The 115,343-nt window shown below is 50.2% G+C and carries 103 protein-coding genes, 1 riboswitch and 1 other annotated feature; of the genes, 76 read left to right on the top strand and 27 right to left on the bottom strand.

Annotated elements, in window-relative coordinates:
• Positions 1 to 149: 149 nt before the first annotated feature.
• A complete protein-coding gene (locus AC0MA3_RS13330; protein ID WP_474656560.1) occupies positions 150 to 2,342 on the bottom strand; it encodes an alpha-galactosidase in 2,193 nt (730 codons plus the stop codon).
• Positions 2,343 to 2,824: 482 nt separating this feature from the next.
• Between AC0MA3_RS13330 and AC0MA3_RS13325 the strand changes: the two genes are divergently transcribed.
• The 10 genes from AC0MA3_RS13325 to AC0MA3_RS13280 all read left to right on the top strand — a co-directional run bounded on the left by AC0MA3_RS13325 (position 2,825) and on the right by AC0MA3_RS13280 (position 12,476).
• A complete protein-coding gene (locus AC0MA3_RS13325; protein WP_074113483.1) occupies positions 2,825 to 3,127 on the top strand; it encodes a hypothetical protein in 303 nt (100 codons plus the stop codon).
• Between the two features lie 46 nt (positions 3,128 to 3,173).
• Positions 3,174 to 3,851 carry a PspA/IM30 family protein gene (locus tag AC0MA3_RS13320; RefSeq protein WP_379158885.1) on the top strand — a complete coding sequence of 226 codons (678 nt, stop codon included), beginning with the start codon at positions 3,174 to 3,176 and terminating at the stop codon, positions 3,849 to 3,851.
• Between the two features lie 4 nt (positions 3,852 to 3,855).
• Entirely contained in the window at positions 3,856 to 4,332 is a 477-nt protein-coding gene (locus AC0MA3_RS13315; RefSeq protein WP_474656559.1) for a PspC domain-containing protein, read from the top strand.
• A gap of 3 nt (positions 4,333 to 4,335) precedes the next feature.
• Complete coding sequence (locus AC0MA3_RS13310; protein WP_474656558.1) at positions 4,336 to 5,043, top strand: PspA/IM30 family protein; 708 nt, start codon at positions 4,336 to 4,338, stop codon at positions 5,041 to 5,043.
• Positions 5,044 to 5,205: 162 nt separating this feature from the next.
• A complete protein-coding gene (gene liaF, locus AC0MA3_RS13305) occupies positions 5,206 to 5,853 on the top strand; it encodes a cell wall-active antibiotics response protein LiaF (RefSeq protein WP_379158893.1) in 648 nt (215 codons plus the stop codon).
• Between the two features lie 38 nt (positions 5,854 to 5,891).
• Positions 5,892 to 6,926 carry a sensor histidine kinase gene (locus AC0MA3_RS13300; protein WP_379158896.1) on the top strand — a complete coding sequence of 345 codons (1,035 nt, stop codon included), beginning with the start codon at positions 5,892 to 5,894 and terminating at the stop codon, positions 6,924 to 6,926.
• Positions 6,927 to 6,946: 20 nt separating this feature from the next.
• Positions 6,947 to 7,603 carry a response regulator gene (locus AC0MA3_RS13295; RefSeq protein ID WP_379159859.1) on the top strand — a complete coding sequence of 219 codons (657 nt, stop codon included), beginning with the start codon at positions 6,947 to 6,949 and terminating at the stop codon, positions 7,601 to 7,603.
• 72 nt (positions 7,604 to 7,675) lie between these two features.
• Positions 7,676 to 8,611 carry a YwmB family TATA-box binding protein gene (locus AC0MA3_RS13290; RefSeq protein WP_474656557.1) on the top strand — a complete coding sequence of 312 codons (936 nt, stop codon included), beginning with the start codon at positions 7,676 to 7,678 and terminating at the stop codon, positions 8,609 to 8,611.
• Between the two features lie 381 nt (positions 8,612 to 8,992).
• Positions 8,993 to 10,543 carry a glucose-6-phosphate dehydrogenase gene (zwf, locus tag AC0MA3_RS13285; protein WP_474656556.1) on the top strand — a complete coding sequence of 517 codons (1,551 nt, stop codon included), beginning with the start codon at positions 8,993 to 8,995 and terminating at the stop codon, positions 10,541 to 10,543.
• A gap of 352 nt (positions 10,544 to 10,895) precedes the next feature.
• The gene (locus tag AC0MA3_RS13280) at positions 10,896 to 12,476 is read left to right on the top strand and encodes a peptide chain release factor 3 (RefSeq protein ID WP_474656555.1); all 1,581 of its coding nucleotides are present in this window, start codon (positions 10,896 to 10,898) and stop codon (positions 12,474 to 12,476) included.
• Between the two features lie 174 nt (positions 12,477 to 12,650).
• On the opposite strand, the gene AC0MA3_RS13275 is transcribed toward AC0MA3_RS13280, so the two are convergent.
• On the bottom strand, positions 12,651 to 12,887 hold the full coding sequence (locus tag AC0MA3_RS13275; RefSeq protein WP_379158908.1) for a small acid-soluble spore protein SspI: 237 nt from the start codon (positions 12,885 to 12,887) through the stop codon (positions 12,651 to 12,653).
• Between the two features lie 120 nt (positions 12,888 to 13,007).
• Between AC0MA3_RS13275 and AC0MA3_RS13270 the strand changes: the two genes are divergently transcribed.
• The gene (locus tag AC0MA3_RS13270) at positions 13,008 to 13,697 is read left to right on the top strand and encodes a potassium channel family protein (RefSeq protein WP_379158911.1); all 690 of its coding nucleotides are present in this window, start codon (positions 13,008 to 13,010) and stop codon (positions 13,695 to 13,697) included.
• Between the two features lie 30 nt (positions 13,698 to 13,727).
• Positions 13,728 to 14,525 carry a TrmH family RNA methyltransferase gene (locus tag AC0MA3_RS13265; protein WP_474656554.1) on the top strand — a complete coding sequence of 266 codons (798 nt, stop codon included), beginning with the start codon at positions 13,728 to 13,730 and terminating at the stop codon, positions 14,523 to 14,525.
• A 111-nt stretch (positions 14,526 to 14,636) separates the two neighbouring features.
• Here the strand turns inward: AC0MA3_RS13265 and AC0MA3_RS13260 are convergent, their stop codons facing one another.
• The gene (locus AC0MA3_RS13260; protein ID WP_474656553.1) at positions 14,637 to 16,424 is read right to left on the bottom strand and encodes an alpha-glycosidase; all 1,788 of its coding nucleotides are present in this window, start codon (positions 16,422 to 16,424) and stop codon (positions 14,637 to 14,639) included.
• A gap of 499 nt (positions 16,425 to 16,923) precedes the next feature.
• Here AC0MA3_RS13260 and AC0MA3_RS13255 point away from each other — a divergent pair, with 499 nt between their 5' ends.
• The 13 genes from AC0MA3_RS13255 (at position 16,924) to AC0MA3_RS13195 (ending at position 35,437) form a co-directional block, all read left to right on the top strand.
• Positions 16,924 to 17,976 carry an ABC transporter substrate-binding protein gene (locus tag AC0MA3_RS13255; protein WP_474656552.1) on the top strand — a complete coding sequence of 351 codons (1,053 nt, stop codon included), beginning with the start codon at positions 16,924 to 16,926 and terminating at the stop codon, positions 17,974 to 17,976.
• Positions 17,977 to 17,984: 8 nt separating this feature from the next.
• Entirely contained in the window at positions 17,985 to 20,045 is a 2,061-nt protein-coding gene (locus AC0MA3_RS13250; RefSeq protein ID WP_474656551.1) for an iron ABC transporter permease, read from the top strand.
• Between the two features lie 188 nt (positions 20,046 to 20,233).
• Entirely contained in the window at positions 20,234 to 22,063 is a 1,830-nt protein-coding gene (locus tag AC0MA3_RS13245; RefSeq protein ID WP_474656550.1) for an APC family permease, read from the top strand.
• Between the two features lie 332 nt (positions 22,064 to 22,395).
• Positions 22,396 to 23,724, top strand: a complete 1,329-nt coding sequence (locus tag AC0MA3_RS13240; RefSeq protein ID WP_474656549.1) for an ABC transporter substrate-binding protein — start codon at positions 22,396 to 22,398, stop codon at positions 23,722 to 23,724.
• A 158-nt stretch (positions 23,725 to 23,882) separates the two neighbouring features.
• A complete protein-coding gene (locus AC0MA3_RS13235) occupies positions 23,883 to 25,664 on the top strand; it encodes a cache domain-containing sensor histidine kinase (protein WP_474656548.1) in 1,782 nt (593 codons plus the stop codon).
• A 5-nt stretch (positions 25,665 to 25,669) separates the two neighbouring features.
• On the top strand, positions 25,670 to 27,295 hold the full coding sequence (locus AC0MA3_RS13230) for a response regulator transcription factor (protein ID WP_474656547.1): 1,626 nt from the start codon (positions 25,670 to 25,672) through the stop codon (positions 27,293 to 27,295).
• Positions 27,296 to 27,688: 393 nt separating this feature from the next.
• Entirely contained in the window at positions 27,689 to 27,895 is a 207-nt protein-coding gene (locus AC0MA3_RS13225) for a hypothetical protein (protein ID WP_474656546.1), read from the top strand.
• Positions 27,896 to 28,019: 124 nt separating this feature from the next.
• Complete coding sequence (locus AC0MA3_RS13220; RefSeq protein ID WP_474656545.1) at positions 28,020 to 29,522, top strand: glycoside hydrolase family 32 protein; 1,503 nt, start codon at positions 28,020 to 28,022, stop codon at positions 29,520 to 29,522.
• Positions 29,523 to 29,534: 12 nt separating this feature from the next.
• Entirely contained in the window at positions 29,535 to 31,415 is a 1,881-nt protein-coding gene (locus AC0MA3_RS13215; RefSeq protein WP_474656544.1) for a GH32 C-terminal domain-containing protein, read from the top strand.
• Between the two features lie 17 nt (positions 31,416 to 31,432).
• Positions 31,433 to 32,368 (top strand): carbohydrate ABC transporter permease, encoded by a 936-nt coding sequence (locus tag AC0MA3_RS13210; protein WP_379158951.1) that lies wholly within the window; start codon positions 31,433 to 31,435, stop codon positions 32,366 to 32,368.
• Between the two features lie 82 nt (positions 32,369 to 32,450).
• Positions 32,451 to 33,290, top strand: coding sequence for a carbohydrate ABC transporter permease (locus AC0MA3_RS13205; RefSeq protein WP_474656543.1), 840 nt, complete (start codon positions 32,451 to 32,453; stop codon positions 33,288 to 33,290).
• An 8-nt stretch (positions 33,291 to 33,298) separates the two neighbouring features.
• A complete protein-coding gene (locus tag AC0MA3_RS13200; RefSeq protein ID WP_474656542.1) occupies positions 33,299 to 34,294 on the top strand; it encodes a carbohydrate kinase family protein in 996 nt (331 codons plus the stop codon).
• 543 nt (positions 34,295 to 34,837) lie between these two features.
• Positions 34,838 to 35,437 carry a hypothetical protein gene (locus tag AC0MA3_RS13195; protein ID WP_474656541.1) on the top strand — a complete coding sequence of 200 codons (600 nt, stop codon included), beginning with the start codon at positions 34,838 to 34,840 and terminating at the stop codon, positions 35,435 to 35,437.
• A 113-nt stretch (positions 35,438 to 35,550) separates the two neighbouring features.
• Here the strand turns inward: AC0MA3_RS13195 and AC0MA3_RS13190 are convergent, their stop codons facing one another.
• The gene (locus tag AC0MA3_RS13190) at positions 35,551 to 37,890 is read right to left on the bottom strand and encodes an AraC family transcriptional regulator (protein ID WP_474656540.1); all 2,340 of its coding nucleotides are present in this window, start codon (positions 37,888 to 37,890) and stop codon (positions 35,551 to 35,553) included.
• Positions 37,891 to 38,074: 184 nt separating this feature from the next.
• On the opposite strand from AC0MA3_RS13190, the gene AC0MA3_RS13185 reads away from it, so the two are divergent.
• The 7 genes from AC0MA3_RS13185 to AC0MA3_RS13155 all read left to right on the top strand — a co-directional run bounded on the left by AC0MA3_RS13185 (position 38,075) and on the right by AC0MA3_RS13155 (position 47,675).
• The gene (locus AC0MA3_RS13185; protein WP_474656539.1) at positions 38,075 to 39,598 is read left to right on the top strand and encodes an extracellular solute-binding protein; all 1,524 of its coding nucleotides are present in this window, start codon (positions 38,075 to 38,077) and stop codon (positions 39,596 to 39,598) included.
• 630 nt (positions 39,599 to 40,228) lie between these two features.
• Positions 40,229 to 41,782, top strand: coding sequence for an extracellular solute-binding protein (locus AC0MA3_RS13180; RefSeq protein ID WP_474656538.1), 1,554 nt, complete (start codon positions 40,229 to 40,231; stop codon positions 41,780 to 41,782).
• Between the two features lie 135 nt (positions 41,783 to 41,917).
• The gene (locus AC0MA3_RS13175) at positions 41,918 to 42,886 is read left to right on the top strand and encodes an ABC transporter permease (protein WP_379158983.1); all 969 of its coding nucleotides are present in this window, start codon (positions 41,918 to 41,920) and stop codon (positions 42,884 to 42,886) included.
• A gap of 21 nt (positions 42,887 to 42,907) precedes the next feature.
• A complete protein-coding gene (locus tag AC0MA3_RS13170) occupies positions 42,908 to 43,783 on the top strand; it encodes a carbohydrate ABC transporter permease (RefSeq protein WP_379158986.1) in 876 nt (291 codons plus the stop codon).
• 38 nt (positions 43,784 to 43,821) lie between these two features.
• The gene (locus AC0MA3_RS13165; protein ID WP_474656537.1) at positions 43,822 to 44,934 is read left to right on the top strand and encodes a glycoside hydrolase family 88/105 protein; all 1,113 of its coding nucleotides are present in this window, start codon (positions 43,822 to 43,824) and stop codon (positions 44,932 to 44,934) included.
• Between the two features lie 106 nt (positions 44,935 to 45,040).
• A complete protein-coding gene (locus AC0MA3_RS13160; protein WP_474656536.1) occupies positions 45,041 to 46,384 on the top strand; it encodes a glycoside hydrolase family 28 protein in 1,344 nt (447 codons plus the stop codon).
• 280 nt (positions 46,385 to 46,664) lie between these two features.
• Positions 46,665 to 47,675, top strand: a complete 1,011-nt coding sequence (locus tag AC0MA3_RS13155; protein WP_474656535.1) for a beta-ketoacyl-ACP synthase 3 — start codon at positions 46,665 to 46,667, stop codon at positions 47,673 to 47,675.
• 210 nt (positions 47,676 to 47,885) lie between these two features.
• Here the strand turns inward: AC0MA3_RS13155 and AC0MA3_RS13150 are convergent, their stop codons facing one another.
• Positions 47,886 to 48,902 (bottom strand): LacI family DNA-binding transcriptional regulator, encoded by a 1,017-nt coding sequence (locus AC0MA3_RS13150; RefSeq protein ID WP_474656598.1) that lies wholly within the window; start codon positions 48,900 to 48,902, stop codon positions 47,886 to 47,888.
• 240 nt (positions 48,903 to 49,142) lie between these two features.
• Between AC0MA3_RS13150 and AC0MA3_RS13145 the strand changes: the two genes are divergently transcribed.
• The gene (locus tag AC0MA3_RS13145) at positions 49,143 to 54,152 is read left to right on the top strand and encodes a carbohydrate binding domain-containing protein (RefSeq protein ID WP_474656534.1); all 5,010 of its coding nucleotides are present in this window, start codon (positions 49,143 to 49,145) and stop codon (positions 54,150 to 54,152) included.
• Positions 54,153 to 54,252: 100 nt separating this feature from the next.
• Here the strand turns inward: AC0MA3_RS13145 and AC0MA3_RS13140 are convergent, their stop codons facing one another.
• A complete protein-coding gene (locus AC0MA3_RS13140; RefSeq protein WP_379159001.1) occupies positions 54,253 to 54,810 on the bottom strand; it encodes a GbsR/MarR family transcriptional regulator in 558 nt (185 codons plus the stop codon).
• A 257-nt stretch (positions 54,811 to 55,067) separates the two neighbouring features.
• On the opposite strand from AC0MA3_RS13140, the gene AC0MA3_RS13135 reads away from it, so the two are divergent.
• The 6 genes from AC0MA3_RS13135 (at position 55,068) to AC0MA3_RS13110 (ending at position 60,993) form a co-directional block, all read left to right on the top strand.
• The gene (locus AC0MA3_RS13135) at positions 55,068 to 56,267 is read left to right on the top strand and encodes a quaternary amine ABC transporter ATP-binding protein (protein ID WP_474656533.1); all 1,200 of its coding nucleotides are present in this window, start codon (positions 55,068 to 55,070) and stop codon (positions 56,265 to 56,267) included.
• A complete protein-coding gene (locus AC0MA3_RS13130) occupies positions 56,264 to 57,097 on the top strand; it encodes an ABC transporter permease (protein ID WP_474656532.1) in 834 nt (277 codons plus the stop codon). Before AC0MA3_RS13135 ends, AC0MA3_RS13130 begins: the two co-directional genes overlap by 4 nt.
• A gap of 12 nt (positions 57,098 to 57,109) precedes the next feature.
• Entirely contained in the window at positions 57,110 to 57,982 is an 873-nt protein-coding gene (locus AC0MA3_RS13125; RefSeq protein WP_379159010.1) for a glycine betaine ABC transporter substrate-binding protein, read from the top strand.
• Between the two features lie 226 nt (positions 57,983 to 58,208).
• Positions 58,209 to 58,820 (top strand): TVP38/TMEM64 family protein, encoded by a 612-nt coding sequence (locus tag AC0MA3_RS13120; RefSeq protein ID WP_379159013.1) that lies wholly within the window; start codon positions 58,209 to 58,211, stop codon positions 58,818 to 58,820.
• Between the two features lie 137 nt (positions 58,821 to 58,957).
• Entirely contained in the window at positions 58,958 to 60,130 is a 1,173-nt protein-coding gene (gene yunB / locus AC0MA3_RS13115; RefSeq protein WP_474656531.1) for a sporulation protein YunB, read from the top strand.
• 182 nt (positions 60,131 to 60,312) lie between these two features.
• Positions 60,313 to 60,993 (top strand): alpha/beta hydrolase, encoded by a 681-nt coding sequence (locus tag AC0MA3_RS13110; RefSeq protein ID WP_474656530.1) that lies wholly within the window; start codon positions 60,313 to 60,315, stop codon positions 60,991 to 60,993.
• A 100-nt stretch (positions 60,994 to 61,093) separates the two neighbouring features.
• On the opposite strand, the gene AC0MA3_RS13105 is transcribed toward AC0MA3_RS13110, so the two are convergent.
• Positions 61,094 to 62,128 (bottom strand): LacI family DNA-binding transcriptional regulator, encoded by a 1,035-nt coding sequence (locus tag AC0MA3_RS13105; RefSeq protein WP_474656529.1) that lies wholly within the window; start codon positions 62,126 to 62,128, stop codon positions 61,094 to 61,096.
• Between the two features lie 130 nt (positions 62,129 to 62,258).
• On the opposite strand from AC0MA3_RS13105, the gene AC0MA3_RS13100 reads away from it, so the two are divergent.
• Positions 62,259 to 63,956 (top strand): alpha amylase N-terminal ig-like domain-containing protein, encoded by a 1,698-nt coding sequence (locus AC0MA3_RS13100; protein ID WP_474656528.1) that lies wholly within the window; start codon positions 62,259 to 62,261, stop codon positions 63,954 to 63,956.
• A gap of 74 nt (positions 63,957 to 64,030) precedes the next feature.
• Here AC0MA3_RS13100 and AC0MA3_RS13095 read toward each other — a convergent pair whose 3' ends face one another.
• A complete protein-coding gene (locus AC0MA3_RS13095; RefSeq protein ID WP_474656527.1) occupies positions 64,031 to 65,101 on the bottom strand; it encodes a M23 family metallopeptidase in 1,071 nt (356 codons plus the stop codon).
• Between the two features lie 221 nt (positions 65,102 to 65,322).
• Between AC0MA3_RS13095 and lipA the strand changes: the two genes are divergently transcribed.
• Positions 65,323 to 66,225: a lipoyl synthase gene (lipA, locus tag AC0MA3_RS13090; protein WP_379159031.1), complete on the top strand. Its 903-nt coding sequence runs from the start codon at positions 65,323 to 65,325 to the stop codon at positions 66,223 to 66,225.
• Between the two features lie 352 nt (positions 66,226 to 66,577).
• Positions 66,578 to 67,186: a YutD family protein gene (locus tag AC0MA3_RS13085; RefSeq protein WP_474656526.1), complete on the top strand. Its 609-nt coding sequence runs from the start codon at positions 66,578 to 66,580 to the stop codon at positions 67,184 to 67,186.
• Positions 67,187 to 67,387: 201 nt separating this feature from the next.
• On the opposite strand, the gene AC0MA3_RS13080 is transcribed toward AC0MA3_RS13085, so the two are convergent.
• The 4 genes from AC0MA3_RS13080 to ylbJ all read right to left on the bottom strand — a co-directional run bounded on the left by AC0MA3_RS13080 (position 67,388) and on the right by ylbJ (position 72,438).
• Complete coding sequence (locus AC0MA3_RS13080) at positions 67,388 to 68,851, bottom strand: S41 family peptidase (protein ID WP_474656525.1); 1,464 nt, start codon at positions 68,849 to 68,851, stop codon at positions 67,388 to 67,390.
• Positions 68,852 to 68,891: 40 nt separating this feature from the next.
• Positions 68,892 to 70,070 (bottom strand): stalk domain-containing protein, encoded by a 1,179-nt coding sequence (locus AC0MA3_RS13075; protein ID WP_474656524.1) that lies wholly within the window; start codon positions 70,068 to 70,070, stop codon positions 68,892 to 68,894.
• Between the two features lie 222 nt (positions 70,071 to 70,292).
• Complete coding sequence (locus AC0MA3_RS13070; RefSeq protein ID WP_379159047.1) at positions 70,293 to 71,096, bottom strand: NAD kinase; 804 nt, start codon at positions 71,094 to 71,096, stop codon at positions 70,293 to 70,295.
• 85 nt (positions 71,097 to 71,181) lie between these two features.
• On the bottom strand, positions 71,182 to 72,438 hold the full coding sequence (gene ylbJ / locus AC0MA3_RS13065) for a sporulation integral membrane protein YlbJ (RefSeq protein WP_474656523.1): 1,257 nt from the start codon (positions 72,436 to 72,438) through the stop codon (positions 71,182 to 71,184).
• A 404-nt stretch (positions 72,439 to 72,842) separates the two neighbouring features.
• On the opposite strand from ylbJ, the gene AC0MA3_RS13060 reads away from it, so the two are divergent.
• Positions 72,843 to 73,226, top strand: coding sequence for a globin domain-containing protein (locus AC0MA3_RS13060; protein WP_474656522.1), 384 nt, complete (start codon positions 72,843 to 72,845; stop codon positions 73,224 to 73,226).
• Between the two features lie 30 nt (positions 73,227 to 73,256).
• Complete coding sequence (locus AC0MA3_RS13055; RefSeq protein ID WP_474656521.1) at positions 73,257 to 73,961, top strand: DUF2225 domain-containing protein; 705 nt, start codon at positions 73,257 to 73,259, stop codon at positions 73,959 to 73,961.
• Positions 73,962 to 74,102: 141 nt separating this feature from the next.
• Here the strand turns inward: AC0MA3_RS13055 and AC0MA3_RS13050 are convergent, their stop codons facing one another.
• Together AC0MA3_RS13050 and AC0MA3_RS13045 are read right to left on the bottom strand one after the other, a co-directional pair.
• Positions 74,103 to 74,333, bottom strand: a complete 231-nt coding sequence (locus tag AC0MA3_RS13050; protein ID WP_379159059.1) for a hypothetical protein — start codon at positions 74,331 to 74,333, stop codon at positions 74,103 to 74,105.
• Entirely contained in the window at positions 74,330 to 74,521 is a 192-nt protein-coding gene (locus AC0MA3_RS13045; protein WP_379159062.1) for a YycC family protein, read from the bottom strand. The genes AC0MA3_RS13050 and AC0MA3_RS13045 overlap by 4 nt, the downstream gene beginning before the upstream one ends.
• Positions 74,522 to 74,649: 128 nt before the next feature.
• On the opposite strand from AC0MA3_RS13045, the gene AC0MA3_RS13040 reads away from it, so the two are divergent.
• On the top strand, positions 74,650 to 76,449 hold the full coding sequence (locus AC0MA3_RS13040; RefSeq protein ID WP_379159065.1) for a M3 family oligoendopeptidase: 1,800 nt from the start codon (positions 74,650 to 74,652) through the stop codon (positions 76,447 to 76,449).
• Between the two features lie 386 nt (positions 76,450 to 76,835).
• Complete coding sequence (locus tag AC0MA3_RS13035) at positions 76,836 to 77,246, top strand: O-methyltransferase (RefSeq protein ID WP_379159068.1); 411 nt, start codon at positions 76,836 to 76,838, stop codon at positions 77,244 to 77,246.
• A gap of 121 nt (positions 77,247 to 77,367) precedes the next feature.
• Here the strand turns inward: AC0MA3_RS13035 and AC0MA3_RS13030 are convergent, their stop codons facing one another.
• Together AC0MA3_RS13030 and AC0MA3_RS13025 are read right to left on the bottom strand one after the other, a co-directional pair.
• Positions 77,368 to 77,601: an alpha/beta-type small acid-soluble spore protein gene (locus AC0MA3_RS13030; RefSeq protein ID WP_379159071.1), complete on the bottom strand. Its 234-nt coding sequence runs from the start codon at positions 77,599 to 77,601 to the stop codon at positions 77,368 to 77,370.
• Positions 77,602 to 77,702: 101 nt separating this feature from the next.
• A complete protein-coding gene (locus AC0MA3_RS13025; protein ID WP_474656520.1) occupies positions 77,703 to 78,677 on the bottom strand; it encodes an aldose epimerase family protein in 975 nt (324 codons plus the stop codon).
• Between the two features lie 132 nt (positions 78,678 to 78,809).
• Positions 78,810 to 79,052: a binding site (T-box leader), on the top strand.
• Positions 79,053 to 79,108: 56 nt separating this feature from the next.
• On the opposite strand from AC0MA3_RS13025, the gene trpS reads away from it, so the two are divergent.
• The gene (gene trpS, locus AC0MA3_RS13020; RefSeq protein ID WP_379159077.1) at positions 79,109 to 80,098 is read left to right on the top strand and encodes a tryptophan--tRNA ligase; all 990 of its coding nucleotides are present in this window, start codon (positions 79,109 to 79,111) and stop codon (positions 80,096 to 80,098) included.
• Between the two features lie 336 nt (positions 80,099 to 80,434).
• Here trpS and AC0MA3_RS13015 read toward each other — a convergent pair whose 3' ends face one another.
• Complete coding sequence (locus AC0MA3_RS13015; protein WP_474656519.1) at positions 80,435 to 81,439, bottom strand: metal-dependent hydrolase; 1,005 nt, start codon at positions 81,437 to 81,439, stop codon at positions 80,435 to 80,437.
• A 259-nt stretch (positions 81,440 to 81,698) separates the two neighbouring features.
• On the opposite strand from AC0MA3_RS13015, the gene cyoE reads away from it, so the two are divergent.
• On the top strand, positions 81,699 to 82,631 hold the full coding sequence (gene cyoE / locus AC0MA3_RS13010; RefSeq protein WP_474656518.1) for a heme o synthase: 933 nt from the start codon (positions 81,699 to 81,701) through the stop codon (positions 82,629 to 82,631).
• Between the two features lie 16 nt (positions 82,632 to 82,647).
• Positions 82,648 to 83,268 (top strand): SCO family protein, encoded by a 621-nt coding sequence (locus AC0MA3_RS13005; RefSeq protein ID WP_474656517.1) that lies wholly within the window; start codon positions 82,648 to 82,650, stop codon positions 83,266 to 83,268.
• A 146-nt stretch (positions 83,269 to 83,414) separates the two neighbouring features.
• Here AC0MA3_RS13005 and AC0MA3_RS13000 read toward each other — a convergent pair whose 3' ends face one another.
• The 3 genes from AC0MA3_RS13000 to AC0MA3_RS12990 all read right to left on the bottom strand — a co-directional run bounded on the left by AC0MA3_RS13000 (position 83,415) and on the right by AC0MA3_RS12990 (position 85,394).
• Entirely contained in the window at positions 83,415 to 83,771 is a 357-nt protein-coding gene (locus AC0MA3_RS13000) for a DNA primase (RefSeq protein ID WP_379159088.1), read from the bottom strand.
• A gap of 205 nt (positions 83,772 to 83,976) precedes the next feature.
• Entirely contained in the window at positions 83,977 to 84,102 is a 126-nt protein-coding gene (locus AC0MA3_RS12995) for a hypothetical protein (protein WP_256700632.1), read from the bottom strand.
• Positions 84,103 to 84,224: 122 nt separating this feature from the next.
• Positions 84,225 to 85,394, bottom strand: coding sequence for an MFS transporter (locus tag AC0MA3_RS12990; RefSeq protein WP_474656597.1), 1,170 nt, complete (start codon positions 85,392 to 85,394; stop codon positions 84,225 to 84,227).
• A gap of 303 nt (positions 85,395 to 85,697) precedes the next feature.
• Between AC0MA3_RS12990 and AC0MA3_RS12985 the strand changes: the two genes are divergently transcribed.
• From AC0MA3_RS12985 to AC0MA3_RS12925, 13 genes are all read left to right on the top strand, one after another.
• Positions 85,698 to 86,135, top strand: a complete 438-nt coding sequence (locus AC0MA3_RS12985) for a hypothetical protein (protein ID WP_474656596.1) — start codon at positions 85,698 to 85,700, stop codon at positions 86,133 to 86,135.
• Between the two features lie 59 nt (positions 86,136 to 86,194).
• Positions 86,195 to 87,340 carry a transglutaminase-like domain-containing protein gene (locus tag AC0MA3_RS12980; RefSeq protein WP_474656516.1) on the top strand — a complete coding sequence of 382 codons (1,146 nt, stop codon included), beginning with the start codon at positions 86,195 to 86,197 and terminating at the stop codon, positions 87,338 to 87,340.
• Positions 87,341 to 87,830: 490 nt separating this feature from the next.
• Positions 87,831 to 89,954 (top strand): peptidoglycan D,D-transpeptidase FtsI family protein, encoded by a 2,124-nt coding sequence (locus AC0MA3_RS12975; protein WP_474656515.1) that lies wholly within the window; start codon positions 87,831 to 87,833, stop codon positions 89,952 to 89,954.
• A gap of 90 nt (positions 89,955 to 90,044) precedes the next feature.
• Positions 90,045 to 90,821 (top strand): Cof-type HAD-IIB family hydrolase, encoded by a 777-nt coding sequence (locus tag AC0MA3_RS12970; protein WP_474656514.1) that lies wholly within the window; start codon positions 90,045 to 90,047, stop codon positions 90,819 to 90,821.
• 22 nt (positions 90,822 to 90,843) lie between these two features.
• On the top strand, positions 90,844 to 91,329 hold the full coding sequence (locus tag AC0MA3_RS12965) for a DUF456 domain-containing protein (RefSeq protein WP_474656513.1): 486 nt from the start codon (positions 90,844 to 90,846) through the stop codon (positions 91,327 to 91,329).
• 27 nt (positions 91,330 to 91,356) lie between these two features.
• Entirely contained in the window at positions 91,357 to 92,985 is a 1,629-nt protein-coding gene (locus AC0MA3_RS12960) for a putative polysaccharide biosynthesis protein (protein WP_379159103.1), read from the top strand.
• 116 nt (positions 92,986 to 93,101) lie between these two features.
• Positions 93,102 to 93,446 (top strand): thioredoxin family protein, encoded by a 345-nt coding sequence (locus AC0MA3_RS12955; RefSeq protein ID WP_474656512.1) that lies wholly within the window; start codon positions 93,102 to 93,104, stop codon positions 93,444 to 93,446.
• A gap of 119 nt (positions 93,447 to 93,565) precedes the next feature.
• Entirely contained in the window at positions 93,566 to 94,492 is a 927-nt protein-coding gene (locus AC0MA3_RS12950) for a COX15/CtaA family protein (protein WP_474656511.1), read from the top strand.
• Positions 94,493 to 94,547: 55 nt separating this feature from the next.
• Positions 94,548 to 96,317, top strand: coding sequence for a UbiD family decarboxylase (locus AC0MA3_RS12945; protein WP_474656510.1), 1,770 nt, complete (start codon positions 94,548 to 94,550; stop codon positions 96,315 to 96,317).
• A gap of 12 nt (positions 96,318 to 96,329) precedes the next feature.
• A complete protein-coding gene (locus tag AC0MA3_RS12940) occupies positions 96,330 to 97,073 on the top strand; it encodes a Cthe_2314 family HEPN domain-containing protein (protein ID WP_379159112.1) in 744 nt (247 codons plus the stop codon).
• A 93-nt stretch (positions 97,074 to 97,166) separates the two neighbouring features.
• Positions 97,167 to 97,310, top strand: a riboswitch (SAM riboswitch).
• Positions 97,311 to 97,408: 98 nt separating this feature from the next.
• Positions 97,409 to 98,425, top strand: coding sequence for a methionine ABC transporter ATP-binding protein (locus tag AC0MA3_RS12935; protein ID WP_474656509.1), 1,017 nt, complete (start codon positions 97,409 to 97,411; stop codon positions 98,423 to 98,425).
• Entirely contained in the window at positions 98,425 to 99,093 is a 669-nt protein-coding gene (locus tag AC0MA3_RS12930) for a methionine ABC transporter permease (protein WP_379159120.1), read from the top strand. The genes AC0MA3_RS12935 and AC0MA3_RS12930 overlap by 1 nt, the downstream gene beginning before the upstream one ends.
• Positions 99,094 to 99,151: 58 nt before the next feature.
• Positions 99,152 to 100,015 carry a MetQ/NlpA family ABC transporter substrate-binding protein gene (locus AC0MA3_RS12925; protein WP_474656508.1) on the top strand — a complete coding sequence of 288 codons (864 nt, stop codon included), beginning with the start codon at positions 99,152 to 99,154 and terminating at the stop codon, positions 100,013 to 100,015.
• A gap of 183 nt (positions 100,016 to 100,198) precedes the next feature.
• Here AC0MA3_RS12925 and AC0MA3_RS12920 read toward each other — a convergent pair whose 3' ends face one another.
• Positions 100,199 to 100,447 (bottom strand): NifU family protein, encoded by a 249-nt coding sequence (locus tag AC0MA3_RS12920; protein ID WP_379159126.1) that lies wholly within the window; start codon positions 100,445 to 100,447, stop codon positions 100,199 to 100,201.
• Positions 100,448 to 100,529: 82 nt separating this feature from the next.
• Between AC0MA3_RS12920 and AC0MA3_RS12915 the strand changes: the two genes are divergently transcribed.
• Positions 100,530 to 100,784 carry a YuzB family protein gene (locus AC0MA3_RS12915; protein ID WP_020426352.1) on the top strand — a complete coding sequence of 85 codons (255 nt, stop codon included), beginning with the start codon at positions 100,530 to 100,532 and terminating at the stop codon, positions 100,782 to 100,784.
• Between the two features lie 14 nt (positions 100,785 to 100,798).
• Here AC0MA3_RS12915 and AC0MA3_RS12910 read toward each other — a convergent pair whose 3' ends face one another.
• Positions 100,799 to 101,860: an NAD(P)/FAD-dependent oxidoreductase gene (locus tag AC0MA3_RS12910; protein WP_379159132.1), complete on the bottom strand. Its 1,062-nt coding sequence runs from the start codon at positions 101,858 to 101,860 to the stop codon at positions 100,799 to 100,801.
• A 71-nt stretch (positions 101,861 to 101,931) separates the two neighbouring features.
• Complete coding sequence (gene mqnE, locus AC0MA3_RS12905) at positions 101,932 to 103,038, bottom strand: aminofutalosine synthase MqnE (protein ID WP_474656507.1); 1,107 nt, start codon at positions 103,036 to 103,038, stop codon at positions 101,932 to 101,934.
• Positions 103,039 to 103,377: 339 nt separating this feature from the next.
• Here mqnE and AC0MA3_RS12900 point away from each other — a divergent pair, with 339 nt between their 5' ends.
• The 9 genes from AC0MA3_RS12900 to AC0MA3_RS12860 all read left to right on the top strand — a co-directional run bounded on the left by AC0MA3_RS12900 (position 103,378) and on the right by AC0MA3_RS12860 (position 109,122).
• A complete protein-coding gene (locus tag AC0MA3_RS12900; protein WP_474656506.1) occupies positions 103,378 to 103,737 on the top strand; it encodes a HesB/IscA family protein in 360 nt (119 codons plus the stop codon).
• A gap of 455 nt (positions 103,738 to 104,192) precedes the next feature.
• Entirely contained in the window at positions 104,193 to 104,621 is a 429-nt protein-coding gene (locus AC0MA3_RS12895; protein WP_474656505.1) for an N-acetyltransferase family protein, read from the top strand.
• Positions 104,622 to 104,897: 276 nt separating this feature from the next.
• Positions 104,898 to 105,395 (top strand): DUF6933 domain-containing protein, encoded by a 498-nt coding sequence (locus AC0MA3_RS12890; RefSeq protein ID WP_474656504.1) that lies wholly within the window; start codon positions 104,898 to 104,900, stop codon positions 105,393 to 105,395.
• A 21-nt stretch (positions 105,396 to 105,416) separates the two neighbouring features.
• Positions 105,417 to 106,055 carry a hypothetical protein gene (locus AC0MA3_RS12885; protein ID WP_474656503.1) on the top strand — a complete coding sequence of 213 codons (639 nt, stop codon included), beginning with the start codon at positions 105,417 to 105,419 and terminating at the stop codon, positions 106,053 to 106,055.
• 42 nt (positions 106,056 to 106,097) lie between these two features.
• Positions 106,098 to 106,505, top strand: coding sequence for a DUF7674 family protein (locus AC0MA3_RS12880; protein ID WP_474656502.1), 408 nt, complete (start codon positions 106,098 to 106,100; stop codon positions 106,503 to 106,505).
• Between the two features lie 14 nt (positions 106,506 to 106,519).
• Positions 106,520 to 107,059, top strand: a complete 540-nt coding sequence (locus AC0MA3_RS12875) for a DMP19 family protein (RefSeq protein ID WP_474656501.1) — start codon at positions 106,520 to 106,522, stop codon at positions 107,057 to 107,059.
• 43 nt (positions 107,060 to 107,102) lie between these two features.
• Positions 107,103 to 107,831, top strand: coding sequence for a class I SAM-dependent methyltransferase (locus AC0MA3_RS12870; protein ID WP_474656500.1), 729 nt, complete (start codon positions 107,103 to 107,105; stop codon positions 107,829 to 107,831).
• A gap of 34 nt (positions 107,832 to 107,865) precedes the next feature.
• Positions 107,866 to 108,549 (top strand): hypothetical protein, encoded by a 684-nt coding sequence (locus AC0MA3_RS12865; protein WP_474656499.1) that lies wholly within the window; start codon positions 107,866 to 107,868, stop codon positions 108,547 to 108,549.
• A 33-nt stretch (positions 108,550 to 108,582) separates the two neighbouring features.
• A complete protein-coding gene (locus AC0MA3_RS12860) occupies positions 108,583 to 109,122 on the top strand; it encodes a GNAT family N-acetyltransferase (protein ID WP_474656498.1) in 540 nt (179 codons plus the stop codon).
• 156 nt (positions 109,123 to 109,278) lie between these two features.
• Here the strand turns inward: AC0MA3_RS12860 and AC0MA3_RS12855 are convergent, their stop codons facing one another.
• On the bottom strand, positions 109,279 to 109,488 hold the full coding sequence (locus AC0MA3_RS12855; protein WP_474656497.1) for a hypothetical protein: 210 nt from the start codon (positions 109,486 to 109,488) through the stop codon (positions 109,279 to 109,281).
• A gap of 76 nt (positions 109,489 to 109,564) precedes the next feature.
• Complete coding sequence (locus AC0MA3_RS12850; protein ID WP_474656496.1) at positions 109,565 to 109,906, bottom strand: DUF805 domain-containing protein; 342 nt, start codon at positions 109,904 to 109,906, stop codon at positions 109,565 to 109,567.
• A gap of 338 nt (positions 109,907 to 110,244) precedes the next feature.
• Here AC0MA3_RS12850 and AC0MA3_RS12845 point away from each other — a divergent pair, with 338 nt between their 5' ends.
• Positions 110,245 to 110,907: a YheC/YheD family protein gene (locus AC0MA3_RS12845; protein ID WP_379159165.1), complete on the top strand. Its 663-nt coding sequence runs from the start codon at positions 110,245 to 110,247 to the stop codon at positions 110,905 to 110,907.
• Between the two features lie 327 nt (positions 110,908 to 111,234).
• A complete protein-coding gene (sda, locus tag AC0MA3_RS12840; protein ID WP_042217282.1) occupies positions 111,235 to 111,378 on the top strand; it encodes a sporulation histidine kinase inhibitor Sda in 144 nt (47 codons plus the stop codon).
• A 137-nt stretch (positions 111,379 to 111,515) separates the two neighbouring features.
• Here the strand turns inward: sda and AC0MA3_RS12835 are convergent, their stop codons facing one another.
• On the bottom strand, positions 111,516 to 112,490 hold the full coding sequence (locus AC0MA3_RS12835; RefSeq protein WP_474656595.1) for an NAD(P)/FAD-dependent oxidoreductase: 975 nt from the start codon (positions 112,488 to 112,490) through the stop codon (positions 111,516 to 111,518).
• A gap of 322 nt (positions 112,491 to 112,812) precedes the next feature.
• Here AC0MA3_RS12835 and AC0MA3_RS12830 point away from each other — a divergent pair, with 322 nt between their 5' ends.
• Both AC0MA3_RS12830 and AC0MA3_RS12825 read left to right on the top strand, forming a co-directional pair.
• Positions 112,813 to 114,006: an NAD(P)/FAD-dependent oxidoreductase gene (locus AC0MA3_RS12830; protein ID WP_379159169.1), complete on the top strand. Its 1,194-nt coding sequence runs from the start codon at positions 112,813 to 112,815 to the stop codon at positions 114,004 to 114,006.
• A gap of 1 nt (position 114,007) precedes the next feature.
• Positions 114,008 to 114,286 carry a hypothetical protein gene (locus AC0MA3_RS12825; RefSeq protein WP_474656495.1) on the top strand — a complete coding sequence of 93 codons (279 nt, stop codon included), beginning with the start codon at positions 114,008 to 114,010 and terminating at the stop codon, positions 114,284 to 114,286.
• 180 nt (positions 114,287 to 114,466) lie between these two features.
• Here AC0MA3_RS12825 and hemQ read toward each other — a convergent pair whose 3' ends face one another.
• Positions 114,467 to 115,225 carry a hydrogen peroxide-dependent heme synthase gene (hemQ, locus tag AC0MA3_RS12820; RefSeq protein WP_379159175.1) on the bottom strand — a complete coding sequence of 253 codons (759 nt, stop codon included), beginning with the start codon at positions 115,223 to 115,225 and terminating at the stop codon, positions 114,467 to 114,469.
• Between the last annotated feature and the right edge of the window lie 118 nt (positions 115,226 to 115,343).

The raw sequence follows: 115,343 nt of genomic DNA, 5'->3' as shown, positions 1-115,343 counted from the left end.
GAAAATGTTACGTTAAAGACTTTACGTTATACCTTGTATTAAATACCTTGTGCTTAAGTTGTTGTCGCATAAAAACAAACATCCCTCACCTCCAGGACTTCCTGGGGCGAGGGATGTTTGTTTATTAAGGGGATATCTATCTATACTTTCTATTGTTCTACAGCAACAAAGTGGAACAGCTTGCTCTGAAAGTCCCCGTGCAGCTCCGGCAGGAGCAGACCGGCGTACATTAGCCGGTCCCCGCCATACACCGTTCCGGTTTCCTTGAGGACGTAGTCCTTCTCCGGGTCCAGCCCCTGAAGACGGAGACGCGGGCGGTTCGTGTTCGGACTGGCCAGTACGCGGAAGTATCCCGCCAGTGCCTCAGTCCGGCCTTCATTTACGAACATCCAGGCCGTTTCATTGCCTTCAAACGGCGATAGTAGCCGGTACATATCGCCCTGCTGAACGAGAGAACGGATTTCTTTGTAGAAGGCTACCTGAGCAGCCGCTTCTGCCTGCTCCTCGGGTGTGAAGCGGGTCAGGTCCAGCTCATACCCGAAGTTGCCGGACATGGCCACGTCGCCACGCATCGAGAGCGAGGTGTTGCGGTGCACCTGATGGTTCGGCACAGCCGAGATATGGGAGCCCATGCTGCTTGCAGGGTAGACGATGCTGGTACCGTACTGAATCTTGAGACGTTCAACAGCATCTGTATCATCGCTGGTCCAGGTCTGTGGCATGTAATGAAGAATGCCCGGATCAAATCTGCCGCCGCCGCCGGAACAGCTTTCGAACAGCACATGCGGGAATTTGGAGGTGATCTCTTCCATTACCCGGTACAGACCCAGCATATAGCGGTGAGCCGTTTCTCCCTGACGCTCAGGCGGCAGGCTAGCGGAGCCGATCTCGGTCATATGCCGGTTCATATCCCATTTGACATAGGTGATCGGGGCCGATGCCAGCACACTGCTGACCGACTCGATAATATAATCACATACCTCCTGGCGCGACAGATCCAGAATCAGCTGATTGCGGGCCTGACTGCGTCTGCGGCCTTGCACATGCAGGCACCAGTCCGGGTGAGCACGGTACAGTTCGCTCTCCGGTGATACCATCTCCGGCTCGAACCAGAGGCCGAACTGCATCCCGAGACTCCGGACCCGCTCCACCAGATCGGGCAGACCCTGCGGCAGCTTGCGGGTATCCACGAACCAGTCGCCCAGCGAAGTTGTATCGTCATCGCGGCGGCCGAACCAGCCGTCATCCAGCACGAACAGCTCGATCCCCAGCGCCTTGCCGGCACGGGCGATATCTTCGATTTTGTCGGCATCGAAGTCGAAGTAGGTGGCTTCCCAGTTGTTGATCAGCACCGGACGGGGCTCGTCGCGGTATAACCCCCGCGCCAGGCGGGTCCGGTACAGCTTGTGGTAGGTCCGGGACATCCCGCCGATGCCCTGGTCGGAATAGACGAGCACCGCTTCGGGCGTCTGGAAGCTCTCGCCGGGAGCGAGCAGCCAGCGGAAGCCGAATGGGTTGATGCCCAGCGTTACGCGTGTAGTTCCGTATTGATCCACATCGGCATTAGCACTGAAGCTGCCGCTGTAGACCAGGCTGAAACCATAAGCCTCTCCGCTGTCTTCCACAGTCTGAGGAGACAGGAGGGCCAGGAACGGATTTTGCTGATGGCTACTGGCGCCACGTTTGCTGTCAATGCCCTGTCGTCCATTGTGCAGAGGAGAACGAACGAGGTGGCGTTCGCGGGCCCAGGACCCGGACAGCTGGATTAGCTCGTAATTGTCATTCGGAAAATCGAGCGCTGCCGATAAAGCACGGTTCAGCTTCAGAGGTCCGCTGCCGATATTTGTTAGCTGTGCAGAGCGGATAATGGCATCGAAGCCCTTCATTATAGTATAAGACAGCACAGCTCGCAGGCCTGTTGTGGTATCCTCCAGTACAAGCTGCAGCGTTTCTGCTTCATCGCCGCTTTCAGCATATACAGCTGGCAGTCCCACCAGTGCCGGTTTACCATTGAGAATGCTGTGGGATACATAAGTAAGCTCCGTTACAGAAGTGCCGCTCAGTAGCTCCGCCTCATAGGCAGGCTCCCGGAAGTCCCCCGAGCCATAGCCGGGGTATTCCTGGGGGAGCATGTCCAGAGAGAAAGCATTATCCTTGGGATCAACCGTGCTGCTGAAGCCCATGAGCTCGGGGCTATAGAGATCAGATATAGCAGCGCCGCGGATTTTCCGGCCCCAGTGCAGATGCACCGGATAGGAGCTGCGGGCAAGACCGAAGACATAGCTGGTATTTGCAGTTTGCAGATGAAAGATTTGATGCTCGGCATCGTAAATAATGGACAAGGTAACAACCTCCTGGGATGTCTGCAGATTTAGAGTGGCGGATGCAGGAACGCTTGGAATACAGATCATACTACGAAACTAATTGAATCATAATGTAGCATGCCCACTGTCCGTCATAAGCCGCCATTGCTGCACACGGACAGTGGAGAGTCAGCCTCAGTATAAGCCGGTTCTGTATCTAAATCTATGGAGAAAAGCAGAGTCCGTATGGACGAATGTCGCTTGTTTATGGAAGAACGCTGCCTCTCGCTAAGAACGCTGAATCCGTTTTGTTTAAAGGAAGCTTCATGCTAGTCCGTTTGCTGCAGTCTTTCCACAACCGCACCAGGAGTACTTACCTTCCGTCCAGACATCCTGCAGTCGCATAGCCTCCCCGACTAAGGTCCAGTACATAAAACCGTCCACGGTCTGTTTTGAAAGTCTGCGGTTTGCCCTAGAATAAGGCTATAAGGTTCAAGGTTAACGAAAGGCGGTGAGAAAAAATGCAAAGAAGACAAGGTAACGGACTTGCGATTGTCCTGATCGTGCTTGGAGCGATTATGCTGATGGGGATTGCCCTTCCACTGATCCACGGAATGTTCAGACTTCTGTTCCCGGTATTGCTGGTTGTTCTCGGATACTATGGAATTAAAAGCGGACGCAAGGTTATCGGCTGGGTGGTACTGTTCATCGGTGTCATGTCCCTGATCGCCAAGCTTTCCTGGATCATCGGACCACTACTCGGTATCGCGCTGGTGGTATGGGGTATCTCGGTACTGAAAGGTAGAAGAAACGGAACATATTAAGCATTCCAGGGTTACTTAATAAGAAGCAGGGAGGGAGCCAAGAATCATGAGTGTTTTTCGCCGCATGAGGGATATTACCGTAGCTAACTTGAATGAACGACTGGAACAGAGCCAGGATCCGGTGAAGCTGATCGATCAATTTCTACATTCAACACGTGAGGAAATCGCCGAAGCCGAGAGGCTGTACCAGCAATACGCAGCCCATACGAAGCAGCTGCAGCAGCAGGTGAATCAGGCGACGGCTATGAGGAACAAACGTGAAGAGCAGGCTTTGCTTGCACTCAAGGCTGGCGAGGATAACCTGGCTAAGCTGGCACTGCAAGAGAAGATCATTCACGAGGAAAAGCTGGAGCAGTACAGCGGTCTGCTGGAGCAGAGCCAACAATCACTCTTTGAGCTTGAAGGTCAGCTGAACGAGCTGAAAATGGAGTACCAGACGGTATACAGCAAACGCCAGTATTATGCAGCACGGATGGAGTCGCTGCGGTTACAGCAGCGCATGAACCAGAGAGCTACAGCTTTTGGCAATGGCAGTGACGTTCCCAAGATGTTCGGCCGGCTGGAAGACCGGATGAGCGATTGGGAGCTGGAAGCGAAGAGTCTGCGCGATCTGCGCCGCATGGGTCAGGAATACGCCATTCAGGCTGGAGAAACCGTGGCGACTGTACTCGAAAGAGAGATGGCCCGCCTGAAGGAGAAACTGAACAATGATGGAAAGGAGTAGTTCTATGACGCGATTGTATCGTTCAACCCGTGACAAGGTGATGACAGGGCTGGCAGGTGGATTGTCCGAGACGCTCGGCATCGACTCCACCCTGTTCCGGATTTTGCTGGTGGTCAGTATTCCTTTTACCGGCGGAGCAACTATTCTTGCTTATTTTGTCGCAGCGCTTATTATACCCAAAGAGCCGACCCAGTATAATCCTTTCGGTCCTGGACCCGGCGCACCGGGTGGCCCTTATGGCGGTCCTTACTCAGGAAGACCTGAACATGGACGCGGACCTCAGGGTCCTCACGGACAGGGTGGATACGGCCCTTACGGCAGCCAGCCGGGTTACAACCCCGGTTATGATAAAGCGGGTGCCTATTCTGCACAAGACTCTGGTATTGATGCCATGATGAAAGATATTGAGAAGAAAGCTCTGCAAAAAGAAGTCGAAGAGCTCAAACAAAAACTTGCTAAATACGAGAAGGGAGAAGTGTAAATTATGGGAGTATTTCAACGGATTAAAGATATGACAAAAGCGTCGGTAAATGACTTGCTGGATAAGGTAGAGGACCCAATCGTAATGCTGAACCAATATCTGCGCGATATGGAGGCTGAAATTCACGAAGCTGAGGTAACTGTAGCGAAGCAAATGGCTAATGAGCGCCGCATGAAGCAGCGTGTTGAGGAAGCCGCAAAGGTATCCGGACAACGTGCAGCCCAGGCTGAACTGGCACTGAAGAATGGCCAGGAGGAAGTTACCCGTAAGCTGCTGGAAGAAAAAATCTACTTCGACCAGAAGCAAGCCGAGTACAGCGAGCTTCACGCTCAGGCTGAAGTGCAGGCTAAGGAACTGGTACAGCAGCTGCATGACATGAAGGATGAATTCTACAAGCTGCGCAACAAACGCAATGAACTGGTCTCCCGTGCCCAAATGGCCAAGGCCAAGAAGCAGATGTCGCAAATCAGCAGTGTTCATGCCATCGAGAGCGGAAGTGCATCCCTCGGCTTCCACCGGATGGAAGAAAAAATCATGCAGCTTGAAGCGGAAGCAGATGTGATGCGTGCACCTTACAGCCCTTCGGCAACAGCATACAGCAAACCGGTTGATGCCGAAAAACAGCTGAAGGTGGAAGAACAGCTCGCCGCACTCAAGAGCAAGCTGAACACCCCTCCATCATCCCCTTCTTTGGATAAAAAAGAAGAATAAAGCCTGTTCCATAATTACAGGCGAATATGATATGCTGATCAAGGTAAAGCCATACGGTATGGATCTTCCATACCGGTATGGCTTTTGTAGCGGGATGCAGGAAACTTAAGGCTTATGCTTACAAAGTCAGTATTGCTCCGCAAAACTTATAGGAGGTGCGAAATGGATAAACGGAACCGTATGATTGCCATAGGACTGATCGGCGTCGGCTGCTTGATGATATTTGGCAGATGGCTCGGATTTTTTTCCATTGTCGCGCTTCTGTTCCTGCTGCTCGGAATCTACCGGACAACGTCGGGCAACGTCAAGCAGGGCTATAAGCTGCTCGGGGTTGGTGCAGTACTGCTGCTATTGGATCACCTGCTGCTGGTACTGGGGATTTGCCTGATCTCCCTGGGGATGTTTTTTGTCAAATCCAGACGGATGCAGCGCAGGGGCGGGTTTATGCAGAAGCAAAGCTTCTCCTCCAGATTTGACTGGGATCTGTCACCATGGGTGATGCGCAGCCTAAGTGCCTGGCATGTGCTGGGTGAGGTTGATATTGATCTGTCGCTGGCGATGGCGGAGGACCGGGAGACGGTGATGCTGTTCCAGGGGATTTTTGGGGATACGGATATTCATCTGTCCGAGAATTATGGGGTGGAGATCGAGGCATTCGTGCTGTTTGGTTCGATTGAATTCGGCAGCCACCGCGATACGGGCATGTTGAACCGGTTGAACTGGAAGTCGGCTAACTACGACAGCTGTGAGCAGAAAGTGAAGTTTAATATTTCTTATATTATGGGTGACCTGGATGTGCGGGCAGATTGAGTAGTCTGACACAGAACCATGAAGGAGGGCTTCCCGGCATGGGCAAAAAAAGCAGCAATATGGTTACGCGCAGCATGGGTGAGGGGGCTCTTTTCTCATTGGTCATGCTGCTCGTGATCCTCTACATCATGTATACATATGGATATCTACAGCCGTTCGAGGATTGGGAAATCGGTGTGAGGACAGCGGTATCGCTGATTCTGCTGCCGGTGGTATTCGGTATCGTCTTCGGCTTCTACCAGGGATTCCGGACCAAGCGCAAGCTGGAGCTCCTGCGGGCTACACTCGTAGCTTGGGAGAAAGGCAATCTCACTCCGGCGATGCCGGAGCTGGGTAATGATGAGCTGGGCCGGCTCAGTGAGCAGCTTAGCCGGATCAGCGGCAAATGGGAGAATCAGGTGAATACGCTACAGCGGCTCTCAACGAACAACGCCAAGCTGGCCGAGCAGGCCCGCGTCACAGCGATTATGGAAGAACGGCAGCGGCTGGCGCGGGAACTGCATGATGCCGTATCGCAGCAGCTGTTCGCGATCTCCATGACAGCAACGGCAGTAGGGCGGACGCTGGAGAAGGACTTTGACAAAGCGCAGCGGCAAATTGCGCTGATAGAAGAAATGTCTGCTGTCGCCCAGTCTGAGATGAGGGCACTCCTGCTGCATTTGCGCCCGGTCTATCTGGAGGGCAAAGGGCTGCGGCAGGGGCTGCAGGAGCTGATCAAGGAGCTGGAGATCAAGGTTCCGATCAATATTGTGTTCGAGATGGATCCGGATGTGCAGCTGATGAAGGGCATTGAGAATCACTTGTTCCGCATCGTGCAAGAAGCTATATCCAATACCTTGCGCCATGCCAAGGCGGAGAAGATGGAGATTCGGCTTCACCGCCGGGGCGATACCGTCCGGCTGACCCTGCGCGACGACGGGATCGGGTTCGAGATGGATGAGAGCAAGCAGACATCCTACGGGTTGTCGAACATGCAGGAGCGGATTATTGAGACCGGAGGCTCGATCCAGTTCATTACCGCACCGGGCAAAGGCATGCGGATAGAGATTACCGTACCATTAGTCAATGAATAGGAGGCAAGGCTACCATGGAGATGGAGGAAGCGGAAGCGATCAAAGTACTGCTTGTGGACGATCACGAAATGGTCCGGATTGGACTTGCTGCGGTGCTTGGCACCGAGGATGGGATCGAAGTGGTAGGTGAGGCAGGAAGTGGGGAAGAAGGCATACGGCTGGCCCAGGAATACAATCCGGATGTGGTCCTGATGGATCTGGTTATGGATGGCATGGATGGGATTGAAACAACGAGACAGCTTCTGAAGCTGTACCCGGATTGTAAAGTAATTGTGCTTACTAGCTATCTGGATGATGAGAAAATGTATCCGGTAATTGAAGCCGGTGCATTCAGCTATCTGCTCAAAACCTCCCGGGCCAGCGAAGTGGCCGATGCCATCCGCGCTGCTGCAAGGGGCCAATCGGTACTGGAGTCGCAGGTTGCCTCCAAGATGATGAACCGGTTCCGGTCCAATGCCAAAGGCGGAGAAGCCCCGGCCTATAAGGAACTTACGGAACGCGAGATGGAAGTGCTGAAGCTGCTGGCTCAGGGCAAATCCAACCAGGATATCGCGGATCAGCTTATTATTGGGATTAAGACTGTGAAATTTCATGTGACGAATATTCTTGCCAAACTGGGTGTGGAGGACCGTACCCAAGCGGCCATTTATGCTTATAAGAACGGACTTGCGGAATAACCGCAGGTATAGAATCTCTTTTCCTGGATATCCTGTTTAGTAGATTACTAGACCGGATAGAGAGGGAGATTGATGATGAGGAACAGAGGAACAGGCAGAGGTGCAGGCAAAGGGATACTGCTGATGATCGGGTTATGTGTGGCGGCAGGTCTTATGGCTGGATTCCGCAGTGCTGACGCTACCGTAGATGCAATCTCGGCTGAGGTCGTAACTTCGGCTGAAGACACTGTGTCATCCTATCAGTCTACTTCCTCAGCAGCTATACATGCACCTTCACAAAAGGACGTTTCCTTCGTCCCAACCAGGGTTTCATCTCAAACTGCGGCAGACTCGGGTACTGGCAGTCTTGCGGATTCCATCGAGCGTATGGCTAGCCTTGGCACTGCAGTTACGTTGCCGGATTCACCGCTCCGGTTTGTCTTGAAGTGGCAAGGCGAATATAGCAGCGACACATCCGGCGTACTTGCTGATGAAGCTGCGCAGAACCTGGCAGTGAAGCTTGGGCTTGGAGTGGTCAGCCGGTCTGACGAAGACGGGCATATGACCTCCCGCGCGGCTGCGGAGTTGGCCGGAGTGAATGTCTCACTCTTCTGGAGTGAGCTGGGAGGCGGACGCAGCTATGTGATCGTGACCTTCGAGACGGCGGATCTGCTGGATACGCCGGAGCTCCCGGCCGCTGCGGAAGCGGCTGGGCAGAAGCTGCTCCAGGTGGGCATAACGGCCGAGTGGAATGCCTCGCTGCAAGGTACCGCGAGGGATCAGAGCGGGCCGGAAGCCGCATTATTTTCAATAGAACAATCCATCGAAGAACAGCTCCCCGGAATGAATCCGGAAGAAAGCTACGAAGACGTCACTACATACAGCCGTACTTACAGTGTTCCCGGCCTGAAGCGAACGGTCACTAGCGGCAGTCATTCGATTGCGCTGCAGTTGGCCGTCCATAAGAACGGCAACAATCATACTAACCGGGTAACGCTTGGAATGCCTTTAATTACTATTGAATACTGAGCAGGGGATTTCTATACTCCATGCTACACAATATATCCTGAATAGCCGTTGCCCGGACCTTATATCCTGTGGCGGCTTTTTGTTATACGGGAAGGCTGACGTCCAGAACTTCCGCATGTGGGCTCCGTGTTTGCGGAGCTTTTGGCATAACGGTATAATAGGTTTGTGAATGCTGGACTGTGCTATCCTATAAGCAGTAGTGCATAAACAGATAAGAAAGAGTAATGGAAATTTGCGAAATCCCGAGAAAAACTGTCAGGAATGTGATAGCATACTTCCGGCGGATATGATAAAATGACATCACGCCGTCGATGTATTCTATGAACTATCCGGCGCTGAGAATGATTGTCAACTATATTACATACAGAGAGATGAGGAGCCATGGCTGAAAATCAAACCCTTGATGCACTGCATACACCCGGTGCTGTATTCTTTATCTTTGGGGCAACCGGAGATCTAGCCCGCCGCAAGCTTTTCCCGGCGATTTACAGTTTGTACCGTGAAGGCAAGCTGACCCATGATTTCGCGGTCATTGGCGTGGCTCGGCGTCCCCGTACCCAAGAGGAATTCCGTGAAGATGTGAAGGAATCCATTCATGAATTCTGCCGCTACCAGGCTGGAGATGCAGCCGAATGGAATGAATTCGTACAGCATTTTGAATACAAGTCTTTGGACATCAATAATATTGACGGCTTCCGTGAGCTGAATGCGCAGACCGAAGCATTGGAAGAGAAGTTCCACATTCCAGGCAACCGTATGTTCTATCTCGCCCTCGCTCCCGAGCTGTTCGGCAGTGTCTCGTTCAACCTTAAGGCTGGCGGCATGCTGCAGACACGGGGCTGGAACCGTCTCGTGATCGAGAAGCCGTTCGGCTACAATCTGGAATCCGCAGAACAGCTGAACGAGCAGATCCGCCAGGTGTTCAAGGAAGAAGAGATCTACCGTATCGATCATTACCTGGGCAAGGAAATGGTGCAGAACATTGAAGTGATCCGTTTTGCCAATGCCTTCTTCGAGCCGCTCTGGAACAACAAGCACATTGCCAATATTCAGATTACGCTTGGTGAAACCGTTGGGGTAGAAGAACGCGGCGGATACTATGATCATGCCGGTGCGCTGCGTGATATGGGCCAGAATCATATTCTGCAGTTGCTGACGATGATTGCAATGGAACCGCCAAGCCGTCTCTTGGCTGAAGATATCCGTGATGAGAAGGTTAAAGTACTGCGCTCGCTGCGGCCTTACGCTTCCTCAGAGGAAGTTCATGAGAATGTGGTGCGTGGACAGTATACGCAAGGACTCTACAAAGGCAAGACCCTTCCGGCTTATCGCCAGGAAGATAAGGTAGATCCGGAGTCGAACACGGAGACTTATTTTGCGGCCCGCATTTTTGTAGACAATTTCCGCTGGGCAGGGGTACCGTTCTATATCCGTACGGGCAAACGCCTGCCTGTGAAAACAACGGAAGTAGTGGTGGAGTTCAAGGGTATGCCGACCAACGTGTATTTGGGTCAAAAGCATAAACTCGAGCCGAACCTGCTCGTCATCCGCGTCAATCCGATGGAAGGCATCTACGTGAAGATCAATGCCAAGAAGCCGGGCTCGGAATCGGAGATTCAGCCGCTCGCTATGGACTTCTGCCAGAGCTGCATGGTTGGGATCAACTCACCTGAGGCTTACGAGCGTCTGCTGCATGATGCCGCTCGCGGCGATTCAACCTACTTCACCCGCTGGGATGAAGTCTCGTCGGCTTGGTCCTTCGTGGACCGCATTGCAAAGGCTTGGAAGGAAGGCACAGGTGATCTGGCGTCCTATCCGGCAGGCTCCTGGGGTCCGGTCGAAGCCGATCAGCTGCTGGCCCGTGAAGGCTTCCACTGGTGGCCGGTTAACGGACAGGATGAAGACAACGTGGTGTGGCAGGCTAACAGCTAGTTCATCGCGTAATTGATATGTGGTGTGAAGAGAATCGCCCTTGCAGTCGCCTTTGATGGCTGTAGGGCGATTCTTTTGCGTTGTCTCCACTTCATGCAGGTTAACTATTCCCCAGATAATTTACCAACATCTTTGCCATCCGCCGCTTTTATGTAGATAATCTTCACCGGATTTTGTTATACTGAAAAGGATGCTTTCACCAGAAGCGGAAATGTAACGGTAACGGTACTGTGGCAACGGCAAATTCACCAACAAAGGGGTTTGTACAAATGAGCAGAGCACCGATTTGATGGGTACCCGGTAATTGAAGCAGAAGCATGAATTTATATATGAAGGGATAAGTGCAAACCATATGGCACCGGATCAGAAGCTGCAAAAGGAAGTGGACAAACGCAGAACATTTGCGATCATTTCCCACCCGGATGCGGGGAAAACAACATTAACGGAGAAGCTGCTGCTGTTCGGCGGCGCGATCCGATTGGCGGGTTCGGTTAAGGCCCGTAAAGCAAGCAAACATGCGACCAGTGACTGGATGGAAATTGAGAAGCAGCGCGGGATCTCTGTAACCTCGTCCGTGATGCAATTCGACTATCTGGACCACCGGGTGAATATTCTGGATACCCCGGGTCACCAGGATTTCAGTGAGGACACCTACCGTACCTTGACGGCTGCGGATAGTGCAGTCATGTTGATTGACGTAGCTAAGGGTGTGGAAGCACAGACAATCAAGCTGTTCCAGGTCTGCGCCAAACGGGGCATTCCGATCTTTACGTTCATCAACAAGCTGGACCGTGAAGGCCAAAGTCCGTTCGAGCTGATGGAAGAGCTGGAGAATGTGCTGGGCATCCGCTCCGTACCGATGAACTGGCCGATTGGCGGAGGGCGTGAGCTCTGCGGCGTATATGACCGGATGAAGAATCAGGTGGAGCTGTTTCAGGGCGACGATCATTCTGTAATCAAAGTGCAAAAGGTGGATAGCTACCAGGATCCGATCATCCGCGAGATGGCCGGTGATTACCTGCATGACCAGCTGTGCCAGGATTTGGAGCTGCTTGATGTGGCGGGGGATCCTTTTGATTATGAAAAAGTACTACGCGGTGAGCTAACACCGGTATTCTTCGGCAGTGCGATTAATAATTTCGGCGTGCAGACCTTCCTGGACAACTTCCTGGAGCTGGCACCGAAACCGGAGCCGCGCCGCAGTACTGTGGGTTCCATAGAGCCGACGAACGAGAAATTCACCGGCTATGTCTTCAAAATCCAGGCGAACATGAACCCGGCCCACCGTGACCGGATCGCCTTCCTGCGGATCGTATCCGGCAAGTTCGAGCGCGGGATGAGTGTCAAGCATGTTCGTGCGGGCAAGGACATTAAGCTGTCCCAGCCGCAGCAGTTCCTGGCGCAGGACCGCGATATTGTCGAGGAGGCTTTTCCGGGGGATATTATCGGGCTGTTCGATCCCGGAATCTTCCGCATTGGAGATACGCTTAGCCAGGCCGGAGATATTGAATTTGACGAGCTGCCGACGTTCTCGCCGGAGATTTTCTCTAAAGTAAGCATCAAGAACGCACTGAAATCGAAACAGTTCCAGAAGGGAATCGACCAGCTGACCGAGGAGGGCATGATCCAGGTGTTCCGCACGGTCAACTTTGACGATATTCTGCTGGGAGTTGTCGGGCAGCTGCAATTCGAGGTGTTCGAATACCGCATGAAAGGCGAGTATGGCGTAGACGTTCAGCTGCAGCGGATGAGCTATCAGTTCGCGCGCTGGATTGTAGATGAGAATAAGCCGGATGCAAGCAAGTTCCGCATCAACTCCACGCTGGTCACCGACAAAAAAGGCAACTATGTTGTGCTCTTCGAGAACGAATACGCGATGCGTACAGCCATGGAGAAGAACCCGACCGCGAAGTTCCTGGAGACGGCTCCTTGATTGATCGACCTGTGCAGCAAGTTAAGACCGAGTAGCGCTGATCTGGAATAACGACGAGGCAACTATGGGGCTACACATAGCACCAAAGAGATGCTCTTTGTCAAAAAACCTCCGCCTCCACATGTGCAGCTGCAATGTGGAACGCGGAGGTTTTTTGTTGAACTAGCATTCCTGCTAGGAGGTGATGGATCCTGGGGTGATCTTCTCCAAATGATTGTGCAGCATCGAGACTAGAGCATCCTGTTTGGCATGGTCCAGGTCTTTCCACATCATTTCGAATACAGCACCCAGTCCGGGTAACGCCGTTTCCGGCCCGTCCACAGAGCCTTCAATCATCTGCCGAAGGTCGGCTTCAGACTGTCCGTGCACTTTATGGATAATCGCCTGTCGCAAATCAATGGTAACCGGCATAGAGAGCCTCCTTAAGTTTTGTGGGTATTCCAAAGTTCAGCTTGTACGGCCTCGTTATAAGATGCCCTGAATGTGCGGTGAAAATTCAAGTTTGGGGCTCCTTATGCTATACTGTGTGAGATGCAAATTGCTACGGGAGGTACAGAAATGGCTGCAAAAAAACAATATGCCGTAATCGGCATGGGACGTTTCGGCTCAAGTGTCGCCAAGGCGCTCAGCGGCATGGGATTCGATGTGCTGGCGATCGATGCCGACGAGCAGCGCACACAAGAAATCTCCAGCATTGTAACTCATGCGGTATCTGCGGATTCCACAGATGAAGAGGCACTGCGCGCACTGGGCATCCGCAATTTCGATGTGGTGGTAGTGGCGATTGGAGAAAATATTCAGGCTAGTATTCTGACGACGTTAATCCTGAAGGACCTTGGCGTTCCGGCGATTCTGGTCAAGGCCAAAAGTGAGCTGCACGGCAAAGTGCTCAGCAAGATTGGCGCAGATAAAGTGATCTATCCTGAACGCGATATGGGCATGAGGGTAGCGCATCATTTGGCTTCCCCCAATATTCTTGACTACATCGAGCTGTCACCCGATTACAGTATTCTCGACATGAAGGTCTCCGGACCGATGCTCGGCAAGAACCTGCAAGAGCTGAACATCCGGGCCAAATACGGCTGCAACGTTATGGCCATCCGAAGGGGCGAGGAGATGAACATTTCCCCCAGAGCTGAGGATCGGCTGGTCGAAGGTGACGTACTTGTTATCGTTGGCCGGAAGGACAATCTGACGAAAATGGAAATGGCATATCAATAGTCGCAACAAGGAATAGAAAGGTAGGACCCCATGGAAATTATGTCCCCCCAAAATACACGGGTGAAGGAATGGGCTGGTCTTCAGGAGAAGAAGCACCGTGACAGAGCCGGTAAATTTATTGTAGAAGGCATCCATTTGGTGCAGGAGGCGCTGCTTGCTGAAGCTGATGTGGAATGCCTGGCCTTTGACCTGGATAAAGGCATGCCTGCCGAGCTGAAGCCCTTGCTCCAGTCGGTGCAGGGTATGGAGGTGATTGGCGTATCGGCAGCGGTTATCGCCAAGTGCAGCAGCACCGGGACACCGCAGCCGGTGTTTGCCATTGTGCGGAAAGAACAGCAGGGACTAGATATCATCCTCGCGAAGCAGGACAGCTGGGTTATGGTGCTGGACGGGGTTCAGGACCCCGGCAACGTGGGGACGATCATCCGCAGTACCGATGCCGCAGGTGCCGACGGCGTGATCCTCGGCAAAGGGTGTGCCGATCTGTACAATCCGAAGACCATCCGTTCCACCATGGGCTCAATGTTCCATCTCCCGGTTGTGGAGGGGGACCTAAGCGCCATTCTGCCGCAGGCCCGTGACCGCGGGTCGCTGCTGGTCAGCACCTCGCTGACGGGAACGGATTCCTGCTACACCCATGATTTTCACGGAAGTCAGTGGCTGCTGATCGGCAGCGAAGGTCAGGGCATCTCCCCACAGACGGCAGCCCTCGTTGACAAAAGCATCATCATACCGATGGCCGGCCGGGCCGAATCGCTCAATGCGGCGATGGCCGCGACGATCCTGCTGTTTGAGGGGATGCGGCAGCGGGGTTTAACAAATAAATAATTCCTGTGAGTCCTGATGATCAAACTACTTGATCATCAGGACTTTTTGTGTAAAAAAAGAAGCTGAGATAACTCTCAAGACGAGTCAAGGCAGCTTCCTTACGAATATCATTTATGCTCTAACCAGAATTGTATATTGATACGGATTCAGATGAATCTTTATCTGACCTTCTTCCACTACGGCTGCTTCTCCGGTGAATGCATTTTTCCAATTGCCCTCAAGCACCTGGGACAGCGTTACCAGCTCATCTGAAGGATTCATCCAAATGGTAAAGTGGCTATGCTCATCATAACGTTCATAGATCAGGGAGCGTTCGTGCTCAGTGCTCTTTAGAAAGCGAAACTGCCCGGTCTGAAGAACAGGATATTTTTTGCGCAGTTCAATCAGTTGCTTATAGCTTTGATGAAGATCCAGATCCTGTTTATCTTCCTCCCAGATCATACATTTCCGGCAATCCGGATCATCTCCGCCTTCCAATCCGATTTCATCGCCATAAAAAATGCAAGGAGTTCCCGTAAAGGTAAGCAGGAAGGCGATAGCCAGCTTCAGCTTTCGTGTATCGCCACCAAGCTGGGTGAGTACACGCGGGGTATCATGGCTTGCCATCAGGTTGAACAGGACCTCATTAGCTTGCTGCGGATACCGCATCAGGAGACCGCCGATATGTGCTGCGAAGGTACTGGCATCCATCTCCGCAGTCTGCAAAAATTCAATTAACCGTTCCGATAACGGATAGTTCATTACGGAATCAAATTGATCACCTTCCAGCCAGCGCATAGATTCATTCCAGATCTCACCAATTATATAAGCTTCCGGGTTGATGGCTTTGATCCGGCTGCGGAACTCCTTCCAGAAGGCATGATCAATTTCATTAGCCACATCGAGTCGCCAGCCGTCAATACCTGCTTCCTTGAGCCAATATTCAGCAATATCCAGCAGATACTCGCGGGTTTCCGGATTGGCCGTATTCAGTTTAGGCATTTGTGCAAAGAAACCAAAGGCATCGTAATTAGGTTTTCCTTCTTTGACCTGGACCGGAAACTCGTTGATATGAAACCAATTCACATATCTGGAGCTTTCTCCATGCTCAATCACATCTTTGAATTGCGGAGAATTGGCGCTGATATGGTTAAAGACCGCATCCAGTACAATGCGTATTCCCCTCGCATGGGCTTCCTTCACCAGTTCCTGCAGGAGCTTCAAATCGCCAAAATGCGGGTCAACTTTTTTATAGTCCGTTGTATCATATTTATGGTAGGTTGGAGCTTCAAAGATTGGGGTCAGATAAATTGCGTTAATCCCCAGATCCTCCAAATAATCCAGACGCTCTATAATACCTTGAAGATCACCGCCAAAAAAGCTCTCTACAGTGGGTGTATCTCCCCAAGGTGATAGGTCTTCCGGGTCATTGCCGGAATCACCGTTCGCAAAACGGTCAGGCATGATCTGATAAAATACCGCCGACTTTGCCCATTCCGGTGCTTCAAATAAGTCGATCTTATGAATATAGGGCCGGTCATAAAAGCCGTTTGGAGCTTCAGGTTCTTCTGTGAAAATTCCTTTTTCGGTCATCCATACGGTATCTTCTCCAGAATGAAAGCGAAAGGCGTAAGAGAAACGGCGGTGCTCCGGCCGTACAGCCGTCTGCCAATAATCGAAGAAACGGTCGGTCGCCACCTTTTGCATTTCGTGTTCGTGATGATAGGTTTCCCAGTCATATTTATCCCCTGTCAGAGCAAAGACATGATCCACGTCCTGCTTCTTAGTTCTTACGCGTAAGTGAAAGGTATCTTTATCATAAAGATACGCCCAATTGCTGTGAGGAACATGATGAAGACATTCCATATGGATGATTGTAGTATATTCATCAGAGTTATTAGCTTGTTTATTGGGGCTCATCTAGGTCCCTCCCCTATAGGTTTGGTTGTATCTTAGGTACGTTATTGTTGATGAACTTTGAAATTCTAAGGCAACGTTAATTCTGTAGCCACTTATATATACGCCTCCATTTTGTGTAAAAATTTATATAAATTTTTACACAAGTCCCCCTGGAAATAAACATTTTCACAAAAAAGTTTCACCGGTATGGTTGTTTGGAGTGGATCTGCTGATTGCGCCGCGAAGAGGCGGCCAGACTCTCCGGGCTAATGTCTATGGAAGCAACCTCTATGCCTGATTCCTGCTCTTTTCTGTACAGATTAACTGTACTGCTCTAGCAGCTAGAGGGTCCATATGCGGATAGGGACAAAGTGTTTTTTTATTTCATATTAAATTTTAACTTTGACTTTCAAAGAAATCCCATATAATATAGCTAATATGATTAAAAATGATAATCATTATCAACCAAGCGATAACGATTATCAAGGAAGTAGATTATACATACAGGGGGATTTGCAAAGTGAACAAAAGGTTATTGAGCTTAATTCTGCTTATGGTTGTCGTACTGATTGCAGCAGGCTGTGGATCTAACAACGCAAATAACTCAGCAACAAATGGAGGAACGGCAAACAATGTTGCCGCAACAAATGCTGCTGCTACCGATGCACCCGCGGCAGATGCTTCAAGTGAAGCTGTTACTGGCCCTATTGTTGTGAAGGATGCCAAAGGCGAGATTACGCTGGACAAACCTGCACAAAAGGTTGTAGTACTGGAATGGACATTCACGGAAGATGTTATTGCGCTCGGTGTCCAGCCAGCGGGCAATGCAGATAATGAAAACTATAAATTGTATGTAACCTCAGAAGCACCGCTCGATGCGGGTGTGACGGATGTAGGTACCCGATCCGAGCCGAATCTGGAGACGATTGCATCCTTGAAGCCGGACCTGATTATCGCCAATACGGATAGCCACGATGCCATCTATGAACAATTGAAGGGAATTGCGCCAACTCTCATTTTTAGTCTGTATCCGCCTGAAGGGCAGGGCGATCAATATACGCAGATGGAAGATATCTTCAAAAACATCGCAGCAGCTCTCGGTAAAACAGCAGAAGGTGAGAAGGTGCTTGCTGATTTGGATGCACATTATTCGGAAGCCAAGACCAAGCTGGCTGCAGCAGGCAAGGAAGGCCTGAACTATGTGCTGACCCAGGCATACAGCTATCAGAATGCAGCGACGATGCGTCTTTTTACAGACAACTCCCTAGCAGTACAAACATTGGACCGGATTGGCCTGAAGAACGATTGGAAATCTGATAAATTCGAGGCTTACGGATTCAGCACATCTACCGTTGAAGCTTTGCCTGCGGTCAAAGACACGAATCTGCTCTATATCGTCCAGAAGGATGATGATATCTTCTCGAATGAACTGAAGGACAATTCAGTCTGGAATGGCCTGGATTTTGTAAAAGAAAAACGCACCTTCGGATTGGCCAGCACAACTTGGGTATTCGGCGGTCCTGTCTCCTCCAAAGTGCTCGTGGATGAAGTAGTAAATACATTAACGAAATGAGCACCCTGATGAATAACACAACGGGCAAAAGAACCTCGACCGGGATGACCTGGCGGCTGATTGGGATATTTGGGGGCGGCATTGCCGCCCTCTTCGTTGTATTTATACTCAGCCTCTGCTTTGGGGAGGCCAAGCTTCCGGCAGCAACCGTATGGAATGGCCTGTTGCACCGCCAGGATCGGATGGAGCACAATCTGCTCTGGGATATCCGGATGCCGCGTACAGTCATTGGCATTCTGGCCGGGGCCGCGCTTGCAGCGGCTGGTGCTGTGCTTCAGACCATAACGAAAAACCCGCTCGCCTCCTCAGATACCCTAGGGATCAATGCCGGAGCTTATTTTATGGTTGTTCTGGGGCTGGTTACTTTTCCAGCTTTGCAGCAACAATATCCGTTACTGCTTGCGGCAGCAGGAGGATTACTGGCGGCACTCGCTGCCTACGTCTTGAGTGGCGGCCGTAAGGCCACACCTGTACGCCTAGCCTTGTCAGGCATGATTGTATCCATGGTGCTCGGAGCGTTCACATCGGCCCTTCATATTTTCTTCCAAACAAAAACGCAAAATCTGTTTTTGTGGGGTTCAGGCTCTTTGGTTCAGCTGGACTGGGACGGGGTTCGGTATGCCTGGCCATTTGTTATTGCGCTGCTCGGCATTTCGGTGCTCGCAGCAAGGCAGTTCGATGCCCTTGAGCTGGATGAGTCTACCGCCCGTTCACTCGGGCAGCGTGTAGGCTTAACCCGTGCGGTGGGGCTGGGCATATCAGTGCTCATGGCCGCGATTGTGGTCAGCGTGGTAGGACCCATTGGCTTCGTCGGATTGGTCGCTCCCCATTTGGTCCGGCTTAGCGGGATCCGCAAGCATCGTCTGCTTATTCCTGCTAGCGCACTCTGGGGAGCCCTGCTCATTACAACAGCAGACACGCTGGCCCGTATGGTGCGGAGCAATCTGGGAGAAATGCCTGTCGGTGCGGTGATGGCGATAATTGGCGCGCCGTGGCTCATTTGGCTGGTGCTCACCAAGATGAAAAATATATCCGGCCCAGCCGCCGGGCAGTCATCAATGAATATAGGAGGGGCCGCACTGCGTATGCGTTTTGCCCCGACTGCCATATTCATGACCTTGCTGCTCATCGTAACCATCCTTGTGAGCTTGTCGCTTGGGGGAACTAGAATCCCAGTTTCCGGGTTGCTGGAAAGTCTGGTTGGCGGGAGTGATCAATCGTATTCCGTCCTGCTCCATTTACGGCTTCCCCGCACACTTGTGGCCGCTTGCGGCGGTATTCTACTTGCCATCAGCGGTGTGTTGATCCAAAGTGCTGTGCGTAATCCGCTTGCCGATGCATCCATTATCGGTGTAACCTCTGGTGCCGGGTTCGGTGCGCTAACCGTGCTGGTGGTGTGGCCGGGGCTCCCGATATTTGCCCTTCCGATTGCCGCCATAGCGGGTGGGGTTATCGCGGCAGCTCTTGTATTTATGCTCGCATGGCACAAATCCTTGAATCCTTCTGTCCTGATCCTGCTTGGAATCGCAATCTCAGCCGTCGGCTCGGCAGGCATTCAGGCCATGATTGTCAAAGCCAGTCTTTGGAACAGTACAGCGTTTATTTGGCTGACGGGTTCAACCTATGGCCGGAGCTGGGAGCAATTCTATAGTCTGTTTGCATTTTTGCTTATTCTTGTGCCGATTGCTTATTATTTGGGACGGAAATTTGATCTGCTGGCATTTGGTGATGAGAGTTCAACGGGCTTTGGCCTGCCGGTTCGCGGAACGAGGTTGTGGGCGATGATTATCGGTGTTTTGCTTGCTGCAGGAGCTGTTGCAAGTGTTGGGACGATCGGTTTTCTGGGACTCATGGCGCCGCATGCGGTCCGGATGATGATCGGGCATCACACGAGACGCTCCATTATTTTGTCAGGACTGCTAGGCGGACTGTTGCTTGTCATTGCTGATACGGTTGGGAGAACGATAATAGCGCCTACAGAAATTCCGTCCGGGCTGATTATTATGCTGATTGGAGCACCGTATTTCTTGTTCCTGATGTACCGCTCGCTTGTTCCTACCAAGAAATAGCGCTAACTTAGAGCGTAATGGAATACGGAAGTCTTAATAGAAGATAATCTTATACATGAGCCGCTTCAGTTAATATTACTTGCTGAAGCGGCTTATTTATCATTGACACCAAAGTGTATAATAAGGAACTGAGATTATTATTTATGTTCAAGGGTAATATAACTTTAAAAAAGTGACGGGTGAGGCTGATGATGTCTTCGGTAAAAAGATTTCTAATTGGGCGGCCGCTGAAATCGGAACAGCTCGGCGAACAGAAGCTGAACAAAACCAAAGCGCTGGCGATTCTTTCATCAGATGCTTTATCCTCGGTTGCCTATGGTCCTGAACAAATTTTGCTGGTGCTGGTTACCCTAAGTGCTGCGGCATTCTGGTATTCCATTCCGATCGCGGCAGGGGTTCTCGTATTGCTGCTGGCTCTCATTTTATCTTACAGGCAGATTATATTTGCGTATCCCCATGGCGGAGGAGCTTATGTAGTGTCCAAAGAAAATCTCGGGAAGTATCCGGGACTTGTGGCCGGCGGCTCGCTCCTTGTGGACTATATATTGACGGTAGCTGTAAGCGTGTCGGCGGGAACGGATGCGATTACGTCGGCGTTCCCCAGCCTTCATCCGTACAATGTAGTGATTGCCATTGTTTTTGTACTGCTGATTACCACGCTGAATCTGCGCGGGGTTACCGAATCGGCGTCCTTCCTGGCCTATCCGGTATATTTATTCGTGCTTGCCTTATTTATCCTGATCGGTCTGGGCGTATTCCATATTGCAACCGGAAGCGTACCTGCCAATCTGCATACGCCTCTGGGTACGCCAATTGCCGGGATTAGTCTCTTCTTGCTGCTGAAGGCTTTTTCTTCAGGGAGCTCGGCACTTACCGGGGTGGAGGCCATTTCTAATGCCATTCCTAACTTCAAGGCGCCTGCACCAAATAATGCGGCCAAAACTCTGGCCGCTATGGGTACACTGCTCGGGGTGTTATTTACAGGGATCGTATTCTTGGCGTATTACTACGGAATTACTCCGCAAGAGGATGCGACGGTAGTCTCGATTATTGCTGAACAGGTTTTTGGCCGGAACTTTATGTACTACTTTGTCCAGGGGACGACTGCTCTGATTCTGGTTCTGGCGGCCAATACCGGATATTCCGCCTTTCCGCTGCTCGCAGTGAATTTGGCCAAGGATAAGTTCATTCCCCGCATGTTCACGGTTCGCGGAGACCGATTGGGTTATTCTAACGGTATTCTTATATTGGGACTGCTGTCGATCCTGCTGATCATTGCTTTTGAAGGCCAGACCGAGCATCTGATTCCGCTGTATGCGGTGGGTGTGTTCATTCCGTTCACCCTTTCCCAGAGCGGAATGATGGTCAAATGGATCAGACAGAAGCCTCCGGGCTGGATGACCAAGTTCATTATTAACACAACCGGTGCACTGATCAGCTTCATCGTTACAATGATGTTCTTCCTGACCAAATTTACGCAGGTCTGGCCTGTTCTGGTCTTTTTACCGCTGATTATTCTGCTGTTCTACCGGATTCACAAGCATTATGAGGCTGTAGCGGACCAGCTCCGGATCTCTACCTGTGAGGCAGAGCCGCTGGCGATTGAAGGGAATATCATCATCCTGCCGGTTGCAGGAATCACCCATGTAGTGGAGAATTCGCTCCGGTATGCCCAATCGCTTGGTGCCGAACAGATTATTGCGGTACATGTGCCGTTCGAACGGGAAGATGATGCGATATTCGAAGAAAAGTGGAAAAAATTCCATCCTGAAATCCGCTTGGTGACGCTATATTCGCCATACCGCAGTATCATTCATCCGCTGACCAAGTTCATAGATACAGTCCAGCGCAAGGCGAGCGAATCGAAATATCAGGTGACCGTAATCGTGCCCCAGTTCATTCCGAAGAAAGGCTGGCACAATATCCTGCATAACCAGTCCAGCTTGTTGCTCCGGGCGCATCTGCTGTACCGGCGGGATGTAATTATTACTACCGTGCCTTATCATTTGAAGAAATGACAGGAGTTCTATGGCTCAGAATATAGAGCAATTACAATGCCCCCTGCCACCGGAATCATCACCGGGAGCAGGGGGCATTGCTGTGAATAGGTTAAGCGCGGGATTATCGGAAATGTTGACGGTATGTGGGAATGTCCGGGATTTGTTCCCGCTGCACGTGCACGGAGACACATCGGATATCAAATGGGTGATGCTAGTAAATTATAATTGCTTTAAATAGAAATACCGAACATATTGAAAGTTTAGTGCAGAGGATAATGAATTTTATCATCGGGCATGTTTGATAATATTCAGTTGTAAGCGCAGACAGCAGATGAAAGGGGAGGGCATTATTGAACAGTAAGAGTAAAGTGGTACTAAGCGTGATGTTGGCATGCGGGCTGCTCGCCGGATGTGGAAGCAAAGGGGATAACGCGCAGCCGGAGGCGGGAGCTTCATCAACACCCAAAGAAGAGAAGGTGTCTCTCACATTCTGGAGAAACTCGGGGAATGATTCCGAAAATTCAGCCTATGACAAGCTGGTGGCCTCGTTTAATGAAGCGCATCCAAATATCAAGGTTGAGATGAGTCCGATTCCGTATGCCGATTACGACACCAAGCTGAGAACATCCATTGCTTCGGGCAATCCGCCTGATATTATGGCCATCGACGGCCCGAATATGGCTTCTTACGCCCAGGCGGGTGCCTTACAGCCGCTGACCGCCTATTTCAAGAAGGACGGTAACCTGGAGGATATTCCGGAATCGACCATTGCCACGTACACCTATAATAAAGAAATTTACATGGCTCCGCTCACCGAATCCTCTATTGCTCTTTTCTATAACAAAAAAATGTTTGAAGCGAAGGGAATTCCTCTTCCCTCCAAGAACCCGGAAGAGCCTTGGACTTGGGATCAGGTGCTGGATGCAGCTAAAAAGCTTAACGACCCGGCCAAAGGTGTGTACGGCATTGATCCGGCGCAAGGCTTCGGTAATGCAGGAGCAACAGCATACTTTAAATATCCGATTATTTGGCAGTTTGGCGGCGAGATCATGAGTCCGGATGGAACAACCTCCAAAGGCTACCTGGATAAGCCAGAGACCAAAAAGGCGTTGCAATTCTTCTCCGACCTGTATAATAAAGATAAAGTGTCGTCCCTGGAATATCCGCCAGATCCGTTTCCGAACAACCAGCTGGCGATGACGGTTGACGGCTCCTGGTCACTGGGCAATTATGCCGACAAGTTCCCTAATTTCAAATTAGGCGAAGATTATGATATCGCGCCACTTCCGAAGGAAACCCAGCAGGCTGTCGCGAACGGGAGCTGGTCGCTGGCCATTTCCTCGAAGAGTAAAAATGCCGAAGCTGCCTGGCAGTTTGTAAACTGGGTGACTGGTACTGACGGGGCTAAGACCTATTGCTCTATCACAAAAGATATTCCGGCCCGCTATTCAGTAGCCAAGGAGTTCCCTGAGCTAGGTCAATATCCGAAGAATATCTTTGTCGTACAGAATCAGAAATTCGGCAGACCGCGTCCGATTACACCGATCTTCCCGCAAATGTCCGAAGCGGTAAACAAGATGATTGAGGAAGTGACCATCGCCGGACGCAACGTGGATGCAGCCGTTGCTGACGCCATTAAAAAGATTGACAAGGCGTATGCAGATCTGCCGCAAAAATAATAAAATTACCAAATACTGTAGAAACGGCAGCCGCCCTTTATAAAAAGGGCGGTAAAGCTGTTTCTTCTTTCAGCTTAAAGAAGCTTCAAGATTTAGCTCCACGTTGTGGGGTTATTTTGAATTTTTGGACCATAATGATAGCAAGGAGCGCGGTTGCCATGTTCTACTCGTTACGCAGCAGATTGATGTTGGCTTTTTCGATCCTGCTGATCCTTCCGATTACGGCGGTTGTCTTTATCCTCAGCAAGGAATCGGCGGAGCAGATCCGAAAATCTACCCAGACTTCCACTCTGCAAACCATAGACCAATTTGCCTCCCATGTCAGTACGCTGCTGACGCAAATTGAGGATATGGGCAACCAGGTGCTGAGCAGCGACATCACACAGGATTGGATAACCGCCGACCTGAACGATGAGAGCACTATGGGTGAACAGTATCTGGCTAAGCAAAAGCTGCGTGGGCTATTATCCTCCTATGCGATCAATAATTCGAATGTGATTTCCATTTCCACCTTTGCGAAGGGAGAGGGCGGGTTATGGACACAGGACCTGAGCTATTTGCAGAGCCGCTGGTACAGTCAGTTTAAGGAGCAGGACATGCGCTGGACACAGGCTCACCAGGACAGGGATCAGGCCGACGATAGCATGCGTTCGCGCGAGATCAATAGCCTTGTGCTCCCTTTGGTGCAGCTCCAGTCCCTTAAGGATGTCGGAGTGATCAAAATCAATTATCCTACGGAACTGCTGCGCCAGGATATGGATAAAATCAGTTTCGGCAAAAGCGGTAAAGCCTTTTTACTGACGGCTGAAGGCCTCAGTGTACTCAATCAGGATCTGACAGGAGCTGAGCAGGTGCTTAGCGGCGGACTTGCTGCTTTGCAGAAACATAGTGGAGGTCAGACCAGCGGCATTTTTCCGCTTCGCCAAGGGGGGACCGACTATCTGTTCTTTTACCGCAGGCTGCCTGCACAGAACTGGCTGATCGTTGGCGAGGTGCCGGAGGCGGAGCTGTATGCCACCATCACAAAGCTCAAAGAAACACTGCTCCTTGCCAGCTTTGTTCTACTGATTCTTGTGATTATTGTCGCGCTGTGGCTCTCCACCGACATAACGAAGCCACTAAGTGCCATGGCCCGGGCCATGCGGCATGTCAAAAACGGGCAGTTCGAGCTGGCGATGAAGGATATGCCAAAGGTTAGATCGCGGCAGAGCGAAGTGGACTATGTGGCCGGTGTATTTGAGCAGATGACTCATCAGCTGAAGTATCTGATCGAGACGGAATTCGAGACCAATCTACGCCGGAAAAATGCCGAATACAAAGCGCTCCTGCTGCAGATCAATCCACATTTTTACAACAATACACTGGAGATTATTAGCGGTCTGGCGGCGATGAAACGAGAGGATCTGGTTATGGATGCCACCGAAGCGCTGGGTAAAATGATGCGTTATTCGCTGAGTCTCGATACGGATCTGGTGCAAGTCAGCGAGGAACTTGGCTATATCCGTGACTATCTGTTCCTCCTAAAGCTGCGGCATGAGGATCATCTGATGGTGGCGATCCGGCAGGATTCCGCCGCAGATCAGCTCTTGATCGCCAAGTTTATTCTGCAGCCGCTGGTGGAGAATGCCGTGAAGTACAGCCTGGAAAAGGGGGGGATCGCCGAGGTGGCGATCACCTCCAGGGTGTGTGGAGAGCGCCTGCACTTGCAGATACAGGATAACGGTTCAGGAATGACACCGGAACTGATCGCCAGTATTCTTGCCGATACGGAGCTGAGGGATAGTGTGGGAATCTTAAATCATAAAGGGGACAGCATCGGACTACGCAATGTGCTCTCCCGCTGCCGCCTGTATTACGGTGAACAGTTCGAAGCCGTGCTTGATTCGAAGCTAGATACAGGAACAACGATTACTCTGAGACTGCCGCTGATAGAGAGGTGATTATCATGTATGAGATTATGCTGGTGGATGATGAGAAGGGGGTTCGCAACAGTATCAAAGCCAAAATCGATTGGGAAGCCGCCGGCTTCCGGATTGTCTCGGAGGCTTCAAGCGGCAATGAAGCGCTACAGCTGCTGGAGCAGGGGCCGCTGCCGCAACTGGTCATCTCCGATATCCGTATGCCGCAGATGGACGGCATTGAATTTATCCGCATCTGCAAAAAGAAGTATCCGCTGCTGAGGACGGTTGTGCTGTCGGGATACTCCGACTTTGAATATCTGAAATCAGCCATACAGCTTGGAGTGAAGGATTATTTGCTGAAGCCTGTAGCCCGCGCAGAACTGAATGAGCTGCTTGGCAAGCTGGGTGAAGAAATTGAACAGGAGCAAAAAAACCTGCAGGCCTCACGGCAGGATCTGCTGCGAAAGAATGAGCAGCTGCGGATGCTGCAGGAGAATTTTTTGCTGCAAATGGTCAAAGACGAGTGGTACAGCTTGGCGGCTATCAAGGAACGGCTGCAGCAGCTCCAGCTAACCCCGCTCACGGCAGATGATCTGAAGCTGCAGTTTGTCGCTGTGGAGATGAGAGTACCGGCGGGGCGGATGGCGGACCGGCAGGAGCGCCGGGATCTGCTCAATTTGGCTTTTCAGATGCTATGCCGGGAGACGGCTGCTAAGTGGAAAGGAATCTATCCATTTAGCGATGTCGCCAATTCTGCGATGATGTATTTTCTGGTTATTATGAAGTCGGGGCCGGAGCATGCGGGTCGAACGGACCGGTTCGTAGAAGAACTGAAAAGGAACATCGCCAGTTACCTGAGGCTGGAATGTGTGACGGGGATTGGCGAGGAAGTGAAGGGACTCCAGCGGCTGAAGAACGGTTATGCTTCGTGCATGCTGTCCTGGAGCCAAAGCACCGTGTATAAAGATGGAGAGGGCGAACGGAGCCGGGTGATGGAGCTTACGCAGGCTTTTACCCCGGAGATGGAGCGGAAGCTGCTGCAGGCAATTGAAAATTTGGACATGAGCACCTTCCGCCAGCAGCTTGACACCATTTTCAGCAGCGAAAGAGATACGCCGATGTTTGCTTTTACCTTTCTGGCCCTGCGGATGCTGCTGATGTTCAGCTCCATCGCCAAAAAGTTCGAGCTCGGCGGCTCCGCCCTGCAGAAGTATTTGTGGAACTGTCAGATGACCATTGCCGATTACCAGTCGCGTGAAGGCGTACGGGGGCAGATAGATGAGCTGGCGCAGCTTGTCATGGACGAAGTGAAGAAGCTCCGCTTCTCCAGCGGACAGCATATGGTCGAAGCGGTCAGAAAATATGTGGAGGAGAATTTCTCCTACGAATTGACGCTTTCTTCCCTCGCCGAAATGTTTCATCTGAATGAGACCTATTTATCCGGGCTGTTCAAGCAGCATGTGGGCATTACGTTCAGCGACTATGTCACCAAGCTGAGGATGACCAAGGCGGAGCAGCTCTTGCAAGAGAACGAACTGAAGCTGACCGATATCGCCATGCTTGTGGGCTATTCCAGTTCCAGCTATTTCAGCACCTCTTTCAAGAAAAACAGCGGCAAAAGCCCCAAAGATTACCGTGAATGGTATTTGAAGAATCACCCGCACGGGTAACTGACAGATCAATTCTGTCTGTTCTGCGACAGTAGCAAAAAAAACGTCTATTCCAAAAAATAGACTGTGCTTGGCTACATCGGACGGAACTCTGATGTGGAAAATTTATGCTCACCCCAATCTGACTTTGGGATTGTTACTGTAAGGCAAACCCCGGGACATGTAAAAGACATGTTTTGGGGTTTGCCTTTTTTGAATTGGAATCGCATAAAAACATGGGACGGTCTGAAATCTTTCGTCCAGTGTTTTAAATACTGCTTCATTGGTTAGATGTCAGATCGTTTACATAAGTATTCTGAAATAAGTCTTGAGTTTTTAGACTTATAGCTGTTCCCGCTTTACCTGTTAGCACTGTAAGCAGGCGATTTCTGGAGCCGACTCAGAAGACAAGAGGTGTGCCCCAGTGAAGCTGATGAGGAAGTTCAGCCGAGCCAGGAGGTTCCCCACTCTGGGGAATGGGATAAAGGAATGGAGTGGAATTTTGGAACTGGAGGAGCGGTAGCGGCCGCCTTTGTCACCGGATTTCCACCGCGAACAGCAGGTTATATCAAGAAATCCGGGGACAACAGCGGCCGGAAGTCCAAAACTTCCACGGAGTGACGCTGGTCCCATTCTCCTCCTCCCCCTGAAAACATCACAACTTCTGAGCCGATCATATTGAAATGATTTCTCTAACCGTTCAGCTACAATAGGGTCAACTAAACAAGGAATAGGAGCATGCAGCATGAATGTTTCGGGAGAGAAGCAAGCACATAAAGAGAGCATACGGCTGGCCGAGGAAGCAGTGGCTGCACAGGCGGAGATTGCGGCACGGGATGACTATCGGCTGCAGTACCACATGCTGCCACTGGCCGGCTGGATGAACGATCCGAATGGCCTGATCTATTTTAAGGAGGAATACCATCTGTTCTATCAGCATCACCCCTATAGTGATAAGTGGGGACCGATGCACTGGGGACATGCTGTAAGCAAGGATCTGGTGCACTGGAAACACCTGCCCATAGCTTTGGCACCTACGGAGCCTTATGAGCTTGGACAGGAGGGCGGTTACGGCTGCTGGTCCGGCAGTGCTGTGGAGAATGATGGCAGGCTGACCTTGATCTACACCGGGCATGTCGACGGCCGCGTACCCATGGAAGTGCAGTGCGAGGCGAGCAGCACGGACGGTGTTGTTTTTGACAAGCATTCCGGCAATCCTCTGATTCCAGGTTCGCCCGATACGGGCAATTTCGGCTTTCGTGATCCCAAGGTATGGTGTCATGAAGATTTGTGGTATATGGTGCTGGGTTCCGGGAAAGACGGCAAAGGGAAGGCGCTGCTCTACCAATCGGAAGATCTAGAGCGGTGGGAATACATGGGGACGGCTGCGGAGAGCGATGGTACCCAAGGGGACATGTGGGAATGCCCCGATTTATTCCCGTTGGGAGATAAGCATGTGCTCGTGTTGTCACCGATGAATATGCAGGATGCCAAAAATTTATATATGACCGGAGAAATGGATTACGCCAGCGGAAAGTTTACACCGGTGACTCAAGCGAAGCTTGATCATGGTCCTGATTTTTATGCCGCACAGACTTTGCTGGACGGCAAGGGCAGAAGAATTATGATCGCCTGGATGGATCACTGGGGTTCAGAGATGGCCCGCGAGGACCGCGGGTGGTATGGGGCAATGACATTGCCGCGGGAGTTAGTGCTCCTGCCGGGAGGCAAACTGGCTTCGCGGCCGGTTCCCGAGCTCGAGCTCCTGCGGGAGGCTGGAATAACAGCTTCTGGGGTTAGCCTCTCTATGGGGACTGATGCAGCATGGAGCGTTAGAGATGGACAGGGTTTTGAATGGATTGCTGAATTTGCGATGAATGATACACAAGCTGAGCGTCTGGAGATTACTCTGCTTGCGGCAGAGGGAAGCGGGGAATCGACGGTCATCCGCTATTTGCTCCGGGAAGACAAGCTGATCCTGGATTGCAGCGCTTCCGGCCGTGGCGATGCATCGATAAGTGAAGTTTCAGTAAGCACGGAAGCACCAGATGCTAATGGAGGATCGCTTAAACTGCAGGTATTTATCGACCGTTCTTCAATTGAAGTGTTTGTAAATGATGGCCGCTATGTATTGACAAGCCGGGTGTATCCGTCTGCTCTAACCGGCGGAATAACGATGAGGGCTGAGGGTGGAAGCATAACGCTGGAGTCGCTGAATATGTGGAATCTCAAATCTATCTGGAGCTAGTCTGGAGGGGCTATGATCAAAACTACAAGTAAACTGGCAGGTGTGGCTGTAGTACTGCTGGTTATCGCAGGGTGCAATATTGGCGGCAACAGCAATCATACCAGTGATACTTCTGATTCTAAAACTCCGTCCAATGCCATCTCGAATACTGCACCTGCAGACTTTCAGTTTTCTGCGATTCCGAATTACTACACGGAGTTGTACCGCCCGCAGTATCATCTGTCGCCGGAAAGCGGGAATATGAGCGATCCGAATGGAATGGTTTATTTTGAAGGTGAATATCATCAGTTCTACCAGAACAGCGGCCAGTGGGGGCACGCCGTCAGCACGGATCTGATCCATTGGCAGCACCTGCCGGTAGCGCTCCTGCGCGATTCGCTTGGGGAAATTTGGTCAGGCAGCGCCGTGGTGGACTGGAATGATACGAGCGGTTTTTTTGGCGGGAAAGCGGGATTGGTTGCGATCTTCACCCATTTCAAAGGAGGAATGCAGTCGCAGAGCCTGGCTTACAGTTCTGATAAAGGACGCACCTGGACCAAATATGAAGGCAATCCCGTGATTCCGAATCCCGGACTCAAGGATTTTAGAGATCCCAAGGTGTTCTGGCATGAGCCCTCGCACGCTTGGGTGATGGTTGTCTCGGTGGACAACCGGGTGAGATTCTATACCTCACCGGACCTGAAGACCTGGCAGATGGCCAGCGAATTCGGCGCCGACCAGGGTTCGCATGCCGCCGTCTGGGAATGTCCGGATTTGTTCGAGCTTCCTGTGGAAGGCAGCAAGGAGACAAGGTGGGTGCTGGCGCTCAGTATCGGCAATAACCGCTCAACCCGTGGCTCAACAGCGCAATATTTTATCGGCAGCTTTGACGGCAGGACGTTCAAGAATGAGAATGAGCCCTCCAAAGTGCTGTGGACCGATTATGGAAAAGACTTCTATGCTGCAGTGTCCTACTCGGATATTCCGCAGACGGACGGCCGCCGGATCTATGTTGGCTGGATGTCCAACTGGCGCTATCCGTTCTCCATGCCAAGCGCTCCGTGGAAAGGGAATATGTCGTTGCCGCGGGAGCTGAAGCTGCGCGATATTCCCGGTGAGGGATTGCGCCTCGTCCAGCAGCCGGTGCAAGAGCTGGAAGCCTTGCGCGGCCAAGCGGTCAAGGTGGGGATCCAGCGGCTGGAGCCGGGTAAAAATCCCCTGGCCAGCCTGCGTGGAACTTCCTATGAACTCGATTCCGAGTTCACTGTGCAGGGAGAAGCGGAATTCGGCTTCAAACTGAGAAAGGGCGGAGAGCAGGAGACAATTATATCCTATAACAACATGAATTCAACACTAACGGTGGATCGAACTAAATCCGGCGACAGTTCTTTTGAAGCCGGGTTTGCCGAAACGGTTCAGGCTCCCTTAAGAGCGGTAAACGGTAAAATCAGGCTGCATATCTATGTGGATGAATCGACGCTGGAGGTGTTCGGAGCAGACGGCGAGACTGTGGTTTCCACTATTCTGTTCCCGGGGGCTACCAGTAACGGGCTGGAGCTGTATGTGAAAAAGGGGAACGTGACGCTGGACCAGGCCGTCTTTTATCCGATGGCCAGTGTATGGCGGAATGAGGATCCGGGCAGCTCGAAACCGCTTCGCGTCCTGCTTAGCCAATCCAGCGTGGATGTTCCACTTGGTGGCACTGTGGAAGCGGCAGCGGCGGTCGTTCCGCTAACAGCTCCCCAGGATCTTACTTGGGTATCGGGTGATGAGACAGTTGCACAGGTGGATAGCCGCAACGGAACATCCGCTGTCGTAAAGGGGCTGAAGGAAGGCCAGACAGAGATTAAAGCCCTTGCTCCGGGTGGGCAAATTTATGCAGTAATGAACGTGTACGTCTATAAACCGGATTGAAATGGAGTGAAAAGATCATGACAAGCGTTACAACGGCAGCTGAGTCTGCCTCCAAAACTGCCCCACCCGGTAAAAAGCCCCGCCGGTTTCTGCGGGGAGAAGAAATGACCGCCTGGTGGTTCGTGCTCCCTTCTTTTGCTTTGCTGCTCATCTTTGTGTTCTATCCGATGCTGCAAGCCTTTGTGATCAGCTTTCAGAATTATAACCTGGTGGCATCGAGCCGCAGCTTTATCGGGCTCAGCAATTACAAGTCTCTAGTGACAGACAGGGACTTCCTGGCCAGTCTCAGGCATTCGTTTCATTTTGCCGTCATCGTTATTCCGATTCAGACCGGGATTTCACTGGGATTGGCACTGTTAATCCAGAAAAGGTTCAAGCTCACCGGTCTGTTCCGCACACTCTATTTCATTCCGGTTGTCATTTCTACGGCAGTGGCCGCAACGGTGTTCAAACTGATCTACAATAAGGAATTCGGGATTCTGAACAATGTGCTGAAGACGTTTCATCTGCCCACTACCAATTTCCTGTCCAACCCGGATACGGCGATGAATGGCGTGATCATGCTGGGAATATGGAAAGGCGTAGGCTTTTTCATGATTATCTTCCTGGCCGGACTAAACAACATTCCCCAAGATTTGTACGAGGCGGCCCGGGTAGACGGTGCTACAAAAATACAGCAGTTCTTCCGTATTACGCTTCCTTTGCTGAACCGTACCACGGCCTTCGTTGTGATTATGACGACAATTGATGCAATCAAGCTGTCCGGCCTTGTTTTTGTATTGACCAGTGGAGGCCCCAACGGGGCTACCGAAACCGCTGTCTATTATATTTATAGAATGGCCTTCCAGCAGATGCAGATGGGCTACGGCACCGCAGCCGCTTTTATTCTGTTCGCGATTGTTCTCGCCATCTCGCTTGTGCAAATGAGACTGTTCCGGAACGCGGAATATTAATGGAGACACTTCTGTAGCCGATTTTGCTGCAGAGGGGTATTAAGGAAGCGGCTGTTTCGTAAAACTACTAGGAGGAATCCACATGAACCGCTTTGCAAGCATTGCCAAATATACGGTTATGACCGTCCTGGCTGTCATTTCAATTATCCCGATCCTCTGGATGATCTCGGGTTCACTACGTCCTTATGAGGAATTGTTCAAGTACTCCACCAGCCTGAATATTCATTTGTTCGTTCCTGTTAAGCCAACGCTGGCTAACTTCAAAGAGGTTATCTTCAGTGAGGGCAACCCTTTTCTCCGCTATATCGCGAATACACTGTTTGTTGCAGGGATTGTAACCTTGCTGGTGCTGCTAGTGAATTCGATGTCGGCGTTTGCTTTTGCCAAGCTGCATTTCCGTGGAAAAGCGGTTGTCTTCGCACTGTTCATGTCGGCAATGATTATTCCCGGTGAAGTAACGCTGGTCCCAAACTATCTGCTGATGAATTATTTCGGCTGGCTTAACTCCTATAAAGCGCTGGTGATTCCTTCGATGCTGTCTGTGTTCGGAATCTTTCTGCTGCGGCAGTTCTTCGCGGAAATTCCAGATGAGATTCTGGAGGCGGCCAAAATCGACGGAGCCTCAATGCCGCGAACCTTTTCCCGCATTGTCTTGCCTGCGGCTGTCCCGCCGATGATCACCCTTGCGCTGATGACCTTTCTCGGCAACTGGGATTCATATCTGTGGCCTCTGATCGTTATCAATGACGAAAAGAAACAGATGATTCAGGTAGCCATTGCCGCGTTCTCCTCGGTCGAAGGAACAGATTGGTCTAAGATTCTTGCCGCAAGCACCATTTCCACGGTTCCGATCCTGATCCTATTTCTGTTCCTGCAGCGTTATTACATTCAGGGCATTACGATGTCCGGTGTGAAAGGATAATGAAGGGAATGGGAATAACGATGAAATACGATACAGTGGCGCTCGGTGAGCTACTTATAGATTTTACTCCGGCAGGGCTGTCGCCCACGGGTAATCCCTGCTTCGAACGCAATGCTGGTGGCGCTCCGGTGAATGTGCTGGCCGCATTGTCACGGCTAGGCAGGCAAACGGCTTTTATTGGAAAAGTGGGTGATGATCCGTTCGGTCAGTATCTGAGGGAAGCATTGGTGGCAGAAAAGATCGATGACATTGGGCTGGTCGAGACGAAAGAGGCCCATACAACCATGGCGTTCGTGCATTTGGATGCTGGTGGGGAGCGGAGCTTTCATTTCTGCCGACATCCGGGTGCGGATGCTGAGCTGACTTTCAACGAGGTGAATCGTGAACTGCTTAGCAGCACACGGATCTTTCATTTCGGGTCGATCTCCATGACCACTGAGCCTGCTTACAGCGCTACAGTTCAGGCTGTCCGGCTGGCCAAATCGCATGGGGCACTTATCACCTATGATCCTAACTGGCGGCCTGCGTTATGGAAGGGTGATACCCATAGCAGGGCTGCGATGGAAGAAGGGCTGCATCTCGCAGACATCGCAAAAGTATCTGAAGAAGAACTGGTCTTCCTGACAGGAAGTCAGGATTTGGCGAATGGAGCAGGGCAGCTCTTGAGTAGCTATCCTATCGCGCTATTACTCGTCACGAGGGGAGCAGAAGGGACTTATTATACCACCCGGACAGTGTCTGGCAGTGTGGGCTCTTATCCGGTAATCCCAGTAGATACCACAGCAGCGGGTGACGGCTTTATGGGCGCTTTTATTTACCGGCTGCTGGAGCTGGGCAAACCGGTGTCGGAGTGGGAAAGAATTGAACTGGAAGAGGCGGTAGCGTTCGCCAACGCGGCAGGTGCCATAGCGGCCACGCGGAAAGGGGCAATCGCCTCTCTGGCAGGATTGGATGAGATTGGTGCGCTGCAGCATCGTGGCGGAGGAAACGCAGATTCGATCTGATCTGGAGCCCGGATACTGCTGGTTGCCGGGGTCCTGTGCCGGGGACTGACCCCATAACGTGAGACAAATTAAAAACACCTTCAAGAGAACGGAACCCGGTCGTAAGATAGGGAGATAACCTTGGAGGTGTTTTTGCGTTGGCAGTCAGATTGAGCTACACCGTAGAAATAAAGATAAAAGCTATAATTTTGGATCTGTACAACGGAGAGATTGTCGCTTACAGTAGAGCGGACAAGTATGCTGCTCCATAGTGACCAGGGCGGGAATCTACATAATATTCCGAATGAGATAACGTAAGTATTTATAAAGGTGAGGTGCTTAACAATGGGGGGATTAGTGGATAATTCTTTGAGTTTTACAAAGCAGTGTTTTGTGTATTTTCTTATTTGTTTGGTTGTATTCAATTTTAAAGTGTTTTCTTATCAAAACGAGCAAGTTAATATTGCTGGAGGCATAGGACCTAATCCAGTAAAGACAAACCATGACTTACAACTTCAACGCGCCTTTGGGACGACACATGTCACAGTGAAGAAGAACGGAGGCATGGATATTGCATTCAGCCTCAAGCTGGATTCGCGTGTGGAGCTGCTGGCGGGCGGTACCATTGAGGATCTGCTTCGCAGCAGACTTCAGGCGGCGGGGATTGAACTGCACAAAACAAAAGTTGGCAAATCCACGGAATATCAATTTCTGAAATCCTACGCCTCCATACAGGATGTGAAGTTGAATGCGGGAAGCCTCGATATTGTGGACACGCAAGTAGACACCGAAAACAAGTGGCTGTACACCCGGTATGACGTGGTGGCCCAGCCCAAGCTGAATGCTTACTCGGATAAGATTCTAGACGCGCTTGGAACGCTGAGCATACCCAAGTCGCTGGTCCGGCTGTTCATGCAGAGCCAAGCACTGGAGTTCAAATTAACGCTGCCATACAATCTCTATGGTCCTAACAATGCTGACGAGCAGGATGGGAATACACTAACTTGGCACATCACGATGGCTGATTCTGAGCCAGTGCGTCTGGTGGTGTATGTGCCGGACATCAAGAATATTGGGCTTGCCGGAGGTGCAGTTATTGTGCTGCTGGCGGCTGGGGTCCTTCTTTTCATCCGAAGAAGAAAATTGCGCAAGCCTAAAGCTTAAACATCCGCCAACGCCCAAAAAGCCGTGGTCCCAAGGAGCCTTCTCCTTCTGGGCTGCGGCTTTTTGAGAATAGGATGCCGGAATTCATAGGCGTTACCCTTTACATTCTCCCATCAATAATCATCCGGCACCACCCGTTGTCTTGCGCCCGCATTCTCGCGGTACTGGCCTGGGGTCATTCCCTCCTGCTTACGGAAAGAGCGGATGAAATTCTGAGAATTATTGTAACGGAGCCGGGCGGCGATATCTTTGATCGGCATGTCGGTCTCCTCCAGCCATTTCTTCGCCATCTTGAACCGGTACATGGCGAGATATTCGCTGAAGTAATACTGTGTCTCCTTGCGGAACACGCTGCTGATATAGTTCGCATTATAGTGCAGCCGGGAAGCACATTCCTCCAGGGTAAGGTCCTTGTCATAATCATGCTGGACGATATCGATCAGCTTTTCCGAGATATTGTGATACTGGGCATTCTGCCTGCTGCCAAAAATACGAATCATCGGCTGGATGACCACTGTCCAGAACCAGTCTTCAATCTCAGCGACAATATGGATATCCGTCAACTCCTCGAATAAGGAACCATTTGCTGGATGAATCTGGTTCAGGCTGATCCCTGACTCCTGCATCATAATCAGCAGATTATTCAAGAGGCGTGTGAGCGGGATCTGACATTCCTGTGGGGACAGGCCCGGTGTGAAAATGCAGCTGAATACCTTGTGCAGCAGGTCTTTTGCCTTTTCAGTATCCGCAAGCTTAATCGCGTCCATCAGATCATTTTCTTTATGGGTAGGATAGCTCAAATTGAGATAGTGATTACCGGAGTTGATATTTTCATATTGAATAATGATACCTTTACCCAGCGTGATCCGGTGCTTCAGAGCTTCGAGGCCTTCCTTGTACGCAATCGACATTTTATCGAAGGCATGGAAGGGCAGGCTCAGCCCGATGCTGGCCTCCAGCTTCAGGTAGTTGTTAATCTTCTGCTGTAGCGATTCGGTCAGTGAATAGAGTGTTTTGTCAAAAGACTCCGCATTGCCGTCGGCGCTCCCGATCAGCGTCACCACCGTATGATCCATGATGACTGGAGCCAGACGGTTGCTGGAGGGAATCAGCTCCTCGATCATATTATGCACAGCGAACAGCAGCAGGCTGAGATCTTTTTTCTGATAGCTGTTCTCCTCGGAGAAGTCGATACTGGTTGTAATTACGGCCATGGTCTGCCATTCCTCCAGCTGGGTATGATAGCCGAATTGCTCCAGCTCCTCAAGCAGCTCCCGCTTCTTAAGATTCCCCTGAAAAGCCTTGATCAGGACAAAGGTACGCACCTGCTGGATATGCTGGGCAACCTCCTTCTCCAGCTGGGATTTGGACTGGAATAAATGATGCACCTGCTCGCCTATGATCTGGAACTCGTTGGTATGCCGTTTGCGGATATCGGGCCTGCGCTGGCCCATCTGGTTAAGCAGACGCTCAATAGGTGAGTACATTTTGCGGGAGCCCAGCCAGGCCAGCAGAACCGACAACAGCAGCATCAGGGTGCATACATATACGGTGTAGGTCCCGATTTTGTTAGATTCTTTGGTCAGACTCGCGATTGAAGTTACCGAAAGATAGATCCAGCCGTTTTGCTGGGAACGCGTATAGGCGATGGAATAATCCTTGTTGTCCATTACGGTCTCGAATTGCCCCGATGGACTGGCGGCGCTGGATATTCTGGCGAAATCCTTGAAGCCGCTGGCTGCAGCGGGCTGGCCGATCAGACTGCGGTCCGGGTGCAGCAGAATCCGTCCGGTGTTGTCCAGAACGATGATGCTGTCCAGTGGCGGCAGGTCGGAATTAATGAAATCCTGCAGGCTGCAGGCCGGAATATTGGCGATCGCCAGCCCGTATTTTTGCAGCTTGGTAGTGGGCAGCTTCTTGATCAGGCTGATGCTGTATTCGCAACCCGTAACGTTAATGCTCTCCTCGCTGTAGAACAGGGAAGCGGGATTCAGCACCCAGGAGGTCTCATCAGGCAGATTAATCAGGTTGGTCAGCTGCTCGTAATTCTCATATTCATTCAGACGGTAGAGCCCGGAATTTTTGATCATCCAGTTCTGCCGCTGGTTCAGCAGAATCACATCCTCCAGCTTTGTATCAAAAGATTGCATGTTGCGGATTTCCGTACGTATGTCATTATATAAAATGAAATCGGTTACATTTAGCGGGTTGTTCAGCGCTTTTTTCAGTACGGAGGAGTTCACAACCTGATTCAAGGTTTGATTGACAGTAGCCAGCTTATGCTCTACATTGGATGTAATTTGTAAAATAAGTTCCAATTTATTCCGATTAACATTTTTTTGAATTTCGCTGGAGGATGTGAAGTAAGAAAAAGAACCAATGAACAGCACAGGCAATGTGCTGAGGACAAAGGCGAAAATCGTTAATTTGTTCAGGAAGCTTAAAGATTTCAATGGATTCAGCACCTTTACTTTAGGTAGAAGCAGTGGCCTGTCTTCAGTGTATGCATCACGAAGGATAATAACAATAATCATCTGGTGCCGCAATAATCATTTTCTCTATTTATCACTATCAAATGCAATTTGTACATTTATTAGGAGTGAAATGTAATAATTTATAAGCCAGGAGGATATATGGATGTTCAGACAAGACTTCGGCCGCAAGGCTGCCCGGTATAGCTTTGGGCTTGTTTTGCTTGTGATGTTTATAATGTTAAGCGCTTGCAGCGGGGAGGATGCCGCTGGAAGCGGTTCCGGCGTAGAGGTTCCGCAGATCTCCATCCTGGCACCACTCCATTTTCCCCAAACCCCTGCCAAGGATATCGTCGCAGAGATTGAGAAGCTCGCTGGTGTACGACTGCAGATCACATGGGTTCCGGAGGGTGTCTATACTGACAAAATGAATACGGCAATGGCGACCGGTTCCCTCGGTGATGTCACTTTTGTGAAGGTTACGGATTATAATTTGGTCAAAAATGCGATCCGCTCGGGAGCCTTCTGGGAGATTGGACCCTATCTTAAGGATTTCCCGAATCTGAAGCAGCTGGACCCGTCGATTCTGAACCAGACGGCCGTGGACGGCAAATTCTACGGCTTGTACACGGAGCGTCCATCCTCCAGACAAGGCATTATCATCCGCAAGGACTGGCTGGATCGTCTCCATTTGAACAAACCGCAGACGCTGGAGGAACTCTATAACGTTATCAAGCAGTTCACCTACAATGATCCTGACGGCAACGGAAAACCGGATACGCTGGGCCTGGTTGACCGCAATGACCTGGTGTATGGGGTATTCAAAACCCTTAGCTCCTACTTCGGCACCCCAAATAACTGGAAGCTGGTGAACGGCCAGTTCATTCCTGAATTTGAGACGCCTGAGTATATGGATACGATGAACTTCATGAAGCGATTATACAATGAAAAGATGATGAATCAGGATTTCGCCCTGACCAGCAAGGAGGTGCAGCGGGACAAGTTCATTCGCGGCAGCGCCGGCATGTTCATAGGAAGCATGACCGATGCGCAGCGCCTCTCCATTGAGACTCAGGCTATCAATCCTGCAGCCGAGCTGACCTTGATTAACCGGATCAAAGGGCCGGATGGTTATAAGGTATGGTCCATTCCCAACTACAACGGGCTCTATCTCTTTTCCAAAAAGGCTATTGCCACAGAGAAGGAGCTCAAGGAAGTGCTCGGATTTTTTGACCGCACGATGGATAAAGATATCGCCAATCTGATGAAATACGGGTTCGAAGGGCGGCATTATAAGCTTGAAGACAGCAAAGTGATTCTCCCGGAGGAAACCTCGCAGCTGCGTGTGAATGAGGTGAGTCCGCTCTACTCCCTGATGATCGCCGATATCGGCAACAAGAACATTATGGAGGTAGCACAAAAAGAGCAGCTGACCGCCCTCGCCGACCAGCTTAGCGAAGACAATGAGCAGTTCCTGGTTGATGATCCGACTATCAGCCTTAGCTCGCCAACCTTTGACGAAAAGAACACTGAGTTGTCTGCCATCATCGTGGATGCCACCTACAATTATATCCTGGGAAATATCACTGCCGAAGGCTTCCGCCAGGAGGTAGAGAAGTGGAAGGCAAGCGGCGGCGACTTGATTATTCAGGAGTATGGGGCTGCGGAGCGGGCGGCAGCGGGGAAGTGATTGCACATCGACAGATTGCAATGTTGCGGTCAGAGTGGCGATGGATCTTAGAAGCGTCTGCTAGCTTTTGAACCCATACGGACAGAGATTACATGAATTGCTCTAGTATCTATAGTTTTGGGATCAATATAATGAAATAACGTCATCTGAGTCCGAAAAGCCCGGAATGCCAGTGTGTTTCACAAAATAACGTCTCCTGTGTCCGCTTCACATCATGGTTCTGCTGATACCACTTGTTATTCGAGTATCAAAAGATCGTTGATTATTTTCTGTTTCTGCCAGGAATAAGCTTGCTTCTTGCCCCGTTGCAGATTCATGCGGCGGTTTTTTTCTGCTCTTCCTCCCTGCAGTGAACTGAAAACCACCCGTAAGGGAGGTGGGAGTGGTGGAGGGGAAGTTTGGAACTGTAGGAGCGTCAGCGTCCGAAAGTCCAAACATTCCCCGCAGCCACGCCCGCCACCTCCCAAGCGCGTCCAGCATTCAGTTCAATGCCCTCGTTATCACGATAATCATTTCCCCAGAACGCCCGCAGCAAGGCCCTTTTATGAGTAAATGATTGTATTCGTAACCCTGCGGACGCTGTATTGTGAGGCTTGTAACCAATACAAGTTAAACGGAGGTCAAATTGGCATGAACAAAAAATCCTTCACCCTGCTCCTGTCCGCCCTGCTCACATTCAGTATGTTGACAGCGTGTTCAGGCAACAACAACAAGAATAATGAAGCTTCCCCGAGCAATGCGGGAACCAGCGGCGGAACAGACACCGCAACTAAGGCACCGGAGCCGGAGAAACCGACAGAGATCAAGATTATGCTGCCACTGAACACATCAGAGACTCCACCGGATACGATTAAGACGGAAGTGGAGAAGTTAACGAATACGAAGCTCACTTATCAGTTCTACCCTGCGGATACGTATGAAGAGAAGCTGAACTCATCGTTCGCTACAGGCTCTCTGCCGCAGGTTACCTATTTGAAGAATCAGACAACCTTCCTCCAGATGAAAGAATCCATCAAAGACGGACAGTTCTGGGAGATCGGACCTTATCTGAGTGAGTTCCCGAATCTCAATAAGCTGAAGCCGGAAATCCTGAATAACACCAAAGTGGAAGGCAAGCTGTATACCCTGTATATTGGACGCCCGCTGGCACGCCAAGGCATCATTTACCGCAAAGACTGGGCGGATAAGTTGGGCCTGAAGCCACCGGCCAATGTAGATGAGCTGTTTGCTATGGCGAAGGCGTTCACTGAGCAGGATCCGGACGGCAACGGCAAAAAAGATACCACAGGTATTGTTGACCGTAACGAACTGGTCTATGGTGCATTCAAAACCGTATCCTCCTGGTTCGGCACACCGAACAACTGGGGAGAGAAGGATGGACAGCTGCAGCCGGAATTCACGTTCCCGCAATACTACGATACGATGGATTTCTTCAAAAAAGCCCGCGATGGCGGCTACATGAACCAGGATTTCGCGGCCACCAGTAAGACTGATGCTGTAAAAATGTTCGTCAGTGGTAAAGCGGGGATGTACATTGGCGGCTCGATGCAGGATATCGATACCCTGAACAAAGACCTGATTAAGAATTTCCCGGATGCCGTGCTGGATACGCACAGTATGGTTGCCGGACCGGACGGGAAGTTTGCACAATGGATGATTCCGGGCTACAACAACGTCGTGCTGTTCCCGAAATCAGCAGTCAAGGATGAGGCTGAACTGAAGAAGATTCTGGCGTTCTATGACAAGATGATGACTCCTGAGGTAGCCAACCTGATGTATTGGGGTATTGAAGGCACCCACTATACTGTCGTAGACGGCAAAGCCAAACCGGCGGATGACAAAGAATTGATCGAACGCGAGGTTAAAGGCTACAAGGACAGCGTAATTGGTGAAGCGGAGACGAATGGCATGTACCAGAGCTTGAATGTACTGCCGGGTAGACTCCACGCCGAAGAATTGCTGCTGGAGAATGTGAAGGTGGGTGTGGCGGATCCTACGGCTGCACTGGATTCACCTACGTATACTTCCAAGGGCGTTGAACTCCAACAGATTATTACAGATGCGACCTACAAATATATCTACGGACAAATTGACAAAGCCGGATTTGAAAAAGAAGTGCAGGCCTGGAAAGACCGCGGAGGCCAGAAAATTATTGATGAGTACAATGCCGTGTATAAGAAATAGGCAGTGGTTTTTATGAGTAACTGACTACAAATGAAGCCGAAAAGGCTGCTAACAACAGGAATACTGCGGTCTTTTCGGACTCTCTTGGCGCACCGGCAGTCAGGTAACAATTACGAAGCAGAAAGGAAGAGTATTATGCAGGAAGTCTCCGCTCAGCCTGGTGTGGTTCCCGAGCTGAAGCCCAAGAGCTATAAGAGCAGCAGTGAGCTCAAAAAACGTCTGTGGAGAAATAAATTGCTCTACGTCATGCTGATTCCGGGTGTACTGTACTTTGTAATATTTAAATATTTGCCGATGTACGGGCTGATCATCTCGTTTCAGGATTACAAGCCTTACCAGGGGATAACAGGCAGTGAATGGGTGGGGCTGAAGCATTTCCACCGGTTATTTTCAGAGCCGGATTTCCTCAATATCCTGGGGAACACCTTGATTTTGTTCGGAATGAATATTTTATTTTACTTCCCGGTTCCGATTATTCTGGCGCTTATGCTGAATGAGCTGAGAGGCAGCTTTTTCAAAAGAACCTTTCAGACGCTCATCTATTTGCCCCATTTCATGTCTTGGGTTATCGTTGTTTCGATTTCATTTGTCATGGTCACGATGGACGGCGGGATTATCAACGAGCTGCTGGCTTATTTCGGCTTCGAAAAGATTAATTTCCTGCTGAGTCCCGGCTGGTTCAGGCCGATGTATATCATTCAAGTGATTTGGCGGGAAGCAGGCTGGGGGACAATTATTTATCTGGCTTCGATTGCGGCCATCGACCCCGGACTCTATGAAGCTGCACGTATGGACGGTGCCGGACGGCTCAGACAAATCTGGCATATCACCCTCCCGGCGATCCGCGGCGTTATTATTACATTGCTTATTCTGAAAATTGGTTCCGTGCTTGATCTTGGATTTGAACATGTGTATCTGCTGCTTAACTCCATGAATCGAGAAGTTGCGGAAATTATTGATACGTATGTGTACACGGCAGGACTCCGGCAAGGCCAGTTCAGCTACAGTACAGCTATCGGATTCTTCAAATCAGTGATCGGCCTGATCATGGTCATGTCGGTTAACAAATTGTCCAAGAAAATGGGCGAAGAAGGCGTTTATTGAGAACCTGCGGGAGGAATTGAAATGGTAGAAGATCGCACGATCGGCGGCAGAATTTTTTCTATTGTGAACTTTACACTGCTTGCCCTCATTACTCTGATTACCGTGCTGCCATTTGTGCACGTGGTTGCCGGCTCCTTCACCACAAGTGCTGAGATTGCGGCCAACAAGTTTGTGCTGATCCCCAAGGTGTGGAGCTTTGAGGCGTACAAGTTTATTTTCTCGACTGACACCATATTTAGAGCTATGGGTGTGTCGATCGGCGTTACGCTCGTTGGTACGCTGTTCAGTATGTTCATCACCGCGCTGATGGCCTATGGCTTATCCAGAAGGGATCTGGACGGACGCAATGTCTTCAACTTTCTCGTGGTATTCACGATGCTGTTCCATGGCGGGATGATCCCCACCTTCCTGGTGGTGAAAGAGCTGGGCCTGATCGACTCGTATGCGGCCTTGATTCTGCCTTCGGCGATAAGTGCATTCAACATGATAATCCTCAAAAACTTTTTTCAAAATATCCCTGAGGGCCTTGAGGAATCGGCCAAAATCGACGGCTGTAACGACTTCGGCATCCTGTTCCGGATTGTACTGCCCCTGTCCTTGCCTGCGATTGCAACGATCTCCCTGTTTTACGCAGTAACCTACTGGAACACTTACATGACGGCGATCTTATATCTGGATAACAGTGCGAAATGGCCCATTCAGGTGCTGCTCCGGCAAATCGTGGTACTCGCAAGCGGAATGGACTACAGTTCCTCACTGGATGCAACCAATCCGCCACCGGATCAGACAATTAAGATGGCGGTTATCGTGGTAGCCACGTTGCCAATTCTGATGGTCTATCCGTTCCTGCAGAAGCATTTTGCCAAGGGAGCCATGCTGGGATCGATGAAGGGCTAGCGTAGAGATATCATATATATAGTGGAAGGGGAATGGAGATGATAGGCAATCTGCCGGCAACACCTATGGAATGGGCGAAACAAGCCTGTGATTCTTTAATTGATACTTATAAAGCGGGAGAATTACCTCCAGCCCACCGCTGGCATTATCATCAGGGTGTATTCCTGTGTGGTATGGAACGATTATGGGAATCCGTCCAGGAGGACCGTTATATTGAATATATTCAGCAATATGTGGATGATCTGGTGGATGAGAACGGCAATTTGTATTTTGCCCGGGATGAGCTGGATGCGGTTCAGGCGGGACTGCTTCTGTTCACGCTGCATGAGCGGACCGGCCAGCCGAAGTACCAGATTGCTGCCTATAAGCTGCGCAATCTGCTGCTGACGCTGAACCAGACCTCGGAAGGCGGATACTGGCACAAGGATAAATATCCGAACCAAATGTGGCTGGATGGGCTCTATATGGCCGGAGTATTCTCCCTCAAATATGCCAATGCCTATGGGGAGACCGGTCTGCGAGAAACCGTACTGCATCAGGAGCGGCTGATGCGGAAGTATATGAAGGATGAGACCACGGGGCTCTTGTATCATGCCTGGGATGAGAGCAAGCGGATGCCCTGGGCGAACCCGCAAACCGGCTGCTCTCCAGAGTTCTGGAGCCGTTCGCTGGGCTGGTATGGCCTCGCCGTCTCGCAGTTTCTGGACCTGCTTCCTGCCGGCGATCCGGGTAGAGCGGAGCTCGGTGCCGAACTGGGCAGCTTCGTCGAAGCGCTTATCCGGTATCAGGACGGGGAGAGCGGGCTGTGGTATCAGGTGGTCGACAAAGGCGACCAGCCGGATAACTGGCTGGAGACCTCAGGCTCCTGCCTGTTCGTCTACACGATTGCCAAGGCTGTGAAGCACGGCATCGTTCCTCCCGGTGCATTGGCCGCTGCCCGTAAAGGGTATGAAGGTTTGATCCGGGTGCTGCAGCAGGATGAGCAGGGCAGGCTGATTCTGCCCGACATCTGTATCGGCACATCGGCGGGGGATTACGAGAACTACGTCACCCGCCCGAAGGTCAGCAATGATCTGCACGGCGTCGGTGCACTGGTCATGGCTTGTATGGAGATGCAGTCATTGTATGACGAGTCTGGGGCCGAGAGCTGAATGGGGGAAGGACCGAGAGCTTAGTGAGACAGAGGTAATGGGCTGAGGTATCTCTGGTCGTAACAACGGCAGAAATGCCGTTGATTGTATGGAAGGAGTGTAGCTGGTGTTTAATATTGTTGATTATGGAGCCCTGCCGGACAGTGGCGAACCCGCCACAAACGCAATTGCGGCTGCGATAGCGGCGGCGGGTGAGGCGGGCGGCGGGACGGTGCATGTTCCGGCAGGCACTTTTTTGACGGGTGCAATCCAGCTCCGGAGTCATATTGAATTGCACTTAAGTCCAGGGGCTGTGCTGTCATTTAGTACCCTGCCGCAGGACTATCCGGCGGTGGAGTCCAGATGGGAAGGCGTGAAGCGCGAGGTGCATTGCCCTTGTATTTTCGGTAAGGATTTGGTTAACATCTCCATTACCGGGAGTGGGACCATTAACGGCAACGGTGCCCCATGGTGGGAACTTCACCGCAGTCACCCGGAGCAGCTTGACCTTCCGCGCCCGACATTAATCGGCCTCAGCGGCTGTCGTAGGGTTACCATCAAGGATGTGTCACTGACGAATTCACCGAGCTGGACCGTGAATCCAATTGGCTGCAGCAATGTGACGATTGACAATGTATCCATACTGAACCCTGCAGATTCGCCGAATACGGATGGAATTAATCCCGAATCCTGCTCGGGTGTCCATATCAGCAACTGCCACATTGATGTGGGCGATGACTGTATCGCGATCAAAGCGGGCACTGAAGACACACTGGAGCGTATACCCTGCGAGAATATCACTATCACGAACTGCACGATGGTCCACGGCCACGGGGCGGTCGTGCTCGGCAGTGAGATGAGCGGCGACATCCGTAATGTGACGATCAGCAACTGTGTGTTCAAGCAGACGGACCGTGGAATCCGCATGAAATCCAGACGCGGCCGCGGCGGGATCATTGAAGACATCCGCATCAGCAACATTGTAATGGAGGATGTCATCTGCCCTTTTACCCTTAACCTGTATTATTTCTGCGGACCGCGGGGTAAGGAGAAGTACGTCTGGGACAAAAATCCCTACCCCATCACCGCTGAAACGCCCTGTTTCCGCCGGATTCATTATGCCAATATCACAGCCCGGAATGTCCACGCCGCGGCGGGGTTCCTGTATGGACTTGCGGAGCAGCATGTCTCGGAGATTACATTCACGAACGTGGATATCTCGATGGCGAAGAATCCGGTGCCGGGAGCTCCCGATATGATGACAGGACTTGAACCGATGAAAGGCCGGGGTTTCTATCTTGGATATGTCCGGGATGTGCAATTCCATCAGGTGACGATTGAGAATCACGAAGGCCCTGCGTTCTACATTGAGAATGGGGAAGAGGTCGAGCTCATGAACTGCCGGTCCAAAAACACCGTCAAACCGGAAAAGCTGGTCGAGCGGGTTACTATCGAACCGGTCAACAGCTAAGTGGGTTGCAAGGACATGCCTTTTTCACAGCTTGGGTAAATAGAAGAGGTTTGGTTGAAAGGAACTGTGGCCCGTTTGGGGGCTACGGTTCTTTTTGTTGGGTTCTTGTTATTGGAATAAAAGGTTTCGGTGGAGGATAAAGGAAGGGTGCAGTGCAAAACCATGCTTAAGTTCAAAGGAAAAAGGTAATAGATTATAGAAGGCTTTGCAATACAGGAGAATTGAAGATATAATTAGTACCAAGTACTAACACCAGATACTAAAATATGAGGTGATCTTCTTGACAGGTGCTAAAATTACCGCAATCGGAGCTTATGTTCCGGCCCGGAGACTTACGAACAGCGATCTGGAGCAGATGGTGGATACCAATGATGAGTGGATTGTCCAGCGTACCGGAATCCGTGAACGCCGAATCAGCCGTGAGGATGAATATACCAGTGATTTATGTACAGCCGCTGTGATGGATCTGATGAATCGTTATGGCAAAAGCATGCAGGATGTCGATATGATTCTGGTGGCTACAAGCACGCCTGACTTCCCTTTTCCTTCAGTTGCCTCCATTCTGCAGAACCGTCTAGGGATTCCGTCTACTGCCGGAGCGATGGACATGAGCGCTGCATGCGCCGGATTTGTCTATGCACTGCATACGGCCCATGCCTATGTGGCTTCCGGTCTGCACCGTAAGGTGCTGGTCTTAGGCGCGGATGCCTTGTCCAAAATCACGGACTATACCGACCGGAGCACCTGCATCCTTTTTGGTGATGGGGCTGGGGCTGTGCTGGTGGAGCGCGATGAAGAAGGGGATGACTTTGCCGGGTTCCATCTGGGCAGCGACGGCAGCGGGGCGCATCATGTGTACCGAACAGGTCTGTCGCAAAGGGTGAATGAGGTGGATCTTATAGATACTGGCAAGCTGGTGCAAAATGGCCGCGAAGTGTTCCGGTGGGCGGTACGTACTGTGCCTCAGGGTGTGCAGCATGTGTTGAACAATGCCGGACTTGGCCTGGACCAGGTAGACTGGTTCATACCGCACAGCGCGAACTTGCGGATGATTGAGCCGATCTGTGAACGGTTGAATTATCCTTTTGAGCAGGCTCTGTATAGTCTTGAATATTTCGGGAATACCTCTGCCGCCAGCATTCCGCTTGCCCTGGACCTCGGGATCCGCGAAGGTAAGGTAGTGAATGGCCAGCAGATTCTGCTGTACGGTTTCGGAGCGGGACTAACGCATGCCGGTCAATTGGTAAAGCTGGCACTGGCCCCCGAAGTCTCGCCACCCACTCCTCTCTAACCGAAAAATGGCGCCCAAAATCAGAAAAACAGTGCCTTGAACCCCCACAACAAATGAGGGATTATATTATCGAAAGTATTTCGATTCGAGTTGGCTGCTTATAAGAGCAAAGTTTCGCCGGAAGGAGGCTGCTGAAAACACTAAAAGATGCTAGTTGATCGCAAGGTTTTTTGGAGGTAGCTTAGATTGAGGTTTCTTGAAGCTCCCGGATTAGCCGCTCAACCGGCTGCCGCAGGATTCGCGGACGATGAGAGCCGGTTCGACGACAAAGGAGCCGCCGCCGGATTGATTGTTGATGAGGTCGAAGAGCATATGTGCTGCGAGAATCCCCAGACGTTCTTTGTTCTGGCGGATTGTAGTTAGGGTGGGGCTGGTGTATTTGCAGGCTTCGATATCATCACAGCCAATGATAGCAACATCCTCAGGGATGCGCAGTCCATGTTCCTTCAAGGCGCGGATCGCGCCGAGGGCGAGCAGATCGGAGGCGGCGAAGACCGCTTTTGGCATGCTGCCAGTCGCGAGTAGCTGCTGCATAGCCGAGTAGCCGCTGGATTCGAAGAAGTCGTCCCCATGCACGAACCACTTACGGTTCAGGGTCAGACCGAAGCTTTCAATCGCCTTCGCATACCCGGCCTCCCTCAGATTGGAAATATCCGAGTCGGCTGTACTGCCGATGAACCCAAGCTCCCTGTGGCCAAGCAGATAGAAGTGCTCCACTACCTTGGAGGCGATCTGGAAATTGTCCGACATCACGAATCCGGACTTTGCGCCTTTCAGCTCCAGGTCTACTCCGATGCAGGGAATACTGCTCATATCAAGATCGCGTATCGCCGGTTCCATCTTTTGCCCGGAGATAATAACGCAGCCGTCGACATTAAAATGCAGGCAACGGGAGTAATAATCCCCGCTGCTGATGAACTTTTCGTTGGAAAAGAAGATCAGGTCGTAGCCCAGCACCCCCATCTGCTTTTTGAAGGAATTCAGCACCTCCACAAAAAAGGGATGCGTAAATTCCACATTAAGCTCACCCGCAAAAATGACCCCGATCAGATTGGACTTTTTGGTGGCCAGTGTCTTGGCGGAGTTGGAGGGGGAGTATCCGGTCTGCTCGATAATTTCCATAACCCGTTTTTTTGTTTTTTCGGAAACATCGCTGTAATTATTCATGATTTTCGAAACTGTGGAGACGGAGACACCCGCCATTTCAGCGATCTTTTTAATATTCATTTGCATGTAAATCTACCCTCCGCTTATCCGTACATTCAGCTCAAAAGACTGCTGCGCCGCGCTTATTCATGAATTTAAGTCTATTCAACTTCCCGGAGCAAGTCAAACGGTTGTTGTGAGATAAGTGCGGGGGATGGGGCGGATTGGATGAGGAAAAGTGTGATGGCGCGGATATTTTCGAAACCGATTTCGATTTAATGCAGGAATGATTAGCAGGAAGTTCGAGGAGGAATGAACAGGATGAAGAAAAAGGTATCCGGTCTGCTTGCTGCCATGACACTGATCTCAGGGCTTTTGTCACCGCTGGGCAGCAGCGGGAGTCATGCAGAGGCTGCTTCCGGGCATGCGGCAATGAATGAATCAGCTTTGCAGACAAACGGCGTAACAACAACAGCGGGGAATTCATCTGGCTATGGAAAATTGAAAGCGTTTACTGATGTGCCGGCGGATAGCTGGGCAGCCCGTGCGGTACAGCGCTGGAGTGAGAATGGAATTATCAGCGGGTATGGAGATAGTACTTTCCGGCCGAATGCTCCGGTGACAAAGGCGGAATTCGCCGTGATGATCAACCGCATGTTTAACTACAGCGCGGAGGCTACGGTCCTCCCTGCCGATGTGCCTCCATCTGCATGGTTCAAGAGCGATATGGCCAAAGCCTTAGCCGCAGGCTATTTGAGTGTGGGCCAAGGCAACCGCCTGGCTCCTACGGCTCCATTGACGCGTGCAGAGGCGGCCGTAGCACTGCAGAGGATTTTTGAGCTGGAAGCGGAAGGCCAAACGGCTTACAGCGACTTGACCGTGGTGGACAGCGAGGCAAGGGAAGCAATATCGGCACTCTCGGCTGGGGGATATATTCAGGGCTATCCAGGCCGCTTGTTCAAACCGGAGGGAAGAATATCCCGTGCGGAGCTCGCTGTCATTGCAGATCGGATGGTTCCAGGTCTGCTGCGCTCTGAAGGAGAAGTCACACTTGGAAAGGTGCAAGGAAATATGGTACTGAGTAAGGCTGGCATCACACTGAAAGATACCGTGATTGAAGGCAATCTCTACCTGACGGAGGGAATCGGTGAAGGCAATGCACTGCTTGAAGGGGTAAAAGTGACGGGCACAACTTATATCCGCGGTGGAGGTGAGCATAGTGTGGGCCTCCAGAACAGTGAGCTAGGCAGAATTCAGGTTGCCAAGCCTGATGGGACAGTCCGCATATATGCCAGCGGAACCACTTCGGTTGGAACGGTTCAGCTGAATTCAGGAGCTGTGCTTGAGGAGAGCGGACTGATCGGAGTGGGCTTCACAGAGGTGGAAATCTCCGCCGGTGTAAAGGCTGCAATGCTAAAAGGAAGCTTCACCGCGGTCACCTCAGCCGCATCTGCTACAGGTGGCCTTAGCCTTACGCTTTCCGGCAAGATAGCGAAGCTGACTCTGGGCAGTCCGAGCCAGGTTATGCTGGCAGATGATGCCCGGATCGCAGAGCTGTTGCTTGCTGTGACTGCCAAGGGAACTGCCTTTCAGGGCAGCGGCAGCTTCGGCGCTGTCCTGAACAACGCCGAAGGTGTCACTGTCGGTGGCGTTCCGCTGAAGCGCGGCACCAGCGGTGCAGTCGCCGTAACGCCAGCCGTGCCGCAGGCACCAGCCGGTTCATCCGGCGTTGCCGCACCAGCCACGGCAACGCCGGCTGCAACGGCAACGCCGGTCGCAACAGCCACACCGACCGCAACGGCTACGCCTACCCCGACTCCTTCGGCTGATCCGTGGACGCTGGTGTGGAATGACGAGTTCAATGACAATACCATAGACCCGGCGAAGTGGACCTATGACCTGGGAGACGGCACGGCAGTCGGCAATCCGGGCTGGGGCAACAATGAGCTGGAATGGTATACCAATGAGGCGAAAAATGTGCAGGAAGCTGATGGGAAGCTGATCATTACCGCTCGTAAAGAAGCACAGGGCGGCAAGGAATACACCTCCTCCCGGATCAAAACCAAGGGTTTGTTCAGCAAAAAATACGGAAAATTCGAAATTCGGGCCAAAGCGCCTGCAGGCAAAGGCTTTTGGCCTGCGATCTGGATGTTGCCGGAGAATTACGTCTACGGTTCCTGGGCAGCCTCCGGAGAAATCGATATTATGGAGAGCTGGGGCAGCCGTCCAGGTACGGTTGCGGGTACGATCCATTACGGTGCCCAGTGGCCGGACAACGTCTATTCAGGCAAGGAATATGTGCTGCCGGGTAACTCAACAATCGAACAATTCCATACCTATTCCATCGAATGGGAGCCGGGGGAAATCCGCTGGTATGTGGATGGTGTGCTGTATTCGACCAAAAATGACTGGTACAGCCTAAGCAGCGGCCAGCCAGCCAATAACGCTTACCCAGCGCCGTTCAACCAGGAGTTCCATCTGCTGATGAACCTTGCGGTAGGCGGTAATTTTGACGGGAACCCGACGGCGGAGACCGTGTTTCCGCAATCGATGGAAATCGATTATGTCAGAGTCTATGAGCTGACAGGCCGGCCTTACCGCGAACCAGCACCTGTAACCCTTACGAAAGAGCCTTATCTAGAAGGTTCACTGCCACCGCTTGCGGATGGCAACCTGATTCACAATAACGGATTCACCGAGCAAAGGGAAGGTGATGCCGGCATGGGCATCCCGAATACAGCACATTGGGTGCTATATAAGGAAGCTGGAGCGGATGCGGCGGTGTCGCTTGAACCCATTGGCGGGCAGAATTACCTCAAGGTGAATATCAGCAGCCCTGGCGGTAATTCATATTCCATTCAGCCGCAGGCCATTGTTCCGCTGGCCAAAGGGAGATACTACAAGCTTAGCTTCGATGCTAAGACGGATGCTTCGCGGAATATCAGTGCCCGGCTGACGGGCGGTGAATCCCGGGGATATCAGGCGTACTCACCATCGCTCAAGGCCGAGCTGACTTCATCGCTAAAGCATTTCGAAACTATGTTTCAGATGAAAGAGAGCTCAGACATTGCCGCCAGGGTAGAGTTCAACTTGGGCACAAATGCTTCCCCGGTGTGGCTCGGCAATGCGAGGCTGGAAGAGATCGACAGCATCCCATTCGACCATGACAGTGCCAAAACACCGCTAGGCAGCGGCAACCATCTGTACAACGGCACCTTTGATCTGGGTGAGCCAAACCGGCTAAGCTACTGGCATACCGAAGCCGCCGGAGGGGCGGCGGTCAGCCCGAAGGTGGATGATGCAGGCCGGTTAAACCTGCAGATCAGCGGTTCTGGCAGCGGAGACTCCGATGTCCGTCTGCTGCAGAAAGGGATATTCCTGGTACAGGGTCAGGATTATAAGCTCACTTTTGACGTGAATGTGCCTTCCCCGCGTACAGCGGTAATTGAGCTGCAAGGCAGGGACGGTAGCGTCTATGCTTCAGAGAAGATCCTGTTACAGACCGGATCACAGCAGGTGGAGGCTACATTCCCTGATTTGGCCGGAGCTACCGACTCATTGGGGCAATTTGTACTCCATCTCGGCGGAGCCGGGGGCACCGTTCAATTGGATAACTTCCTGCTGGTGCGGACCAGCTTCTACTATGATCCTTCGCTGGTGTATTATCCGCTGGTGAACGGAGACTTCAGCTTTGGATTTAACAGCTGGGAGCGGCTGCTGACAGAGCAGGGCGGAGCGAGTACCGCTGCGGTTACGAACGGGGCGGCAACCTTTAGTATTGCCAATACTGGTAACCAGCCCTATTCGGTGATGTTGTTCCAGAATGGGCTGAAGGTTGCCAGTGGCCAGGACTATGTCATAGAATTTGATGCGAGTTCAAGTGTTGCACGCAGCATCAGCATCAATGCGGAGAATGCTTCGTACCAGCCTTCTTTTGCCCATATCGTCAAGATTACCCCGGAAACGGCCCATTACCGGTTCGAATTCCGCCAAGGGGTCAACGATACCCTGTCACTGAAATTCCTGCTGGGCAAGGTAGATGGTGTGAGTATTGCCCAGGCGCATGAGCTGGTGATCGACAATGTGAAATTTGAGATCAAGAATGCGCCGGCCAAGCCGCAGGAGCTGCTCGGAGACAGCACGAATAATCGGGTATCCCAGCCGATAGAGCTGACTTTTACCGAGAATGCAGCTTGGCGTAACAGCATCAAGACAGTGAAGGTGAACGGCACTGCGCTTGCTGAAGGGCAGTACACCATAGAAGCAGGCACAATCACGATAAACGCAGCCGCCTTCCCGGCTGAAGGCAGCTACAGCATTACGGTGGAAGCCGAAGGGTATGTCAGCGCTGCCGTATCCCAGACCATTCTGGCGAATGACAACAATCTGGTCGTGAACGGTTCATTTACCAGCGGCAAAACCGGGTGGTCTACCTGGTCGGGGGAAGGCGGGGTATCTTCTTTTAACGTGAATGAGGGTGTGGCGGAGATAGGGATTGCCGTTGCCGGAACAGCCGCCTGGCATACGCAGTTTTTCCAGGAAGGCATTCCGCTTGAGGCGGGGAAGACCTATGAGCTGAGCTTCAAAGCCAAATCGACCGTTCCGAGACAGATTATTGTAGAGTACAGCGGTACCTCTGCCGCAGCAGCACAGGCGAAGTTCGAGATTTCAGCCACCTGGGCGACGTATAGCACACAATTTACCGTGGAAAACAATAATCCGCTGAAGCTGAATTACCTGATCGGTGCGGCCATGGGAGACGACAAGACGGCGAACGGCATGCCGCATACGCTCTCTTTTGACGACATTAGGGTTACAGAGGTGGGCGGTGGCGGAGCGCCGGTGGAACCGGCCAGCGGCACGCTCGATAATGGAACCTTCGAAGCGCCAAAAGGACTCACCGGCTGGACGCAATATTTCGATGGTACAGGATCTGCTGCTGCGCTAAATGGAGAGCTATCCGTGGCACTGACGGGTACCGGGACAGCCAATTACAGTGCACAGGTGGATTATGCCAATTTGAAGCTGGTGCAGGGCAAGACATATACGCTGACTTTTGACGCCCGGTCCGACATTGACCGTTCGATTGAAGTGGCTGTAGAGCATAAAGGCGGGGATTACACGAAATATTTACCGGCACAAACTGTTGCCCTAACGGGCAGAATGAATACTTACACCTACACCTTTACTATGAATGGTGGGACGGATGCGGGAGCACATCTGGTCTTCCTCATGGGTCTGATTGCAGGCAACAGTGAAGGCACGAACAGCGCGATTCAGGCGGGCAATCATATTTTCATAGATAATGTAAGTTTGGCAGAGACTCCGTAAGGGAAATTAGCATGCCATGAACGTCAAACAGCCGAAATCCTGTGATTCAGGGTCTCGGCTGTTTTGTATGCTGGGGTACGAAATGAATTCATCGAGTGCATTAGGATTCTTTAGGAATTAGGTCAAAGATTTTGCCGGTTTCGAGTGCTTCGATCAGCTTCAGCAGCCAGCGGTAGTATTTAATCGCTTCTTCAATTTTCACTTCATCGGTACGGAGCAGCTGCTCAATGGCGGGTTCATCCGTATATTCGCTTATCATAAGTTGGATTTCGTTCAGGGATTTGCCGAGTGCGGTCATGTTTCCTTCGACGGCTTTTCTCCATTTAATAGAGAAGTAATCACTGAAGTTCTGATGCCAATCAGGCACAACCTCGAACAGATCCTTACGGGTGCCTTTTCCCCATACCTTGTCGATCATCTTGAGATCCAGCAGGGTGCGTACTCCTGTACTCATGGAGGTTTTGCTCATTCCCATCGTCCGGCTCAGTTCGTCCAGCGTTACGGGACCCTGATTGAAGTACATATAACCGTATAAATGCCCAATGGACAATGTGATTCCGTACAAATCCATATTTTTGCCGATGGAATCAATCACGCGTTCCCTGGCTTTGCTGATTCTCTCCGCTTGTTCGGGTGCAAGCCCCTCTAAATCATTCATAATGGTCCCTCCTGAGGTGTAGGCTAATGACTGCAAACCTCTAATGTGTATTGTAATCAAATCCCTGTCCATAAGTAAAGAATTCATCCGGAACGGAATTTGCCGTTAAACAGAGTATTCTTTACATAAAGTGTGTAAAGTTAAAACTGTACACTAAATTTTAAGCGTATATGAACTTTGCGTGTCTTTTCACATGTCAGGTACACTAGTTCGAGTGAAGCAAGTCGAAATTAGCTAGCCGGAAGAAGGAGGTCACCATGGCAATTATTGAGGTGAAACAGTTAACCAAGGTATTTGGTCATGATGCGGGACGGGCTCTTCCATTATTAGAACAAGGATGGTCTAAAGAGAAAATCGCCCAGGAAGCCAAGCTGACGGTTGGTGTCAACAAGGCAGATTTCCGCATCGAAGAAGGAGAAATATTTGTCATTATGGGATTGTCGGGCAGCGGTAAGTCCACGCTCGTCCGGTTATTGAACCGTTTGATCGAGCCTACAGGAGGGCAGGTCCTTTTTAAGGATAAGGATGTTGTCAAAATGAATCCTGAACAGCTGCGCCAGTTCCGCCGCAAGAATATCGGAATGGTGTTCCAGAAGTTCGCATTGTTCCCGCACCGTAGTGTGCTGGCGAATGCTGAATACGGTCTTGAAGTGCAGGGGGTAGAGAAACAGCAAAGAACCCGGCTTGCCATGGAGGCTCTGGAGCTTGTAGGCCTTAAAGGCTGGGAGCACCACCGCCCCGATCAGCTCAGCGGAGGGATGCAGCAGCGGGTGGGTCTTGCACGCGGGCTTGCGAATGATCCGGATATTCTGCTGATGGATGAAGCCTTCAGTGCGCTGGATCCGCTGATCCGTAAGGATATGCAGCAGGAGCTGCTGGAGCTGCAGTCCAAGATGAAAAAGACGATTATATTCATTACGCATGATCTGGATGAGGCTCTGCGCATCGGTGACCGCATCGCCTTGATGAAGGATGGGGTGATTGTGCAGATCGGTACGCCGGAAGAGATTCTGATCCAGCCTGCCAATAAATATGTGGAACGGTTTGTAGAGGATGTCGACTTGTCCAAGGTGCTAACCGCAGCCCATGTGATGCGTCAGCCGGAAATGATCCGGCCGGAGCGCGGTCCGCGTGTTGCGCTGCAACTCATGCGGGACAGCGGCGTGTCCAGCCTGTATGTGGCGGATAAAGAAATGAAGCTCCAGGGTGTAGTTACGGCGGAGGATGCAGCGCAGGCGCTCAAGGAGAACAAATCCATCCTTGAGGTGATGCGCCGGGAGATTCCGCGTGTCTCTCCGGATACACTCTTGAACGATCTGTTTGAACTGATGTCAGAGACGCATCTGCCGGTGGCAGTCGTTGACGAGGGCAACAAGCTCAAGGGCATTGTTATCAAGGGGGCTGTATTGTCCGCTCTGGCAGGCAATGCGGTTCCGGAAGGAGATGGAATCAGATGAATATTCCTAAGCTGCCTCTGGGCAAAGCAGTCGAATGGCTGGAGAACTGGCTGACCACTTATCTGGGTCCCTTGTTTGATTTGATTCATTTGGTTATAGGCGGAATGGTGAACGGCATCGAGACGGCGCTCACTATTCTTCCGGCCCTGGTTCTAATTGTGATCATTACGGCTCTGGCCTATTGGATTGGCAAATGGCGTATGGCACTCTTTGCACTTGTAGGACTGCTGCTGATTGACAATCTCGGCCTTTGGGGTCCATCCATGCAGTCTCTTGCGCTTGTACTGACAGCCTCGGCGCTGGCTGTGCTGATCGGCGTTCCGCTTGGTGTGCTCTGTGCGCAGAGCAACGGGGTGCAGAATACAGTGACTCCGGTTCTGGACTTTATGCAGACCATGCCGGCATTTGTCTATCTGTTGCCTGCGGTATCTTTCTTTTCACTCGGGGTAGTTCCCGGTGTGATTGCTTCCATTATTTTTGCTATACCGCCTACCATCCGTCTGACCAATCTGGGCATCCGTCAGGTATCCCCGGAACTGGTGGAAGCTGCAGATGCGTTCGGCTCCACGGCGGGCCAGAAGCTGTTCAAGCTGCAGCTTCCGATTGCGCTGCCGACGATTATGGCCGGAATTAACCAGACCATTATGCTCTCGCTGTCGATGGTCGTGATCTCGTCGATGATCGGGGCTCAGGGGGTAGGCGCTTACGTATACCGGGCCGTGTCGCAAGCCAAGACCGGCGCAGGCTTTGAAGCAGGGATTGCTATCGTAATAATCGCGATTCTGCTTGACCGACTGACACAAAAACTGGTCAAACCCAAAAACGGATAGGAGTGTTTTTATATGAAGAAAAAAACATGGGGTATACTAATGCTGATCTTGCTGGTGGCGGTCGCCGCCGGTTGTTCGTCCAATTCGTCCAAGGGGAATCCAAAGGTAAAACTGGCCTATGTGGCCTGGGATTCGGAAATCGCCAGCACGAATGTAGTCAAAGAAGTGCTGGAGTCCAAACTGGGAGCCACAGTGGAGATGCTACAGGTCGATGCCGGACCGATGTGGGCGGGGATTGCCGACGGTAGTGCTGATGGTATGGTAGCCGCCTGGCTGCCGGGTACACACGCCTCTTATCTGGAGAAATACGGGAAGGATATCGAGGATTTGGGCCCGAATCTTGAGGGTACCAAAACCGGGCTTGCCGTTCCAGCCTATATGGACATACAGTCTATCGAGGATCTGAAGAATGCCGATGTGGCGAAGTCGCTAAATAACCAAATCATCGGGATTGAACCCGGTGCCGGTATCATGACTACGAGTCAAAAAGCAGTGGATGCCTATGGACTAAGCGAATATACCCTGCTGGAGAGTTCTTCTGCGGCGATGGCACAGGAGCTGCAAAAGGCTTATGCGGACAATCAGCCGATTGTCGTTACAGCATGGACGCCCCACTGGATGTTCGCCAATATGGACCTGAAGTACCTGGAAGATCCGAAGGGCATCTATGGCGGAGCTGAGCAGATCCATACGATGGTCCGCAAAGGCCTGAAGGATGATATGCCGGGTGTCTACCAATTCCTGGACCAGTTCCAGTGGACAGCGGAGGATATGGCACAGGTAATGGTGGATATCCAGGGAGGTATGTCACCAGAGGACGCTGCAAAAGCCTGGGTTTCGGAGCATGAGGAACAAGTAAACGGCTGGATTACCGGAATTGAATAACTGATCTTTTAAATTTGCGGTATTTTGCAGCGGCTAAAAATGTATGCTATGATGTATGGAACATAAGGCTACAATTTTGTAATATGTATGCAAAGAGTCTGTTCCTACATATACATGCAATAAGCAGATTCATTTATTAGACACCCCGTAAGGGGTGTTTTTCTTGGAAATATAAGATTTAAAAGGTTTCCCGCTGATCCAAGGATGCAAGAAAGGAGGCTGCTCCATGACAGATACCATTAATGCCTGGATCGATTGGCTGCTGCAATCACTCGGACTCAGCGGACCGTATATTCTGTTCGTCACCATTCCGCTAGCGGTACTGCAGAGCCTGTTCGGTTTTTTCCCCCTGGCGATCCTGATTGTCCTTCATGTGTCCGTATTTAATGTAATCGGAGGAATGATCATTAGTTGGCTGGCCTGCAATTTGGGGGCAATCCTCTCCTACTTCTTCTTCCGGCGGTTTCTCTTCGACTGGTTCGACCGCAAATGGCGCGCCAAGCTGAAGCGGTATGACAAGTGGCAGCGATATCTGGACCGCTACGGTATCTGGACACTGGTGCTGCTGCGGACAGTTCCAGTCGTGCCCAGCAATATCATTAACTTTATGTCGGCGGTCTCCCCGATTAAGGTCCCGGCTTTTATCTGGGGCACGGTTCTCGGCAATCTTTCTTATATCTGGCTGTTTGGAACGATTAGTTCAACTCTTGTTGTCCCTAGAGAGGAATGGAACGGATTCTTGACCTGGTACGGAGTATTTGTCGTTGTTCTTCTCGCCATCTTTATCCGCCGCCATTGGGGGCATCTGCAAGAGGATAAACGGAGCCGGATGGAATAACGATTGCGGCAAAATAAAGAGGAATGTTTCTTCCGGGAGGTACCTGGGGGAACATTCTTCTTTTTTTTACCCTTCCCGAATAGCCTATAGTAACGGAGGCGGCTTGACCTCCGGAAGAGCGGGAGGGACAAAGGGACATGGGCAGAATCAAAAAATGGGGGAGCCGAAGCGCAAGAGTCCCAAGTCTGCGGCGGCTGAGGCTTCCGAAGCTCAGCTGGGACGGCATTCCGAGAGCCGCAGGACGGAGCACGGTATTCAAAGCCAGGCCGGCAAGGGAAGGGATGCCAAGACTTGCGGGGCGGAGTCCTGCGTTCAGGGCCAAACCATCCAAAACGGGCGACCGGCTATCCGCACAGAAGATACGGCATGGAGAGTCGAAGCGCAGAGGTTTTTTTCGACTACCGGGCCGGATTGAGAGTAATAATAATGTCTATGTCTCGAAGGGACAGAGCCAGAAACCACATAACCGGAGCCGATTCTGGATTATTTTCAGTCTGCTGCTTATTCTGTCGGTCATGCAGAGCCTGCGTTATGTAGAGAAGCATCTGCGGCCGCCTATTCTTCATTTGGCACAAATCCGTGTGAAGCAGATTGCCACGGAATCGATCAATAAGGCGATATCATCGCAAGTGGCTGATAAGGGAAATGCTGAAGCGCTGATTGACTGGAAAACGGACAAGAACGGTAAAATATCAGGCTTCATGCTTAATTATAAGGAGCATATGCGCATTACCTCACAAGCGGCAGAGGTGATACAAACCACCTTGAAGGAGCTGCACAATCAGACGGAGCATATTCCGCTTGGCCAGGCACTGGGAAGCTCACTAATTGCTTCCTACGGTCCGAATGTGCCGGTCAAGATTGAACCGCAAGGAGCGGTCAAGGTGGAGCTGAATACCCGCCAGCAGGATGCAGGCATTAATATGATCCTGGTGGAGGTCTATATTCATATCGTCACAGAAGTGGCAGTCATTATCCCGTTCGATGTGGAACCGCAGGTGGTGGATACGGAAATCCCCGTTTCCTATCTGATGGTGGTGGGCGATGTCCCGATGTATTACTACGATAACCAGGGTCAGCCTGTCGGAGAGAACGGCAGCAGCGCGCCTGGAATCGCCATCCCCGCTCCGTCTCTAGGAGGAGTCCAGAAAGGACCGTCAGTGCCAAGCAGCAGCAGCGGCAATCCGGACAATAACAGTTCTACAGGCGGAACTGAAGATTCTGCGAATTCCGGTACACCGAATGCCAGTACACCGAATGCCAGTCATGCTACAGATGCAGCTGGCGGCGGATCATCGGACAGTCCATGAGTGCCCTGCTTATACCTGCTGCCTTTTGTTCTGCAGATTAGATACTCGATGGAGGTCCACCCTTTCCAGAGCCCATTCTTGACGGATGGAGGTTTTAGGGTTATTTTTCTTGGAATAGGGTAAACATGGGAATCCTGCTTACCAGGCTAAGAATAAATAACTCCGACGAAAAGAGGGTGCATATGGAACGCTGCTTATTCATACACGGCTTCACGGGAGGCGAATATGAAATCTCTCCGCTCGCGCAATTTCTGGATCAACATCAATATCAGACGCGAACCTTTACACTAAAAGGACATGGGGGGAGCCGGAACGACCTGCTTCAGTCTGACCGGCAGGCTTGGCGGCAGAGCGCTGAAGACCAGCTGCAAGATTTGATGAATGACGGCGAGGGGGTACATCTGATCGGCTTTTCTACTGGAGCGCTTATTGCTTCTCACCTGTCTGTACAGTACCGGGAACAGATCAAGTCGCTTACGCTGTTGTCAGCACCTGTATTTCCGCTGAATCTGCTCGAGATTCTGCGAACCCTCGGCAGCCCGGTCATGATCCGGAATTACCTGAGCAAGTTCGGCTCCACCCCGGCGAAGGCCACAAGGGAATTTCAGTGTCTGGTACGAGAGAGCTTTGAGATTTATCCTCAGATTGAGACCCCAACCTTGATCGTACAGGGCGGCAGGGATCATCTGGTAAGGGCAAAAAGCGCGGCCTATCTGAACCGCACCATCCCCTCTGCAAGCAAGCGGGTAGTGATGGTGGAACGAAGTGGCCACATGCTGTGCCACTGCGGAGATAGCGGGCGGATGATGAATGAGGTGCTGCAATTCCTGCAGGACTCTGGCAGAGAACAAAATGTACTATAGTAAAATAACAAAACCTCCTCACGGCAAACGTGAAGGAGGTTTTGTTCAATTCAGGGACGTGCCTTATTCCGTTGACTTCTATAGATGGGTGTGATAGTTTCTATTCAGGGAAACCGGTTTCCTTAGCTTTTCGAACAGTGGACTCCCGGGGAATCAATTCCGGACTCAGCAGCAGACCGCGGCCAGCTTCCTGATTGCCATCGATCCTTTCCATTAACAACTCTCCGGCGGAGACACCCAGATGGAAGGTATCCAGATTCAGCGAGGTCAGCGCCGGTGAGGTATAGCGGGATAAAGGATATTCATCAAAGGTAGCAATTCCAAGCTCAGCGGGAACTTGTACCCCAAGCTCTCTTGCAGCCTGCAAGGCTCCAAATGCAGCAAAATTGCTCATACAGATCATGGAGTCCGGCGGTGTTTCGCTAAGCAGCAGCTGTTTGGCAGCCTGGTATCCTGCAGACTCTTCTGCTGCGCTGTTCACAATCCATTTTGGGGGGAGTGAAAGTCCGGCTTGCTGAAGCTCCTCCACGCAGCCTTCCAGACGGCGGATGAACAGAGGATCTCCCTCCTCCCCGCCGATAAAAGCAACCGCAGAATATCCCTCCTCCAGCAGATGCCGGGTAAGCATTCTTCCGCCAGCTTCGTTATCGAAATCGGCCCAGCATGCGGAGCCGGGAACTTCCCCCAGCGAAATATATGGGAACTGTAGACGGTTGAGTTCCATACACAGTTCCTCTGTAAGTACTGAAGTGTTGGCGATAAGGCCATCGATCCGTTTGCTTCTTACGAGTCTGTGCAGGAAATGGCCTTCAGGGTAATTATGCTCTACATTGGCGATGGTCAGCTCGTATTTCAAGGAGCCGATTACACTTTCAATGCCGCCGATAATGCTGTAGAAGAACTGGTTCAGGAATTCACTGGATTTGGACATGTCGATTAGCAGACCGATATTGCTGCTGCTCTGACGGGCTAAACCTGTAGCGATGCTGCTGGGAGTGTAATTCATTTGTTTCATGATTTCTCTGACTTTGTGTTTGGTTTGCTGCGAAATTTTCGGTGAATCATTCAATACCTTAGAAACAGTGGACTTGGCTACACCTGCCGCTAAGGCGATATCCGTAATCGTTACCTTCATAGTTTCCCCTCACGATCCAGCCGGATTTTTATTTGAAAATATAAGAATTATAGGTTTCAAACGGCATTTGCCGTTCCTTCTTCATGACCAAGTTATAAACCCATCATACAATAAAAGGAGCTTGTATCATATGACCCGTTGGTTTCTATACCATACAGCTGAAGATCCCTTTGCTTTTCCGGTCGGCCCCGGCAGCCTGAAGCTGCGGCTTTTTGTGCAGAATGGGCAGCATTTGACCTGCACCGTCATTCATTCTGACCGCTATGACTCACCGGGAAGCGAAATTCCGCTTCCGATGGAAAGAGTCGGGTCTGCAGGAGTTTACGAAATTCATGAAGCTGTTCTTCCGTCGGCAACCGGTAAATGCAGATACTTATTCCATGTCATGAACCCTGCCGGGGATTATCTGTGGTATGGAGAGAGAGGGGGGGCCGTGAACAGGGAGCATGCCGGTTCTTTTCAGTATGCCTACATGCACCAGCCGGAAGCGGTCAAGCTCCCTTCCTGGAGCCAGGATGCGGTAGTCTATCAGATTTATCCCAGCAGCTATAACGGCGGAACCCTGAAAGGTATCATGGACAAAATACCCTACCTCCAGCAGCTGGGCATTACAGCAATATACATGACGCCCATTTTTGAGTCGCCTTCCGAGCACAAATACAATACCTCTGACTACTATAAAGTTGACCCGGCTTTCGGAACTACAGCAGATTTGAAGGCTTTGGTGGATCAGGCTCACTCCCATGGGATCAGAGTATTGCTGGATGCAGTATTTAACCATGCCGGCGATACGTTTTTTGCCTTCAAGGATGTGCTTGAGCATGGGGAGAATTCCCGGTACAAGGATTGGTTTGTAATCCATTCCTATCCGGTGGTGCAGACCCCGTCTCCGAACTATGAGACCTTCGCCAAAGCGGAGGCGCATATGCCCAAGCTGAACATGGAGAACCCGGAAGCAGCAGATTATATGATGGAGGTTGCCAAACATTGGGTTCGTGAGGCGGGGATTGACGGCTGGCGCCTGGATGTGGCGAACGAGGTGTCACCTAAGTTTTGGACGCGGTTTCGCCGGGAACTCAAAGCAGAGTTTCCCGAGCTGCTGCTGATTGGTGAGATCATGCATGGATCCGGGCCTTGGCTCAGAGGCGACCAGTTCGATGGCGGGATGAATTATGTCCTGCGGGATGCAGTGCTTGAGTTTTTTGCAGAGCAGTCAGCTGGGCCAGTGCGATTTATGGAGCAGGCGCTCCACCAGGAAGCACTTTGCAACGATCAGGCTAATTCCGCCATGTTCCAGCTGCTAGGCAGCCATGACACGCTGCGTTTTTTGACGGCATGCAAAGAGGGAGGACGGGGCTGGAATCATAAGGATACTGCAGAGTACCGGATGAGGCTGGCTGTGTTTTTTCAAATGACTTATATCGGTATGCCCATGATTTACTATGGAGATGAGATCGGGATGGAGGGGGCAACGGATCCGCATTGCAGACGGCCGATGGTATGGCGTGAGCAAGAGCAGAACAGCGCACTCCATGCTTGGTATTCGCGGCTGATCGATCTAAGGAAGAACTATGAGGTGCTGCGAAAAGGTGCCTTCCGTCCCTGGTTCACGGATGAAACCCGAAATATTCTGGGGTATATTCGGTCCAGCGGGCAGGAGAAAATAGGGCTGGTCATCAACAATTCCCCTAACCGTTGTCAGCTGGAGCTGGACAGTTTTCTGCCCGACACTCCGGAGCTGACTGATCTGCTTACCGGGACAACCGTTTGTAATAGTGGACGTTTAGTTGTGGAGCTTGAACCTTTCGGCTGTCTGATGCTCCATTAGCACCCCCTCAGAGTACACTGCATCCTTCTACACTTAAATGGGGATTGTTCTATGATTAGTAGATAGGGCAACGGTTATTTGCGTTTTTTCAAAGCTTTGTATTCCGCATTCTCCCACTGCTTCAGCAATGAATAAGGATCGAAGGCCCATTCTGTAATTCCACGGTCTCGGTAGATCCCATAATGCAGATGAGGCGGGAATTTGCCCTGAGTTCCGGGTTTGCCGTAGCCTGAGCTGCCAACCCAGCCGATCGTCTGGCCGGGAGTCACAATATCTCCGCGGGAGATGGATTTATCATATCCGGCCAGATGGGCGTAATAATGGTAGCGGTTCTCGATATCGCGGATACCGATCCGCCAGCCGCCGTAGCGGTTCCAGCCCTTGGTCTCCACGATTCCAAAGCAGGTGCTGCGCACAGTCATGCCGTGAGGGGTGAACAGATCCGTCCCTTCGTGGATACGCGCTCCTCCCCAGCTTCTTCCAGTGCCCCAGGTGCTGCGGTAGGAATATAGAGAACCTACCGGTAAAGGAAAAGCACTGCCTGACAAATCAAGCCGTCCAAAATGCTCGTACAACTTGGCAAACTGCGCCACCCGCTGCGCGGCTCTGCCGTTATGGTAATATTCCCACACACCGATATTGAAGTCGCTGGCAGAATCACCGTATTTCATCAGATGCCTTGCCAGACTGTAGAGCACATCAGCATCATTTTCTGGATCGGCTACCCCGTCGCCGGACCCGTCCTTTCCAAATCCTCCAAAAAAACTGATAGACCGCGGCGCCTGGTCCGCTTGATCCGGGTTCAATGGTCCGCACCATACCGGTGCGGGGATGTTGATTCCGGTAAGGCGGGGCTTGGCCGGCTCAGCGTTGCCGCTTTTCTTTTTGGCAATAGTTCTTTCATATTGGTCAATAGCGGCGAAACGGAACCAGGCAACCCCTGTAGCAGCGCTTAGCTGATCATACAGCTCCTTACGGCGGGCATAGAGAGTATCTTTGTCAGATACAGCTCCTATGCGGACAGGTGGATGTCCGGCGCCTGTAGCTGCTACCGTCCCAGGACGGCTTGTACCCCATAGCATGGCGGCGGCTGACAGGCAGAGAACTGTTTTCCGTATTGCAGCGATTCTGAATAGAGCCGGCATGTTCACAACCTCCTTGTTCCGGGAGCAAATGGATTACGTACTCTGATCGAGAGCACCCCTGGGGTGCTTTTCTTATAGAGTGAATCAAAGGGGCTAATTTTATCCGTTCTTGCCCAAAGGTTCACAAAAACAGGCAATTGGCCCTTTCACATGCTATAATATGAGGCAGTAAACTTTTAGAGGTGCCACTAAATATTCAGGCGAAAGCGGGGTTCTTCACTTTGACTAATCGATCAGCCAAACAGCCCAAGCCAGACTGGATCAAAATCAAGTTAACGACGGGTGAACATTATCAGGAAATTAAAGGCATGATGCGTTCCAAAACTCTACATACCGTATGTGAGGAAGCGCGCTGCCCGAATATCTATGAATGCTGGGCTAACCGCACTGCTACTTTTATGATTCTGGGCGACATTTGTACCCGGGCCTGCCGGTTCTGCGCTGTAAATACCGGCCTACCGACCGAGCTGGATCTTTTGGAGCCGGAACGTGTGGCTGAGGCTGCCGAGAGCATGATGCTGAAGCATTGTGTGGTCACCAGTGTGGCCCGCGACGATCTGAAAGATGGTGGTGCAGGGATTTTTGCCGAGACCGTAGCTGCCATCCGTAAGCGCCTTCCGCTCTGCAGTGTAGAGGTACTGATACCGGATTTTCTAGGCGACCGCGACAGTCTAGAGATTGTCATGAACAGCCGGCCGGATATACTGAACCACAATATTGAGACGGTTGAACGGATGTCCGACCGTGTACGGGCCCGGGCCAAATACCGCCGTTCCCTGGAACTGCTGGGCAGAGCCAAGGAGATGAAGCCGGACATTCCGACCAAATCCAGTATTATGCTTGGCGTTGGCGAGGAATGGGATGAGATTCTGCAGGCGATGGATGACCTGCGGTCGGTGGATTGTGATATATTGACATTAGGCCAATACCTGCAGCCTTCACCTAAGCACCTGGACGTGGAAAAATATTATACCCCTGAGGAATTTGCCCTGCTCAAGGAGGAGGGAATGAAGCGCGGCTTCAGCCATGTAGAGTCCGGCCCTCTGGTGCGCAGCTCCTATCATGCGCATGAGCAGGTGAAGTCTGCTACCGCTGCCCGTGAAGAGCGTTCCGTTTCCTTATAGTCTTAAGCTTTTGCAAATTTGATTGCTAATTTGTATTTCGTGACGGAGTCACAGTTAATGTTTTAGTCTTTAGTCTTTAGTCTTTAGTCTTTAGTCTTTATGGTTGTTGGAGCGCAGCAATCAACTTGCTCTTGACATTTTTTGCTGCCACCTCCCGCGTTGAGGGAGTCATGGAGAGGGATTTTGGAATTGGAGGAGCGTCAGCGTCCGCCTTTGTCTGCAGATTTCAACCGCTTATAGCGGTTCAAATCAGAGAAATCTGCAGACAACAGCGGCCGGAAATCCAAAAACCCGCGGAATGACGTCCTATCAACGCCCTCCGACTTTAATTTGAAAGGCAGGCGACAAACGCTTGATCGTTATAGGTGGAAAGGGCTACGAGCTCGTATTGGATCATAAGGACGGCTGGAACCCGGAGGCATTTCGGGGAAGATACAGCGAAGTACTCGACCGGTATGATTACATTATCGGAGACTGGGGCTACAGCCAATTGCGTCTCAAAGGCTTTTACCGGGATAATCACCCTAAGGTGAACCGGGATACCGCAATTTCAGGTATGGTGGATTACATTAATGAGTACTGCAATTTTGGATGCGCCTATTTTGTACTCCATAAGCTGAAAGAAACACCGAAAGAAGGCACATACAAGGATATTCTAATCAAAGAAATTCCTGAGCCCGGAGCGGAGGAGGATCTTGAGCAGACTGTGCTTGAACCGCCTGTACCGGCAAAAGTGCTGCGGGAGCATGTCTCCAAACCATCTAATTCTAATAACGCAGCCCGTGACAAGAACATGGGTGGAGCACCCAAAGAAAACGGTGCGAAAGACAGACCTGTCCGGGAGCATCAAAGCCGGAATCACCGCAATAAAGAAAATCAGAACAGAAGAAACAACAAAGATTCCCAGGGCAGACCACCGCAGAATCAGCCACAGAATCAGCCACAGAATCCTTCAACCTAAGGATCAATAAAAAGAACGGAAATACTCAAAAGGTGCCTCAGCAGCCAGCTCTGAACTGGTTTCCTGGGCACCTTTTTTAATGAAAATGTAGAGGACTACCACTTGGGATTATGCCCATAGACGGAAGCGGCCAGGTAGCGGCAATCAAAACGGCTGTGCTATCCAGTTAAGGAAGGCACAGCCGTTCTGTTCTTCAGTGGTTTACTTTACAGTTAACTTTAATTGTTTCTGCGCTGCATTGTAGCTCCATGCCAGGGAAGGGTATTTTTTCTGAAAAGCTTTTACGTCAATAAAGGTTTCGTTGTCCTGCGACAGCGCCTCTTTGGAGACCAGGGAGAATCCGGATACTTTACCGGCGCCGTTTGTCACGAGAACTTTCTTGTTCTTGGCATCCCAGGATACTTCACTCTCCACCAGGGCAGCCAGGACGCGTGAGGAAGCGTAGATCGTATTTCCCTGCTTGATCAATCCGACATTTCCGGCAAACGGTACGCCGTTCACATCGAGGATATGATTGTCTCCTGAAGCGGTAATAGTGGTCATGCCGGCAATTTGCAGGGCAGTGATCAACTGTGCCGTCTTGCCCTGGACCTCAATATCAGGGGATAACCCGATATGGTTGAAGTCCTCTTTGTTCGGAGTCAGATATTTCTGTGTGGTCAGCTTCAGTTCGGCTCCATTGGATACGGGAAGCAGACTCTGAATCCGCGCTTTACCGAAAGAACGTGTACCTACGACAGTAGCCAGTTTGTTGTCTCTCAAAGCACCGGTCAGTGCTTCAGAAGCGCTGGCGCTGTATTCGTTCGTTAACACTACAACTGGTACACCAATTTTACTGCCATCTGTAATGGTAACCGGTGTTAAGGCTCCGCTTTGGTCCGAGGTGTACATCATAATGCCCTTGTCCATAAATTTGGAGGCAATATTATAGGCTGAATCCATGTAGCCGCCTGGATTGTCCCGCAGATCAAGCACCATGGATTTCATGCCTGCGGCACGCATTTTGTCTAGAACAGCAGCGAACTCTTCATCGGCGGTTTGTGTGAAGCCATCAATGGAAATGTAGGCTACCTTATTTGCGAGCATTTTGGATTTAACTGAGGTTGAGGCGATTTCACTGCGGACGACGATGTAGGATTTCACAATGCCGTTTCTGCTCACGAGCAGAGTTACCTTAGAACCTGCTGTACCGCTCAGTTCGTCGCCTTCGGTATCTTCAATTTTGACACCGTCAATTTTGAGGATAGAGTCTCCGCGCTTAAGCCCGGCTTTCTCTGCTGGTGAACCCGCCATAACTTCTTCAATATACAGTTCTTTGGCGGTGTACATCATTCTGACGCCGATACCGACATATTCGAGATCGACCTGCTGTCCGAATGCGGCAGCCTCATCTTTGTCGAAGTACTGGCTGTATGGATCATCCAGCGTGTTTACCATACCATCAATAGCTCCGCGGATCAGTGTATCCTGGTCCACTCCTTCAATATTATAATTCTCAAGATACTGCATGATTTCATTAATAAGATCTGTGCTGGTTGCCGTTTGCTTACTATCTGTGCCCGCAACGGCCTGAGTGCTGTCCGCCGCAAGAGCAGCGGGAGCAAGAAGAAGAGATACAGCCAGACAGCTGCTGAGGACTGAAGTCATTAACTTGCCTGATTTCATGATTGCATACACCCTTTTTTATATGATTTGTTTTGTAGTGTTACTGTCCATCAGATTGCGAAACCAGATACGAGTCATCAATCGTCCATTGGCCGCCGCCGGATTTGGAGTAAACATAAACAGAAGATTGGGCATGGCTTTCAGCTGAATCAGCTTCCTTAACCGTGTACTCCACATATACGGCAGCCTCATCCGCAGAGTAATAGAAGACATTTGAGTTATTAAGCGTGTAGACCAGATTGTAGCCTTTAAAATATTCAGTCAGATTCTCCTTGATTGCAGCTTCATGATCTTTCCCGTAATAAGTGGTCTGTGCAATGATGCCATCGATATCCTTGGCGTTTCTTGCCGCATAATATTTGCTTAGGCTGTCCCTGATGGCAGCAGCATCGCTATCCGGAAGTACCGCAGCCGTTTTCCCTTGTTCAGGAGTAAGCAGAACGGTACTGTCTTGGGACTCGGAGCTTTCAATCTTCCAGACACCATTCTTACGGATAAGCGTGTTCAAGTAGTCAACTTGCGCATCCGGCAGATAGCGGCCACCCTTGCGCTCAGATTTTTCTACAGTATGCACGATGGCTTCACTGCCCTGAATGCTTAAGATATCCAAACTTTCAATGGTGTTGACGATATCATACGATTTGAAGTATTCCTTCATATCGGCAATCGCTTCGGTACGGTCTGAATTGTACACTACGAGTGAATAGTATCCTGCCGCATTTTTAGAATTAAGATACTCATTGGACATATAGATAACGTCTTTAATTTCCTGCTCAGCCTTTGAAGTGTCTTCAGGAGTAAGGATCGTCACACTTCTGCTGGCTGCATCCCAGATAGCTGAACCGCCGGTAGCTTCCGCGACAAAACGCAAGGGTATGTATGTAGTGCCTTGGCTGGAGAGCGGGGCGGTGGCCAGCTTCTTGACTATGCCATTTACTGTTGCCCGGCTGCTGCCGATTTTGAGGGTGATTTCCAGGCTGCTGTTTTTTCCGGTTACCGTTCCGGTCTTAGCATCCCAGAGCACCGTCAGCCCCAGTTCTTCAAATATGACACGAAAAGGAACAAGTACAGAATTGTTCTTCAGATAAGGAGAACCGGCGGTGAAAGCAACATTGCTTCCATTAATGTTAACCTTAATTGGTTTTTCTGCGGCAAAAGCAGGTACCGCGAGCATCAAGGCCAGCAGGCTTATGCCCATGAGCGATAATAATTTCTTCAACAATGGTTCTCTCCTTTAAATAGCAACTCTTTGTAAAATAGGTTCATTATACCATTCGGAAAATCTTGCTGTCTATCCAATCGTGTAAGCTTAGATCAAGAGATTTATAATTGCATTCCAAGGCATGACAAAGCCGGAGATGCAGTGTCATCTCCGGCTTACCGCTTATGGGAAGTCTGTTCTCTCAGAGCAGAATGTATCCCACTTTACCACTGGATTTTGCTAGATTAGGAAGGCTTCACGAACCCGGTTCCAGAATGGAAAGGGGCGGTATCTGGCAAAGCTGATTTTTTTGTCGGATACTTGGCAGCGCACGGAGATCAGGTCATCAACGGGGATGTTGTTATGATCGATCGTCAGCAGCAGCCGCTGTTCCTTGCGTGAGAAAATATCGCAGTGATGATGCTTCGGCAACAGCAGGGGAGAGCCCATCGTACGGAAGACACGGTTATTAATGGAGGCAATCTCCGCAATCTGCAGGGCTTCAATGCTCGGATGCACCATCGCGCCTCCAAGGCTTTTGTTGTAAGCAGTGCTGCCAGACGGTGTAGACACGCACAGGCCGTCCCCGCGGAACATCTCGAACGTCACATCATTGATATCAATCTGAATGACAACCGTTCCGTCCACACCCTTCAGGGTGAACTCATTCAAGGCAATATGAGAGGTGGTGCCGGATTTTTTGTGGACCTCCAGTTCTAGCAACGGATATTTGACAATACGCGGCTTCTGGAGCTCAGTGGTGCCCATCCCACACATGTAATCAATCAGGTCAGGCAGTTCGTCAGCCTTCCAGTCCGCATAGAATCCTAAATGTCCCGTATGGACACCTACAAAGGCCAGATTGGGGATCTGATCGATAAATGTGTGAAAAGCATGCAGCATCGTGCCATCCCCGCCAATCGAGATAACGATTTCCGGAGACTTGGCATCCAGCTCCAAATTCCGATCCGCTGCCAGCTTGTGAAATTGCTCCGCAAGTTTGATGGACAGTTCGTCTCCGCGGTCCAGAACATAATATCTCAAGATGTATAGGCTCCTTTATATGTTTCAGTCATACACCGATCATAATCAATCTGGACCCGGAACACAATATTTGATGCGGTAAAAGTCACAGCCGCCGTCCAAACCGTGAAATGCGGCGCAGGAGGAGCATCAGCATGGAGAGCAGCAAGGCTGTGCCAAGCATTACTCCAAGCAAGCTTATGCTGCTGGCCAAACCGGATAGCGTAGAGGCGAAGCCGGCAGCGGCAGGAGTTGCCCTGTTGTCTGTGAAAAGGCCTGAGCGGATCACAGGGCTCCAGAGCAGAAGTACAAGTCCTGCAGACAGGAACGCATGCACTAGCCTGGCAGTCATAAAGGGCAGATAACGAAGTCCTGTTCCATTCAGGATGCTGGCTACCTGGGCGTGTACGGATAAACCGCCCCAGGAGAGAACGCACGCGGCTGCGGCGGCCTTATATTGCAGCGGGATGGAGACGGCAGCTGCGCCGGCTGAGCGGGCACCCAGCGTTACTTCGAAGAGGCCGCTGACGAGCGCTGTGGACAGATCCGCCGGGAATCCGGCTTGCGCCAACATTCCCCCCGTAACACTTATGAGTGCGGACATGATTCCGGCACGGGACATTAGCTCCATCAGCACATTGAAGAATACCACCAGGCCGCCTACCACAATAATAAGCTGCAGCGAAGATTGAACCGCTCCCCTCAGTAGTTCACCAAGGCTTCGTCCGTCCCTGCGCCTTGCTTCAGCCATGGAGCGAAGGGCCAGACGAATTCTTCCGGTGTCTCTGTCGTCTGAGGCTCCCTCATGGGCTGGTGCAGGGGGAACTAAAGGATTGGCTGAATCCTCCTTCCGTCCGTGGAAAGACATCAGAAGGCCTACAATGATGCCGCCTCCGTAATGGGCAAGCGCAAGAATTAACCCAAGAGAGGCGTCGTGAAAGAAACCTACCGACACTGCACCCAGCAGAAAAATCGGGTCGGAGGAAGTGGTGAAGGCTACGAGCCGTTCACCTTCAATACGGCTCAGCAGTGCTTGTTCACGCAGCTTTGCGGTTAATCTGGCGCCTACAGGGTATCCTGATACATATCCCATAGCGGCGACAAAACCACCGCTGCCGGGGATATTGAAGAGTGGACGCATGAGCGGGTCAAGTAATGCGCCGAATAGATGAACTACACCGAATCCCAGCATCATTTCAGAGATCACAAAGAAGGGGAAAAGCGAGGGGAACAGCACGTCCCACCAGACGGTAAGCCCCCGCAGGGCTGCATCTAAAGAGCTTGCCGGATTCAGGAGCAGAAGCATCATACATCCGGTAAGAAGGACTCCCAATAGCAGGCTGTAGTTTTTTTTAAGAATCATCGGCAACGCCTCCATGTATATGGATAAATGTATGCAAAAATAGGGACAAACAGCACAAAAAAAATCAGAAAGCGGTTACAAAGGGCGGTGCTTTTTGACTGGAATTATGGTAATATAAAATTAATTAATGCACACCTTATAAGGGATGGAGTGATGGTGATGAGTGTAGTTGCCGGAGTTCTGGTTTGTGCTTTTGTATATGTGATCCGGGTCTCTCTCGTCCCACCTGGTGATGAGGAATTTCGGACCTATTAAATACTCAAGGCGCTAAACGATTGTTTAGCGCCTTTTTTCTATGGGCAAACTTCAAAATATGTTACTTGCGGCAGGTTAACCGAGCTGCACATATTTTGGTATAATAAAAAAGCCGTTACATTAATACGGAAGAAAGCTGGTACCTGCCGATGAATTCAAATGACACAATATATGACAACCTGGGAGGTGCAGAGGGCTTGCACCGGCTGGTAGAGGCCTTTTATGCCAAGGTGCAGCTTCATCCGCAGCTCGGTCTTCTGTTCCCGGCAGATATTACTCCTGTCCTGGAGAAACAGTATCAATTCCTGAGTCAATTTTTTGGCGGACCCACACTCTATTCCGAGCTGCATGGACATCCGATGATGAGGGCAAGGCATATGCATGTCCCGATTACACCGGAACGCGCGGATGAGTGGTTGGATTGCATGAAAGAGGCGCTGGAGGAAACGGGTGTGGAGGAGCCGCTGCGTTCATTTGTGTTAAGCCGGCTTGCGGGTCCTGCACATCATTTTGTCAACATGCCCCAGGAGTAACGCGTAGTTGATCGTGAAAGGATGAGGGCATTGCCGGAATTAATACCTCTTTACACTATTAAAGTTATCTGCTGCAATTGCGAAAAAGAATTTACCACCTCAAGAGTTCGTCCTAGCCTGAAAAAGGCAGTTCGCCGTGATGCGGATTTCTGCTGTTACTATAAGAATGAGAATCCGGATTATTACGTTGTGCGTGTCTGCCCGGCATGCGGTTTTGCCTCCACAGAGAATTCTGCGGACAAGCTCGCTGACTGGCAGCGCAAGTCTTTCAGCGAACAGGTGGGGAAACGTTGGATTACCCGTGATTTCGGAGATCAGCGCAACTGGGAGGTTGCGCTTGAGACTTACAAGCTTGCGCTGATTTGTGCCCAGAGTATTAAGGACAAGGACCGGATTATCGCCAGTCTCCTGCATCATATTGCCTGGATGTACCGGTATCAGGGAGATACCGCGCAGGAGCAGCGCTTTTTGCGTTATTCGCTCGACATGTATATTAAGGTCTATGAAAATGATGGCATTGGCGGGAACGATGCCCGTCTGATGTTCCTGATTGGTGAGCTGAACCGCCGTATCGGCGAATTTGCAAATGCAGTGAAATGGTTCTCGCGACTGATCAATGACCAGAAGATTATGGATGCCGCGATGATCCGGGCGGCGCGGGAACAGTGGGCTCTTTTGCGTGAACAGATGAACGGGGGAGCACCGGGGGCGGGCGGTTTGCCATCAGGTACATAAGGTGAGGAATTTCTGCTGGACTTCATGTGAGATTCTCCAACCTGTCTCTGGAATACACCAAAAAAAGGCACAGGAGGCTTCCCCTGTGCGCATGCTGAGTAACGAAATGAGTGATGAGTGATGCAAGTCTGAGCTGAACGATCAGCGGACAGACCTGTCAAAGAGCAGGTAATCGGCATCATTGTCGATTACGGTGAGGCTGGTTTTGCAGCAGGGGAAGACCAGCAGCTTTTTTTTGCCGTCCCGGACGAGCTTAAGCTCGTCCGGTTTCATGGGCAGGAGCACGTTCTCCTTATCGCAGAACGGACAGTACTGCACATACATGTCTCCTAAAACGATGTCATAAGGCCAGGTATGGCTGAAGGGTATCATTCTTCGCCCTTCTCGGACGGCTGGGAACCGGCATCACTGCCGGCGGTGTCTTCACTCTGCTTCTTTGAGAGTTCCGCAATCTTTTGCAGCAAGATATGTTGTGGCATATGCATCAGGTGTTCGATTGGAACACCGAGTTGTTTAGATAGAGTTATCGCTGTTTCAGGCGAAATCTGCAGTGGCTTCATGGGGATGTCCTCCTTGTAAATGTTGGTGGCGATCATTCGGGGTATCGGCCCGTATTGTAATTCACTTTACCATGGCTGCAGGCCAAATACAAAGAAAACCAATTGTTAGTAGAGGAAGGGGAAACCAAATGAAACAACCTTTATCATTGACCTGGGAACTGGATTCTATATTTCCGGGGGGCTCTGCCTCACCGCAGTTTGAAAGCTTTCTAAAAAAGCTGGAGACAGATATCCAGGTTCTGGGACAGCAGGTTACAGTGGCCGCTTCACCAACAAATATCGAATCCACCCGTGCTCTGGATGAAGTCATAGCTTTGCTGCAGAGCTGTTCCGGCCGTCTGGTTCAGGCTTCGGAATTTGCCGGATGTCTGGGCGCGCAGAATCAGCAGGACAAAGGTGCCGTACGGCTGTCCTCCAAGGTTACTGGCCTTCGTGCAAGATTCGAAGGGATCAGTTCCAAATTCGATAATGTACTGCGTCAAACCCCTGATCATGTATGGAGCGAGTGGATGGAACGTCCGGAAATTGCTCCATTGGAATTTGTTCTCAGTGAAAGCCGTAATTTGGCCCGTGAGAAAATGAGCCCAGAACTGGAAGGGCTCGCGCTCACGCTGGCTGTTGACGGTTATCATGGGTGGAGCGAGCATTATGAAACGATTGTAAGCTCCATACAGATCCCTTACGAGGATGAAGAGGGAAGCAAGCTGCTGTCTGCCGGACAAGCCTTTAACAAACTGGATGATCCCGATCCTAAGGTACGTGAGGTCATGTTCCGCAAATGGGAAAAAGCATGGGCTGATGCAGCTGACTATTGTGCTGATACTCTTAATCATTTGGCGGGCTTCCGGCTCAATCTGTATCAAGGCCGCGGCTGGGAAGATGTACTGAAGGAGCCGCTGGGCATCAACCGTATGTCGAGAGCCTCACTGGATACGATGTGGGATGTGATTACCAAAGCCAAGCCGGCACTGGTCTCTTACCTAAGCCGCAAAGCCAAGCTGCTCGGGATGGAATCCCTGGCCTGGGTAGATGTAGATGCACCGGTAGGCAAGTCTTCCGGCAAAATCCCCTACGATCAGGCAGCAAAAGACATTGTTACGCAGTTCCGCAAATTTAGTCCAAAACTGGCCGATTTTGCCGAACATGCCTTCGACAACAACTGGATTGAAGTGGAAGACCGTCCAGGCAAACGTCCCGGCGGATTCTGTGTTTCCTTTCCGGAGAGTAAGGAATCCCGCATTTTTATGACCTACAGCGGCACTCCCTCCAATGTATCAACGCTGGCTCATGAACTTGGGCATGCTTATCATTCCTATCTGCTGGATGATCTTCCTTTGTTCAATCAGAACTATGCCATGAATGTGGCAGAGACGGCTTCAACCTTTGCTGAGGTTATTGTGTCCGATGCCCAAGTAAAAGCTGCGGCAAGCAGCGAGGAGAAAATCGCCTTGCTGGAGGCGAAAATTCAGAACAGTGTGGCCTTCTTTATGAATATCCACGCCCGCTTTTTGTTTGAAACCCGTTTTTATGAGAAGCGCAAGCAGGGGCTGTTGAATGCTGAAGAGCTGTCGGAAATGATGGTAGAGGCACAGAAGGAAGCCTACTGCGGAATTCTATCTGAGTATCATCCGCATTTCTGGGCGGCGAAGCTGCATTTCTATATATCGGATGTACCTTTCTACAACTTCCCATACACTGTTGGATATATGTTCAGTACAGGATTGTATCGGCTTGCCCTCCAGGAAGGTGCATCTTTCGCCGATAAATACGATAGTTTGCTGCGTGATACCGGTGTCATGACACTGGAGGATTTGGTGTCGAAACATCTGGGTGTGGACTTGACGAAGCCGGATTTCTGGCAAGGTGCAACAGATTTAATTACTGAAGATATTAACGAATTTTTGAGAATGACAGAACATTCAGCTTAAAAGTTTGTCAGATCAAAGGCAATTCGTGTTTTTGCAGATAGCGACAGAGGGATGAATAATTTGTATTAACGCGCAAGGCCCCCTTACTAGGGGGCTTTTTTTTGTGGAAATACTGTCGAAACAAGACGATTGTTAGAAGGAAATATACAAAAAACATTGAAATTTGCGCATTTATAGGGATAAACACCCAATTATGTTGAATATTGTTGAATGCATGTACTTGGTGGCATATAATGAGTCTAAAGCCTTATATAAGGGCTTCTAAGAAGCATATTAATATGACTAAGCTAGGGAGTTTAGACTCACACAACAAAGTATATGCTTACGAAGCTGGTTAGGTACGATTCGCTGACGCATACGCTTACACAACCTTTAGGAGGAGACACATGCTTAGAATGGAACAATTATCACTAGCGAGACAAATCGATTTGGTGTTTAAGGAATTGCAGGAGGAGTTATCAGGATTGTCTTCCGGAACGGTCTTTGTGCAGATAAGAAATAACACCATTGGGAAGTTCGGAATCCGTCATGATCCGCTTGCAGGGCGCAGTGGGGCTTTTGAGGAAGAACTGGAGGGGCTGACTGTGGAACAACAATCCTCCTTCCGGCTTATGGCTCTGGAGAGCTTGAAATATAAGCGGCGCTGGACGCATGGTGAGATCAGCTACGAATTCGCCGTCCGTCAGGGTATGGTGGTTGTTGATGCTACACTCGAATCTAATTATAATATGGCCAATCTGATGATCCGCTATCCACGCAATGTCCATGCCGATAAATCTGATCAATTCTACGGCTAAGAAATACATAGATATGCACATGCAAAAAGCCCTCTTGCGACTCGGCAAGAGGCGCAGGAGGGCTGTAAAGCAGTTCCGCCGAGGCATTCAGCCTGACGGGATACTTATGATAAGGCTGTTACTACGAACGACCGGACAATTGTTGCTCTGCCAGCTGCACTAGACGTTTGGTGATGTATCCTCCCAAAGAACCGGTTTCGCGGGAAGTGTAGTTCCCATAATAACCGTCAGCTGGGATAGTTACTCCAAGCTCCTGTGCTGCTTCATATTTCAACTGCTGCAGGGCTGCATTTGCTTGAGGAACGACCAGGTTATTGGAACGGCTACTACGACCTTGTTGACCTGCTTGACCCATGTTTGTTCACCTCCTTCGCCCGTTGTGAAGATAGTATGAGCGCTGGGAGAGGAATTCATGCACGGTTCAGGAAGGTTTCGAGGATGGTAATTATATGAAAATTAGAGTTCGGGATAGATGACTTCAAGATGGCTTGATACGGTAAGGGTTTGGCCGGGTTCAAAGGTAATTAAGCCTGTGAAAGAAGCTTCTTTGTCCAGGTTAGGCGCATCTGGAAGCCAGGTATAAGGTTCAATACAGAGAAACGGGCCTGCGGTTCCTTGGGTGTATATCACCCAGTGGCGGAAGAATTCCTTGTCGGTTGTATAGCGAAGCCCATAGCCGTCATCACGCATCAGCAGAGCTTCAGAAGGCTGCTCCTCTCCAATCCGAAGTATAGTATCCAGGTTCTTGCCCTGCAGTCCCATGCCTTGGTTCAGGGCTTCAAGCTCTCCAAGAGGCAGCAGATTGCCGCTGGTCAGCAGTTCATCGTTCAATTCATAGATGTTTTGGACGGGCAGCCGAAGCATCCAGCGTTCCGGTTCGCCATCTATCATGAACCAGGTGTGATATCCCATTCCAAAGGGGATATTCTTGTCTCCCAGATGAGAGACCTTCAGCGTTTGCTTGAAACGGGCATCCTGCAAGCAAAAGGTCATCTCGAACTTCAAAGGGACAGGGAATTGTTCCATCCAGCGTGGATCATCCGCCGTATTGAATTCGGTAGTCACTGCGCAGCCGTCCTCGTCTTCTTCAATATCGCTTACACACCAGGACTGTACACGGTGCAGGCCATGAATATGATGACCTCCTGCTGAATTCGGCTCGAACTGATAGGATGTGCCTTCGAAATTGAATTGTCCCTCACGGATACGTCCGGGAGGAATCAGCAGGGGCATGCCAAAATGATAAGGCTTCTGCAGGTAAACGGATAGATCGCTCTCCTCGGGCCTGCGCAGAATTTCACGGTTTTCCTTACGGTCCCACAACGAAATGACGTTGTTGCCCAGTTTCGGCAAAAGTGTGACTTCCAGCTCGCGGCTATGCAATATATAAGTATCGTAGCCGTTCCACTGCCCCTTGGTCACCTGTTTCATGAAATGTATGCTCCTTTAATGTAACTGTAATCGAATGACACGAATACCCTTATCATACCAGATTAATATACCTGGGTTAAGTCATTTGACAACTTCTCCAGTTCGCTCTATGATGAATGCATTCATGAACATGACAATGCGATGACAGGGATAAGTAGGCGGAAGCTGCACCTTCAGAAAGCCGGTGGTTGATGCGAACCGGTGGGGCACCTCAGGCTGAATGGACCCTGGAGCGCCGCGTTCGAACAGGTTTGAGACCTAAGTAGACCGGCCGGATTCTTCCCCGTTAAAGGAAGTGAAGGTTGCCTTTGCACCTCTTTTAAAAGAGACTGCAGGCAGCGAATAAGGGTGGCACCACGGTCTCACGTCCCTTGCGGATGTGGGGCCTTTTTGTGCGCTGCTGGAAGAATAACATAATCGGAGGGAATAGGATGGCTAAAAAAGTATTGTCCGGCATTCAGCCGAGTGGTTCACTGACTCTGGGGAACTACATTGGTGCGATTAAAAATTTCGTTAAGCTGCAAGAACAGCATGAGTGCTTCTTTATGGTGGTGGATCTTCATGCCATTACGGTGGCCCAGGACCCTGCCGCGCTGCGGGAGAATTCAGAATCTGTAGCGGCTCTGTACCTTGCGGCAGGGATTGATCCCAAGATTGCCAATGTCTACATGCAATCCCATGTACAGCAGCATGCAGAGCTGGGCTGGATTATAACAACATTAACCGCTATGGGTGAGCTGGAGCGCATGACACAGTTCAAGGACAAGTCTTCCGGCAAAGACTCTGTAGGTGCAGGCTTGTTCGTATACCCGTCCCTGATGGCGGCTGACATTCTGATTTACAATGCTGACTTGGTACCCGTCGGGGAAGACCAGAAGCAGCATCTGGAGCTGACACGGGATTTGGCGGGACGCTTCAACCACCGTTTTGGTGATTTCTTTACGATTCCAGAGCCTTATATTCCTGAAGTTGGCGCACGAATTATGTCACTGGATGACGGCAGCAAAAAAATGAGCAAAAGTAATCCGAATCCGGGTAGCTATATCGCGCTTCTGGATCCGCCGGATGTTATCCGCAAAAAAATAAGCCGTGCCACAACCGACTCCGGCCGTGAGGTTATCTTTGATCCGGCCGCCAAACCTGAGATCAGCAACCTGATGAGTATCTATGCCGAATGTTCCGGAATGACCCTGCAGCAGATTGCTGACCGTTACGAGGGCCAGATGTATGGAGGCTTCAAAAAAGATCTGGGCGAAGTTCTGGTGGCTACGCTTGAGCCAATGCAGCAGAAGTACCGGGAGATCCGCAGCTCAGGTGCCTTGACTGATATTCTCGCTGAAGGCGCGGAACGTGCACGCGAAGTTGCCGCACAGACACTTGCTGGTGTTAAAGAACGGATGGGCTTCCTGCCGTTGCGCTAGGAGGGCTGCTGCGCTTTAGCCTCTGCCTTGCGTCTCAGCCTTGCTTTGAGAATAAAGCCCCAGCCAATATTCATTATGCATAATACACCCAGAAGCAGGGCCAGCCAGATATTTGAGCTGATAGAGATGGATGCTGCGGTAAGAAGAAGAATGGAAGAGCATGAAAACCAGAGTGATAAGCCTTTACCCATATAACGTTGACCTTCTTTCTGATGAAAGTTGTTAGAAGTATATGATGGACAGCAAGCTCATGAAAATCCCCCGCTGCGGAGTTCTGCGCAGCGGGGTTTTTACATGCCAATAGGTGTGAGAACGCTTTATCGTGATTGTGATAGTCTAAAGCTTCATGGAACCGGGGTCAATAGCAAAACGTTCATCGAGCTTTTCGCTGCTCAACCAGCCGACGTAGGTGTTAAGCGGATGGTACTCTTTGTCCATTACCAGTACTGCGACGAACGGGAATTGCTTGCGGTGTAAATAACGTACATCTCCCCAGCGTACAATATATCCAGAGGCCACTTGCTCGACCTCGGCTACAGCGTAGGAGGTAAAATACAGGAAAGCCTGAATATCGGGATGGCTCTTGGAATGTTCAACGGCGGGATGGGTGGAGCACACCGCATGCTTGAACCATTCGAGCCGTCCGCTGTTCAGAAGTCCGATATTATAGCTGCCGTCTGGTTTGGCCTTGACAACATTCCATCGTGTCGGCGATATGGTCGGAATAACAAAATACCGTTCGCCTGGGCTATGATGGATATCTTTGTTCTTCAAATTTCTGGTCAGCCGCGCATGCACCACCGTCCGCCAAATATAATAAAGCGCGATGAAAGCATACAGGGTAATAAACAACGGAGCTGGCGGCACAATCCCGCTGATCCAGAGGATGATGGCCGCTGCGTGGCTTCCAAAGATGAACGGATCAAAGATGTGGATAATGTTCCAGGCAATCCATTTCTCTGTAAAAGGACGCGCGGCCTGGGTGCCATAAGTGTTGAACAGGTCTGTAAATACATGAACAGCTACGCCAATGAAGCTCCACAGAGCGATATGGCTAAGGTTATGAGGATCTGTGAAACCAAAGATGGGTCCAATCACCAGTGTGATTAGAGCGGGCCAGAAGAGTAAAAACGGCAGTGAGTGTGTGATGCCCCGGTGGTTGCGGATATACAGCGCATTGTTCTTCAATCGCAGCGCAGTATCGGCATCTGGTGCCTGAGAGGCCAATACAGTGGCGATCATGACAGCACCGGCTAATGTTGGTTGGGAGGCAACGACGGGGTCAACAAAGGACAGTCCGGCAAGTCCCAGGCCCATAACAAAATGTGTAGCGGTATCCATTGGTCAGATCTCCTTTGTACGGAAGTTCTCTATTAATAACTACCCAATTTGGCGTCCAGTTATTTAGGGGGTGTAAAATAAATATTGTCACGCAATTGTCGAAATGATGAACATCTCGGTCCATGATTGTCAAACTCTTTCTTCGTTTGTTATGATAAAGTTAACAGCAGAATGAATAATGTTCTCAACTAAGAACGTTGATTTTGGTATTTTTGCTCCAGTGGAACGTAGAAGTCCCTTAGAAGGAGGAACACCAGACGTGGACAATCAATTAAGATATCAAGCTTCATCGGATTCCGCAGCTTTGTCTGCCAAATCACCCAAGGAAGGTGCCAGCTGGCGCGATTTCATTACGGTGACGAAACCAGGTATTATCCGCTCCAACCTTATCGCTGCTTTTGCGGGATACTGGGTGGCTTCTGGCTGGGATGTGCAGTATGGCCGGCTCATTCTGACTTTACTCGGTACCATGCTGGTTATGGCCTCTGCCTGCGTGTTCAATAACTATTTCGACCGCGATCTGGATATGAAAATGGAAAGAACACGTGAACGCGGCCTGCCTACAGGAAGACTGAAGCCGGGAGTCGTGCTGGCTTATGCTATAGGGCTTGGCATAGCCGGTCTAGCGGTATTATTTGCTTTTTGTGGCGTGCTTGCCGGATTATTCGGTATCGTCGGCATGTTTGTGTATGTAGTAGTGTACACCCTTTGGCTCAAAAGAACATCTACATGGAGTACTTCGGTGGGTGCCATCTCAGGTGCAATGCCTCCGGTGATCGGATATGTTGCCGTAACCGGCACAGTGGATCTCGGGGCCTGGCTGCTGTTCGCCATGTTGTTTCTCTGGCAGCCCCCGCATTTTTGGGCGCTTGGCATACGCCGCAAGGAAGAATACAGGGCTGCGGGATTTCCGCTTCTGCCTGTAGTCAAAGGCACACGTCGCACCAAAATCCAGATGATTCCTTATGTAGCGCTGCTGCTGCCGGTTCCGGTACTGATGTATGTTTACGACTACGCGGGGATTTTTTACCTGATTATTTCTGCGGGTTTGTCACTGGCCTGGCTGTACCTCACGCTGAAAGGCTTTCGTGCGAAGGATGACGATGCGTGGGCGAAACAGAACTTCTTTTTCTCCATTAATTATCTGACAGTGAGTCTGATTGTGCTTGTGCTGAATACGATTCACGTGTAAGGGAGGAGAATGCCCTGTGCAAACCTTGAAACGCTACAAATGGACCTGGCTGCTGCTGCTTCTGGCCGTGGGTTTGGCTATATATCTGGCAGCAGGCTCGTTGACCGGCGGAAAAGACAAGCTTCCGGTTATCGGTGAAGTGCAGGACTTCTCGCTTCAAAATGTGGATGGCAGACAAATCACCCTGGCAGATACGGAAGGGAAGCCGAGACTGGTCTATTTCTTCTTCACGGAATGCCCGGATGTTTGTCCCATCACCACCTATATGCTCTCACAGACTCAGGATTTGCTGATTAAGGAAGGCAGCTTTGGCAAGGATGTGGAATTCGTCTCCATTTCCTTCGATCCCAAGAATGATACACGTGAGGCGATCAAGACCTTTGCTGACCGTTTTCATGCGGATTACAACGGCTGGTATTTCCTACGGGGTGATCAAGAGAAGGTTCGCACATTGGCTGCGGATTCTTTTAAAGTGCTGATTTATGGAGACAACAAGGATAACTTTGCACATGCCAATCTGATTGGTCTGGTGGATCGGAATAACCGGCTCCGGGGATTATACGATGCGGGAGATACGGATAACGTGACACCGGAATTTCTGGCAGGTAAGCTGCAGGATTTGATTAAGGAAAAATAAAAAACATTCATAACGCCTTGTTCAGCTTTTTGCGTAAGACGCATAGGGCGGACAAGGCGTTTTTTTGTTAAGTAAATGATCCCAGACCATTCCTGGAATGAAAAATAAATTCACTTAAGGCTGGGATGCCAGCTTGTCCCGTGCACTTATGTTTCCAAGTAAGGCAAAGGCTGCGGATAGATAATGAACTCCTCCAATCCGGCCTTTTCCAGCTGAGTGATGTTATATTCATCGGGAGTGCCCTCTACACCTGCATAACCCTTCCGGGTATAGATATGTCCGGCATCCGGAAAGGCATCACGCAGGATACCGCGGATTTTTTTGCCTGAGCTGTCATTGTCCATGTACAGGTATACTTCTCCGTCGCCTATCCGGCGCCGCAGGGTTTCCAGCTTCAAGGTGTTGAGGGTGCCGAACGTGCACTGGATATCAATCTCAGGTGCCAGCAGCCGCCGAAGCCTGCTCCGGTCGTTTTTGCCTTCGACGATGATGGTTATGGACATATGCGGTCATCCTCCCTGTGGTGATGTGTCTATGTCGATATTTTACCTAATATTCATCCATTTTAAAAATAACTGCGATTTATATCTTTCTCTGCAGCAATTATGTATGTTCATTACCCGGGAAATGTCGTAAAAAGAAACAATCACCCGGAGGCAAAAGAACCGGGTGATCAGTGGGTTGTGATTTCGGCAAATGCGGACAAACTTAGAATATTCCGGCACTGAGGATGATGACCAGCAGAATGTAGAGCACCAGAATGGTGCCTGTAGAAGTCCAGAATACAGGAGTTACGGGAGCGGGGTTCGGGCCCGGACCGCAATGTTCACCCATGGAGGATTCACCACGCTTTCGACTGTGGGTTGATTACATTGTATATTATGTAAAAAGCACCAGATGGTTTGTATGTTTGCCTAACTGCATCATCAATGATTTCAAGTGATAAGGGATTACCGTCAAGCTGCTGGACTGTTCCATTCCGGCTGGTAGACCAGTTTGTCTGAGGTTCTGGGTGGGAGCAGCAGAAGGGCAGTCATCAGCAGAACAAAGGCTATGAAATAAGGAGAGACGTAGTCCCGCAGCTGCCCTGCTGCAACCGGACCTGCAAAGGCGCCAAGCGACATGGCAATGGATTGCAGCGAGAAGGTTCTTCCCATACGTCCGGCACCACCAAGACTGATGAATAGGGAGGCCATCGCCGGGAAGAGTACGCCCTTGGCTCCCCCAAGCAGAAAGAGAACCACACCGGCGGGGATGCCACGGAACGCAGCAAGCACGAAGAAGCAGAGCGCCATGACCAGCAGTGCTGCTGCGATTCTTATTCCTGGGGTAAGCCGATTCAGAAAGAAGAGACTGAGCGTAACCAGTGCTCCCAAGCTAAGAAGTGACAGAAGGATTCCGGTGGATATCATTCCATCACTACCCTGTGACAGGGGCAGTTCAAAGAACAACACGCCTTGTGAGCAGGATACAAAAAAGGGCAGCAGATAATAACGCTTGGATACAGGGAATTCTGCCTGGGCCGTTGTTTGTGACGGCGAGTGCAAGGGAAGAGCCGGTGTGGCAACGGCCAAGCTCTGAACATGATTAGGCACACTGAATAAGGCCATGACGCCTGTGAAGATCAGCAGCCAGCCCAGAGTGGTGAAGGTACCGGAGTAGCCGGCCCTCGCTACGATAAAAGCTCCTGCGGCCGGTGACACGACGGACGCAAGCGTATGGACGATCCCGTGGCCGGACATATATTTCCCTTGGGTCGCGGGATCGGAAGAGAGCGAGGCCAGCAGTGTCATGCAGGCCGGCGAAAGGAAGGCCAGGGCGAACCCGCTCGCTGCGCGCAGCAGCAGCAGATGCCAGGGAAGCTGGGCGTGAGCCTGAAGCAGCAGAAGGGCTCCGGCTGCTGTCAGTGCGAATACAATGTATCGTCGGCTGCCGTTGCGGTCGACCAGCACGCCTGCCAGCAGATTTCCGGGAAGATGAGTCAGCGAATACATGCCCATCATCCAGCCAATGAAGGCCGGTCCAGCACCGAGCGAGATGGCAAAGGGGGTAAGAATAGGATACTGGGCATGCAAATCGAAGAAGGCCAGAAAGAGAAACAGATACAGCCACAGCGCGGTTTTCAGGGGGAACACCTCCACAGGGGCCTGTCTCTATGCCAAGGCACAGGCAGGCACTTTTTAATATAAATACAGGGTATTGACCATTGAAGCCAGCAGACATGTAATCAGTGGTTCTGATAATGGCCTACTTGTACTTTACGTGTGGTCAGGGAGGCTTATACCATCTAATTGGGAACTGCCTCCAGGAAGCTGCTCAGGCCATGAATTATTAAGGTCATTCATGTATAATAATTAGTAATAATGAAATGTCCCGGGGACATGCGCCCTGTAGTGACGAAATATAGCGATAGGGGTGTTGTGAAAGTGATGGATCCGGCAGTGTGGTCACAATTTATTAAAGAGAATTGGCTGGTTATCGTAATTGCTCTTGTTCTGCTCTTTGCGGTCATTAACCTGGTTAAAACGGTCCTGAAATGGGCGATAGTTATCGCTATTGTAGCTGGCTTATTCATCTACAGCGGGGTTACGCTGGACCAAATTGGCAACGCTGTGAATAAGGTGGCGGATGGAACGGTAAGTACGCTTAAGAATGAAGCGCAGGATGTTATGCTTAAGGAAGCCAAAGATGCCAAGTATACTTCCGGAGGCGACGGCACCTTTACGATTACGACGCCTAATCTTGAAGTAAAAGGTGCGGCCGGTGAGGATAAGGTCGAGGTGATTTTCCGCGGAGTTAGTCTCGGGAAATGGAGCATTACGGACACCACCCAAACCTTTATTGAAGAAGCCCGGAAAAATCAGTAGGTCCGTGGGCATACCTGCAGTTGATATGAATCTACAGAGAAAGGGAAAGGTGGACAAACATGCTTAAGGGATGGATAGACAGCCTTAGTGAAGCCAACATCATCTCCATCCTGCTGGTTGTGGTTGTCTTATTTTCACTACTGCAGGGATGGGGCAGAGGCTTCGCACGAGCAGCGGGAGGCTTGTTCGGTCTGCTCGGAAACGGGGTGCTTACCCTTCTGGCTATAGCCATGGCCATTCCTGCAGCGATGCATCTGTCGCCTATTGCAGGAACCTGGGCGACAGGAATAGTACTTCCGGACACTCAGCTCAGCGGATGGCAACAGATCTACTACACGGCTGTATCTGTGCTGGCAGGATCACCTTTTGTCCGTTTTTTGCTGCTATTATTGATATCTTACAGCCTCATCCGTCTTCTGCTAGGACTGCTGTTCCTGCTGCTTCCTTTCCGCCTGCCCCGTTTGCGGGCGAGGGAGTCGGACCGGAAGATTACAATGGCCAGCCGTCTGAGCGGTGCCATTATCGGCGGTGTTATTGGGCTTGTGCGCGGCCTTGTCCTGGTACTTGCGCTGTATATTGGCGTTGGACTGAGTCCGGACAGCGGCTTCAGCCGTTATGTGGAATCCTCTCCTATCTATAGCGAGAGTGCTGCGGCGGTATTTGAACCGCTAGCCGGGGAGGATGTGCGCAGCAAGCTGCCGGTGCTGACCCAGGCGGTGGCTGATGAGATGAATGATATTCTGCGGCGGAAATATGAAGTAATTGATCATGAGATTTCGCCTGACATTACCGGGGCTGCTGCTGATATTGCAGGACAAGCCGAGGGGGCTGAGGACAAAGCTAAGCTGCTGTATGACTGGGTGGGCTCGCGCATTGCTTATGATTACGATAAGGCTGAGAATTACGAGCAACACCGCATCTGGCATGAGCAGACACCGCAGGACACCTTTGATACACGGCTTGGTGTTTGTATCGACTATGCCCGCCTCTACGCCGTAATGGCACGTTCACAGGGACTTCAGGTTCGTGTAGTCACAGGACAGGGATACGGTGGCCAAGGCGGATACGGCCCTCATGCCTGGAATGAAGTATATCTGCCAGACAGGCAAGCCTGGATACCGCTCGACTCCACGTGGGCGCGCAGCGGGAACTGGTTCAATAGCAAGGATTTTGACAAAACCCATATTAAAGAAAGTGTGCTCTGAGAAGGAAGCAGCAGCCTTAAGATGTATGGTACAATAACAAGGCAGATCCGGCAGCCGTTCAGGTTTCGGCACTTTTTTTATTTTTTGTGTCATCATTATTCGTCTTGCATCCCTGCAGTTCGTTGAAGCGAAGGCTTTGACTGAAGTGGAAGAGAGTCAGGAGACCAAGACCATTCCTCTCTCTGCGGTCCGGGGGATTATCCATGCTGCAGGAGGAGAAAACATCGCGTATAATACATCCGTCCAGTCCCTGTACATCACGTTAACCAAAGACTATACAGAGACCTATAAGAATAAGGATACTAACTGCCTCAATATTCATATAATCATTAGCTCCGGCACTTTCAGGCCGCCCCTGTAGCACGCCGGATATTTGATGCTTATGACTGGGAATACGGGCTGACTGGAGTACCCAAGAAGAACAAACCACCTGTAACGGAGTCAACGCCGGAATAAAGGTTTATTTTAAGATGTAGAGGAGTGAAAAACTGTGAGTGTTTTCCGTAAGCAGGCCTCGTCCCAGGACGAGAAGGACAGTAAAAGTTCGCTTGGCCTGCGGCTCAACGTGTTTTTCTTCAGCACGTTTGTTATTTTCTGTGTCATTATTATCCGTCTTGCTGTGGTTCAGTTCGTAGAAGGCCCTACCTTAACGGAGGTAGAGACCAGCCGTGATACCAAAAATGTACCGCTCGCAGCCATACGGGGATCAATCCGTGCTGCCGGGGGGGAGGAAATTGCTTATTCCACCTCTGTCCAGTCACTGTATATCACGCTAACGAAAGAATATACTGCCAAATCTACAGACAAGAAAACAGGGATTACTTCGTTTACCCCGGAGGCCCGCGCAAATGTCTATTCCCTTGCTAACAAACTGGTAGAGTCTTTTAACAAGTATGGAGATCCTAACGGGGAAAAGCAGACGGTCAACGATGTTATTAATTCTCTGGATTTGAATTTCAAGAAATATTCCGGTTTCATGGCGCGGCGGATCAAAGCGGGTCTTACCTCCAGGGAGGTAGCTTATTTCATGGAACATAAAGCGGAATATCCGGGCGTTGAAGTGGTCGAGGAGAGCAATCGTCACTACGATAAGGATACGATCGCGGTACAGACAGTCGGTTATATTAAGCCTTTCAAATCCTCAAGCAGCCTGGATATTTACAAAAATATTCAAAATGCAATGAAACAGATCGATGCCGACCCGGGTCTAACCTACAAGGATGATGAGTTTGTCGGATTCGATGGTCTGGAGCTGCAATATCAAAGAAATCTTCGCGGGAAAAACGGTTATCAGGTCATCTCAGTCAATCCGCAGAATATGGCTGAAAAGGTCGAAGATGTCGTTCCGCCTGTTAAAGGAAATGACCTGTGGATGACTATTAATAAGAGTATTCAGCAGAAGACCGAAGCGGCCATTACCGAGCAGATCAGCTGGCTGCATTCTCATGCCGTACAGGGGAAGACGCATCCTGACGCTAAAACCGGTTATGCTGTAGCGATGGAAGTTGATACTGGGAATATCGTGGCCATGGCTAGCATGCCCGATTATGACACTAACGTATGGACAGCACCAAAGCTGGATTCAACAGAATGGAATAAAATTATGGGTAACTATCAGAATGGGACTATAACGCCTTACTCTTCAGGAAGTTCGGGACATGATTTCAGTTCGACAGTTTTTCTAGGTTCGACAATAAAGCCGTTAACTGTGTTAATTGGACTTAACGAAGGTTTTATTACTACACATACCTCATATACGGATACAGGTAGCACCAAATTTGGTAAAGCTGGATATGAAACAACCGTCAGAAATGCGGGGGGCCATGCTTACGGATATTTTAATACACCCGCCGACGCAATCGAGAAATCTTCCAACGTTTTTATGATCGATAAGGTAGGCAAAAAAATGTATGAAAAATATGGAGCTAAGGGTGTGGATGTCTGGGATAAATATATGAAGGACTTTGGATTAGGCGTTGGTACGGGAATTGGTTTACCTAATGAGTACAAAGGTTTTTTGAATTATTTTAAAGAAGCGGAAACTGGCAGCGCACAGTCTGCGCTAGTCTACGCATCCTTTGGACAGCAAGGAAGTTACACTGCCTTGCAACTCGCTCAATATGCCTCTACGATTGCAAATCAAGGAGAGCGAATTAAGCCGCAACTAGTTAGTAAAATCACCGATTCTTCCAATAACGTGGTAAAGACTTTTGGGCGTGAAGTGTTAAATACAGTGGACTTTGACAAGTCTTACTGGAAAGAAGTTATTAGTGGAATGAATAGTAGTGTCATTAGTTTCGATGATTTCCCTTATGATTTTGCCAGAAAAACAGGGACTTCACAACAAACGGATAGAAAAAATGAAAACCGCGATAACGGGGTCTTCATTGCCTTTGCACCGCGGGATAAACCGAAGCTGGCTGTAGCTGTGGTCATTCCTGAAGGCGGATTTGGCTCCAACAGCGCCGCGCCGGTTGCCCGCAAGATTTTCGATGCTTACGATTGGGAATATGGCCTGGATGGCGTGCCTAAGAAAAGCTTAAAAACTGAAAATGCCGCGCCCGGAAGTACACCAACTGCATCTCCCGGAAATACTCCGGCAACAAACAACTGATACTATGGACTAAGAACGATAGAATGGTGAGATACCCAAATATACAGCTACTCTGACACCAGAGAGCATACAAGAATGGAGGGGTGGCACATGATTGCCAAATACCGCCTGCTAGCATTGGATATGGATGGAACCCTGCTGAATGACGAACAACAGATTACCCCCAAAACGGTGGAATGGATTAAAAAAGCGATGGATGCAGGCGTTCATGTCTGCCTGTCCACCGGACGCTCATCCCGCAGCGCAATGCCGTACGCAGAGCAGCTGGGGCTGGAGACTCCCATGATTATGGTGAACGGGAGTGAAGTATGGCGTGCGCCTCATGAGCTCTACCGCCGTTCCCTGATGGACGTGATGCTGGTCAAAAGGATGCATGAAATCGCCGAAGAATACGGAATCTGGTTCTGGGCGTATTCTGTGGACGAGGTCTACAACCGGGATAACTGGGATGGAGATATTGAAGGACGGGAATGGCTCAAGTTCGGTTATTCTACGGAGGATGATGAGATCCGCCACAAGCTGCTGATGCAGCTTCAGGATATGGGCGGGCTCGAAATCACAAATTCTACACCGCATAATCTGGAGATTAATCCGCTGGGCGTGAATAAGGCTTCCGGTATCCGGGAGGTCTGCAAGCTGCTTGGGATAGAGATGTCCCAGGTGGTTGCAGTCGGAGACAGTCTGAACGATCTGGCCGCAATCCAGCAGTCTGGCTTTGGTGTAGCGATGGGCAATGCGCAAGAAGTAGTGAAGCAGGAAGCGGATGCTGTGGTCGCCACGAATAACAATGACGGGATCGCAGAAGTGATTGAGAAGTATATTTTGACCGAAGTTCGGGCCTCCGCCGGAAGAGCGACTGGGGAATAATGATGCTTAGGAGCTGAAGGAATTGACGATTCTCGGATGGGTTTTGATTATTGCTTTATTCTCCGTAGGACTGGCCGGAGCGGTATATCCGATACTGCCGGGTGCGCTGGCGATTTATCTGGCCTTTTTTGTATACGGCTGGTTCTTTTCCTTCGATCCGTTCGGCCCGTGGTTCTGGATTATCCAGACGCTGATCGTGGTTGTCCTGTTTGTGGCGGATTATGTGGTCGGGGCCTGGGGAGTCAAGAAATTCGGCGGCTCCCGCGCCTCAGTTATCGGCAGCACAATCGGCATTATTCTGGGCCCGTTCGTTATTCCGGCGTTTGGTCTGATTATTGGACCATTTGTCGGTGCATTTGCCGGTGAATTAATCGCCGGTTCGAAGCCAGGCAAGGCTGTAAAGGTCAGCTTCGGTTCATTGCTTGGCCTGTTCAGCAGCACAGTTGTCAAAATCGTGCTGCAAATTGCCATGGTCATCCTCTTCTTTATCTGGATTGGCCGGTATTAACTTTAACAGCGAAGAAGGCGAAACAGTTTGTCTACCAAGAAAGAGTCTTTTGTCAAAGGCACGCTTATTCTGGCCGCGGCAGCGCTCGTGGCCCGCGTGCTGGGTCTGGCCCAGCGGGTGCCGCTGGAGCATTTATTCAATGATATCGGTAATGCATCATTCACACAGGCGAACAATGTGTATCTGATGCTTCTGCCGCTGGCCACAGCCGGCATTCCAAGTACGCTCAGCAAAATGGTGTCTGAGCGTTATGCGTTGAACCGCCCGCAGGAAGCGCAGCAGGTATACCGTGCAGCGCTTATTTTTGCCGCGGTTGTCGGTGTGCTAATGAGTACAATCCTGTACATAGCAGCTCCGTATTATGCGGAGTATACCAAGGTTCCCCAGAGTACGCTTGCGATCCGGGCGATTGCACCGGCGCTTCTGCTCTTTCCGATGATCGCGATGATGCGCGGTTATTTCCAGGGACGCAACAATATGATGGCCGGGGGCATCTCGCAGATTATTGAGCAGATTGCCCGGGTGTCGACGGCGATTCTGCTTGCATTTATTCTGCTGCGTCAGGGCTACAGCAATACCTGGATGGCGGCGGGTGCTTCCTTCGGCAGTGTGCTTGGAAGCATCGGGGCATTTGGCGTAATGCTGTATTATGCAAGAAAGCTCCGCCGCAGCGAGGAGCAAAAGGCTTTGTATGATTCAAGCGAAGCCCGGATTCCGCTGCTGAAGATCTACAAGGATATTTTCAAACTATCCATACCGATTGTGCTCTCTTCTGTAACTGTTCCGGTAGTGAACTTTATTGATACCTCGTTCATCGTTCCACTGCTCAGCGGGCAAATCGGCTTAAAGGAGGCTACCCAGGCTTTGGGGATCTACGGAAGCCGTGCACAGAGTGTAGCCGGTATTCCGCCGGTATTATCGATTGCGCTTAGCACCTCGCTGATTCCGATCATCTCTGCCGCCTATGCAAGGCGCGACGAAGCGCATCTGAAACGGCAGGTAACGCTGGCGCTGCGGATTTCGATTCTGACAGGAACACCGATTGTTCTTTCGCTCGTGGTTGCGGCGTATTCAGTGAATGGGCTCTTGTTCAGCAGCCTCGACGGCAGCGGTATTGTGGCTATGCTGACACTTGGGACGATATTTCAGATTACCATGATGACGACCAACTCCATTCTGCTAGGCATGGGGAAAGCACGGATCTCCATGTATTATGTAATGGCCGGCCTGCTCGTCAAGTTCGGTTCCAACTTCATCCTCAGCCGTATTTTCGGTATTTACGGGATTATTGCTGCCACAGCACTGTGTTTCATTGTCATTACACTGCTTAACCTGAGAATGCTAAAAACGATTATTCCCTTCGAGATTCTTGGCAGACGCTGGGGCGGCTTCGCGGTTGCGGTGCTAGCCTCCGGCGGCATCGGCTACGGACTGAATGAAGCAGGATTGATTCTAACCCATATGATGCCTGCACGGGTGGCTTTCCTGATCACCTGCCTTGTGGTAGGCGCAGCTGTGGTTGTAATCTACCTGGTACTGCTGATTGTTCTGGGAGTGCTGAGCCGTCAGGAAATCGCCGGATATCCTCGTCCCCTGCAGAAGGTATTGGGCCCGCTCATGAAGCTGCAACCCGAACGTATTCGGTCTGAGCAATAAATCTGTGATAATTGTCTTGATTTGTCTTTTTTATTTGACTTATTCTGTACAATTTGCTTCACTTAAAGAAAACATAATAGACGTTACTCTTAACTCAAGAAGGGACTGTTCAGATTATGGATAAAATTACTTCCCCTGCGGAATTCCAGGTGTCGATTCAATCGCCCCGTCTAACCATAGCCGTCTTCAAAGCCGATTGGTGTTCAGACTGCAAGTTCATTGATCCGTTTATGCCCGAAGTGGAACAGAAATACACCGACCGCCTTACGCTGGTTGAAGTAGATGTGGACGCTGTAGGTGATGTCAGCCAGGAACAGAATATTCTTGGTATTCCCAGCTTTGTGGCCTACACCGATGGACGCGAACTGGTAAGATTTGTCAACAAACTGCGCAAGTCCCGTGAAGAGATTGAAGGCTTCCTGGACAGGGCACTTGAAGTTTATCTGACTATACACAAGTAATAACGATGCACCGCTTTCGCCCTACCCGAGCAGAAGCGGTGTTTTTATTAACGTGGACCTTTGTAGCAATTCAACAAGTACTTTTCCCTTTTATTCCTATAAAATTGCGGGTGATCTCATTGACGATGAATCCATTGAAATGGCTCAGCTACATCACTTGTCTGGTTATGTTTTTGGCGCTTCTCGGGGGTGCAGTAGTGACCAAGACCGGTTCCGGACTGGAATGCGGCAATGAATGGCCGCTCTGTCACGGAAAGCTGGTTCCTGCTTATACAATAGGCTCACTGATCGAATACACACATCGTTTGTTCAGCGGGCTGGCAGGACTGTTATCCCTTGCCTCGGTGCTGGCATTCTGGCGTTATGCGCGTAAACGGAGAGAACTGATGGTGTATGCTCTGCTGACACTTTTATTTGTGGTGGTACAGGGAGGAATGGGAGCGCTTGCGGTGGTTAAATCGCAGTCTGCTGCGGTGATGGCACTGCATATGGGCTTCTCCCTGATCGCTTTTGCCAGCTCGCTGATGCTTGCACTTGGGACGAAAAGGCGCTATACGCTTGGGGATAATCCTCCTTCGCCTGGACCCCGTGTCAGCAAAGGCTTCCGCAACTTAACATGGGCGGCTGCGTTATATTCTTATATAGTGGTATATATTGGAGCCTATGTCAGCCATACGGATTCCCAGGGAGGGTGCTCCGGGTGGCCGCTTTGTAACGGAGAATGGATACCAGAGTTGTCTGGCGGTGTGGCTATTGTGTTTATGCATAGAGTTGCGGCTGCACTGTTGTTTCTCCTGATTGCGTACCTCGGACATTTAGCCTTCTGGAGATATACAGCACTGACTGAGCTGAGGATACTTGGTGCTACTGCTGTAATTCTGTGTCTGCTTCAGGTATTCAGCGGTGCGGCTGTTGTCCATACCTTATATAATGAACGGCTGTACATATTTGCCGCACTGGCGCACATTCTCCTGATAGCCGGACTCTTCGGCGTTCTGTGTTACATGAGTGTACGCGTATGGCAGCTGGAAAGAGCGGATAAATAGTCTACGCTCATCAAACTTTTGCGGGATAGCGCCCGGTTTGAGGAGGAAGTATATAGTGGGATACGGTAATTTGCGTCAATGGATTGAACAGCTCCGCCGGGATAAGGACATTGCCGTGATTGAAGCGCCGGTAGATCCTTATTTGGAGCTTGCGGAGATTCATCGGCGTGTTGTACAAGAGGAAGGGCCGGCTTTGCTCTTCACGAATGTAATCGGAACACCGTTTCCAGTGGCGACCAATCTCTTCGGCACGGTACGCCGGGCCAATCAGGCATTCGGGACGCGTCCGGAGCAGTTGATGAAGTCGATGATGGGAGCGGTGGAAACCTTGCTGCCGCCAACAGCGTCAGGGATCTGGAAGGAAAAACGGCTGTTCATGGACCTGCTTAAGGTGGGGACCCGAAATGTGCCGCAGGGAGAAGCCCCGGTGCTTGGCATCTGCCGCAGTACGGATCCTCTTAAAGAGTTGCCCCGAATTACCAGCTGGCAGGAGGAAGGAGGTCCCTCCATTCTTCTGCCTATAGTGTATACGGAGAGCATTACTAACCCGAATGACCATAACCTAGGGATATACCGGAATCAAGTTTATGATGACAGCAAAGTGGGATTACATTGGCAAAAGCATAAAGGGGGCAGCTTCCATCACCGGGAGGCAGAGCTGCTCGGAGAATCACTTCCGGTATCCGTTTTTTTAGGCGGCCCCCCGGCATTGATCGCCGCAGCTGCGGCTCCTGTTCAAGAACGGATACCCGAACTGATGCTAGCCTCTCTGGTGCTGGGGCGAAAGCTGCAGATGGTCAAGGACCCGATGGGAGGGCACCGGATTCCCGCAGAAGCGGAGTTCGCCATCCGGGGACTGGTAATGCCGCAAGAGCGCCACACAGACGGACCTTTTGGCGATTACTATGGTTATTATTCCAAACCCAGCGATTTTCCAGTCATGCACGTTCAGCGGATTTGGCATCGCAAGGATGCCATCTATCCGGCAACCATTGTCGGCAAGCCGCGCCAGGAGGACTACTATCTCAGGGAGTATATACAGCGGCTCTTAGCTCCTGTGTACCCGCTGCTCATGCCTTCTGTCAAAGCACTGTGGGAGTATTCGGAAAGTGGTCCGCATTCTCTGGTATCAGCTGTCGTGAGAGAGAGCTATCCTAATGAAGCGATGGTATCTGCCTTCCGGATTCTGGGAGAGGGCCAGCTATCCCGGACCAAATTCCTGCTGTTAACAGATAAACCGGCCGATTTGACTGATTTCCCCGGACTGCTGGAGAGTGTACTGGAACGCTTTGACCCCGCTTCAGGCCTCAGGATATACGGCAATGCCTCCCAGGACGATCAAGCGCATTCTGCGAATCCGTCCAACAGCAGCAGCAAGGCTATCATGCTGGGGGTGGGTAGTCCGGTGCGAGAGCTTCCTTATGAGTATTCAGAAGGTCTGCTGCCAGGAATCACAGAGGCAATTCCTTACTGCCGTGGATGTTTAGCCGTTTCCGGTGCATCCTATGAAGAAGATCCACAGCTTCCGTCCCGGCTAGTCGCGGCTCTGCGTGCGCAGGGAACAGCCTGGCCGCTCGTGATTGTGGTCGATAACGCCGCTGATACGGTGCGTTCCCAAACTTCTTTCCTCTGGACGGTGTTCACAAGGTTCGAACCGGCCAGCGATATCTACGAGGAATATGAGATCAAGCGCCATCATATTGGCTATAAGCTTCCCCTTGTGATCGATGCCAGGATGAAGCGGGGGTATCCGGAGGAGCTGGTTCCGCGTGAGGATATTGTTCAGCGGGTGGACCGCAACTGGAAAAGCTATTTCCCACACTGAGGAGGTTACAGGATGCTGCGGATATTACTCGGAGAGCCGCCCCGTGAGAACAGCGGTGTGCTGGCTGATGCCATGGAGAATATGGCCAAGCTAGCATCCACGCTGCGCAAGGACATGAACTTACATGAAGACCATGACCACGAATACCGCAAGCTTGAAATTTGGACACGCGGACTAATCTCCTCTCTGGATGAGCTGGAGCAAAGCTGGTTCGCAGCTGCCTTTTTCCGCAAATCTGTGGTAGCGGGTTACATGGATGATATGTCCCCTATGGAACAGGGCGAATATGCAAGATATGTTTACTTTTATAAAGATGGCTTCATTCGTGTGTTTTCGCTGCTGGACAAGCTGGGTACGGTGCTTAACAGTCTGTATGATCTGAACACCAGCAAGATCAAAGCCCATTTCTCTTATTTTACCGTACTCCGCCAGTTTCAATTACTTAAGCAGCACACAGAACTCGCTGATGAACTGGAAGCGATCAAGAACTCCTACCGGGAGCCGCTGGAGAATCTGCGCAAACGACGTAACGCCGAGATCCACTATATGAATGCTGAGATGCAGGATGATCTGTGGCAGCGGCATCAGGGGCTTCATGATAAGATACATCTTGAGGATTTGGACAGCCATCTGGAGGATTTGAAGCAAAGCCTTGAGATGGTATGTAAAACCTTGGCAGCAGCATTCCGGTACAGCAATAAGCAGTGGCACAAGAGCAACATCGCTGCAAATCTAAAGCCCGGGGGTTCTTCATAAGTAAAAAGTTCCCTTTGACAAAAAACTTGAAACTTACTATACTTGAGATTGCATTAGCATCTTACATGTTAGGGCAACTAATTGCATAACAAACTCTTATCGAGAGCGGCGGAGGGATAGGCCCGATGAAGCCCGGCAACCGATTTGTATGGGAAGCGACTAACGTCACTCTTGTTCAAATGTCATGGTGCTAATTCCTACAATGCCGCGTGGTTTGCGGTCGTTGGCAGATGAGAAGGCATGGTTAACACAATCACAGGGCCTCTTGCGATCTGCATTCGATCGTAAGAGGTCTTTTTGGTTTTTATATGGGTTACTTGGGGAGGACAACTGTTTTGATAGAGCTGAAAGATTTGACGAAGGTATACGGAAAAGGCAGCAACGCTGCAACGGCGCTCTCCGGGCTGAACCTGTCGATTCAAAAAGGGGAGATTTTTGGAGTCATCGGCCACTCGGGTGCCGGCAAAAGTACGCTGATCCGTTGCATCAACCTGCTGGAACGCCCGACACACGGTGAGGTATGGGTGGACGGCGTGGAATTGACTTCCCTTAGTCAAAGACAACTGCAGGAACAGCGCCGCAAGATCGGCATGATCTTTCAGCATTTTAATCTGCTGTCTTCTGCGACGGTCTACGACAACATTGCTTTTCCTCTAAGACTGGCGGGGACGCCAGCCAAACAGATTCAACCGAGGGTTAGGGATCTGCTTGCACTTGTAGGTCTTGAAGAGCATAGCCGCAAATATCCGGCACAACTATCCGGAGGGCAGAAGCAGCGGGTAGGCATTGCGCGGGCCTTGGCCAGTAATCCCGATGTGCTGCTCTGCGATGAAGCAACCTCAGCCCTTGACCCGCAGACGACCGACGCTATTCTGAGGCTTCTGCTGGACATTAACCGGAAGTTCAATCTGACCATTGTGTTGATTACTCATGAAATGCATGTGATCCAGAGCATCTGTGACCGGGTTGCAGTCATTCATGGCGGCGGGATTGTCGAGCAGGGGGAAGTAGCCGAGGTTTTCCTGAAGCCGCAGCATGAGGTGACGAAGGATTTCATCCGTAGTGAAAGTCAGCAGGACGGGCCACTTCGTGTAGCACTGGATGCCGTATATGAACAGTACAGCAAATCAGTCAAGATTACCTTCCTGGGACAAAAAACATACGAATCAACGCTTTCTCATGTGGTCAGGGGAACCGGTGTGGATTTTGCAATTCTGCAGGGAACGATTTCCACAATTAAGGATGTGCCTTACGGCCAGCTTGTGGTGCGGTTTGAGGGAAGTCTCGAAGCGGTTGAAGCGACTCTGGCCGAGCTGGCCGCACAAGGTCTTGATGTGGAGGTGTTTGCGTAATGGGCGGCTTGAATTTTAATGAGATTAACTGGGAAGAAATGCTGGATGCAGGCATCGCTACCCTTCGAATGTTGGCCTATTCCGGAATGTTCACAATTATTCTTGGTTTACCACTCGGAATTGTGTTATATTTATGGGGAAGATCGAATAACGTCATTATCAGGTCGATTTACTCGGTATTATCCTTCGTGGTGAATATCCTGCGTTCGGTGCCTTTCATTATCCTGATGGTCGCTTTGATTCCACTCAGCAAAAGTATTATGGGGACTTCGATAGGCGTACTGGGTACCATTCCGGCGCTGGTAATCGGCGCAGCTCCGTTTTTTGCCAGACTGGTGGAAACAGCTCTACGCGAGGTGGACCGGGGCGTGATCGAAGCCGCGCAAGGGATGGGGGCCTCGACAGGGCAAATCGTCTGGCGCGTGCTTTTGCCGGAAGCCCGTCCAGGTTTGTTAGCCGGAGTGACCATTACCATCGTTACACTGGTTTCATACACAGCTATGTCGGGAATGATTGGCGGCGGTGGTCTGGGCGACCTGGCAATCCGTTACGGTTATTACCGCTATCAGAAGGAAGTCATGATAATCTCGGTAGCGCTGATGGTAATTCTCGTGCAGCTGCTGCAAATGGCCGGTGACCGGCTGGTTCAACATTTTACCCGGAAATAAGGTACTTCCATATACAAGCCTTATTCTACACACATAATCATTAGAGGGGGATTTACAGATGAAAAAAGTACTGCTTACATTCTTCAGTTTGACCTTGGTATTGGTGCTGGCTGCTTGCGGCAACAATAATACCAATAATGCTGCGAACTCCGCTGCCACGAACGCTCCAGCTGCGGACGCTTCCGCAGAGCCAGCTGCAGAACCGGTAACCCTGGTGATTGGCGCTTCACCTCAGCCGCATGCGGAGATTCTGAAGGCCATTGCTCCTCTTCTTGAAAAGCAAGGCATTAAGCTCGAGATCAAAGAATTCACAGATTATATTCTGCCTAATACCCAGCTTGCCGAAAAAGAACTCGATGCGAACTTCTTCCAGCACAAGCCTTACCTGGATGACCAGAACCAAAAGAACGGAACAGATCTGGTGTCCGTTACAGCAGTTCACGTAGAACCTTTTGGTGCTTATTCCAAAAAAATCAAATCGATCGACGAACTGGCGGACGGCGCAAAAGTAGCGATTCCGAACGATGCCACCAACGGTGGACGCGCCCTGATTCTGCTGGCCAAGAATGGCCTGATCACCTTGAAGGACGACACCAATATTACTTCCACTACAGCTGATATTACCGAGAACAAAAAGAACCTGAAAATCGTGGAACTGGAAGCCGCTATGCTGCCTCGCCAGCTGGATGAAGTAGATCTTGCCTTGATCAACACCAACTATGCCCTGGAAGCCGGCCTTGTTCCAACTAAAGATGCTTTGTTCATCGAAGGATCCGATTCTCCTTACGCCAACCTGCTGGTAGCCCGTCCTGACAACAAGGACTCTGATGCGATTCAGAAGCTGGCGGCTGCTCTGACTTCCCCGGAAGCCAAAGCCTTTATTGAAGAGAAATATCAAGGTGCGATCATTCCTGCTTTTTAAGCAGTATAACTGCATAGGTTGAATCATTCAGACCAGAGATTGCTAGGGAGCCCGAAATGGCTGCGCGAGCAGCCTCTGGTCTTTTTGGGTGCGATAGAAGTTGATCCCCTTTGTGAAATCCACTATAATAAAAAAAATCCCGGCCTTCTTCATCGGAAGGGCCGGGATCGTTATGATACGGGATTAGAATACTTGAACAACTTCTTCCACGCCTTCTACTTCTTCAAGGAGGGCGCGTTCGATCCCGGCTTTTAGCGTGATCGTGGAGCTTGGGCAACTGCCGCAGGCACCCATAAGTTTCAACTTCACAATGCCGTCTTCAACATCGATCAGTTCGACGTCGCCGCCATCGCGTTGCAGGAACGGACGAAGTTTATCGAGCACTTCCAGTACTTCATCATACATGGTGGCGCTTTGTACATTCTCACTCATTTCTCAATCACTCCTTTCGTATGCTTATTATAGTACAAAAAGTTAAAAAATAAAATGCTTTACACAGAATAAGGAGAACATCATGAGACCACTTATTGAATTTTGTGCCAGTAATATCGGTCATGGCACTGAACCGCTGAAGCGCAAGCTGGAACTCAATCCTGAATATGATGTCATCGAATATGGCTGCCTGAATAATTGCGGGCAATGCTATCTGCAGCCTTTTGCCATGCTTGACGGTGAAATTATTGAAGCGGAAACTCCGGAAGAGCTTGAAGCAGCTATTGAGGCAGCCATTAAGGAACAGGAAGCCTGGGACAATCTTGAAATTGACTAGTTCCGGGTTAATCTCTAACCGAAATGGCGTTTGGACATCCAGAGCACTCCGCTTTTCAGCAATCGGGGAACCCGCCCCATAACAGAGCGGCGGCCCATCAGGCCAAAGCCGGCATTTTTACCCAGAGAGCCAAGGGTGCCCTTCAGTTTGATTTTGTGCAGCTTCGGTGTTTCATTGCGCCAGAGGGCTTGAAGGATATGGGCCACCTGCTCCCCCTGCGCTCCTGCCGCCTGTGCGCTGGGCGCAAAGGGAAGACTTGCGCAGTCCCCAATCACATAAACCTCAGGATAATCAGCCACATTATAATACTGTTCTACAATGATCCGACCGCCCCGGTCCTTAGGAAGCTCTAGCTGCTGTACGACCTGTACCGGCTGGATACCCGCTGTCCATACAGTTACATCTCCGGGAATGGCCTGTGTGCCATTGAAGATGGCATCTTTTTCAACATGGGATACGGAAATTCGGCCTAAGGTCTCCACGTGATGCTCACTGAACCATTCCTCTACATATTGCGACAGCTTCGCGGGAAAAGAGGACAGCACACGTTCCCCCCGGTCTAGAATGGCGATATTCAGATCCGGCCGGCTCTCCCGCAGTTCTGCAGCCATCTCCACTCCGCTAAGTCCGCCGCCAACAATGTTAACCGTTCCATATGGCTTCACATCATTCAACCGGCGGTAGGTTTCACGTGTCCCCGAAAAGCTCTGAATGCTGCAACTATGCTCTTCTGCTCCTGGAATATGGTGATAATTATCCGTGCAACCGAGAGCAATGGCCAAAATGTCGTAAGATACCGGTTCACCTGTATTCATCAATACCACGCGGCTCTCCAGATCAATGGAGCCCACTTCTCCGTAACGTACCGTAAGACGGGGATGCACCGGGAACTGGATGCGCAGATGGTAATCTGTGACGGTACCCGCAGCAAGTGCGTAGTATTCCGTCTTGATTCCCTGATAAGGCATCCGGTCAATCAAAACAATTTCCACATCATGGGGGAGATGATTGTCGAGTAGTTCTTGAATGAGGGCAAGGCCGCCGTAGCCGCCGCCCAAGACGAGTAAGGTTCTCATGACATCTTCCTTTCGACTATGGCTCAAGTAATGGTCATTGCAGCAGTTGCCGGATGGATTCCGGCTTGCAGTTATTCGTATACCTTAATCTCGTTGTAGAAGGTATCCCGTTCAACCGGAATCTTGCCGGCGCCCTTCACCAGCCAGATCAGCTCTTCGCGGGTCAATCCCTCTGGAGTCAAGGCCCCAGCCGCGTGGCTGATACGTTCTTTCAGAATGGTACCGTGTACATCGGAAGCGCCAAAGCTGAGTGCAACCTGGGTTAGCTGTGCTCCAATATTAATGAAGTAAGCCTTAATATGGTCGAAATTGTCCAGCATTAGACGGCTGATCGCAATCGTCTTGAGGTCTTCGTAGGCCGAGTTGCGGCGCATGATTCCGGCGTTCTTGTTCTTGGGCTGCATCGACAGGGGAATGAACACCATGAAGCCGTTTGTTTCATCCTGTAAATCGCGGATCTGCAGCATATGCCGCACGCGATCCTCATGGGACTCGATAGAGCCGTACAGCATCGTAGTATGGGTCTTCATTCCGAGCTGGTGTGCTGTCCGGTGAACCTCCAGATATTCCTCTACATTGGCTTTGGTGACCCGCATTTTTTTACGGTATTGGTCAGAGAGAATTTCGGCTCCACCGCCTGTAAGGGACTGAAGTCCGGCTGCACGCAGCTCCTCCAGTACCTCTCGGATACTGAGTCCGCTGATCCGGGTGAAGAAATCGATCTCTGCCGCTGTGTAGGCCTTCAAAGTCACCTGCGGAAATGCCTCGTTCAAGGCCTTAAGCGAGTCCACGTAATATTGAAAAGGCACCTTATCATTATGACCGCCGACAATATGGAACTCACGCACTCCGGGGTGAATATGCTGTTCGACATATTGCACCATTTCCTGACCGGAAAGGGTATATGCTCCTTCTTCACCGTCATCCTTGCGGAAATTGCAGAATGCACAGTGTGCTTCGCAGACATTGGTGAAATATAGGCTCATATTTTCGATAAAATATACCTTGTTACCGTTCTTGCGCTGATTGACTTCACCCGCCAATTGACCGATGGTAAGTAAATCGTTGCTTCCATATAAATAAACGCCATCTTCCAAATTTAATCTTTCTCCGCCGCGAACCTTCTCAATGATGTTCACCATTCTGGCGTCGGTGTGGGGTGTTATAAGAGTAGACATATGATTCCTCCTGAAGGTTTGGCGAGGCAAATGCATCGCAGAATGATTTCCTAAACAAAATTAGGGAGTGGCCGTCCATTACAAAAAGCTGCGATGTCAGCTGCCAGCGTGACAATTTTCCGAATTTTAACGCATATCACTTTTTCTATTATAAACCTCTCACAGGGGAGCGGGCAACCGCTGAGAAGAGTGGGGATGGGCAGGTTGTAGCATAATAGGACAGGTCAGTTGGGACTTGAGGGCAGGGGGATAGTGGAGTATACTTAATTTTATATAAAAAATTACTTTTGGCCCTATAAGCCATTCGATACAGACTATGAATTCAGGAGGTTAGAGACCATGATTACAATCAGTGAATCAGCAGCAGGACAACTCAAGACTATGCTGGCTGAACAGGAAATCCCGAATATGTTCCTTCGGCTTGGGGTAACTGAAGGCGGCTGCAGCGGCTTCTCCTACGCCATGGGCTTCGACGACAACGAGAGTGAGCAGGACGTGTATCTGGATGTTCAGGGCATGAAGGTTGTTGTAAGCAAAGACGATATCCGTTACCTGAACGGCCTCGAGATCGACTTTGAGGAATCCGGTATGACTGGCGGCTTCACCATCAACAACCCGAACGCAACGGCTACATGCGGCTGTGGTTCGTCCTTCCGTACGAAGGATGATGCGGGCAAGCCAGCGGCTGAGCCTTGCTGAATTGAGGTTGTTTAGTACTGCGGATCGAAGCGGTGACAATGGACGTTTGGATTGGATTAGAGGGAATTAGTCCCACTAATCCGGGACTTTGAACAACTGGAGCATCATTAGGTGGAAAAAGTCCATTTAAAATAGCTCAATTAGGCGATATCTGCTCAATTCCTCTGAATTAGGTGGAGAAAATCCCACTAATTGCTGCTACGTAACACATTCCTGCTAATTAAGTGGAGAAATTCCACCTAAATGTGTGTCTATTACTTTTCTCGGTGGATATTGCTATAATTACAGCGAAGCCTTCAGGTGCATGTACCTGGAGGCTTTTTTGTACCTTCCACTGCGTGCCGGCGGAGCTATTTCCAGTATTTAGTTGGACTGGTATACTGAAAGTAACGAATATCTAAAGTGAGAATTTGATTAAAGCAATAATATATGTAAGGGAGAGTTCTTGATTAAGTATGGATAATACAATTCTGGTAAGGCTGGCAACCCCGGACGATGCGCAAAGTCTTGTGAGGCTTAACTACGAATTTAACGGAGTTCTGATGGACATGCATACAGTTAAGGAGACACTGGGTTCATCCAATGAACTGGTCGTGCTGGGCGTAAGCGGAGAGATCCTGGTAGGTTTTGCTTGCGGCCGGTATTTTAAATCGTTTTGTTATCATGCGTTGGATGGAGAAATTACCGAAATGTATGTTAGCGAGGGGGCAAGAAGAAGAGGGTGCGCCACATCATTACTTTCTTTTCTGGAAGCGGAACTTCGGGCCCGGGGAGTTAGGGAAGTTAAATTAATCACCGGTGTAAACAATGAGGCAGCCATCGCAACCTATACGAAAAATGACTACATAAGACAAGAACATGTCGTGCTGTCTAAACATTTATGAATATGGATAATAATCTGCCCAAACGATATGGCTGGTTTTGCTTAGGAACAGGCCTAGCGGTGATAGTTGCAGGGTTCTTTTTGGGACCGCTTCTATCTTATCCTGATCCGACTCCAGAGTTAATCAAGGTATACAATGATCAAGTGCAGCGGTCACAGATCATTATGAGTTGTGGATACGTAATGGTAGCTGGAGGAATTATCTCAATAGTATATCAAGTGTTTTTAATGAGGAAAAAGAAATGAAAAGAGAAAATAACTAGAAGGGAAAGCTCACATGATCACCATAGCCTTGACGAAGAAGCTTTTTGAGCTTAGCGCTATTGTAGAAGAGCAGGACAATGAAAAAGAGGATGAATTCCATAAGTGGCATGCTAATGTTTTTCGGATGGCGAAGAAGAATAACGTGATTTTTATGAACAACCAGACACGGTATAACTTTATTTTATTTGGAATGAAGAAGGAACATTATAAAAATATGAACCAGCTATTCGTCCAGTCCCTGATAGAGAACCTGCGAGCCGATGAAGTCCCTGATTCGAAAATAACGGAGTATGTAAGTAAGGCCGATGGCCTCAAGTTCACCAAAACCTATAGTCGGAGTGTTCTGGGTTCAATGACAGATATGGTGAAGATGACAGAATTCTTAATTTCGGATTATCCTCTTCTAGAAATGAATATTATAGCGCTCAATCAAAAAAATAATCAATGTCCTTTGGTAAAACTAAAAAGCTTCCCCGACCGATTGATGAAAAAGGCATTAGGGTTGCAATAGCGTGAAGATGGAGGTGTTCATATGAAAACCCTATACCGGCCTGTCGGCCTTGCCGAAATGAAATTAATCCTTGATCTAAAGCTAAGCGGCTTCCCTCCCAGATTACCGGAACAACCCATCTTTTATCCTGTGCTAAATAAGCCGTATGCTGATCAAATCGCGAGCGAGTGGAACACCAAGGACCGATTTTCCGGCTATGCCGGGTTTGTAACCGAATTTGACGTGGCCAGTCCATATATCGATAAGTATGAGGAACAAGTGGTAGGGGCCAGACAACATCTGGAACTATGGATACCTGCTGAGGAAATGGACGACTTCAATCATCATATTGTCGGCCCAATTCGAGTGGTAGATGCATACTACGGTGATAATTACATAGGTTTGATACCGGAGGCTTCTGTTTTTGAGAATCAAAGTGCAGCTCAACAGTTGGCTATTTGGGGAGATATTCTTGAGTACAGTGCTATGGACTTTTACAGTGAGATCAGAGAGTATTGGCAGTATATATTCCTGAGCTATCCTTACTGGAGCCAAACGGATTTTTCGGGGGACGGATTATCTGAGGACACAAAAAACAATGTGCTTGGAACTATGAAAGAATATTGGAACGAGCATTTTCCGGATATGGTTTTGTTTAGCAGAGGCTCGGAGTCATTATAATTCTAATGTTGCGCCTGTGGTCAAAATATATTGGAGGGAACTATGAGTGCATGGAGAAGAAAGGCTCTGGAATTGTTTTATGATGCTAGATTTCACTTTACTCAAAAAGATGACACCATATATTCCTTATTGGTTGAGCTGCGTATAAAGCTCGATGAACTCCATAGAAATAATGATACCTTAGAGCTTGCCAAAATCTATAATTACGCAGAATGGTGCTTTAATCAAGGTAAACGAAGCCAGTATCTATGTAATGCTGTGGCGGTAGGTTTCTATGAGCATTTAGTAGAGCATGAAATTACACGCAAAGCCATTCCCTATTGGGTCAAACCTGATATTTTCGGAGCTGTCCAACCACTATTCGAGTGGATGTTAGAAAATCAAGTAGCTCTATATTTTGAATTAGTAATGCATTATAACAAAGTCAACCATACTCATTTTATGTATTGAATGGAGGAACGACGATGAGTAACCCGAAAAAGAATCTCAATAAATGGTTTCCCACAGATTCAACCACCCTCTCAGCGGAAGAAATTGTCGATTCGGTATGCAGCAACATCTATGAGCCGGAGTATGCGGCTGCCCGGGAGGCTGTGCTGAAATCACCGGGATTTCTGCGGGAGATAATGCTGCTGATCGACTTGGATACGGAGCTCACAATGAATGGCATCCTGGGCTTTTTGGAGAATTCATCCGGCAAATATGTGCTGGAGACCATTCAAGCTCTACAACATATTGGCGCAGCCGAAGATGCGGAGATTTTAGAGCAGATCAAGCAGCAGCTTGAAACCACTCCAGCTCAGCGAAAAGCCTCTCCCTCCTTGTATGAAATCAGCAGTTTTCAAGACCGGTATAACCTGAATGCAGAGGTTCTGGATGGAATACTCCGGCAGGCTGAGGCGCTGTATTTGAACACACCTGACCGCAATATTTTTGATAACCTGGTTGGATATCTTACGGTGAACCGGCATCTGCTTGATGAAGAACTGAAGAAGTTTAGTTAGTAGTTCTGTGTAACTGTAGAGAAGCGAATAACTAATACAGGAGATGCGCAAAATGCCGGAAACTATAAAAACCAATGCAGATTTACTCCACATGCTGGATTCACTGATGAGGGAGCCCGCCCCGTTTTGGAACAATTTCTATGGTGACAGAACGAAGGGTGTCCCCTTTTTTGCAGATAAGCCAGATGAAAATCTGGTTTCATATGTTGAATCGGGGACATTGCAGGGTGGACGAATGCTGGAATTGGGGTGCGGGCCTGGACGGAATGCGATTTATGCGGCTCTTCATGGTTTTGATGTGGATGCGATAGATCTTTCGGAAAAAGCCATTGCCTGGGCGAAGGAACGTGCAGCTGAAAAGAATATTGGAGTAAACTTTACCTGCGGATCGGTCTTTGAACTGTCTCCGGAGTCTGAATATGACCTGGTCTATGATGCAGGCTGTCTTCACCATCTGTGGCCCCATCGGCGTATCGGATATATTGAGATGATTCATCATGCGCTAAAGAACGGGGGGTATTTTGGATTAACTTGTTTTGCTCCCGGATTTACGGAAATGGGAGGAGCTATGGAATTAAGTGACTGGGATATATACCGGGATCGAAGCATGCATGGCGGGCAAGCATACAGCCAAGAGAAATTAATTGAAATCTTAGGCGGATATTTTGATCTGGTGGAGATCCGATTAATGAAAGAATCTGTGGAAAATGACGAGGTGTTCGGAGTTCCTTTTTTATGGACAAGCCTATGGAGGAAACACCCGAAGGAATAACGGTAGATGCAGGCAAAATTAAGGAGTGTGAAGAATGAAAAAGAAGCTTGGAATCGCGATTATTGCTAGTATTTTTTTAACAGGAAATGCTGTTGGAGTCTTTGCAGCGACACAGTATAAGGAGGTAAAAGCTTACTTCTATCCTTCCATGAAAGTTGAATTAAATGGACAGCCGGCAGATTCCGTAAAAGCCTTGAAGTATGACGGCTCACTTTATTTGTCGGTTAAAAGCATGACTGATTATTTTGGACTGGACTCAACTCTGAAATATGATAATGCGAATAATAAAGTAACTATTGGCGGTCCCCGTTACATAAATATCAGCAGTTTGGAGTCTCCGAACTTATATCAGGTCATAGTGAATGGGAATTGGAATTATTCGTACCTGACATCTTCACGGATAGTCGTAAGTAATTATTATATGGGGATTGATATGGATTTGGCTGTGCAGAACGGAATCTCCTTGGAAGACTATTCCAAGAGTCTGTTGAAAGGTGAATATAACAACATCACGGTTACCAGTGAAGTGGATGCTAAAATCAGCAATGCGGAAGCCAAGGTTATCAACTATAAAGATGAAGGAAATGTGGGCAGGCTGGCAATTCTTCATAAAGGTTCGGATTTTGTGACCATACATTTTTTTGTGGATAGAAGCAGATTTAAGGAAAGTGACTTCAATGTATATGACAAAATACTTAAAAGTTTAACTATTCAATAAGTTGTAATCTAACTATCGAAGGAAGGAAACCTCATGACTCTATTAGAAACCAAACGGCTTATCATTCGTGAATTTACCTTAGAAGATATGAAAGCAGTGCATGCCTACGCCTCAGATCCTCTGGTCGCGAAATATATGATGTGGGGACCGAACTCGGAAGAGGACACTGGAAGTTATCTAAATCTGACCATGGAAATGCAACGTCAGAGTCTGCGGCGAGATTTTGAATTTGCCGTAGTTCTCAAACAGACCCGTCAGCTGATCGGTGGCTGCGGTATTCACGTTAGTGAATCAAGACAAGGGGAAATTGGCTATTGCTTCAATCCGTTGTTTTGGAGACAGGGATATACCACTGAGGCAGCTGAAGCTGTGCTTGATTTTGGTTTTCGGGAACTCGAACTTCACCGTATATACGCTACTTGCCGTCCGGAGAATGTGGGTTCGGCTAAAGTGATGCAGAAGCTTGGCATGGCGTACGAGGGACATTTGCGTGAACACATGTGGTACAAAGGCAAATGGCAAGACTCTTATCTCTATTCGATTTTGAAGCCGGAATATGATCGCCAGAGATGAGGCATTTCATACTGTAACATTAATCAGCGAATCAAGCTGTCCATCTGCACAAGCCGTCCGTTCTTTTTTTCATAGAGTATAATAAAAACCCTGTACAGAAAATACTCTGTGACAGGGCGGAACAGGCAAGATCATGAACATAATAGAGTCCTTCAATCAAGCAGGAATTATGAATTTGAAATTAATCATAAAGATGACCAGCGCGGCGGAAGCCAGAGAAAAGGTAATACAGCCTGCTCCCAGGGCGCTGCGGCGGTCCTTGATAAATTTGAAGCCCAGTGCCCCGACCAGAATCGTGGTTCCCGTCAGAACGATTGTCATACCCACCATTGCCAGCCAGTACAGCACTTCAAAAAGCTCTGCCATGAAGAGTCCTCCCCTCCACGCCATAATACAATGAATTTTAAGGATATGCCAGCGGAAAATGTCTGGGTTCGCAGGACTAATAACTCAAACTTGACCCGTATCTATTATTGCCTTCGCTTGGCAGACAAGCAAATACAGTTAACACAATGAAACCTACCATGGGAAGCAAGCCGAGCAGAACCCACCAGCCGCTCTTTCCGGAGTCGTGAAGTCTTCGTAATAGAACGGCCAGGGACGGTAGAAACATGGCGAGTGAATAGAGCGGGGTCAGCAGGTGAATGATTCCAAGCATTTCTTGCAGGAACCCCAAACCGGTGAAGAAGATGACATTAATCAGAAAAAACATCCAATACTCTGTCCGGGTTGCCCTCCCTGTGAATCCTCTGTAATTTTTTAATGCTTTTATGTACCACTGCATTCGACCAACTCCCAATGTTGTTATGAGTATGTATTCATTTTTTATCGGCACAGTATAATCAAGTTATTAGGCGGATACCCCATCCTTGCCAGACTATTCGACATTTTATACATCCCTGATTACAATAGCGATTGCCGTCGATTGTCGTAAGCAGGCCTTGTCAAAATCTGCGGTATACGGCGCAGCCCGATAATGGATATACCAGGACATAAAGCCCCGCGGCTATATGCCCTTTTTTGCCGTGTGCACCTGCTTACACGGACAATCATACAGGAGGGCGGAAGCTTTTCTGAGTAAAGTATAGGGTAGGCTGGGAATGCGAAAGGAGTGGGAGAACAATGGCGGGAAGACAACTGGCCAGCAAGTGGCTGAAAACCGCGGCACTGCTCAGTGATCCGCGGATTGCCGGTTACATTCCGAGAACGATGGAATATAGCGCTGCTGGATTGTTAAGGATGCTGGGTAAATACGGTGCTGTCGTAATAAAACCCGTGGTCGGCGGTGGGGGCTACGGAGTGATCAAAGTGTTCCGGGGCAGCCGGGGATATGGCTTCACACATATGCACAACACACGAATGTATCGGGATTTCTCTTCAATGAAACGCGCACTCGACATATTTAAGGTCAAACGCAGATATTTAATACAGCAGTGCATCTCACTCGCCCGGATTGATGGACGGCCAATTGATTATCGGGTCAAGGTGGTGAAGAACGGAGAACATTGGGAGTATCGCGCTATGGTAGGCAGATTGGCCCGCCCTGGGCTATTCGTGACGAATCTTTGTAAAGGGGGCACAATGTTAAGCTGCCGTGAAGGATTAAGAAGATCCTTGCCGCGGGTTAGGACTTCTGCCAAAAAAGCAGAGATGCGCCGTCTGACTCTGATCTGTATTGAAGTGCTGGAACGCCATTTTCCTGGGATTGGCGAACTCGGCTTTGATTATGCCGTTGATCAGCGCGGAAAAATATGGATTCTGGAAGTGAATACCCGGCCGAAATGATTAAGCAATTTTTAAGAATTGACGATAAATATAGTAATGCGATAGAATTGCGTTTAGTTGTGTGATTCTTGAGGTAATATATGATAAAAATTTCCACGGAATTATGAACATTGTAAAAAAAATTTCAGATGAAATTCATGCGGTTGGGACCTGTGTATAACTCTTATCCCCAAAGTCCACTGTGCAGTGAATGACATCTGTGCCCTTACTCACATATTATACACAGGATTTCCACAGTCACTTGTGGATAGTGGGAACGCTTGTTCGAAAAATGATAGTTTGCTATGATAGATTCAGATCCAAATAAAGGAAAGGTAGGTGAACGTTATGGTTGAATTGTCGGATGAGATGCTCTTGGACTCGTACCATAGAGCAATAGAACTGCAATTAGAGCATGATTTCATCGCTCTGCTGCTCGCTGAAATTCGCAAACGGAACTTACACTCTCCAGTTCATGCGGTTCTTCACTAACGTTCAGAGCACACCTTTGCAGCTAATCTATCAATTAAACCGCAAGCAGCACAAAATAGGGTATCTTTTCATGTTGAAATGCAATCAACCTGAAAGGATACCCTTTTATTTAGATCCACACTAAAATGTTTGTTCAGTTACAGTTTGAGATTACTACTGTGTCCTGGCGACAGCTTGGCTTCCGGGTCAAGGTAAACCTTGGCATTGTTCACTGCGGTCGGTGCTTCTCCAAACCCTACAGCGATAAGCTTCAGCTTGCCTGGATAGGTGGTGATATCACCGGCAGCAAAGATCCCTGGAATGCTAGTCTCCATGCGGGAATCGACTACGATCGAATTGCTTTCAATGTCGATCCCCCACTCGGCAATCGGTCCCAGCGAGGAAACAAAGCCGAAATTGACGATTACGCTGTCTACTTCAAGTTCTTGTGTCTCTTTGGTTTTGATGTGGGACAAAGTAACTTTTGTAATGAATTCTTCCCCGTGCAGCTCGGTGATCTCAGAAGGAGTGATTACATTGACCTTAGAGGCCATGAGGTTCTCAACACTGTGCTCATGGGCGCGGAATTTATCCCGCCGGTGAATCAGGGTTACTTCTTCAGCGATCGGTTCCAGCATCAGCGCCCAATCCACAGCTGAGTCGCCGCCGCCGCTGATCAGCACCTTTTTCCCTTTGAACGCATTCAGATCACTTATAAAATAATGCAGGTTGGCTCTCTCAAAACGCGCGGCTTCCGGTAGTTCCAGACGGCGCGGTTCAAAGGCGCCAACTCCTGCGGTAATGATCACTGCTTTACTGTGATACTCTGCTTTATCGGTGGTGATGATGAAATGGCGTTCATCCTGCTTAACAAGCGAAACGACCTTCTCCTCCAGCCGGATATCGGACTGAAACAGCTCCATTTGGCGGGAAAGGTTATCTACCAGCTCTTGCGCGGTGACTTTTGGAAAGCCGGCCACGTCATAAATATATTTTTCAGGATAAAGAGCAGCAAGCTGCCCCCCCAGTTGGGGCATACTTTCAATAAGGGTTACCGATGCCTGACGCATCCCGCCATAAAAAGCGGCAAACATTCCGGCCGGACCGCCTCCTATGATCAAAAGATCGCTCATAGGAACGGATTGCTCTTGTGTCACGAATATTACACCTCCGAGTTGATAGTTTCAAATTGCCACACTGGCTTAACTAACATTATAAACATTGTAACACCGACCTGCAAAGGCTTGATTTATGATGAAAAATGTGACATTTTGTTGCATGATTATATTTGATTAAAACGATACTAAGGTTTACAATGGATATGGTTATTTTAGAAATCCTTTAAGTTTAATTGGAAATTCTCCTGAATTTAAGTGTATAAATTCACAAAATAAACCGAATTTTTTTACAAAAAATAACACATAGACAGATTCACCTGTTGGAAGGAGCCGGAACATGAGCAGTATTCCCAAAATAGTTATCCTAGGCGCGGGGTATGGAGGTATTTTGACCGCGCAGCGGCTGCAGAAAGCTTTGAACTATAATGAAGCAGATGTAACACTGGTGAACCGCCATGAGTATCACTATTTCACTACCCATCTGCATATGCCTGCTGCGGGCACAGACAGCATTGAGCATACCCGGGTATCGATTTCCAAATTAATTGATGAATTCAAAATTGATCTCGTTAAATCTTCAGTACAGGAAATCCGTACCCAGCAAAAAAAGGTAATTCTGGAAGATGGTACGCTGTCCTATGACTACCTCGTAATCGCACTGGGAGGGGAACCTGAAACCTTCGGAATTCCGGGACTGGATAAATATGCACTGACCATCCGCAGCATCAATTCCGTGCGTTTGATCCGTGAACATATTGAATATCAATTTGCAAAATACAAGAATGAGAACAATGCACAGGAGCATATTAATTTTGTTGTGGGCGGTGCAGGCTTCAGTGGTATTGAATTTGTCGCTGAACTGGCAGACCGTATTCCGGCGCTGTGCAAGGAATATGATGTAGATCCAAGCATGGTCAATATCTATAATGTGGAGGCAGCTCCTACGGCATTGCCGGGCTTTGCGCCTGAATTGGTTGAGCATGCGATGACGGTGCTGACGAAGAAAGGCGTGACCTTCAAGATCGGTGTAGCTATCAAGGAGTGCCTGCCGGGCGGCGTTATTCTCGCCACTGGTGAAGAGATCAAAGCTTCGACTATTGTCTGGACTGGCGGCATCCGTGGCAACCGCCTGATTGAAGCGGCAGGATTTGAGGCCATGCGCGGACGGGTAAAGGTGGACGAGTATCTGCGCTCTCCAGGACATGAGAACATATTTATTATCGGCGATGGTTCCTTGATGATTAATCCGGAAGGACGTCCCTACCCTCCGACGGCACAGATTGCCATGCAACAGGGGGAATGCTGCGCCCATAATCTGGTTGCCGCAATTCGCGGCCAGCAGCCGAGAAAGTTTGCCTTCAGCAACAAAGGTACTGTAGCTTCTCTGGGCAAAGGCCAGGGTATCGCCGTTGTTGGCAACAAAACATATAAGGGCTGGACAGCGGCGCAACTGAAGAAGGTTGTGGATATGCGTTATCTGTTCATCATCGGCGGCATTCCGCTGGTCCTGAAAAAAGGAAGATTCCTCTAAGATGCGCCACTGCAGCGTGCAAGTTCGCGGACTGCTGACGCGTGAGGAGCTGGACCGGTACAATGGTCTGATCGAGGTGGGATCGTATCTGGAGGACCAGAGCCGTTACGATCTCGCTTACAATGTCCAGAAGGAAATCGACATCCTTATTCTCCCGGCGATTGAACGCCTTAAGGATAAAGGCCGGGCCCGCGACAGGGCTACGGCGGAATATCTGGAGAGTCTGCGTGAAGAGGACGAAGACGGTGAAGAGGATAACGACAAAGATCTATCCTCATGATGTGCAATAGCCGCTTTTAAAAGCGGGAGTCCTCAACAAACAGGACACCACCAATAGACCGCATTCCTTTACCGAGGGGCGGTCTATTTGCGTTTCTTGCCACTATAGTAGAAAACCAAATAAAGGGAAGGCCGCCTCTATGAGCAACCTTCCCTTATGCACTTCGTATATTCTCTGCTGCTACAGCTTCAGCATTTCTTCAAAGCTGTCCGGTGTCAGCAGATTGCCGACATAGAACGGGCCGAATTCGCCGTAGCGGGCACTGACCTCATCAAAGCGCATCTCATAGACCAGCTTCTTGAACTGCAGGGCATCGTCGGCAAACAGAGTGACTCCCCATTCCCAGTCGTCGAACCCGACGGATCCGGTAATGATCTGCTTCACTTTGCCGGCATATCCACGGCCGATTAATCCGTGCGAATACATCAGCTCGCGGCGCTTCTCCATATCGAGCATATACCAGTTGTCGGCAAGCTCGCGTTTTTTGTTCATCGGGTAGAAGCAGATATGCTTCATTTGCGGCAGAACAGGCTTCAAGCGGGCGGCAACATGCGGATTCAGCATAGGATCACTGCCATCTCCGGCGCTTCCGCCAGCAGCATAATTGCTGAGCTCAACGATACTGACATAGGAATAGGACTTGCTGGTGTATTGGGCAAAGGCGATTTTGTTAAAAGCGGTCTCAAGCTGGTTCAGCGCTTCCAGGCTTTCCCGCAGGAACATCATCACGAAATCAGCCTTCTGGCCGACAATGGAGTACACTGTGGTGCTTCCTTCCTTGGCTTCCTCAACTGGACCCCACTCCTGCATAAAGGTATGCAGTTCTTCCAGGGCGACAGCCCGTTCTTCATCATCGGCAGCCGTCCAGGCCGTCCAGTTCAAAGTGCGGAAATCATGGAGGGCATACCAGCCTTCCAGTGTCAACGCGGCTTCGTTCATGTATTCTCACTCCTTGGCATAAGTTTATATGTACATCCGCTTAATCTATTTGCATTGTATCGCATGCGGGCAGGCAGAGCAAACGCGCAACTTCTGGATTTGTCGTGTGAAGAGCCGA

The organism is Paenibacillus sp. LS-5, from assembly GCF_056121505.1.
The sequence above is the reverse complement of the archived record's forward strand: the minus strand, read 5'-3'. Positions and strand labels throughout refer to the sequence as shown.

Excerpts from the sequence above, each read along its gene's own strand:
- AC0MA3_RS13110 (WP_474656530.1), top strand. The coding sequence starts at position 60,313 with ATGGAACGCTGCTTATTCATACACGGCTTCACGGGAGGCGAATATGAA.
- AC0MA3_RS13130 (WP_474656532.1), top strand. The coding sequence starts at position 56,264 with ATGAATATTCCTAAGCTGCCTCTGGGCAAAGCAGTCGAATGGCTGGAG.
- AC0MA3_RS12860 (WP_474656498.1), top strand. The coding sequence starts at position 108,583 with ATGACTCTATTAGAAACCAAACGGCTTATCATTCGTGAATTTACCTTA.
- AC0MA3_RS12835 (WP_474656595.1), bottom strand. The coding sequence starts at position 112,490 with ATGAGCGATCTTTTGATCATAGGAGGCGGTCCGGCCGGAATGTTTGCC.
- liaF (WP_379158893.1), top strand. The coding sequence starts at position 5,206 with ATGGATAAACGGAACCGTATGATTGCCATAGGACTGATCGGCGTCGGC.
- AC0MA3_RS13245 (WP_474656550.1), top strand. The coding sequence starts at position 20,234 with ATGATGTCTTCGGTAAAAAGATTTCTAATTGGGCGGCCGCTGAAATCG.
- hemQ (WP_379159175.1), bottom strand. The coding sequence starts at position 115,225 with ATGAACGAAGCCGCGTTGACACTGGAAGGCTGGTATGCCCTCCATGAT.
- AC0MA3_RS12910 (WP_379159132.1), bottom strand. The coding sequence starts at position 101,860 with ATGAGAACCTTACTCGTCTTGGGCGGCGGCTACGGCGGCCTTGCCCTC.
- AC0MA3_RS13200 (WP_474656542.1), top strand. The coding sequence starts at position 33,299 with ATGGGAATAACGATGAAATACGATACAGTGGCGCTCGGTGAGCTACTT.
- AC0MA3_RS13000 (WP_379159088.1), bottom strand. The coding sequence starts at position 83,771 with ATGTCCATAACCATCATCGTCGAAGGCAAAAACGACCGGAGCAGGCTT.
- AC0MA3_RS13150 (WP_474656598.1), bottom strand. The coding sequence starts at position 48,902 with ATGAATATTAAAAAGATCGCTGAAATGGCGGGTGTCTCCGTCTCCACA.
- AC0MA3_RS12825 (WP_474656495.1), top strand. The coding sequence starts at position 114,008 with ATGCGCCACTGCAGCGTGCAAGTTCGCGGACTGCTGACGCGTGAGGAG.
- mqnE (WP_474656507.1), bottom strand. The coding sequence starts at position 103,038 with ATGTCTACTCTTATAACACCCCACACCGACGCCAGAATGGTGAACATC.
- AC0MA3_RS13300 (WP_379158896.1), top strand. The coding sequence starts at position 5,892 with ATGGGCAAAAAAAGCAGCAATATGGTTACGCGCAGCATGGGTGAGGGG.
- AC0MA3_RS13025 (WP_474656520.1), bottom strand. The coding sequence starts at position 78,677 with ATGAAACAGGTGACCAAGGGGCAGTGGAACGGCTACGATACTTATATA.
- AC0MA3_RS12855 (WP_474656497.1), bottom strand. The coding sequence starts at position 109,488 with ATGGCAGAGCTTTTTGAAGTGCTGTACTGGCTGGCAATGGTGGGTATG.
- AC0MA3_RS12970 (WP_474656514.1), top strand. The coding sequence starts at position 90,045 with ATGATTGCCAAATACCGCCTGCTAGCATTGGATATGGATGGAACCCTG.
- AC0MA3_RS13320 (WP_379158885.1), top strand. The coding sequence starts at position 3,174 with ATGAGTGTTTTTCGCCGCATGAGGGATATTACCGTAGCTAACTTGAAT.
- AC0MA3_RS13050 (WP_379159059.1), bottom strand. The coding sequence starts at position 74,333 with ATGATACCCTTCAGCCATACCTGGCCTTATGACATCGTTTTAGGAGAC.
- AC0MA3_RS12895 (WP_474656505.1), top strand. The coding sequence starts at position 104,193 with ATGGATAATACAATTCTGGTAAGGCTGGCAACCCCGGACGATGCGCAA.
- AC0MA3_RS12955 (WP_474656512.1), top strand. The coding sequence starts at position 93,102 with ATGGATAAAATTACTTCCCCTGCGGAATTCCAGGTGTCGATTCAATCG.
- AC0MA3_RS13275 (WP_379158908.1), bottom strand. The coding sequence starts at position 12,887 with ATGCCGGTTACCATTGATTTGCGACAGGCGATTATCCATAAAGTGCAC.
- AC0MA3_RS13185 (WP_474656539.1), top strand. The coding sequence starts at position 38,075 with ATGTTCAGACAAGACTTCGGCCGCAAGGCTGCCCGGTATAGCTTTGGG.
- AC0MA3_RS13210 (WP_379158951.1), top strand. The coding sequence starts at position 31,433 with ATGACAAGCGTTACAACGGCAGCTGAGTCTGCCTCCAAAACTGCCCCA.
- AC0MA3_RS12940 (WP_379159112.1), top strand. The coding sequence starts at position 96,330 with ATGCTGCGGATATTACTCGGAGAGCCGCCCCGTGAGAACAGCGGTGTG.
- AC0MA3_RS13265 (WP_474656554.1), top strand. The coding sequence starts at position 13,728 with ATGGAAATTATGTCCCCCCAAAATACACGGGTGAAGGAATGGGCTGGT.
- AC0MA3_RS13180 (WP_474656538.1), top strand. The coding sequence starts at position 40,229 with ATGAACAAAAAATCCTTCACCCTGCTCCTGTCCGCCCTGCTCACATTC.
- AC0MA3_RS13250 (WP_474656551.1), top strand. The coding sequence starts at position 17,985 with ATGAATAACACAACGGGCAAAAGAACCTCGACCGGGATGACCTGGCGG.
- AC0MA3_RS12925 (WP_474656508.1), top strand. The coding sequence starts at position 99,152 with ATGAAAAAAGTACTGCTTACATTCTTCAGTTTGACCTTGGTATTGGTG.
- AC0MA3_RS12875 (WP_474656501.1), top strand. The coding sequence starts at position 106,520 with ATGAGTAACCCGAAAAAGAATCTCAATAAATGGTTTCCCACAGATTCA.
- AC0MA3_RS13140 (WP_379159001.1), bottom strand. The coding sequence starts at position 54,810 with ATGAATGATTTAGAGGGGCTTGCACCCGAACAAGCGGAGAGAATCAGC.
- AC0MA3_RS13310 (WP_474656558.1), top strand. The coding sequence starts at position 4,336 with ATGGGAGTATTTCAACGGATTAAAGATATGACAAAAGCGTCGGTAAAT.
- AC0MA3_RS13135 (WP_474656533.1), top strand. The coding sequence starts at position 55,068 with ATGGCAATTATTGAGGTGAAACAGTTAACCAAGGTATTTGGTCATGAT.
- AC0MA3_RS12985 (WP_474656596.1), top strand. The coding sequence starts at position 85,698 with ATGGATCCGGCAGTGTGGTCACAATTTATTAAAGAGAATTGGCTGGTT.
- AC0MA3_RS12865 (WP_474656499.1), top strand. The coding sequence starts at position 107,866 with ATGAAAAAGAAGCTTGGAATCGCGATTATTGCTAGTATTTTTTTAACA.
- AC0MA3_RS13125 (WP_379159010.1), top strand. The coding sequence starts at position 57,110 with ATGAAGAAAAAAACATGGGGTATACTAATGCTGATCTTGCTGGTGGCG.
- AC0MA3_RS13030 (WP_379159071.1), bottom strand. The coding sequence starts at position 77,601 with ATGGGTCAAGCAGGTCAACAAGGTCGTAGTAGCCGTTCCAATAACCTG.
- AC0MA3_RS13040 (WP_379159065.1), top strand. The coding sequence starts at position 74,650 with ATGAAACAACCTTTATCATTGACCTGGGAACTGGATTCTATATTTCCG.
- AC0MA3_RS13230 (WP_474656547.1), top strand. The coding sequence starts at position 25,670 with ATGTATGAGATTATGCTGGTGGATGATGAGAAGGGGGTTCGCAACAGT.
- AC0MA3_RS13035 (WP_379159068.1), top strand. The coding sequence starts at position 76,836 with ATGCTTAGAATGGAACAATTATCACTAGCGAGACAAATCGATTTGGTG.
- AC0MA3_RS13045 (WP_379159062.1), bottom strand. The coding sequence starts at position 74,521 with ATGAAGCCACTGCAGATTTCGCCTGAAACAGCGATAACTCTATCTAAA.
- AC0MA3_RS12830 (WP_379159169.1), top strand. The coding sequence starts at position 112,813 with ATGAGCAGTATTCCCAAAATAGTTATCCTAGGCGCGGGGTATGGAGGT.
- AC0MA3_RS12870 (WP_474656500.1), top strand. The coding sequence starts at position 107,103 with ATGCGCAAAATGCCGGAAACTATAAAAACCAATGCAGATTTACTCCAC.
- AC0MA3_RS13015 (WP_474656519.1), bottom strand. The coding sequence starts at position 81,439 with ATGGATACCGCTACACATTTTGTTATGGGCCTGGGACTTGCCGGACTG.
- AC0MA3_RS13220 (WP_474656545.1), top strand. The coding sequence starts at position 28,020 with ATGAATGTTTCGGGAGAGAAGCAAGCACATAAAGAGAGCATACGGCTG.
- AC0MA3_RS13165 (WP_474656537.1), top strand. The coding sequence starts at position 43,822 with ATGATAGGCAATCTGCCGGCAACACCTATGGAATGGGCGAAACAAGCC.
- AC0MA3_RS13060 (WP_474656522.1), top strand. The coding sequence starts at position 72,843 with ATGAATTCAAATGACACAATATATGACAACCTGGGAGGTGCAGAGGGC.
- AC0MA3_RS13120 (WP_379159013.1), top strand. The coding sequence starts at position 58,209 with ATGACAGATACCATTAATGCCTGGATCGATTGGCTGCTGCAATCACTC.
- AC0MA3_RS13235 (WP_474656548.1), top strand. The coding sequence starts at position 23,883 with ATGTTCTACTCGTTACGCAGCAGATTGATGTTGGCTTTTTCGATCCTG.
- AC0MA3_RS12880 (WP_474656502.1), top strand. The coding sequence starts at position 106,098 with ATGAGTGCATGGAGAAGAAAGGCTCTGGAATTGTTTTATGATGCTAGA.
- AC0MA3_RS12915 (WP_020426352.1), top strand. The coding sequence starts at position 100,530 with ATGAGACCACTTATTGAATTTTGTGCCAGTAATATCGGTCATGGCACT.
- ylbJ (WP_474656523.1), bottom strand. The coding sequence starts at position 72,438 with ATGATTCTTAAAAAAAACTACAGCCTGCTATTGGGAGTCCTTCTTACC.
- AC0MA3_RS12850 (WP_474656496.1), bottom strand. The coding sequence starts at position 109,906 with ATGCAGTGGTACATAAAAGCATTAAAAAATTACAGAGGATTCACAGGG.
- AC0MA3_RS13295 (WP_379159859.1), top strand. The coding sequence starts at position 6,947 with ATGGAGGAAGCGGAAGCGATCAAAGTACTGCTTGTGGACGATCACGAA.
- sda (WP_042217282.1), top strand. The coding sequence starts at position 111,235 with ATGGTTGAATTGTCGGATGAGATGCTCTTGGACTCGTACCATAGAGCA.
- AC0MA3_RS12995 (WP_256700632.1), bottom strand. The coding sequence starts at position 84,102 with ATGGGTGAACATTGCGGTCCGGGCCCGAACCCCGCTCCCGTAACTCCT.
- AC0MA3_RS13205 (WP_474656543.1), top strand. The coding sequence starts at position 32,451 with ATGAACCGCTTTGCAAGCATTGCCAAATATACGGTTATGACCGTCCTG.
- AC0MA3_RS13215 (WP_474656544.1), top strand. The coding sequence starts at position 29,535 with ATGATCAAAACTACAAGTAAACTGGCAGGTGTGGCTGTAGTACTGCTG.
- AC0MA3_RS13290 (WP_474656557.1), top strand. The coding sequence starts at position 7,676 with ATGATGAGGAACAGAGGAACAGGCAGAGGTGCAGGCAAAGGGATACTG.
- AC0MA3_RS13280 (WP_474656555.1), top strand. The coding sequence starts at position 10,896 with ATGGCACCGGATCAGAAGCTGCAAAAGGAAGTGGACAAACGCAGAACA.
- zwf (WP_474656556.1), top strand. The coding sequence starts at position 8,993 with ATGGCTGAAAATCAAACCCTTGATGCACTGCATACACCCGGTGCTGTA.
- AC0MA3_RS12845 (WP_379159165.1), top strand. The coding sequence starts at position 110,245 with ATGGCGGGAAGACAACTGGCCAGCAAGTGGCTGAAAACCGCGGCACTG.
- AC0MA3_RS12920 (WP_379159126.1), bottom strand. The coding sequence starts at position 100,447 with ATGAGTGAGAATGTACAAAGCGCCACCATGTATGATGAAGTACTGGAA.
- AC0MA3_RS13080 (WP_474656525.1), bottom strand. The coding sequence starts at position 68,851 with ATGAAATCAGGCAAGTTAATGACTTCAGTCCTCAGCAGCTGTCTGGCT.
- AC0MA3_RS13175 (WP_379158983.1), top strand. The coding sequence starts at position 41,918 with ATGCAGGAAGTCTCCGCTCAGCCTGGTGTGGTTCCCGAGCTGAAGCCC.
- AC0MA3_RS13105 (WP_474656529.1), bottom strand. The coding sequence starts at position 62,128 with ATGAAGGTAACGATTACGGATATCGCCTTAGCGGCAGGTGTAGCCAAG.
- AC0MA3_RS13170 (WP_379158986.1), top strand. The coding sequence starts at position 42,908 with ATGGTAGAAGATCGCACGATCGGCGGCAGAATTTTTTCTATTGTGAAC.
- AC0MA3_RS13145 (WP_474656534.1), top strand. The coding sequence starts at position 49,143 with ATGAAGAAAAAGGTATCCGGTCTGCTTGCTGCCATGACACTGATCTCA.
- trpS (WP_379159077.1), top strand. The coding sequence starts at position 79,109 with ATGGCTAAAAAAGTATTGTCCGGCATTCAGCCGAGTGGTTCACTGACT.
- yunB (WP_474656531.1), top strand. The coding sequence starts at position 58,958 with ATGGGCAGAATCAAAAAATGGGGGAGCCGAAGCGCAAGAGTCCCAAGT.
- AC0MA3_RS13260 (WP_474656553.1), bottom strand. The coding sequence starts at position 16,424 with ATGAGCCCCAATAAACAAGCTAATAACTCTGATGAATATACTACAATC.
- AC0MA3_RS13195 (WP_474656541.1), top strand. The coding sequence starts at position 34,838 with ATGGATATTGCATTCAGCCTCAAGCTGGATTCGCGTGTGGAGCTGCTG.
- AC0MA3_RS13325 (WP_074113483.1), top strand. The coding sequence starts at position 2,825 with ATGCAAAGAAGACAAGGTAACGGACTTGCGATTGTCCTGATCGTGCTT.
- AC0MA3_RS12980 (WP_474656516.1), top strand. The coding sequence starts at position 86,195 with ATGCTTAAGGGATGGATAGACAGCCTTAGTGAAGCCAACATCATCTCC.
- AC0MA3_RS12885 (WP_474656503.1), top strand. The coding sequence starts at position 105,417 with ATGAAAACCCTATACCGGCCTGTCGGCCTTGCCGAAATGAAATTAATC.
- AC0MA3_RS12900 (WP_474656506.1), top strand. The coding sequence starts at position 103,378 with ATGATTACAATCAGTGAATCAGCAGCAGGACAACTCAAGACTATGCTG.
- AC0MA3_RS13100 (WP_474656528.1), top strand. The coding sequence starts at position 62,259 with ATGACCCGTTGGTTTCTATACCATACAGCTGAAGATCCCTTTGCTTTT.
- AC0MA3_RS13095 (WP_474656527.1), bottom strand. The coding sequence starts at position 65,101 with ATGCCGGCTCTATTCAGAATCGCTGCAATACGGAAAACAGTTCTCTGC.
- AC0MA3_RS13315 (WP_474656559.1), top strand. The coding sequence starts at position 3,856 with ATGACGCGATTGTATCGTTCAACCCGTGACAAGGTGATGACAGGGCTG.
- AC0MA3_RS12930 (WP_379159120.1), top strand. The coding sequence starts at position 98,425 with ATGGGCGGCTTGAATTTTAATGAGATTAACTGGGAAGAAATGCTGGAT.
- AC0MA3_RS13270 (WP_379158911.1), top strand. The coding sequence starts at position 13,008 with ATGCAAATTGCTACGGGAGGTACAGAAATGGCTGCAAAAAAACAATAT.
- AC0MA3_RS12890 (WP_474656504.1), top strand. The coding sequence starts at position 104,898 with ATGATCACCATAGCCTTGACGAAGAAGCTTTTTGAGCTTAGCGCTATT.